This is a genomic window from Terrabacter lapilli, from assembly GCF_039531305.1.
Lineage (GTDB): Bacteria > Actinomycetota > Actinomycetes > Actinomycetales > Dermatophilaceae > Terrabacter > Terrabacter lapilli.
Genome location: NZ_BAAAPU010000004.1, coordinates 90,875 through 203,571 on the forward strand (window position 1 = coordinate 90,875; position 112,697 = coordinate 203,571).

Annotated in this window: 109 protein-coding genes, 1 tRNA gene, 1 pseudogene and 1 riboswitch (1 of these 112 cut by a window edge); of the genes and pseudogenes, 65 read left to right on the plus strand and 46 right to left on the minus strand. The window is 72.0% G+C overall.

Features of this window, described 5'->3' with window-relative positions:
• The first annotated feature begins 45 nt into the window (after positions 1–45).
• The 4 genes from ABD241_RS06585 to ABD241_RS06600 all read left to right on the plus strand — a co-directional run bounded on the left by ABD241_RS06585 (position 46) and on the right by ABD241_RS06600 (position 3,989).
• The gene (locus tag ABD241_RS06585) at positions 46–1,218 is read left to right on the plus strand and encodes a glycosyltransferase family 4 protein (RefSeq protein ID WP_344059933.1); all 1,173 of its coding nucleotides are present in this window, start codon (positions 46–48) and stop codon (positions 1,216–1,218) included.
• Positions 1,215–1,766, plus strand: a complete 552-nt coding sequence (locus ABD241_RS06590) for a hypothetical protein (RefSeq protein ID WP_142185529.1) — start codon at positions 1,215–1,217, stop codon at positions 1,764–1,766. The genes ABD241_RS06585 and ABD241_RS06590 overlap by 4 nt, the downstream gene beginning before the upstream one ends.
• 140 nt (positions 1,767–1,906) lie before the next feature.
• Positions 1,907–2,860: a pyridoxal 5'-phosphate synthase lyase subunit PdxS gene (gene pdxS, locus ABD241_RS06595; RefSeq protein WP_344059710.1), complete on the plus strand. Its 954-nt coding sequence runs from the start codon at positions 1,907–1,909 to the stop codon at positions 2,858–2,860.
• Between the two features lie 112 nt (positions 2,861–2,972).
• On the plus strand, positions 2,973–3,989 hold the full coding sequence (locus tag ABD241_RS06600; protein WP_344059712.1) for a DUF4037 domain-containing protein: 1,017 nt from the start codon (positions 2,973–2,975) through the stop codon (positions 3,987–3,989).
• On the opposite strand, the gene kynU is transcribed toward ABD241_RS06600, so the two are convergent.
• Positions 3,982–5,235, minus strand: a complete 1,254-nt coding sequence (gene kynU / locus ABD241_RS06605; RefSeq protein ID WP_344059714.1) for a kynureninase — start codon at positions 5,233–5,235, stop codon at positions 3,982–3,984. The two genes, ABD241_RS06600 and kynU, sit on opposite strands and share 8 nt — an antisense overlap.
• A gap of 149 nt (positions 5,236–5,384) precedes the next feature.
• Between kynU and pdxT the strand changes: the two genes are divergently transcribed.
• The 10 genes from pdxT (at position 5,385) to ABD241_RS06655 (ending at position 16,031) form a co-directional block, all read left to right on the plus strand.
• The gene (pdxT, locus tag ABD241_RS06610) at positions 5,385–6,101 is read left to right on the plus strand and encodes a pyridoxal 5'-phosphate synthase glutaminase subunit PdxT (RefSeq protein WP_425580708.1); all 717 of its coding nucleotides are present in this window, start codon (positions 5,385–5,387) and stop codon (positions 6,099–6,101) included.
• Entirely contained in the window at positions 6,098–6,856 is a 759-nt protein-coding gene (locus ABD241_RS06615; protein WP_344059716.1) for a YebC/PmpR family DNA-binding transcriptional regulator, read from the plus strand. Before pdxT ends, ABD241_RS06615 begins: the two co-directional genes overlap by 4 nt.
• A gap of 180 nt (positions 6,857–7,036) precedes the next feature.
• A complete protein-coding gene (ruvC, locus tag ABD241_RS06620; RefSeq protein ID WP_344059718.1) occupies positions 7,037–7,705 on the plus strand; it encodes a crossover junction endodeoxyribonuclease RuvC in 669 nt (222 codons plus the stop codon).
• Positions 7,702–8,304 (plus strand): Holliday junction branch migration protein RuvA, encoded by a 603-nt coding sequence (gene ruvA, locus ABD241_RS06625; RefSeq protein WP_344059720.1) that lies wholly within the window; start codon positions 7,702–7,704, stop codon positions 8,302–8,304. The genes ruvC and ruvA overlap by 4 nt, the downstream gene beginning before the upstream one ends.
• Positions 8,301–9,434 carry a Holliday junction branch migration DNA helicase RuvB gene (ruvB, locus tag ABD241_RS06630; protein WP_344059722.1) on the plus strand — a complete coding sequence of 378 codons (1,134 nt, stop codon included), beginning with the start codon at positions 8,301–8,303 and terminating at the stop codon, positions 9,432–9,434. Before ruvA ends, ruvB begins: the two co-directional genes overlap by 4 nt.
• A 248-nt stretch (positions 9,435–9,682) precedes the next feature.
• Positions 9,683–10,033 (plus strand): preprotein translocase subunit YajC, encoded by a 351-nt coding sequence (yajC, locus tag ABD241_RS06635; RefSeq protein ID WP_344059724.1) that lies wholly within the window; start codon positions 9,683–9,685, stop codon positions 10,031–10,033.
• Positions 10,034–10,040: 7 nt separating this feature from the next.
• The gene (gene secD, locus ABD241_RS06640) at positions 10,041–11,969 is read left to right on the plus strand and encodes a protein translocase subunit SecD (protein ID WP_344059726.1); all 1,929 of its coding nucleotides are present in this window, start codon (positions 10,041–10,043) and stop codon (positions 11,967–11,969) included.
• Positions 11,966–13,138, plus strand: coding sequence for a protein translocase subunit SecF (gene secF / locus ABD241_RS06645; protein WP_344059728.1), 1,173 nt, complete (start codon positions 11,966–11,968; stop codon positions 13,136–13,138). Before secD ends, secF begins: the two co-directional genes overlap by 4 nt.
• Before the next feature lie 54 nt (positions 13,139–13,192).
• Positions 13,193–13,717, plus strand: a complete 525-nt coding sequence (locus ABD241_RS06650; RefSeq protein ID WP_344059730.1) for an adenine phosphoribosyltransferase — start codon at positions 13,193–13,195, stop codon at positions 13,715–13,717.
• A gap of 28 nt (positions 13,718–13,745) precedes the next feature.
• The gene (locus ABD241_RS06655) at positions 13,746–16,031 is read left to right on the plus strand and encodes a RelA/SpoT family protein (protein WP_344059732.1); all 2,286 of its coding nucleotides are present in this window, start codon (positions 13,746–13,748) and stop codon (positions 16,029–16,031) included.
• A 192-nt stretch (positions 16,032–16,223) separates the two neighbouring features.
• On the opposite strand, the gene ABD241_RS06660 is transcribed toward ABD241_RS06655, so the two are convergent.
• Positions 16,224–17,999, minus strand: a complete 1,776-nt coding sequence (locus ABD241_RS06660; protein WP_344059734.1) for a DUF349 domain-containing protein — start codon at positions 17,997–17,999, stop codon at positions 16,224–16,226.
• Positions 17,996–18,853: a peptidylprolyl isomerase gene (locus ABD241_RS06665; protein WP_344059736.1), complete on the minus strand. Its 858-nt coding sequence runs from the start codon at positions 18,851–18,853 to the stop codon at positions 17,996–17,998. Before ABD241_RS06665 ends, ABD241_RS06660 begins: the two co-directional genes overlap by 4 nt.
• A gap of 138 nt (positions 18,854–18,991) precedes the next feature.
• Between ABD241_RS06665 and ABD241_RS06670 the strand changes: the two genes are divergently transcribed.
• On the plus strand, positions 18,992–19,693 hold the full coding sequence (locus tag ABD241_RS06670; RefSeq protein WP_344059738.1) for an MBL fold metallo-hydrolase: 702 nt from the start codon (positions 18,992–18,994) through the stop codon (positions 19,691–19,693).
• Entirely contained in the window at positions 19,690–21,048 is a 1,359-nt protein-coding gene (gene hisS, locus ABD241_RS06675; protein WP_344059740.1) for a histidine--tRNA ligase, read from the plus strand. The genes ABD241_RS06670 and hisS overlap by 4 nt, the downstream gene beginning before the upstream one ends.
• A gap of 81 nt (positions 21,049–21,129) precedes the next feature.
• On the opposite strand, the gene ABD241_RS06680 is transcribed toward hisS, so the two are convergent.
• The gene (locus tag ABD241_RS06680; RefSeq protein ID WP_344059742.1) at positions 21,130–21,738 is read right to left on the minus strand and encodes a hypothetical protein; all 609 of its coding nucleotides are present in this window, start codon (positions 21,736–21,738) and stop codon (positions 21,130–21,132) included.
• 239 nt (positions 21,739–21,977) lie between these two features.
• Here ABD241_RS06680 and ald point away from each other — a divergent pair, with 239 nt between their 5' ends.
• The 26 genes from ald to ABD241_RS06810 all read left to right on the plus strand — a co-directional run bounded on the left by ald (position 21,978) and on the right by ABD241_RS06810 (position 47,444).
• Entirely contained in the window at positions 21,978–23,093 is a 1,116-nt protein-coding gene (gene ald, locus ABD241_RS06685) for an alanine dehydrogenase (protein WP_344059744.1), read from the plus strand.
• A 56-nt stretch (positions 23,094–23,149) separates the two neighbouring features.
• Positions 23,150–24,079, plus strand: coding sequence for a site-specific tyrosine recombinase XerD (xerD, locus tag ABD241_RS06690; RefSeq protein ID WP_344059746.1), 930 nt, complete (start codon positions 23,150–23,152; stop codon positions 24,077–24,079).
• 205 nt (positions 24,080–24,284) lie between these two features.
• Positions 24,285–25,121, plus strand: coding sequence for a ParA family protein (locus tag ABD241_RS06695; RefSeq protein ID WP_344059937.1), 837 nt, complete (start codon positions 24,285–24,287; stop codon positions 25,119–25,121).
• Positions 25,122–25,135: 14 nt separating this feature from the next.
• Positions 25,136–26,224, plus strand: coding sequence for a segregation and condensation protein A (locus tag ABD241_RS06700; protein ID WP_344059748.1), 1,089 nt, complete (start codon positions 25,136–25,138; stop codon positions 26,222–26,224).
• Positions 26,217–26,873, plus strand: coding sequence for an SMC-Scp complex subunit ScpB (gene scpB / locus ABD241_RS06705; RefSeq protein WP_344059750.1), 657 nt, complete (start codon positions 26,217–26,219; stop codon positions 26,871–26,873). Before ABD241_RS06700 ends, scpB begins: the two co-directional genes overlap by 8 nt.
• Complete coding sequence (locus ABD241_RS06710) at positions 26,870–27,847, plus strand: pseudouridine synthase (RefSeq protein ID WP_344059752.1); 978 nt, start codon at positions 26,870–26,872, stop codon at positions 27,845–27,847. The genes scpB and ABD241_RS06710 overlap by 4 nt, the downstream gene beginning before the upstream one ends.
• Before the next feature lie 46 nt (positions 27,848–27,893).
• The gene (locus ABD241_RS06715) at positions 27,894–28,976 is read left to right on the plus strand and encodes a prephenate dehydrogenase (protein ID WP_344059754.1); all 1,083 of its coding nucleotides are present in this window, start codon (positions 27,894–27,896) and stop codon (positions 28,974–28,976) included.
• A gap of 86 nt (positions 28,977–29,062) precedes the next feature.
• A complete protein-coding gene (cmk, locus tag ABD241_RS06720) occupies positions 29,063–29,770 on the plus strand; it encodes a (d)CMP kinase (RefSeq protein WP_344059756.1) in 708 nt (235 codons plus the stop codon).
• Positions 29,767–30,441 (plus strand): lysophospholipid acyltransferase family protein, encoded by a 675-nt coding sequence (locus ABD241_RS06725; protein ID WP_344059758.1) that lies wholly within the window; start codon positions 29,767–29,769, stop codon positions 30,439–30,441. Before cmk ends, ABD241_RS06725 begins: the two co-directional genes overlap by 4 nt.
• Positions 30,442–30,453: 12 nt before the next feature.
• Entirely contained in the window at positions 30,454–31,971 is a 1,518-nt protein-coding gene (gene der, locus ABD241_RS06730; protein WP_425580711.1) for a ribosome biogenesis GTPase Der, read from the plus strand.
• Positions 31,972–32,069: 98 nt separating this feature from the next.
• Positions 32,070–32,143 (plus strand) — tRNA-Pro (locus ABD241_RS06735).
• Between the two features lie 267 nt (positions 32,144–32,410).
• Positions 32,411–32,926: a hypothetical protein gene (locus tag ABD241_RS06740; RefSeq protein ID WP_344059760.1), complete on the plus strand. Its 516-nt coding sequence runs from the start codon at positions 32,411–32,413 to the stop codon at positions 32,924–32,926.
• Between the two features lie 108 nt (positions 32,927–33,034).
• Positions 33,035–33,775 carry a hypothetical protein gene (locus ABD241_RS06745; protein WP_344059762.1) on the plus strand — a complete coding sequence of 247 codons (741 nt, stop codon included), beginning with the start codon at positions 33,035–33,037 and terminating at the stop codon, positions 33,773–33,775.
• An 80-nt stretch (positions 33,776–33,855) separates the two neighbouring features.
• Positions 33,856–35,310: an Ig-like domain repeat protein gene (locus ABD241_RS06750; RefSeq protein WP_344059764.1), complete on the plus strand. Its 1,455-nt coding sequence runs from the start codon at positions 33,856–33,858 to the stop codon at positions 35,308–35,310.
• Between the two features lie 59 nt (positions 35,311–35,369).
• On the plus strand, positions 35,370–36,500 hold the full coding sequence (locus tag ABD241_RS06755) for an aminotransferase class V-fold PLP-dependent enzyme (protein WP_344059766.1): 1,131 nt from the start codon (positions 35,370–35,372) through the stop codon (positions 36,498–36,500).
• A gap of 118 nt (positions 36,501–36,618) precedes the next feature.
• Positions 36,619–37,227, plus strand: a complete 609-nt coding sequence (gene clsA / locus ABD241_RS06760; protein WP_344059768.1) for a cardiolipin synthase ClsA — start codon at positions 36,619–36,621, stop codon at positions 37,225–37,227.
• A gap of 2 nt (positions 37,228–37,229) precedes the next feature.
• Positions 37,230–38,210 carry a DUF881 domain-containing protein gene (locus ABD241_RS06765; protein ID WP_344059941.1) on the plus strand — a complete coding sequence of 327 codons (981 nt, stop codon included), beginning with the start codon at positions 37,230–37,232 and terminating at the stop codon, positions 38,208–38,210.
• The gene (locus ABD241_RS06770) at positions 38,207–38,539 is read left to right on the plus strand and encodes a small basic family protein (RefSeq protein WP_142185479.1); all 333 of its coding nucleotides are present in this window, start codon (positions 38,207–38,209) and stop codon (positions 38,537–38,539) included. Before ABD241_RS06765 ends, ABD241_RS06770 begins: the two co-directional genes overlap by 4 nt.
• 2 nt (positions 38,540–38,541) lie before the next feature.
• Positions 38,542–39,411, plus strand: coding sequence for a DUF881 domain-containing protein (locus tag ABD241_RS06775; protein ID WP_344059772.1), 870 nt, complete (start codon positions 38,542–38,544; stop codon positions 39,409–39,411).
• A 179-nt stretch (positions 39,412–39,590) separates the two neighbouring features.
• Positions 39,591–39,980: a glycine cleavage system protein GcvH gene (gene gcvH, locus ABD241_RS06780; protein WP_142185477.1), complete on the plus strand. Its 390-nt coding sequence runs from the start codon at positions 39,591–39,593 to the stop codon at positions 39,978–39,980.
• 218 nt (positions 39,981–40,198) lie between these two features.
• A complete protein-coding gene (locus ABD241_RS06785) occupies positions 40,199–40,669 on the plus strand; it encodes an FHA domain-containing protein (RefSeq protein WP_344059774.1) in 471 nt (156 codons plus the stop codon).
• Complete coding sequence (ftsR, locus tag ABD241_RS06790; protein WP_344059776.1) at positions 40,666–41,406, plus strand: transcriptional regulator FtsR; 741 nt, start codon at positions 40,666–40,668, stop codon at positions 41,404–41,406. The genes ABD241_RS06785 and ftsR overlap by 4 nt, the downstream gene beginning before the upstream one ends.
• Before the next feature lie 25 nt (positions 41,407–41,431).
• Entirely contained in the window at positions 41,432–41,944 is a 513-nt protein-coding gene (locus ABD241_RS06795) for a bifunctional nuclease family protein (RefSeq protein WP_344059778.1), read from the plus strand.
• A gap of 210 nt (positions 41,945–42,154) precedes the next feature.
• On the plus strand, positions 42,155–42,736 hold the full coding sequence (locus tag ABD241_RS06800; protein ID WP_344059780.1) for a MerR family transcriptional regulator: 582 nt from the start codon (positions 42,155–42,157) through the stop codon (positions 42,734–42,736).
• A 59-nt stretch (positions 42,737–42,795) separates the two neighbouring features.
• Positions 42,796–42,895, plus strand: a riboswitch (glycine riboswitch).
• Between the two features lie 81 nt (positions 42,896–42,976).
• Entirely contained in the window at positions 42,977–45,904 is a 2,928-nt protein-coding gene (gene gcvP / locus ABD241_RS06805) for an aminomethyl-transferring glycine dehydrogenase (protein ID WP_344059782.1), read from the plus strand.
• Positions 45,905–45,956: 52 nt separating this feature from the next.
• Positions 45,957–47,444 carry a glutamate-cysteine ligase family protein gene (locus tag ABD241_RS06810; protein ID WP_344059784.1) on the plus strand — a complete coding sequence of 496 codons (1,488 nt, stop codon included), beginning with the start codon at positions 45,957–45,959 and terminating at the stop codon, positions 47,442–47,444.
• An 85-nt stretch (positions 47,445–47,529) separates the two neighbouring features.
• Here ABD241_RS06810 and ABD241_RS06815 read toward each other — a convergent pair whose 3' ends face one another.
• Positions 47,530–48,156 carry a histidine phosphatase family protein gene (locus tag ABD241_RS06815; protein ID WP_344059786.1) on the minus strand — a complete coding sequence of 209 codons (627 nt, stop codon included), beginning with the start codon at positions 48,154–48,156 and terminating at the stop codon, positions 47,530–47,532.
• A 105-nt stretch (positions 48,157–48,261) separates the two neighbouring features.
• Between ABD241_RS06815 and ABD241_RS06820 the strand changes: the two genes are divergently transcribed.
• Positions 48,262–49,134 carry a PhzF family phenazine biosynthesis protein gene (locus tag ABD241_RS06820; RefSeq protein ID WP_344059788.1) on the plus strand — a complete coding sequence of 291 codons (873 nt, stop codon included), beginning with the start codon at positions 48,262–48,264 and terminating at the stop codon, positions 49,132–49,134.
• A gap of 1 nt (position 49,135) precedes the next feature.
• Positions 49,136–49,675, plus strand: a complete 540-nt coding sequence (locus ABD241_RS06825) for a DUF1697 domain-containing protein (RefSeq protein WP_344059790.1) — start codon at positions 49,136–49,138, stop codon at positions 49,673–49,675.
• Between the two features lie 3 nt (positions 49,676–49,678).
• On the opposite strand, the gene ABD241_RS06830 is transcribed toward ABD241_RS06825, so the two are convergent.
• Positions 49,679–50,440, minus strand: a complete 762-nt coding sequence (locus tag ABD241_RS06830) for a TrmH family RNA methyltransferase (protein WP_344059792.1) — start codon at positions 50,438–50,440, stop codon at positions 49,679–49,681.
• 106 nt (positions 50,441–50,546) lie between these two features.
• On the opposite strand from ABD241_RS06830, the gene ABD241_RS06835 reads away from it, so the two are divergent.
• The 3 genes from ABD241_RS06835 (at position 50,547) to ABD241_RS06845 (ending at position 53,706) form a co-directional block, all read left to right on the plus strand.
• Positions 50,547–51,734 (plus strand): LLM class flavin-dependent oxidoreductase, encoded by a 1,188-nt coding sequence (locus tag ABD241_RS06835; RefSeq protein WP_344059794.1) that lies wholly within the window; start codon positions 50,547–50,549, stop codon positions 51,732–51,734.
• Entirely contained in the window at positions 51,731–52,360 is a 630-nt protein-coding gene (locus ABD241_RS06840) for a CE1759 family FMN reductase (protein ID WP_344059797.1), read from the plus strand. The genes ABD241_RS06835 and ABD241_RS06840 overlap by 4 nt, the downstream gene beginning before the upstream one ends.
• Positions 52,361–52,524: 164 nt before the next feature.
• Positions 52,525–53,706: a Tle-like phospholipase domain-containing protein gene (locus ABD241_RS06845; protein ID WP_344059799.1), complete on the plus strand. Its 1,182-nt coding sequence runs from the start codon at positions 52,525–52,527 to the stop codon at positions 53,704–53,706.
• 43 nt (positions 53,707–53,749) lie between these two features.
• On the opposite strand, the gene lhgO is transcribed toward ABD241_RS06845, so the two are convergent.
• On the minus strand, positions 53,750–54,949 hold the full coding sequence (lhgO, locus tag ABD241_RS06850; RefSeq protein ID WP_344059801.1) for an L-2-hydroxyglutarate oxidase: 1,200 nt from the start codon (positions 54,947–54,949) through the stop codon (positions 53,750–53,752).
• Positions 54,946–55,425, minus strand: coding sequence for a GNAT family N-acetyltransferase (locus ABD241_RS06855; protein WP_344059803.1), 480 nt, complete (start codon positions 55,423–55,425; stop codon positions 54,946–54,948). Before ABD241_RS06855 ends, lhgO begins: the two co-directional genes overlap by 4 nt.
• Positions 55,426–55,450: 25 nt before the next feature.
• Here ABD241_RS06855 and ABD241_RS06860 point away from each other — a divergent pair, with 25 nt between their 5' ends.
• Together ABD241_RS06860 and ABD241_RS06865 are read left to right on the plus strand one after the other, a co-directional pair.
• Positions 55,451–56,071 (plus strand): L-threonylcarbamoyladenylate synthase, encoded by a 621-nt coding sequence (locus ABD241_RS06860; protein WP_344059805.1) that lies wholly within the window; start codon positions 55,451–55,453, stop codon positions 56,069–56,071.
• 95 nt (positions 56,072–56,166) lie between these two features.
• Positions 56,167–58,098, plus strand: coding sequence for an alpha-amylase family protein (locus ABD241_RS06865; RefSeq protein ID WP_344059807.1), 1,932 nt, complete (start codon positions 56,167–56,169; stop codon positions 58,096–58,098).
• Between the two features lie 110 nt (positions 58,099–58,208).
• On the opposite strand, the gene ABD241_RS06870 is transcribed toward ABD241_RS06865, so the two are convergent.
• The 3 genes from ABD241_RS06870 to ABD241_RS06880 form a co-directional block, all read right to left on the minus strand.
• Positions 58,209–59,354 (minus strand): DUF2332 domain-containing protein, encoded by a 1,146-nt coding sequence (locus ABD241_RS06870; protein WP_344059809.1) that lies wholly within the window; start codon positions 59,352–59,354, stop codon positions 58,209–58,211.
• 37 nt (positions 59,355–59,391) lie between these two features.
• Positions 59,392–60,582, minus strand: coding sequence for a methyltransferase domain-containing protein (locus ABD241_RS06875; protein ID WP_344059811.1), 1,191 nt, complete (start codon positions 60,580–60,582; stop codon positions 59,392–59,394).
• A 102-nt stretch (positions 60,583–60,684) separates the two neighbouring features.
• On the minus strand, positions 60,685–61,215 hold the full coding sequence (locus tag ABD241_RS06880; protein WP_344059813.1) for a MarR family winged helix-turn-helix transcriptional regulator: 531 nt from the start codon (positions 61,213–61,215) through the stop codon (positions 60,685–60,687).
• Positions 61,216–61,324: 109 nt separating this feature from the next.
• Here ABD241_RS06880 and ABD241_RS06885 point away from each other — a divergent pair, with 109 nt between their 5' ends.
• Together ABD241_RS06885 and ABD241_RS06890 are read left to right on the plus strand one after the other, a co-directional pair.
• The gene (locus ABD241_RS06885) at positions 61,325–62,701 is read left to right on the plus strand and encodes an MFS transporter (RefSeq protein ID WP_344059815.1); all 1,377 of its coding nucleotides are present in this window, start codon (positions 61,325–61,327) and stop codon (positions 62,699–62,701) included.
• 119 nt (positions 62,702–62,820) lie between these two features.
• Positions 62,821–63,183, plus strand: coding sequence for an RNA polymerase-binding protein RbpA (locus ABD241_RS06890; protein ID WP_142185442.1), 363 nt, complete (start codon positions 62,821–62,823; stop codon positions 63,181–63,183).
• 174 nt (positions 63,184–63,357) lie between these two features.
• Here ABD241_RS06890 and ABD241_RS06895 read toward each other — a convergent pair whose 3' ends face one another.
• Genes ABD241_RS06895 through kdd form a run of 7 tightly spaced genes read right to left on the minus strand, consistent with a single transcriptional unit; the run spans position 63,358 to position 70,360 of the window.
• Positions 63,358–63,915 carry an FxsA family protein gene (locus tag ABD241_RS06895; protein WP_344059819.1) on the minus strand — a complete coding sequence of 186 codons (558 nt, stop codon included), beginning with the start codon at positions 63,913–63,915 and terminating at the stop codon, positions 63,358–63,360.
• Positions 63,912–64,703, minus strand: coding sequence for a polyprenol monophosphomannose synthase (locus tag ABD241_RS06900; RefSeq protein WP_344059821.1), 792 nt, complete (start codon positions 64,701–64,703; stop codon positions 63,912–63,914). Before ABD241_RS06900 ends, ABD241_RS06895 begins: the two co-directional genes overlap by 4 nt.
• A complete protein-coding gene (gene lnt / locus ABD241_RS06905; protein ID WP_344059823.1) occupies positions 64,684–66,342 on the minus strand; it encodes an apolipoprotein N-acyltransferase in 1,659 nt (552 codons plus the stop codon). Before lnt ends, ABD241_RS06900 begins: the two co-directional genes overlap by 20 nt.
• A gap of 37 nt (positions 66,343–66,379) precedes the next feature.
• A complete protein-coding gene (gene kal / locus ABD241_RS06910; protein WP_344059825.1) occupies positions 66,380–66,811 on the minus strand; it encodes a 3-aminobutyryl-CoA ammonia lyase in 432 nt (143 codons plus the stop codon).
• Positions 66,808–67,599, minus strand: a complete 792-nt coding sequence (kamE, locus tag ABD241_RS06915) for a lysine 5,6-aminomutase subunit beta (protein WP_344059827.1) — start codon at positions 67,597–67,599, stop codon at positions 66,808–66,810. The genes kal and kamE overlap by 4 nt, the downstream gene beginning before the upstream one ends.
• Positions 67,596–69,251 carry a lysine 5,6-aminomutase subunit alpha gene (gene kamD, locus ABD241_RS06920; RefSeq protein WP_344059829.1) on the minus strand — a complete coding sequence of 552 codons (1,656 nt, stop codon included), beginning with the start codon at positions 69,249–69,251 and terminating at the stop codon, positions 67,596–67,598. The genes kamE and kamD overlap by 4 nt, the downstream gene beginning before the upstream one ends.
• Positions 69,248–70,360: an L-erythro-3,5-diaminohexanoate dehydrogenase gene (gene kdd, locus ABD241_RS06925; RefSeq protein WP_344059831.1), complete on the minus strand. Its 1,113-nt coding sequence runs from the start codon at positions 70,358–70,360 to the stop codon at positions 69,248–69,250. Before kdd ends, kamD begins: the two co-directional genes overlap by 4 nt.
• 89 nt (positions 70,361–70,449) lie before the next feature.
• Between kdd and ABD241_RS06930 the strand changes: the two genes are divergently transcribed.
• The 4 genes from ABD241_RS06930 to ybaK all read left to right on the plus strand — a co-directional run bounded on the left by ABD241_RS06930 (position 70,450) and on the right by ybaK (position 73,550).
• Complete coding sequence (locus tag ABD241_RS06930; protein WP_344059833.1) at positions 70,450–71,892, plus strand: KamA family radical SAM protein; 1,443 nt, start codon at positions 70,450–70,452, stop codon at positions 71,890–71,892.
• Between the two features lie 15 nt (positions 71,893–71,907).
• Positions 71,908–72,366, plus strand: a complete 459-nt coding sequence (locus tag ABD241_RS06935; RefSeq protein WP_344059835.1) for an SRPBCC family protein — start codon at positions 71,908–71,910, stop codon at positions 72,364–72,366.
• Between the two features lie 66 nt (positions 72,367–72,432).
• Complete coding sequence (locus tag ABD241_RS06940) at positions 72,433–73,053, plus strand: TetR/AcrR family transcriptional regulator (protein ID WP_344059837.1); 621 nt, start codon at positions 72,433–72,435, stop codon at positions 73,051–73,053.
• Positions 73,053–73,550 carry a Cys-tRNA(Pro) deacylase gene (ybaK, locus tag ABD241_RS06945; protein ID WP_344059839.1) on the plus strand — a complete coding sequence of 166 codons (498 nt, stop codon included), beginning with the start codon at positions 73,053–73,055 and terminating at the stop codon, positions 73,548–73,550. The genes ABD241_RS06940 and ybaK overlap by 1 nt, the downstream gene beginning before the upstream one ends.
• A gap of 7 nt (positions 73,551–73,557) precedes the next feature.
• Here the strand turns inward: ybaK and ABD241_RS06950 are convergent, their stop codons facing one another.
• Entirely contained in the window at positions 73,558–74,016 is a 459-nt protein-coding gene (locus ABD241_RS06950) for an AsnC family transcriptional regulator (protein WP_142185424.1), read from the minus strand.
• Between the two features lie 103 nt (positions 74,017–74,119).
• On the opposite strand from ABD241_RS06950, the gene ABD241_RS06955 reads away from it, so the two are divergent.
• The gene (locus ABD241_RS06955; protein WP_344059844.1) at positions 74,120–75,061 is read left to right on the plus strand and encodes a 5'-3' exonuclease; all 942 of its coding nucleotides are present in this window, start codon (positions 74,120–74,122) and stop codon (positions 75,059–75,061) included.
• 33 nt (positions 75,062–75,094) lie between these two features.
• Positions 75,095–75,319, plus strand: coding sequence for a hypothetical protein (locus ABD241_RS06960; protein ID WP_344059846.1), 225 nt, complete (start codon positions 75,095–75,097; stop codon positions 75,317–75,319).
• A gap of 147 nt (positions 75,320–75,466) precedes the next feature.
• On the opposite strand, the gene ABD241_RS06965 is transcribed toward ABD241_RS06960, so the two are convergent.
• The 7 genes from ABD241_RS06965 to ABD241_RS06995 form a co-directional block, all read right to left on the minus strand.
• Complete coding sequence (locus ABD241_RS06965; protein WP_020144233.1) at positions 75,467–75,667, minus strand: cold-shock protein; 201 nt, start codon at positions 75,665–75,667, stop codon at positions 75,467–75,469.
• 229 nt (positions 75,668–75,896) lie between these two features.
• Complete coding sequence (locus ABD241_RS06970) at positions 75,897–78,758, minus strand: DEAD/DEAH box helicase (protein ID WP_344059848.1); 2,862 nt, start codon at positions 78,756–78,758, stop codon at positions 75,897–75,899.
• Positions 78,755–79,660 (minus strand): YegS/Rv2252/BmrU family lipid kinase, encoded by a 906-nt coding sequence (locus tag ABD241_RS06975; protein WP_344059850.1) that lies wholly within the window; start codon positions 79,658–79,660, stop codon positions 78,755–78,757. The genes ABD241_RS06970 and ABD241_RS06975 overlap by 4 nt, the downstream gene beginning before the upstream one ends.
• A gap of 9 nt (positions 79,661–79,669) precedes the next feature.
• Positions 79,670–80,476 carry a twin-arginine translocase subunit TatC gene (gene tatC, locus ABD241_RS06980; RefSeq protein WP_344059852.1) on the minus strand — a complete coding sequence of 269 codons (807 nt, stop codon included), beginning with the start codon at positions 80,474–80,476 and terminating at the stop codon, positions 79,670–79,672.
• A gap of 50 nt (positions 80,477–80,526) precedes the next feature.
• A complete protein-coding gene (gene tatA / locus ABD241_RS06985) occupies positions 80,527–80,937 on the minus strand; it encodes a Sec-independent protein translocase subunit TatA (protein ID WP_344059854.1) in 411 nt (136 codons plus the stop codon).
• 176 nt (positions 80,938–81,113) lie between these two features.
• Entirely contained in the window at positions 81,114–82,103 is a 990-nt protein-coding gene (locus tag ABD241_RS06990; RefSeq protein ID WP_344059856.1) for a helix-turn-helix transcriptional regulator, read from the minus strand.
• Entirely contained in the window at positions 82,100–83,116 is a 1,017-nt protein-coding gene (locus ABD241_RS06995; RefSeq protein ID WP_344059858.1) for a helix-turn-helix transcriptional regulator, read from the minus strand. The genes ABD241_RS06990 and ABD241_RS06995 overlap by 4 nt, the downstream gene beginning before the upstream one ends.
• Positions 83,117–83,194: 78 nt before the next feature.
• On the opposite strand from ABD241_RS06995, the gene ABD241_RS07000 reads away from it, so the two are divergent.
• Positions 83,195–84,292 (plus strand): DUF3866 family protein, encoded by a 1,098-nt coding sequence (locus ABD241_RS07000; protein ID WP_344059860.1) that lies wholly within the window; start codon positions 83,195–83,197, stop codon positions 84,290–84,292.
• Between the two features lie 5 nt (positions 84,293–84,297).
• Here ABD241_RS07000 and ABD241_RS07005 read toward each other — a convergent pair whose 3' ends face one another.
• The 3 genes from ABD241_RS07005 to pafA form a co-directional block, all read right to left on the minus strand.
• Positions 84,298–84,684, minus strand: coding sequence for an FKBP-type peptidyl-prolyl cis-trans isomerase (locus tag ABD241_RS07005; protein ID WP_344059863.1), 387 nt, complete (start codon positions 84,682–84,684; stop codon positions 84,298–84,300).
• Positions 84,685–84,738: 54 nt separating this feature from the next.
• Positions 84,739–85,743, minus strand: a complete 1,005-nt coding sequence (locus tag ABD241_RS07010) for an FKBP-type peptidyl-prolyl cis-trans isomerase (protein WP_344059865.1) — start codon at positions 85,741–85,743, stop codon at positions 84,739–84,741.
• A gap of 165 nt (positions 85,744–85,908) precedes the next feature.
• A complete protein-coding gene (gene pafA / locus ABD241_RS07015; RefSeq protein WP_344059866.1) occupies positions 85,909–87,300 on the minus strand; it encodes a Pup--protein ligase in 1,392 nt (463 codons plus the stop codon).
• Between the two features lie 250 nt (positions 87,301–87,550).
• Between pafA and ABD241_RS07020 the strand changes: the two genes are divergently transcribed.
• The gene (locus ABD241_RS07020; RefSeq protein ID WP_344059868.1) at positions 87,551–88,852 is read left to right on the plus strand and encodes a coiled-coil domain-containing protein; all 1,302 of its coding nucleotides are present in this window, start codon (positions 87,551–87,553) and stop codon (positions 88,850–88,852) included.
• Between the two features lie 67 nt (positions 88,853–88,919).
• On the opposite strand, the gene prcA is transcribed toward ABD241_RS07020, so the two are convergent.
• The 5 genes from prcA to ABD241_RS07045 form a co-directional block, all read right to left on the minus strand.
• Positions 88,920–89,675: a proteasome subunit alpha gene (prcA, locus tag ABD241_RS07025; RefSeq protein WP_344059870.1), complete on the minus strand. Its 756-nt coding sequence runs from the start codon at positions 89,673–89,675 to the stop codon at positions 88,920–88,922.
• Positions 89,672–90,505, minus strand: coding sequence for a proteasome subunit beta (prcB, locus tag ABD241_RS07030; protein ID WP_344059872.1), 834 nt, complete (start codon positions 90,503–90,505; stop codon positions 89,672–89,674). The genes prcA and prcB overlap by 4 nt, the downstream gene beginning before the upstream one ends.
• Positions 90,502–90,708: a ubiquitin-like protein Pup gene (locus ABD241_RS07035; protein ID WP_026863386.1), complete on the minus strand. Its 207-nt coding sequence runs from the start codon at positions 90,706–90,708 to the stop codon at positions 90,502–90,504. The genes prcB and ABD241_RS07035 overlap by 4 nt, the downstream gene beginning before the upstream one ends.
• A gap of 91 nt (positions 90,709–90,799) precedes the next feature.
• Entirely contained in the window at positions 90,800–92,320 is a 1,521-nt protein-coding gene (gene dop, locus ABD241_RS07040) for a depupylase/deamidase Dop (RefSeq protein ID WP_344059876.1), read from the minus strand.
• Positions 92,321–92,393: 73 nt separating this feature from the next.
• Positions 92,394–94,973: a lysylphosphatidylglycerol synthase domain-containing protein gene (locus tag ABD241_RS07045; protein WP_344059878.1), complete on the minus strand. Its 2,580-nt coding sequence runs from the start codon at positions 94,971–94,973 to the stop codon at positions 92,394–92,396.
• 127 nt (positions 94,974–95,100) lie between these two features.
• Between ABD241_RS07045 and ABD241_RS07050 the strand changes: the two genes are divergently transcribed.
• The 3 genes from ABD241_RS07050 to ABD241_RS07060 are packed head-to-tail and all read left to right on the plus strand — an operon-like array spanning position 95,101 to position 97,532.
• The gene (locus tag ABD241_RS07050) at positions 95,101–96,099 is read left to right on the plus strand and encodes an alpha/beta hydrolase (RefSeq protein WP_344059879.1); all 999 of its coding nucleotides are present in this window, start codon (positions 95,101–95,103) and stop codon (positions 96,097–96,099) included.
• A 51-nt stretch (positions 96,100–96,150) separates the two neighbouring features.
• A complete protein-coding gene (locus ABD241_RS07055; RefSeq protein WP_344059880.1) occupies positions 96,151–97,140 on the plus strand; it encodes a ribose-phosphate diphosphokinase in 990 nt (329 codons plus the stop codon).
• Positions 97,137–97,532, plus strand: a complete 396-nt coding sequence (locus ABD241_RS07060) for a DUF3054 domain-containing protein (RefSeq protein ID WP_344059882.1) — start codon at positions 97,137–97,139, stop codon at positions 97,530–97,532. The genes ABD241_RS07055 and ABD241_RS07060 overlap by 4 nt, the downstream gene beginning before the upstream one ends.
• Positions 97,533–97,593: 61 nt before the next feature.
• On the opposite strand, the pseudogene arc reads toward ABD241_RS07060, so the two are convergent.
• The 4 genes and pseudogenes from arc to ABD241_RS07080 form a co-directional block, all read right to left on the minus strand.
• Positions 97,594–99,377 (minus strand): annotated as a pseudogene (gene arc / locus ABD241_RS07065) (proteasome ATPase).
• Between the two features lie 60 nt (positions 99,378–99,437).
• The gene (locus tag ABD241_RS07070) at positions 99,438–100,607 is read right to left on the minus strand and encodes a tRNA (adenine-N1)-methyltransferase (protein ID WP_344059886.1); all 1,170 of its coding nucleotides are present in this window, start codon (positions 100,605–100,607) and stop codon (positions 99,438–99,440) included.
• Between the two features lie 11 nt (positions 100,608–100,618).
• Positions 100,619–101,146, minus strand: coding sequence for a single-stranded DNA-binding protein (locus ABD241_RS07075; RefSeq protein WP_344059888.1), 528 nt, complete (start codon positions 101,144–101,146; stop codon positions 100,619–100,621).
• A 149-nt stretch (positions 101,147–101,295) separates the two neighbouring features.
• Positions 101,296–102,438 (minus strand): site-2 protease family protein, encoded by a 1,143-nt coding sequence (locus tag ABD241_RS07080; protein ID WP_344059890.1) that lies wholly within the window; start codon positions 102,436–102,438, stop codon positions 101,296–101,298.
• A gap of 117 nt (positions 102,439–102,555) precedes the next feature.
• On the opposite strand from ABD241_RS07080, the gene ABD241_RS07085 reads away from it, so the two are divergent.
• The gene (locus ABD241_RS07085) at positions 102,556–103,395 is read left to right on the plus strand and encodes a RecB family exonuclease (protein WP_344059892.1); all 840 of its coding nucleotides are present in this window, start codon (positions 102,556–102,558) and stop codon (positions 103,393–103,395) included.
• Positions 103,396–103,479: 84 nt separating this feature from the next.
• Here ABD241_RS07085 and ABD241_RS07090 read toward each other — a convergent pair whose 3' ends face one another.
• The 5 genes from ABD241_RS07090 to ABD241_RS07110 all read right to left on the minus strand — a co-directional run bounded on the left by ABD241_RS07090 (position 103,480) and on the right by ABD241_RS07110 (position 108,949).
• A complete protein-coding gene (locus ABD241_RS07090) occupies positions 103,480–104,340 on the minus strand; it encodes an alpha/beta hydrolase (RefSeq protein ID WP_344059894.1) in 861 nt (286 codons plus the stop codon).
• Positions 104,341–104,485: 145 nt separating this feature from the next.
• Complete coding sequence (locus tag ABD241_RS07095) at positions 104,486–104,656, minus strand: hypothetical protein (protein ID WP_344059896.1); 171 nt, start codon at positions 104,654–104,656, stop codon at positions 104,486–104,488.
• Positions 104,657–104,964: 308 nt separating this feature from the next.
• Positions 104,965–105,651, minus strand: coding sequence for an acetate uptake transporter (locus tag ABD241_RS07100; RefSeq protein WP_344059898.1), 687 nt, complete (start codon positions 105,649–105,651; stop codon positions 104,965–104,967).
• A gap of 393 nt (positions 105,652–106,044) precedes the next feature.
• On the minus strand, positions 106,045–107,427 hold the full coding sequence (locus ABD241_RS07105; protein WP_425580713.1) for an aspartate aminotransferase family protein: 1,383 nt from the start codon (positions 107,425–107,427) through the stop codon (positions 106,045–106,047).
• A 19-nt stretch (positions 107,428–107,446) separates the two neighbouring features.
• Positions 107,447–108,949, minus strand: a complete 1,503-nt coding sequence (locus tag ABD241_RS07110; RefSeq protein ID WP_344059900.1) for a CoA-acylating methylmalonate-semialdehyde dehydrogenase — start codon at positions 108,947–108,949, stop codon at positions 107,447–107,449.
• Positions 108,950–109,009: 60 nt separating this feature from the next.
• On the opposite strand from ABD241_RS07110, the gene ABD241_RS07115 reads away from it, so the two are divergent.
• Complete coding sequence (locus ABD241_RS07115; RefSeq protein ID WP_344059902.1) at positions 109,010–110,362, plus strand: aminotransferase-like domain-containing protein; 1,353 nt, start codon at positions 109,010–109,012, stop codon at positions 110,360–110,362.
• 47 nt (positions 110,363–110,409) lie between these two features.
• On the opposite strand, the gene ABD241_RS07120 is transcribed toward ABD241_RS07115, so the two are convergent.
• Entirely contained in the window at positions 110,410–110,865 is a 456-nt protein-coding gene (locus ABD241_RS07120; protein ID WP_344059904.1) for a YdeI/OmpD-associated family protein, read from the minus strand.
• A 39-nt stretch (positions 110,866–110,904) separates the two neighbouring features.
• A complete protein-coding gene (locus ABD241_RS07125; protein WP_344059906.1) occupies positions 110,905–111,273 on the minus strand; it encodes a DUF5997 family protein in 369 nt (122 codons plus the stop codon).
• Positions 111,274–111,462: 189 nt separating this feature from the next.
• Between ABD241_RS07125 and ABD241_RS07130 the strand changes: the two genes are divergently transcribed.
• Positions 111,463–112,245 (plus strand): LysR substrate-binding domain-containing protein, encoded by a 783-nt coding sequence (locus tag ABD241_RS07130; protein WP_344059908.1) that lies wholly within the window; start codon positions 111,463–111,465, stop codon positions 112,243–112,245.
• 35 nt (positions 112,246–112,280) lie between these two features.
• On the opposite strand, the gene ABD241_RS07135 is transcribed toward ABD241_RS07130, so the two are convergent.
• On the minus strand, positions 112,281–112,697 hold the 3' portion of the coding sequence (locus ABD241_RS07135; RefSeq protein WP_344059944.1) for an HAD family hydrolase. The gene runs 246 nt beyond the window's last position; only the last 417 of its 663 coding nucleotides appear in the window; the start codon falls outside the window, past its right edge; the stop codon is at positions 112,281–112,283.

A 112,697-nucleotide genomic window follows, 5' to 3' on the forward strand; every position in this document is an offset into this window, starting at 1 on the left:
GGCCGGCGCGCCGGCGGCCGGCGCGCCGGCGGCCGGGCTCACGCCATGAGGATCGGCATCGTCTGCCCGTACTCGTTCGACGTCCCCGGCGGGGTGCAGTTCCACGTCCGCGACCTGGCCGAGCACCTCATCGGGCTGGGGCACGAGGTGTCGGTGCTCGCGCCCGCCGAGAGCGACACCGAGCTGCCTGCCTACGTCACGTCGGCCGGCCGGGCCACGGCCGTTCGCTACAACGGCTCAGTGGCGAGGCTCAACTTCGGGCCCGTCAGTGCCTCGAAGGTCAGCCGGTGGCTCGACGCCGGCAACTTCGACGTGCTGCACCTGCACGAGCCGGTCACCCCGAGCATCAGCGTCCTCGCGCTGATGGCGGCGGACGGGCCCATCGTCGCCACCTTCCACACCTCGATGCTCCGGTCGCGCTCGATGCAGGCGGCCTACCCCATCATCCGGCCGAGCCTGGAGAAGATCGCCGGGCGCATCGCCGTCAGCGAGGACGCCCGGCGCACCGTCACGACCCACGTCGGCGGAGACGCGGTCGTGATCCCCAACGGGGTCTACGTCGACCGCTTCGCCGACGCACCACGGCGGGCGCCGTGGATCGGCACGCCGGCATCGCCCACCATCGCCTTCCTCGGCCGCATGGGCGAGCCCCGCAAGGGACTGCCGGTGCTTGCCGCGGCCCTGCCCGCCGTGCTGCGCGAGATCCCGCGGCTGCGCGTCCTCGTGGCCGGCCCCGGTGACATGGACGAGGTCACGGAGGGCTGGCCCGTCGAGGTCAGGGCGGCCTGCCAGTTCCTCGGCTCCGTGTCCGACGACGACAAGGCCTCGCTGCTCGCCTCGGTCGACGTGTACGTCGCACCCAACACCGGCGGCGAGAGCTTCGGCATCATCCTCATCGAGGCGATGAGCGCCGGGGCCTGCGTGCTCGCCAGCGACCTGCCGGCCTTCTCGCGAGTGCTCGACGGCGGCACGGCCGGTGCGATGTTCGCCAACGAGCAGCCGGCCGAGCTCGCCCGCGTGCTCGTGGACCTGCTCCGCCGTCCCGACCGGCGTGCGACCCTGGCCGCCGCCGGGCAGCACCGCGCGCGGCTCTTCGACTGGTCCGTGGTCGCCGACGAGATCCTCGCCGTGTACGAGACGGTCATCGAGGGACGCGCCGCGGCCCAGTGGGAGCCGCAAGGGCGCTGGAACCGCTTCCTGCGAGGGGGTGGCCGATGAGCGAGGTCCTCTCCTGGGTCTTCGCGGTCCTGTTCGTCCTCGTCGTGGCGGCCTGGTACCTCTCCTACACCGCCGCCCGGCTCGACCGGCTGCACGTGCGGCTCAGCGGCACCCTCGCTGCGCTCGACGCCCGTCTCGTCCGCCGGGCCGAGGCCGCCGTCGAGCTCGCCAACAGCGGCCTGCTCGACGGCGCCACGTCGCTGATCCTCGCCAACGCCGCGGCCGGGTCGCTCGAGGCACCGGCCGACCACGGCGAGGAGCGCGAGCTCGCCGAGAACGACCTCACCGAGGCGCTCGACCTCGCCCTGACGCCCGACGTCGTGGCCGAGCTGCGCTCGACCCCACTCGGCCAGGACGTCCTCGCCCGGGTCGGCTCGGCCTGCACGCGCGTGCAGCTGGCGCGGCGGTTCCACAACGACGCCGTCACCGACGTCCGGCGCGTGCGGCGCAAGTGGGCCATCCGCCTCTTCCACCTCGCCGGCCACACGCCGATGCCGCACACCGTCGAGTTCAACGACGAGGCGCCGGAGCACCTCACCCCGGTGTGAGCCGGGCGGGCGGCGGAGAGCACGCGCGCCGGCGGCCCGCAGCTCGCTGTGGCTGCCTGACGGACCGTGTCGTGGGCACCCGGCACGGGGGCCTACCCTTTGTGGCAGCACCACTCCAGTACACGGGAAAGCAGGACATCGTGAGCACCACCCCGACCTCGGGCAGCACCCCCGCCGGTGACCAGCAGTCCGGCACGAGCGCGACCGCCACGAGCACGACCGGCACGACTCGCGTCAAGCGCGGCATGGCCGAGATGCTCAAGGGCGGCGTCATCATGGACGTCGTCACCGCCGAGCAGGCCCGCATCGCCGAGGACGCCGGCGCCGTCGCCGTCATGGCCCTCGAGCGCGTCCCGGCCGACATCCGCGCCCAGGGCGGCGTGTCGCGCATGAGTGACCCCGACATGATCGACAGCATCATCGAGGCCGTCTCGATCCCCGTCATGGCCAAGGCCCGCATCGGCCACTTCGTCGAGGCCCAGGTGCTCCAGAGCCTCGGCGTCGACTACATCGACGAGTCCGAGGTGCTCACCCCGGCCGACTACGCGAACCACATCGACAAGTGGCAGTTCACGGTGCCCTTCGTCTGTGGCGCCACCAACCTCGGCGAGGCGCTGCGCCGCATCACCGAGGGCGCGGCGATGATCCGTTCCAAGGGCGAGGCCGGCACCGGCGACGTCTCCAACGCGACGACGCACATGCGCAAGATCCGCCAGGAGATCCGCCGCCTCCAGAGCCTGCCCGAGGACGAGCTCTACGTCGCGGCCAAGGAGCTGCAGGCCCCCTACGACCTCGTCAAGGAGGTCGCCGAGGCCGGCAAGCTGCCCGTCGTGCTCTTCACGGCCGGTGGCATCGCGACCCCCGCCGACGCGGCGATGATGATGCAGCTCGGCGCCGAGGGCGTCTTCGTCGGCTCCGGCATCTTCAAGTCGGGCAACCCGGCCCAGCGCGCCGAGGCGATCGTCAAGGCGACGACCTTCCACGACGACCCCGACGTCATCGCCAAGGTCTCCCGTGGCCTCGGCGAGGCCATGGTCGGTATCAACGTCGACGAGATCCCGCAGCCGCACCGGCTCGCCGAGCGCGGCTGGTGACCTCCGCACTCCGAGCCACCTGCTGACGTATGCCGTCGCGCCCGACCGGGCGTGGCGGCATACGTCGTCGTGGGCGCGGTCAGCCGGGCCTCGGGCTGGCACGATCGACGGCATGGACCCCTCCGGCACCGAGCTGTCGCGCGCGTACTTCGAGCAGGTCGTCGAGCCGCTCGTACGCCGGCGCCGGCCGGAGATGCCCCTGGCCGCAGCGCGGCTCGGCGCCGGGTCCGAGGTGCTCGGGCTCGACGACACGATGTCGCGCGACCACGACTGGGGCCTGCGGCTCGACCTGCTCGTCCCGGCGGACGCCGTGGCCGAGGTCGAGGCACACCTGACGCAGAGCCTTCCCGTCTCGTTCGCGGGTCACCCGACCCGGTTCGCCACGACGTGGGACCCCGTGGTGCGCCACCGGGTCCAGGTGCAGACCGCGAGAGAGCTCGCGGTCGCACGCCTCGGCGTCGACCCGACTGCCGGGCTGACCCTGGACGACTGGCTCTCGCTGACCGGGCAGGCCGTGCTCGAGGTCACCGGCGGGGAGGTGTTCGCCGACGTCGCCGGAGAGCTCACCGGCATACGGCGACGGCTCGAGTGGTACCCCGATGACCTGTGGCGGCACGTCGTCGCGACCGACTGGGCCCGTCTCGCCCAGGAGCTGCCCTTCGTGGGCCGGACGGGCGACCGTGGTGACGACCTCGGGTCGCGAGTCGTGGCGGCCCGGCTGGTCGGGATCGCCATGCACCTCGGTCACCTGCTCGAGCGACAGTGGCCGCCCTACGCCAAGTGGCTCGGCACCAGCTTTGCGCGGCTCCCACGGGCGAGCGCGGCGGCGGGGCCGCTGGAGGCAGCCCTCGCCGCTGACCACTGGCGCGAGCGCGAGTCCGGGCTCGTCGATGCTCTGCGCGTGCTCAGCCGGGTGCAGGCCGACGTCAAGCTGCCCACCGTCGACGACCCCGTCGAGCCGTTCTGGGACCGGCCCTACCAGGGAGTCCGCGAGGCCACCGTCAGCCTCCTGGCCGACAGCATCCGCGACCCGGACGTGCGGTCGCTGCCGCGCGGCGTCGGCTCGGCGGAGCAGTGGAGCGACAACGTCGACGTGCTGGTCGACGCGTCGCTCCGGCGCCTCAGGTGACGGCGCCGCGCTCGGCGAACTCGGGGCGCTCGAACTCGTGCCCGTCGAGCACCTCCTTGACGTGCATCGCCGCGCGCACGGCGTCGACGTGCGTGACGTAGAGCGGCGCGAAGCCGAGCCGGATGATGTCGGGCTCACGGAAGTCGCCGATGAAGCCGCGGACGATCAGGGCTTGCACGACGGCGAACGCCTGCGGGTGGCGCAGCGACACCTGGGACCCGCGGCGCTCCGGCTCGCGGGGAGTCGCGAGCGGCAGGTCGACGCCGAGGGCGTCGAGTGCGTCGATGAAGGCTCCCGTCACCGAGAGCGAGGCGGCGCGCACGTCGGCGGGGGAGAGCCCGTCGTATGCCGTCAGCGCCGCCTCGAGCGCGAGCAACGACAGCAGGGGCGGGGTGCCGACGCGGGCGCGGGTGATGCCGGGCGCCGGCTCGTAGTCCGGCCGCATGGCGAAGGGGTGGGCGTGTCCCTGCCAACCGGTCAACGGCTGGTCGAAGTCGTCCTGGTGGCGTGAGGCGACGTAGAGGAAGGCCGGCGCACCGGGACCGCCGTTGAGGTACTTGTAGCCGCAGCCGACGGCGAGGTCCGCACCGCCCGCGTCGAGGTCCACCTCGACGACACCGGCGGAGTGGCACAGGTCCCAGCACGCCAGGGCGCCGACGTCATGCGCTGCAGCGGTGATGGCGCGCAGGTCCCACAGCTCACCGGTGCGGTAGTCGATGCTCGAGTACGAGACGAGGGCGAGGGCGTCACCGACCTCGGCGACGGCGGTGACCGCGTCGCGCGGGTGGACCCGTCGGACCTCGAGCCCGGCCAGTGACGCGGCAGACTCGGTCATGTAGAGGTCCGTCGGGAACGAGTCGGGATCGGTCAGCACCACGGTCCGCCCCGGTCGCAGCCGAGCGGCGCCGATGACGGCCTTGAAGAGGTTGACGGAGGTCGAGTCGGTGACGACGACCTGGCCGGGAGCGGCGCCGACCAGTCGGCCGACGCGGTCGCCGACGCGGGTCTGCGCACCCCACCAGTCCGCCTCGTTCCAGGAGCGGATCAGCCGCTCGCCCCACTGCCGGTGCATGACGGCGTCGACGACCGGGGGCACCGCCCTCGGGAGGGCGCCCAGCGAGTTGCCGTCGAGGTAGATGACGCCCTCGGGAAGGGAGAAGAGCTCGCGCGTGCCGCGCAGGGGAGAGGTGTCGTCGGCCTGCTGCGCGCCGGCGATGAGGGCGTCGTGGGTGTGCACCGTCGTCATGGCCGCAACGTATCCGGTGCACCGGCCGCGATGTCAGGTCGGTCGGCCTTCGTGTCTGGTGACCGAGACAGTGACCGAGACAGTGACCGGAGGGCCGCCCTCCGCCACCCGTGGCGAGACCTCACGCGTGCCCGTTCTACCCTGAGGCGGTGAGCACGACGACCAGCACCGCCCGCCCGGCTCCGGCCGGGGCTGCCCCCGAGCAGTCGAAGCCCCGGATCGGCGTCCTGGCGGTGCAGGGGGACGTGCGCGAGCACCTCGCGGCCCTCACCGCGCTCGGCGCCGACGCCGTCACGGTGCGCCGGCCGGCGGAGGTGGAGGCGATCGACGCCCTGGTGATCCCCGGCGGCGAGTCCACGGTGATGGACAAGCTCGTGCGCGCGTTCGAGCTGCGCGAGCCGCTGCTGCGGCGCCTCGCGGACGGGATGCCGGCCTACGGCTCCTGCGCGGGGATGATCATGCTGGCCGACCGCATCGCCGACGGACGCCCCGACCAGCAGACCCTGGGCGGTCTGGACATCACGGTGCGCCGCAACGCGTTCGGCCGCCAGGTCGACTCCTTCGAGCAGGACCTCGACTACGCCTGGAGCACTCCGGGCAACACCGGTACCGTGCACGCCGTCTTCATCCGCGCCCCGTGGGTCGAGGAGGCCGGCCCCGACGTGCAGGTGCTCGCCCGCGTGAGCGAGGGGCAGGCCGCCGGTAGGATCGTCGCGGTCCGGCAGGGCAACCTCATGGCCACGTCCTTCCACCCGGAGGTGGGGGCCGACCGCCGGATCCACGCCGAGTTCGTCTCGATCGTCAGAGAGCACCGACTCCAGCAGTCGGGCGCACGCCAGTCACCGGAACGCGAGGACACTGCATGAGCGGCCACTCCAAATGGGCCACCACGAAGCACCAGAAGGCGGCCAAGGACGCCAAGCGCGGCAAGCTCTTCGCCAAGCTCATCAAGAACATCGAGGTCGCGGCTCGTCAGGGCGGCGCTGACCCCGCCGGCAACCCGACGCTCTACGACGCCATCCAGAAGGCGAAGAAGACGTCCGTCCCCAACGACAACATCGACCGCGCAGTCAAGCGCGCCTCGGGTGCCGAGGCGGGCGCAGCCGACTGGCAGACGATCATGTACGAGGGCTACGCCCCCAACGGTGTCGCCGTGCTCATCGAGTGCCTCACCGACAACCGCAACCGCGCCGCGGCCGAGGTGCGCACCGCCCTGACCCGCAACGGTGGCCAGCTCGCCGACCCGGGCTCCGTGTCCTACGTCTTCAACCGCAAGGGCGTCGTGACCGTCCTCAAGGAGGCCGGCTCCGAGGACGAGATCCTCGAGGTCGTGCTCGAGGCGGGCGCCGAGGAGGTCAACGACAACGGCGACACGTGGGAGATCATCTCCGAGGCCACCGACTTCGTCGCGGTCCGCACGGCCCTCCAGGACGCCGGCATCGACTACGAGTCGGCCGAGGCGTCGTTCGTGCCCAACCTGCAGGTGCCGCTCGACCTCGACGGGGCCAAGAAGATGATCCGCGTCATCGAGGCGCTCGAGGACAGCGACGACGTCCAGAACGTCTACGCCAACGGCGACATCCCCGACGACGTCCTGGCCGAGCTCGACGACGAGGAGTGACCGGGCTGCTGGGCCCGCAGGTCCGGCAGGACCACAGAGCAGGAGGCACGCCGGCGCCCGGCGTGCCTCCCGTCCTTTCGGGGCCCGCCCGTTAGCGTTGTCCCGAACACGTGTTCGGATCGCCCCAGCCCGTCCCGACCGATCGTCACCCGCCGTCCCCAGCACCCGAGGAGGTATGCCGTGCGCGTCCTCGCGGTCGACCCCGGGCTCACCCGGTGCGGCGTCGGCGTCGTCGACGGCGTCCCCGGCCGCAAGCTGTCCCTCGTGGAAGTCGGGGTGATCCGCACGCCGTCCGGCGATCCCACGCCGAAGCGCCTCGTCGCCGTCGAGGACGAGATGCGGCAGTGGTTCGCCCGGCACCGGCCCGAGGCGGTGGCCATCGAGCGCGTCTTCGCCGACACCAACGTCTCGACGGTCATGGGCACCGCCCAGGTGACGGGGATCGTCATGATCATCGCCGAGAGACTCGGCCTGCCCGTCACCCTGCACACCCCGACCGAGGTCAAGGCCGCGGTCAGCGGCAACGGTCGGGCCGACAAGGCGCAGGTGACCACGATGGTGACTCGGCTTCTCGGTCTGGAGACCCCGCCCAAGCCCGCCGATGCCGCCGACGCGCTCGCCCTCGCCATCTGCCACGTGTGGCGCGGCGGCACGCAGAGCAGGCTCGAGGAGGCTCGTCTCGAGGTGCTCGCGCGCACGGGCAGCCGGGGGAGCGGCATACCCCGCCGGGTCCCTCCGGGGGCCGCGCCACCCGTGCAGCGACTGCGGGCGGCGACGACCCAGCCCGCCCGCACCCGACCCGGCACCGACCGACCCCAGCAACCGCACCCTGGAGCCCAGCCCCGATGATCGCCTCGCTCTCCGGAACCGTCCTCAAGGTCGGCCTCGACTCGCTCGTGGTCGGCGTGGGAGGTGTCGGGATGCTCGTCCACACCACGCCCGCCACAGCAGCCTCCGTGCGACTCGGCCAGCCCACCGAGCTCGCCACCACGCTCGTCGTGCGGGAGGACTCGCTGACCCTCTACGGCTTCGCCACCGACGACGAGAAGCACGTCTTCGAGACCGTGCAGACGGTGTCAGGCGTCGGGCCACGCCTGGCACTCGCTGTCCTGGCGGTCCACTCGCCCGACGCGGTGCGGGTGGCCCTCGGCACCGGAGACCTCGCCGCGCTGACCAAGGTGCCCGGCATCGGGAAGAAGGGCGCAGAGCGCATGGTGCTGGAGCTGAAGGACAAGCTCGGCGCCCTGCCCGGCTCGGCCGGGCAGGCTGCACCGGTCCAGCTCGGCACCGGCGAGGCCTGGCGTGAGCAGGTGCGCGAGGCGCTGGTCGGCCTCGGCTGGACGATCCGCCAGGCCGATGACGCGCTCGACAAGGTCGCGCCCCTGGCGGCGGACGGCGCCGGCGTCTCGGCGCTGCTGCGGGCGGCTCTGCAGGAGCTGGGCCGATGAGCGTCGGTTCGTGGGGCAGTGACGCCGAGGCCGAGCGGCAGGTCTGGGACGACGGCTCCTTCGACGCGACCGCCCGGATCGTCGACGCCGGGGGCGACACCGACGAGCGGCAGGTCGAGGCGGCCCTGCGCCCGAAGCGGCTCGACGAGTTCCCCGGACAGAGCCGTGTGCGGGACCAGCTCGGCCTCGTCCTCAAGGCCGCCAAGCGTCGCGGCACGCCTCCCGACCACGTCCTGCTCTCCGGGCCCCCCGGCCTCGGCAAGACCACGCTCGCGATGATCGTCGCCGGCGAGCTCGAGCAGCCGATCCGCATCACCTCCGGACCGGCGATCCAGCACGCGGGAGACCTCGCCTCGGTCCTCTCGTCGCTGGCCGAGGGCGAGGTCCTCTTCCTCGACGAGATCCACCGCATGTCGCGCTCCGCCGAGGAGATGCTCTACCTCGCGATGGAGGACTTCCGCGTCGACGTCATCATCGGCAAGGGCCCGGGCGCGACGGCGATCCCGCTGGAGCTGCCGCCCTTCACGGTCGTCGGCGCCACCACGCGGGCGGGCCTGCTGCCCGCCCCGCTTCGCGACCGCTTCGGCTTCACCGGTCACCTCGACTACTACGCCGCCGCCGACCTCGTCACCATCCTGCAGCGCTCCGCGCGGCTGCTGGGCCTCGAGGCCGACGACGACGGCATCCGCGAGATCGCGCTGCGCTCACGCGGCACGCCCCGCATCGCCAACCGCCTGCTGCGCCGCGTCCGCGACTGGGCCCAGGTCCACGGCGAGGACCGCGTCACGCACGCGGCCGCGCGCCAGGCGCTCGAACTCTTCGACGTCGACGAGCGCGGCCTCGACCGGCTCGACCGCGCCGTCCTCGAGGCCCTGTGCCGCCGCTTCAACGGCGGACCGGTGGGGCTCTCGACCCTCGCCGTCTCCGTGGGGGAGGAGCCCGACACCGTCGAGACCGTCGCCGAGCCATACCTCGTGCGTGAGGGCTTCATGGTGCGCACCCCGCGCGGTCGCGCGGCCTCCAGCCTCGCGTGGGAGCACCTCGGGCTGACCCCGCCGGTCGACGCGCAGTCGATGTGGGCCGCGACGCTGCCCATCGACGACGCCGGCGGCGGCCGTTTCGAGGGTTGAGGAGTGCGGACCGACCCGCATCGCCGAAGTGGCCCGGAACGCTGCCAAAACGTGACACGTCGCTGCACCGGGTGCGTGGCGTCTCGTCTGACAAACTGCACCCGCGCACGTAGACTCCTGCGGGCACCATCGCCGCTGCCGCGGCACCATCCGGTGCTCCCGGTCGTTGACGCGACATCCGACCCAGACCGACGGGTTGTGGCGCGCGGGTGCGACGACCGGACGACACGATGAAGGACTGAGCTGACATGAACAACAACGGGAGCTTCTCGTTGCTGATTTTCGCCTTGCCTCTGCTGCTCCTCGGCTGGCTGTTCTACACCCAGAACAAGCGGATGAAGCAGGCACGAAACTTCAGCTCGGCCCTCAGCGTCGGTGACCGCGTGATCACCTCCTCCGGCATCTTCGGCACCGTCAAGCACCTCGACGACACCAGCGCCTGGCTCGAGGTCGCAGAGGGCACCACCATCCGGATCGACCGCCGCGCCGTCGCGATGAAGCAGGCCGACACCCCCGGCGCCCCCGGCACAGGCGCCGTCGAGGGCGGCAGCACCGACGACCCCGGCTCCACGCCGGGCATCCAGCAGAACGGTCAGTGAGGGTTTCGTGGCACGCAGCTCCACCAAGAAGTCCGCGAGGCGCCACCTCCTCGCGCTGGTCGTCGTCATCCTCGCCCTCGCCGGCCTCGCCGGCGGCCTCACGAAGTGGGGCGGCGGCTCGCTGACACCGCGCCTCGGGCTCGACCTCGAGGGCGGCACGGAGCTCGTGCTCCAGCCACAGCTCGTGGGCAACCAGACGATCAGCGAGGGCCAGGTCAACCGGGCCGTCGACATCATCCGCCAGCGCATCGACGCCAACGGCGTGAGCGAGGCCGAGATCGCGACCCAGGGCGGTCGCAACATCGTCGTGTCCATCCCCGGCTCGCCGACCGCCGAGCAGCTCGACGCCCTGAAGAAGCCGTCGCAGCTGCGCTTCCGTGCGGTGTTCGTGCAGGCGCTCGACCAGAACTCCAGCAAGGCCAACCCCACCCCGAGTGGCGCGCCGGGCGGGACGACCACCCCGTCCGCGACGCCGTCGGGCTCCGCCACCCCCAAGGCGACCGCCTCGGCCACGCCGTCCGCGTCCAAGACCGCCCAGAACGGCGTCGTGCCCGAGGCACTCCGCGCAGCCACCACGGCCGCCACGCCGACACCGGGCTCCTCGGGGGGCACCCCGTCGGGCAAGGCCACCTCGCCCGCACCCGCGCCGGCACCCGCGCCGGCACAGACGCCTCCGGCGCCCACGCCCGCACAGGCCGAAGCAGCCGTGAAGGAGCAGGCGAGCAAGGGCCTGGTCGGGATGGGCTGGGACAAGGCGAAGGCCGACGCCGCGGCTGCCAAGGTCGCCAAGGCATACACCGCCCTCAACTGCTCGGCTCCCGGTGCCCTGGACAAGGTCGTCGACGACCCGTCGCAGCCCATCGCCACCTGTGGCGAGGACCGCGTCACCAAGTACGTCCTCGGCCCGAGCGAGATCGACGGCAGCGAGATCGCCGACGCCACCAGCGGCTACCAGCCCGGCCCCAACGGCCAGCCCACCTCGATCGTCGAGGTGGCGCTGTCGTTCAAGGACGCCGGCAAGGCGAAGTTCGCGGCCGTGACCAAGCGCCTGTTCGCCCTGCAGGGGCAGACCCCGCTCGACCAGTTCGCGGTCGTGCTCGACAAGGCCGTCATCACGGCCCCGCAGGCCCGCGCCGTCATCACCGACGGTCGCGCCTCCATCACCGGCTCGTTCACCATCGACTCGGCCAAGCAACTCGCCGAGCAGCTGAAGTTCGGTGCCCTGCCGATCTCGTTCGCCCTGCAGACGCAGGACAACATCACCCCCCAGCTGGGTGAGGAGCAACTGCGCATCGGCCTGCTCGCCGGCCTGATCGGCCTGCTGCTGGTCGTGGTCTACTCGCTCCTGCAGTACCGCGCCCTCGGCATGGTCACCGTCGCCTCGCTCGTGGTCGCCTCGGTCATCACCTACCTCGCGGTCACGGTGCTCGGCACAACCCACGGCTTCCGCCTCACCATGGCGGGTGTCACAGGCCTCATCGTCGCCATCGGTGTCACCGCCGACAGCTTCATCGTCTACTTCGAACGCATCCGCGACGAGGTGCGCGACGGGCGCCCGCTCGTCGCGGCCGTCGAGACCGGCTGGCGACGCGCCCGACGCACCATCATCGCCGCCGACGCCGTCAACTTCATCGCGGCCCTGGTGCTCTACCTGCTGGCCTCGAGCAACGTGCGCGGCTTCGCGTTCACCCTCGGGCTCACCACCCTGATCGACCTGCTCGTCGTCATGCTCTTCACGCACCCGACGGTGCAGCTGCTGGCCCGCACGAAGTTCTTCGGCGGCGGGCACAAGTGGTCCGGGCTCGACCCGCAGCGCCTCGGCGCCAAGGAGTCGGTCCGCTACCGCGGGCGCGGCCAGTTCGGGGCTCCCGGCGCCCAGCGCCCGCCCGCCACCGTGGGCTCGGCCCGCCTCGCCGAGGGGAAGGCCCAGGCATGATCAACTTCGCCCAGGTCGGCAACGACCTCTACACCGGCAAGCGCTCGATCGACTTCATCAAGCGCCAGAAGACCTGGTACGCCCTCTCCGGCGTGCTCATCGTCCTCGCCCTCGTCGGCATCTTCGTCAAGGGCCTCAACTTCGGCATCGAGTTCAGCGGTGGTTCGGAGTTCCGCGTCCAGGGCGTGACCAACAGCCAGGGCTACGAGGAGAAGGCGCAGTCCGCCATCTCCACGGCGGGCATCCCGGGCAACGTCACCTCGACGATCATCGGCCAGAACACCGTCCGCGTGCAGTCGGAGGCGGCCTCGGACCGCACCGACGAGGCGCGCACGGCCCTGGCCAAGCAGTTCGGCGTCAACGAGAGCTCGGTCAGCGCCTCGCTGATCGGCCCCTCGTGGGGTGAGTCGGTGAGCCAGCAGGCCATCCGTGGCCTCGTGGTGTTCCTCGTCCTCGTGACCATCGTGATGGCGCTCTACTTCCGCACGTGGAAGATGGCCGTCTCGGGGCTCGTGGCCCTGCTTCACGACCTCGTCATCACGGTCGGCATCTACGCCCTCTTCGGGTTCGAGATCACGCCGTCGTCGATGATCGGCTTCCTCACGATCCTCGGCTACTCGCTCTACGACACCGTCGTCGTCTTCGACAAGGTGCGCGAGAACACCACCGAGGCGTTCCGCACCAGGCGCATGACGTACTCCGCGGCGGCCAACCTGGCCGTCAACCAGACGCTGGTCCGCTCGATCAACACCACGGTCGTCGCGCTCCTGCCCATCGCCGCGGTGCTCTTCGTCGGCTTCACGCTGCTCGGCCCGGGCACGCTGCTCGACCTGTCGCTCGCCCTGTTCATCGGTATCGCCGTCGGCGCCTACTCGTCGATCTTCATCGCGACGCCGCTGCTCGTCGACCTGCGCCGCAACGAGCCGGCAGTGCGCGAGCTGGACAAGTACGTCGCGCGCCATGGCGCGAAGGCACGTCCCGAGACCCCGGAGGGGGCACCCGAGCCGGTGGCCGTCGGTGCGGACACGACCGGGGCGGCTGCCGCCGGGGAGTCGGCCTCCGGCGCCTCCGCTGCGACCCCCGCGCCCGGCGCGGCCAGGCCGGTGCACAAGTACGCCCAGGCGGGCCCGCGCAACCAGCCCAAGCGCGCCCCGAAGTCGCGCCGCTGAACGCGGCCCACAACGGCCACGTGCACGGCCTCGCACACCCAGACAGGAGACGGCGTGAGCCAGATCAGTGACCTCGTGGCCGGCAAGCTGCGTGACATCCCGGACTTCCCCAAGCCGGGGGTGGTGTTCAAGGACTTCACGCCGCTCTTCGCCGACGGCCCGGCGTTGCGCGAGCTCGTGCGCGACATCGCCCAGCGGTATGCCGGCTCCGTCGACGTCATCGTCGGCATCGAGGCTCGCGGCTTCATCCTCGGCGCCGCGGTCGCCTACGAGCTCGGGCTCGGGATGGTGCCGGTGCGCAAGGCCGGCAAGCTGCCGGGGGAGACGCTGCGCGAGTCCTACGCCCTCGAGTACGGCACGGCCGAGATCGAGGTCCACACCGACGCGTTCCAGCCGGGGCAGCGCGTCCTCGTCATCGACGACGTGCTGGCGACCGGCGGCACCGCCGAGGCGACCGCCCTGCTCGTGGAGCGGGCCGGGGCCAAGGTGGCCGCGATCGAGGTGGTCCTCGAGCTGTCCTTCCTCGAGGGCCGCAAGCGCCTGGCTCACCACCCCGTCAACGCGATCCTCACGGTGTGACCCCGGCGGCAACGCCTAGACTCTGTTCATGAGCGAGGACGTCCGCAGCGAGCTGTCCACCCCGTCGCGGGTGCGGGCGCGCTTCGCGCGGTTCGGGGCCACCCGCCCGGCGGGCAACCCCGTGCTCGAGCCGCTCACGACGGCGGTCCGCCAGAACCACCCGAAGGCCGACCTCTCGGTCATCGAGCGGGCGTATGCCGTGGCCGAGCGCGCGCACCAGGGGCAGATGCGCAAGAGCGGCGACGCCTACATCACGCATCCCCTCGCCGTCGCGACGATCCTCGCCGAGCTCGGCATGACCCCGCCCACCTTGGCGGCGGCGCTGCTGCACGACACCGTCGAGGACACGGCATACGGCCTCGACGAGCTGCGCCGCGACTTCGGCGACGAGATCGCGATGCTCGTCGACGGGGTCACCAAGCTCGACAAGGTCACCTACGGCGAGGCGGCCCAGGCCGAGACCGTGCGCAAGATGGTCATCGCGATGGCGCGCGACATCCGCGTCCTCGTCATCAAGCTCGCCGACCGGCTGCACAACGCGCGCACGTGGCGCTACGTCAGCGCCGAGTCCGCCAAGCGCAAGGCCAACGAGACGCTCGAGATCTACGCGCCGCTCGCGCACCGCCTCGGCATGAACACCATCAAGTGGGAGCTCGAGGACCTCTCGTTCGCGACGCTCTACCCGAAGGTCTACGACGAGATCGTGCGCCTGGTCGCCGAACGCGCCCCGGCTCGCGAGGAGTACCTCGCGGGTGTCCGGGCCCAGGTGACCGAGGACCTGGCGGCGGCCAAGATCAAGGCGGTCGTGACCGGCCGGCCCAAGCACTACTACTCCGTGTACCAGAAGATGATCGTGCGCGGCCGTGACTTCGAGGAGATCTACGACCTCGTCGCCGTCCGCGTCCTCGTCGACACGGTGCGCGACTGCTACGCCGCCCTCGGCGCCCTCCACTCGCGGTGGAACCCGGTCCCCGGCCGGTTCAAGGACTACATCGCGATGCCGAAGTTCAACATGTACCAGTCGCTGCACACGACGGTCATCGGCCCGCAGGGCAAGCCGGTCGAGATCCAGATCCGGACGCACACGATGCACCGACGGGCCGAGTACGGCGTCGCCGCGCACTGGAAGTACAAGGACCAGAACAACGGCGGCGGGACCGCCCGGCCGGGCGAGGTCACCCCGCAGAACGACATGGCGTGGCTGCGCCAGCTGCTCGACTGGCAGCGCGAGACCGAGGACCCCGGCGAGTTCCTCGACTCGCTGCGCTTCGAGATGGGCAGCAGTGAGGTCTACGTCTTCACCCCCAAGGGGTCGGTCGTCGCCCTCCCCGTCGGCGGCACCCCCGTCGACTTCGCGTATGCCGTGCACACCGAGGTCGGGCACCACTGCATCGGCGCGCGCGTCAACGGCCGCCTGGTGCCGCTCGAGTCGACGCTCGAGAACGGCGACGTCGTCGAGGTGCTGACCTCCAAGGCCGACGGCGCCGGCCCCTCGCGCGACTGGCTGCAGTTCGTCAAGAGCCCCCGCGCCCGCAACAAGATCAAGCAGTGGTTCAGCAAGGAGCGGCGCGAGGAGGCCATCGAGGCCGGCAAGGACTCGATCGCCAAGGCGCTGCGCAAGCAGAACCTCCCGTTGCAGCGGCTGATGAGCCACGACTCGATGACGGCCGTCGCCACCGACCTGCGCTACCAGGACATCGAGGCGCTGTATGCCGCCGTGGGCGAGGGACACGTCTCCGCGCAGCACGTCGTCAGCAAGGTCGTCGCCTCGATGGGCGGCGTCGACGGCGCCACGGAGGACCTCGCCGAGGCCACGGTCCCGACCCGGGCAGCATCCCGCCGGCGCGCCGGTGACCCCGGGGTCGTGGTCGTCGGCACGGCCGACGTGTGGGTCAAGCTCGCCAAGTGCTGCACGCCGGTGCCCGGCGACCCGATCATCGGCTTCGTGACGCGCGGCAACGGCGTCTCGGTGCACCGTGTCGACTGCACCAACGCCGACCAGCTGACGGCCAACCCCGAGCGCCTGATCGACGTCGAGTGGGCGCCGAGCTCAGCCAGCGTCTTCCTCGTGCAGCTGCAGGTCGAGGCCCTCGACCGCAACCGGCTGCTCAGCGACGTGACGCGCGTGCTGTCCGACCAGCACGTCAACATCCTGTCGGCCTCGGTGCAGACCTCCCGCGACCGGGTCGCCATCTCCCGATTCACCTTCGAGATGGGCGACCCTGCGCACCTCGACCACGTGATCAAGGCGGTGCGCCGCATCGACGGCGTCTTCGACGTCTACCGCGTCAACGGCGGCAAGTCGACCATGTGACGTCGCCGGCCGGGGGACACAGGCCACCGGTTGCGACGAACCGCCCGCTCGACGTACGAAAGTGCCCACACGACCAGCAAGTCGAGTGGGCACTTTCATGCATTCGTCCACAGGCCGCCTGTGCCCAGATGTGGCAAAGTGCCCACTCGACCTCGGAGTCGAGTGGGCACTCTGCTGCACGCGAGGGGACGCTCAGCCGCCGAACTCGGCGACGCCGGCGCGGGCCTGGTCCAGCCACACCTGACGGGCCTCGAGGGCCTCGCGGGCCTTCTTCACCTTGCTCGCGTTGCCCGACGCCTCGGCCTTGGCCAGGTCGTCCTGCAGGTCGGCGACCGCGCGCTCGAGCTGGTCGACCATCGCCCGGGCACGCGCCGCGACCTCGGGGTTGCTCGACTTCCACTTGCGGTCCTCGGCGTCACGCACCGCCTGCTCGACGCGACGCATCGCCTTCTCGACCCGCTCCATGTCGGCGCGGGGCACCTTGCCGGCCGCGTCCCACTTGTCCTGGATGACGCGCAGCTGTGCCTTGGCCTTCTCGAGGTCGGTCACGGGCAGGATCGCCTCGGCCTCGACGAGCAAGGCCTCCTTGACGGCGAGGTTGCCGCGGTACTGCTCCTCCTCGGCGGCAACGACCTCGTCCTTCGCGGCGAAGAAGCGGTCCTGCGCGGCCTTGAAGCGGGCCCACAGCTTGTCGTCGTCGGCGCGGCTGGCCCGGCCGGCGCGTCGCCAGTCGTCCATGAGGCGCTTGAAGGCGCCCGCCGTGGCAGCCCAGTCGGTGCTCGTCGAGAGCTTCTCGGCCTCGGCGACCAGACGCTCCTTCGTGGCCTTGGCCTCGGCGTGCTGCGCGTCCAGCCCGGCGAAGTGGCTGCGCCTGGCCTTGTCGAAGCTGTTGCGCGCGGCGCTGAACCGCTGCCACAGGGCGGACTCGGTCTCACGGTCGAGACGGGTGGCGGAGCGCTGGTGCGCCTTCCACTCGTCGAGCAGCTCACGCATACGCGCGCCGCTGGTCTTCCACTGGATGCGCTGCTCGGGCTGCGCGGCGATTGTCTCGGCCTCCGCGACGATCTTCTCGCGCTCGGCCGTCGCGGCCGCGCGCGCCTCGGCACGGTGCTGCTGCTCGACGTTGCGCTTGGCGGCCAGGCCCGACTGGATCTCGTCGAGCTTGGTGGCCAGGGCGTCGAGGTCGCCGACGACGGCCGCCTCCTTCACCTGGGCGGCGAGGGTCTTGAGGCCCTCGGCGACGTCCTTGGAGGGGACCTCCGGCTGCGACAGCCGCTGCTCCAGGAGCACGGCCGAGGCGAACAGCTCGTCGTACTTGCGGGCGAAGTAGGTCAGGGCCTCCTGGTCGCTGGCGCCGGGATAGGAGCCGACCTCGTGCTCCTCGCCGTCACGGGTGCGGACGTAGACGGTGCCGTTCTCGTCGACCCGGCCGAAGGCGGCCGACGCGGAGTGGTCGGTCGTGATCGGGGCGGGTGCCGCCGGCGTGACCGCCGGGTGCGGCACGGCCTTGGCCAGGGCAGCCGGAGTCGGGATCGCGGACGGCTTCGGGATGCTCGCGGGCGTGGGCGCGGGCGTGGGCGCGCTCGGTGCCGGCTCGCTCACCGGCGCCTCGGTCGCGGCCTCCTCGGTCGAGGCTGCCGGAGGCTCGGGCGCTTCTGCCGTGTCACCCACCTCGGTGCTGCTGACCGACGCGACGGTGTCGGCGAGCTCGGCCTCCGCCGCGGCCGCCTGCTCGACGGGTGCCGACGCCGTGGTGGTGTCCATCGTCTCGGCGTTCTCGGCCGCCGGGGTCACCGCGGCCTGCTCTGCGGCCTGCTCTGCGGCCTGCTCTGCGGCCTGCTCTGCGGCCTGCTCTGCGGCCTGCTCTGCCGCCTGCTCTGCCGCCTGCTCTGCCGGCTGCTCGGACTCGGGCTGCGAGTCCGAGACCGGGGTCTCGTCAGCGGGCTCGGGGTGCTGGATGTCGCTCATGCCTTCTTCTCCGTCACGCTGACGCTGAGGATGCTGATCGGGGACACGGGGGTGCCGTCCTGCGGGCTGGGGGGCAGGGCCTTGTTGGCGGCGATCTCCTCGACGATGTCGAGGCCCTTGGTGACCTTCCCGAAGATCGTGTAGCCCCCACCGTCGGTGGGCAACTGCGTTTCCTTGTAGGTGATGAAGAACTGGCCACCGTTGCTGTTCGGGTCCTGGGTGCGCGCCATGGCGAGGACGCCCTTGGGGTACTTGCCGTCCTTCGGGGCGTTCTCGATGCCGAAGCCGTAGCCGGGGCCGCCCTGGCCGGTGCCGGTCGGGTCGCCGCACTGCAGGACGTAGATGCCCTCGGTGGTGACGCGGTGGCAGGGGCTGGGAGCCCAGTAGCCGGTCTTGGCGAGGTTGAGGAACGAGGCGACGGTCTGCGGGGCCTTGACGCCGTCGAGCTCGAGGGTGATGTCGCCGCACGTGGTCTTCACGGTCGCGACGAACGTCTTGCCCGCGGCCGTCGACTTGGGCGGCACCTGAGTCTGCTTCTTGGGCGTGGCCTGCAGCGGCGGGGGAGCCGTGCAGCCGGCGGCCAGCTTCTGCCCGGACTGCAGGCCGCCCTTGCCCGCGCCCGTGCTGGTGGCGCTGCTCGCAGGCGTCGTGGCGCCCCCGGCGGCGGGCGTCGGCGTGTCGGAGCTGCCGACGAGCTTGGGCACGGCGATGACCGCAGCGATGACGAGGATGACCGCGAGGATCACACCGAAGACCTGCTTGTCGCGGGTCGCGTCGCCCACCGGGGGCTTGGCGGTCTTCAGCTGTTCCTCGTGGCGGCGGCGCGCACGTGCGCGTTCCTGCTCTTTGGTCACGAACCTCTCCTCGTACGGGCCCCGTGGGTTGTCCCCGGGCGTTCGGTCATTTTAGGGAACGAGTGCGTGACTGGTGCGGCGGGAGGGTCACGAGTGCGTGACATCTCCCGGGCGGAAAGCCGTCGCTAGGCTCCTCGGGTGCTGACCATCGCGTTCCCGGCCCTGGCCTTCGACACCAACTGCTACGTCCTGGCGCCGCAGGCGGGGGAGGAGTGCGTCGTCGTCGACCCGGGCGTCGGCGTGGTCGAGACGCTGCGCGAGGTCCTCGCGGAGCACCGGCTGCGACCGGCCGCGGTGCTGCTCACCCACGGGCACGTCGACCACGTCTACTCGGTGACGCCCGTCTGCGGCTCGGACACGGCCGCCTACATCCACGCCGACGACCGCTACCGGCTGCACGACCTGCTCGGACGGACCAACCCCGGGCTCATCGCCATGTTCGAGCAGCAGTTCGGCGCCGCTGCGACGTGGACCGAGCCGAGCAACGTCGTCGAGATCGGCGACGGCACGCGCCTCACGCTGGCCGGCCTCGACTTCGACGTGCTGCACGCGCCGGGGCACACCGAGGGCTCGGTGATGTTCGGCATCGACCGCGTGCCGGACGGGCTCCGCGGGCAGGTCGACGTCGACCGCACCATGGTGACGGGCGACGTCCTCTTCGCCGGCTCGGTCGGCCGCACCGACCTGCCGGGCGGTGACCCGGCGGCCATGCAGCGCAGCCTGCGCGACGTCGTGCTGCCCCTGCCCGACACGACGCTCGTGCTGCCGGGCCACTACCAGGCCACGACGATGGGCCACGAGCGGGCGACGAACCCCTACCTGAGAGACTTGCCCGCGTGAGCACGCGCCCCCCGTCGAAGAGCACCGCCAAGGTCACCCCGATCAGCGGCTTCCCCGAGTACCTCCCGTCCGAGCGCATCGTCGAGCAGCGCTTCCTCGACGTCATCCGCGAGACGTTCGAGCTGCACGGGTTCTCCTCGATCGAGACGCGCTCCATCGAGCCGATCGAGCGCCTGAGCTCGCAGGGGGAGGACGCCGACAAGGAGATCTACGCCGTCTCCCGCCTCGCCGGCGGGAGTGACGACGACGCCCGCTGGGGCCTGCACTTCGACATGACCGTGCCGTTCGCCCGCTACGTGCTCGAGAACGCCGGCAAGCTCGCCTTCCCGTTCCGCCGCTACCAGATCCAGAAGGCGTGGCGCGGCGAGCGCCCGCAGGAGGGTCGCTACCGCGAGTTCACCCAGGCCGACATCGACGTCGTCGACGTCGGGCAGCTCTCGCCGCACTTCGAGGCGGAGATGCCGCTCGTCATCGCCGACGTCTTCAGCAAGTTCCCGGTCGGCGAGTTCGTCATCCAGGTCAACGACCGCAAGATCCCCAACGGCTTCTACCAGGGCATCGGCATCACCGACGTCATCGGGACGCTGCGCATCGTCGACAAGCTCGACAAGATCGGCCCCGAGAAGGTCAAGGCGCTGCTCGTCGAGTCGGGCACGACGCCGGAGCAGGCGGACCAGTGCCTCGCCCTCGCCGGCATCCGCTCCACCGACCTCTCCTTCGTCGAGCAGGTGCGCGCGCTCGGCGTCGAGCACCCGCTGCTCGACGAGGGGCTCGAGTCGCTCGCCAACGTCATCCGCACCGGCCTGGCCCACGCGCCGGGCAAGCTGGTCGCCGACCTGCGCATCGCGCGCGGCCTCGACTACTACACCGGCACGGTCTACGAGACGCAGTTCGTGGGGCACGAGTCGTGGGGCTCCTTCTGCTCCGGCGGCCGCTACGACGCCCTGGCGAGCGACGGCCGCAACACCTACCCCGGCGTCGGCATCTCGATCGGCGTCACCCGCATCCTCGGGCTGCTCATCGGCCGGGGCCTGGTGACGGCCTCGCGCTCGACGCCCGCCGCGGTCCTCGTCGCCCTGACGGATGACGACGCCCGCGAGGGCGCCGTCGCGGTCGCGTCGGCGTTGCGTGGACGGGGCATCGCCTGCGAGGTCGCCCCGTCGGCCGCACGCTTCGGCAAGCAGATCCGCTACGCCGAGCGGCGCGGCATCCCCTACGTCTGGTTCCCCGGCGCGGGGGAGTCCGGCGACGAGGTCAAGGACATCCGCTCCGGGGAGCAGGTGCCGGCGTCGGCCGACTCGTGGACGCCGCCGGCCGAGGACCTGCGCCCCCTCGTGACGCGCGTCGCGGACTGAGGACCGAACGCCCGAACGCCGCCGGGTCGTACGCGCCGCAGTCCCTGCGCGTACGGCCCGGCCGCGACGTTGCCCGTTCCCTCAGCCGGACGGCGGGCGCAGCCCCTCGTCGCGCAGCTCCAGGGTGGCCAGCTCGCGGATGACGGCGGTGTCGCCGCGTCGCCAGGCCCCGGCCGGGTCGTCGCTGACCCGCGCGAGCACGTTCAACGGCTGGCGCGACATGGCGCGCAGGGCGAAGAGGTCGAGGTCCTCGCTCGAGTCGAGGAAGCGCTGCGCGGCAGACGCCCTGCGGACGAACCCCACACGCACGTAGAGCCACAGCGACACGACCAGCACGATCGGCACGGCGGCCACCACGAGGCCGAGGACGAGCGCCACCCGCTCGACCGTCGTGGCCATCGACGTGCCGGCCGCGCTCAGCGTGGTGCCCGACTGGGCGGCCTGTCCCAGCCACTGCTTCAGCTGGTCGCCGACGAGCGGGAGCTGGCCGGCCTGCTCGCCGGCGCCGCTGAGGGAGCTGTGGACCGAGGTGCCCGCCGCGGTGAGCGAGTCCGCCGGTCCGCGCAGCTCGACGACCACGTCGTGCGTCTGGCGCCCGAGCCACACCCACAGGCCCACCCAGAGCAGGACGAGGACGTCGGACAGCAGCTGGCGCGTCCGACGGGCGGGTGCGTCGGCGTACAGCTTCATGTGGACTGCTTCATGCGTCTGGCTCCTTCGACGGTGGCGGCACCAACCTACGGGGACGGCGCAGCTCTCACACTGGCGGAGACACCCGCCGAGCGCGTCGCCCGGCGGTGGTGAAAGTGCCGAGTCCGTCCTGACGCGTCTTGCATGGTGGATAGAGTTGGGCTCGCCGGTCAGCGTGGACCGGACCTGCTCACGAGCACTCACGAGCACGGATCACCAGAGAAGGAAGTGCGCCAGACATGAAGGTCGGCATTCCCCGCGAGGTCAAGAACAACGAGTACCGCGTGGCCATCACGCCCTCCGGCGTCCACGAGCTGACCGAGCACGGTCACGAGGTCCTCGTCGAGAAGGATGCCGGCGTCGGGTCCCAGATCAGCGACGACGACTACGTCGCCGCGGGCGCTCGCATCATCGGCTCGGCCGACGACGTCTGGGGCGAGGCCGACATGGTGCTCAAGGTCAAGGAGCCCGTGGCCGAGGAGTACCACCGGATGCGTGAGGGCCTGACCCTCTTCACCTACCTGCACCTCGCCGCCGACAAGCCGCTGACGGAGGAGCTCGTCAAGCGCAAGGTCACCGGCATCGCGTACGAGACGGTCCAGCTGCCCTCCGGCGGATTGCCGCTGCTCTACCCGATGTCCGAGGTCGCGGGCTGCCTCGCGCCGCAGGTCGGCGCGCACGCACTGATGCGGGCCCAGGGCGGCCGAGGCGTGCTGATGGGCGGTGTCGGTGGCGTGGCCAACGCCAAGGTCGTCATCCTCGGCGCCGGCGTCTCGGGACAGAACGCGGCCAACATCGCGCTCGGCATGGGCGCGGACGTGACCCTGCTCGACACCGACCTCGACAAGCTGCGCATGTCGTTCTGGCGCTACGACAACCGGGTGCACGGCCTCGCCTCCTCGCGGCTGACCGTGCAGGAGCAGGTGCTCCAGGCCGACATGGTGATCGGTGCGGTGCTGATCCCGGGCGCGGCCGCCCCGAAGCTCGTCTCCAACGAGCTGGTCTCCCAGATGAAGCCCGGCTCCGTGCTCGTCGACATCGCCATCGACCAGGGCGGGTGCTTCGAGGACAGCCACGCGACGACGCACGCCGACCCCACCTACACCGTGCACAACTCAGTCTTCTACTGCGTCGCGAACATGCCCGGCGCCGTGCCCAACACGTCGACGTACGCCCTGACGAACTCGACCCTGCCGTATGCCGTGAAGCTGGCCAACCAGGGCTGGCAGGAGGCGCTGCGCGGCGACCACGCGCTGGCGCTCGGGCTCAACACCCATGACGGGCACGTCACGTACGCCGGCGTCGCCGAGGCCCACGGGATGGAGTCGGTGTCGCTCGAGGAAGCGCTGTCCTGACCCAGCAGGTCGCCACCGAGCCACCCGCAGCGCGTCCCACGCCCCTCGAGCGTGACGTGCGCGGGTGGCTCGACCACGTCCGCGTCGAGAAGGGCGCGTCGGAGAACACCCTGAAGTCCTACGCCCGGGACCTGCGGGCGTACTCGTCGTTCCTCGCCGCCCAGGGGGTCGACGACGCCCGCGACGTCACCGAGGCCAGGGTCAGCGACTTCCTCGCGTCCCTGCGCGAGCGAGGCCTCGCCCCCTCCTCCGCCGCCCGGACCCTCGTCGCCGTCCGCGGCTTCCACCGGTTCCTGGCGCTCGAGGGTGTCGTCGCCGGCGATCCCGCCGCCAACGTCGCTCCACCGAAGCCGCCGGCGCGCCTGCCCAAGGCGATCCCCGTCGATGCCGTCGAGCGCCTGCTCGCGGCGGCCTCGGTCGGCGACACGCCCGAGTCACTCCGCGACCGGGCATTGCTCGAGGTCCTCTACGGCGTCGGTGCGCGCATCTCGGAGGCCGTGGGTCTCGACGTCGACGACGTCGAGACCACCCTCGCGACGAACGAGCCTGCCGCCTTCGCCGGCTCGGGCGGGGGAGCGTCGTCCGTGCGACTGCACGGCAAGGGCGGCAAGGAGCGCATCGTGCCGGTCGGGCGCTACGCCGTCGAGGCCGTGACGGCATACCTCGTCCGCGGGCGACCCACGCTCGCCGCGCACGGCCGCGGCGGTCCGGCGCTCTTCCTCAACCAGCGCGGGGCCCGGCTCTCACGCCAGTCGGCGTGGGCGATCATCCGCCGTGCGGCCGAGCGCGCCGACCTCGGCGAGCACGTCTCACCGCACACGTTGCGGCACTCCTTCGCCACCCACCTGCTCGACGGCGGCGCCGACGTGCGCGTCGTGCAGGAGCTGCTCGGGCACGCCTCGGTGACCACCACGCAGATCTACACGATGGTCTCGGTGCACCGACTCCGCGAGGTCTATGCGGGCGCCCACCCCCGTGCCCGCTGATAGGGTCACACGTGATCAGCGCGAGGCTGACCGCAGCATCTGAAGGCAAAGGCCGAGCGGAGTGGAACACCTGGTGAACGAGGAGTCAACCGACACCATGCAGTCCGTGCCGTCAGGGGACCTCGACCAGCTCCGCCAGAGTCCGGTCAGCGGCGTACCCCGGGTCGCGCACCTGCCGGGCACCGAGTCCGCCGGATCGGGCGCCATGGGACCCACCGGACGCCCGCTTCCCGACTTCCCCGACCCCGCGCCGCTCACCAGCCACGGCCCGGCGCGCATCATCGCGATGTGCAACCAGAAGGGCGGGGTCGGCAAGACCACGACCACCATCAACCTGGGCGCGGCGCTGGCCGAGCTCGGTCGCAAGGTCCTCGTCGTCGACTTCGACCCCCAGGGCGCCCTGTCCGTCGGGCTCGGCATCAACGCCCAGGGCCTCGACGTCACGATCTACAACCTGCTCGTCGAGCGCGGCCACGAGATCCACGACGTCATCCAGCAGACGCGGACCGAGGGCCTCGACGTCGTGCCCGCCAACATCGACCTGTCGGCCGCCGAGGTCCAGCTCGTCGGCGAGGTCGCGCGTGAGCAGATCCTCGCCCGCGTGCTGCGGCCCGTCGTCGACGAGTACGACGTCATCCTCATCGACTGCCAGCCCTCCCTCGGCCTGCTGACCGTCAACGCCCTCACCGCGGCGCACGGCGTCATCATCCCGCTCGAGTGCGAGTTCTTCGCGATGCGCGGCGTGGCCCTGCTCATCGACACCATCGACAAGATCACCGACCGCCTCAACCCGCGCCTGACGGTCGACGGCATCCTCGCCACGATGTACGACGGCCGCACGCTGCACAGCCGCGAGGTCGTGCGGTCGGTCGTCGACCACTTCGACGAGCAGGTCTTCCACACCGTCATCAGCCGCACCGTGAAGTTCCCCGACGCGACCCTGGCCGCCGAGCCGATCACCTCGTACTCGTCCGAGCACTCCGGTGCCAACGCCTACCGCCAGCTCGCGCGCGAGCTGATCGCACGCGGCGGCGCGGCCTGACCAGTCGTGAGCTGATGACCGAGCAGGGCACCGTCGACCGCCAGGCGGTCGACGCCGACGACGCTGCTGTCGAGACCCCCAGCGACGTCGCGGAGGCAGCCGGTCACGCGGACGCGGGTGGGTCACAGGACCTGGGCGACCTCGGCGACCTTCCTGTCGCGGCCGGCGTGCCGGCCCAGGAGCTCACCCCCGGCGGGGTCATCACCCGCCGGGCCTCCACGCCCTTCGAGGTCCACCTCGACGTCTTCTCCGGGCCCTTCGACCTGCTGCTCGGACTCATCAGCAAGCACAAGCTCGACATCACGGAGGTCGCGCTCGCCAAGGTCACCGACGAGTTCGTCGCCCACATCAAGGCGGCCCAGGCGGCCAACAGCGACTGGGACCTGGGCCAGGCCTCGGAGTTCCTCCTCATCGCTGCCACCCTGCTCGACCTCAAGGCCTCACGCCTGCTCCCGCAGTCCGGGCCGCAGGACGAGGAGGACCTCGCCCTCATCGAGGCCCGCGACCTGCTCTTCGCGCGACTGCTCCAGTACCGCGCCTACAAGCAGATCGCCGGCACGTTCCGCGACCGGATGGCCACGGCCGGCCGCATCGTGCCGCGCCAGGCCGGGCTCGACCCCGAGTTCGCCAGCCTGCTGCCCGAGCTGGTCATCGCCCTCACCCCGGAGCAGTTCGCCAAGATCGCCGCCCGGGCCATGACGCCGAAGGTGGCCCCGACCGTCGGGCTCGAGCACCTGCATGCACCCCAGGTGAGCGTGCGCGAGCAGGCCGCCATCCTCGTCGAGCGGCTGCGCCACCGAGGGCAGGTGTCGTTCCGCAGCCTCGTGGCCGACGCCGACAGCACCCTCGTCATCGTGGCCCGGTTCCTGGCGCTGCTCGAGCTGTTCAAGGAGGCCGCGATCGCCTTCGAGCAGGCCGAGGCCCTCGGCGAGCTCGACATCCGCTGGACCGGCGCCGGGGCGGGCGAGATAGCCATCGACGACGAGTTCGACGACCAGGCGGATACGGCGCAAGCCGACGAGTCGGCGGGCGTGACCGACGCAGCCCGGCCGCACGCGGTCGACGAGCAACCGGCAGGGACAGGAGAAGACGACGATGAGTGACCAGTCGGCGCAGGGGTCCGACGCGACCGTCGAGCCCGAGGTGCTCGACGAACGCGGCGGTGCCGAGGAGCAGATCGCCTTCGACATCAACGACTTCCCGGGCGGCGCCCGGTCCGCGCTCGAGGCCGTCCTCATGGTCGTCGACGAGCCGGTCACCGAGGTCGCCCTCGCCTCCGCGCTGGAGCTGCCCGTCGAGGACGTGCGGGCCCACCTGCACGCCCTCGAGGAGGAGTATGCCGTCGCGCAGCGCGGCTTCACCTTGCGCAGCGTCGCGGGTGGGTGGAGGGTCTACAGCAGGTCCGACTACGCGCCCGTCGTGGAGAAGTTCGTCCTCGACGGCCAGCAGGCCAAGCTGACGCAGGCCTCGCTGGAGACGCTGGCCGTCATCGCCTACCGCCAGCCCGTGTCGCGCGCCCGGGTCAGCGCGGTCCGCGGCGTCAACGTGGACGGCGTCGTGCGCACCCTGACCTCCCGCGGCCTCATCGAGGAGGTCGAGGACGCAGGCGAGAGCGGCGCGATGCTCTACCGCACCACCCCCTACTTCCTGCAGCGGATGGGACTGTCGTCGCTCGACGACCTCCCGGCGCTGGCGCCCTACCTACCGGACGCCGACGTCATCGACGAGCTCATCGAGGAAGGACACGCATGAGCGAGTACTCCAGGTCACCACGCCAGCCACGCAAGAAGGGGTCCGGCTCATCGGGCGGTGGCGCCGCAGGCTCCCGCCGTGGTGCGCCGGGCGCCAAGGGGCGTCCCGGTCGTCCCGTCGCGGGCGGCAAGGCCGGCGCGCGCAGCGGCGGCAAGTCCGCAGGCCCCCGGTTCGCCGGGTCGACGAAGGCCAGCCAGCCCACCAAGCTGCCCGAGCGCAAGGCCGCCCCGCAGGTCGACGTCCACGACCCCGACGGCGTGCGACTGCAGAAGCTCATGGCTGCCGGGGGAGTGGGCTCACGGCGCGTCTGCGAGAACCTCATCGAGCAGGGCCGGGTGGAGGTCGACGGACAGGTCGTCACCGAGCTCGGCGTGCGCATCAACCCGCGCACCCAGGTCGTCCACGTCGACGGCGTACGCGTCAACCTCGACGAGGACCGCGTCTACCTCGCCTTCAACAAGCCCAAGGGCGTCGTCACCACCATGCACGACGAGCTCGGCCGGGTGTCGCTCGAGGACTACGTCGGCAACCGCGAGGAGCGGCTCTTCCACGTCGGCCGCCTCGACGCCGACACCGAGGGCCTGCTGCTGCTCACCAACGACGGCGACCTCGCGCACCGGCTGCAGCACCCGGCATACGGCGTGCTCAAGACCTACGTCGCGACCATCCGCGGACCGGTGCAGCGCGACGTCGGCAAGCGCCTCCGTGAGGGCGTCGACCTCGAGGACGGGCCCGTCAGCGTCGACTCGTTCCGCATCGTCGACCACCAGCCGGGCAAGGCGATGGTGGAGGTCGTCCTGCACGAGGGCCGCAAGCACGTGGTGCGCCGCATGCTCGAGGCCGTGGGGCACCCCGTGCTCGAGCTGGTGCGCACCGAGGTGGGCCCGATCCGCCTGGCAGACCTCAAGTCCGGGCGCACCCGCCGGCTCAACAAGGCGGAGATCGGCGCGCTCTACAAGGCCGCCGGTCTGTGATCCGGACGCCCCCTCGGAGGCGCCGGCCGATGGCTACGCTGACGCCGTGACCACGCACGTCCGCATCGTCGGTGCAGGACTCATCGGCACCAGTCTGGGAATCGCCCTGTCCGGCAAGGGCTTCCGCGTGTCCCTGGACGACCCGTCGCCCACCGCCGTCCGGCTGGCCCGCGACCTGCGCGCCGGGGAGATCGCGGCGGCGGACACCGACGCACCGGACGTCGTCGTGGTGGCGGCGCCGCCCGACGTCGCCGCCGACGTGGTGGTCGCCGCGCTGGAGCGCTGGCCCGACGCCGTCGTCACCGACGTCGCGTCGGTCAAGGAGTCGGTCCTGCACTCGGTGCTGGACTCCGGCGTCGATCCGAGCCGCTACGTCGGGTCGCACCCGATGGCCGGCCGGGAGAGGTCCGGGACGGCAGCCGCGCGGGCCGACCTCTTCGAGGGCCGCGCGTGGGTGATCGTGCCGCACGAGACGTCCACGCAGGCAGCCGTCGCCGCCCTGCGCGAGATCGCCCTGGCCGTCGGCTCGCTCGTGCTCGTCATGCCGGCGCACGAGCACGACGAGGCGGTCGCGGCCGTCTCGCACGTGCCACAGCTCGCCGCGAGCATCGTCGCCGCCTGCCTCCGGGACCTCCCCGAGTCCGCGGTCGGCCTCGCCGGCCCGGGACTTCGCGACGTGACCCGGATCGCCGCGAGCGACCCACGGCTGTGGACCCAGATCCTCGCCGGCAACGCACCCGCCGTGCGCGCGGTCATGCGCCTCGTGCGTGACCAGGTCGACGACGTCGTCAACGCCCTCGACGCGCTCGTCGACGCGGACGGCGCGGGCGCCCTCGGCACGCTCAGCCGGGTGCTCGAGGCCGGCAACCTCGGCCGCGCCCGCATCCCCGGCAAGCACGGAGCCCCGCCCGCGGCGTACGAGGTCGTCTCGGTCGTGGTGCCGGACGAGCCGGGGGCGCTCGCGCGGCTCCTCGGCGACGTGGGGGAGGCCGGCATCAACCTCGAGGACCTGCACCTCGAGCACGGGCTCGGCCAGGCCGTCGGCGTCGCCGAGCTCTCCGTCGTGCCCGCGTCGGTCGAGCCGCTGCACACCGAGCTGGCCCGGCTGGGCTGGCGCGTCCACGACTGAGACCGGCGCGCGAGGCGCCGGCAGGGCCCCTCCCGGCAGCCGGCCTCGTCGCGGGGCGGCAGCGGCGAGGCACTATCCTCGGGCGCATGCCTGACGCCCCCGAGGACCACCTTTCCGGTTTCGTCGTCGCCGTCGACGGCCCTTCGGGATCGGGGAAGTCGAGCGTGAGCAAGCAGGTGGCGCGCGTGCTGGGCTACGGCTTCCTCGACACCGGCGCGATGTACCGGGCGCTGACCTGGTGGTGCCTCGAGCAGGGCGTCGACCTTGGTGACGCGGACGCCGTCACCGCCGCCGCCGAGCGTTTCCCTCTCGGGATCGGCACCGACCCCGACGCGCCGGACGTCACGGTCGACGGCACCGACGTCGCCACCGCCATCCGCGAGCCGCGCATCTCGACCAACGTCTCGGCGGTCGCCAAGATCCTGCCCGTCCGGGAGATCCTCAGGGTGATGCAGCGCCGCCTCATCAACGAGGCGGGCGAGGCGACCGGCGGGGTCGTCGCCGAGGGCCGCGACATCACGACCGTGGTCGCCCCCGAGGCACCGGTCCGCATCCTGCTGACGGCGTCGGAGGAGGCCCGGCTCGCCCGACGGTCCAGGGAGCTGCACGGGGCGGCCGACGCCAACGCGGTGGAGGCGACGCGCTCCCAGGTCGTCGACCGCGACAAGGCCGACTCTGCCGTCTCCGAGTTCACGGTGGCGGCCGACGGCGTCACGACGATCGACACCTCGCACCTCGACTTCGACGGCTCCGTCGAGGCGGTGCTCCAGGTCGTCGAGGCGGCCCGGGCGTGACCGGCGGGAGCGCACCGGTCGCCCCGCACCCGTGGCGCGCGGTCGTGGGCCGGTGGATCGGGATCGGCATCTTCCGCGGTCTCTACCGTGGCAGGGCCCAGCATGCCGACCGGGTGCCTTCCACCGGGCCGGTGATCCTCGTGGCAAACCACGCGGCCTTCCTCGACGGCCCGTTCGTCTTCTCGCTCGCGCCGCGCCCGGTGAACTTCCTCGTCAAGCAGGAGGCCTTCACCGGGTTCTTCGGCTGGCTCATCCGCGCCGTCGGCCAGATCCCGATCGACCGCACCGTCGGCGACAGGGCGGCCCTCGGCACCGCCACCGCAGTGCTCGAGCGCGGGGGAGCGGTCGGCATCTTCCCCGAGGGAAACCGCGGAACCGGCGACGTCGAGCAGGTCAACCAGGGCGCCGCCTGGATAGCGCTGCGCACCGGCGCCTCCATCGTGCCGGTCGCCGTGAGCGGGACCCGCGTCCCGGGTGCCTCGGCGGACGCCTGGCCGCGCCCGTGGAGCCGACTCGACGTCGACTTCGGGGAGCCGTTCCACCTCACCGTCCCGCCCGACGCGCCGGGACGCGAGCGTCTCCAACTGGCCAGCGAGCAGCTGCGCGACGCTCTCGCGTCACACGTACACCGCTCGCGGGTGGAGAATGGTCCCTCAACGCACGTTCACTGATTCGAGGACACCGTGACTGACGAGACCGCCCGCCCCAACGACGAGGGCGCTCCGATCTCGACCGCCGACCCCGACAGCGCCCCCCACAGCGCCCGCGACGACGTCTCCGTCGAGCGCGCGCTCCGCGCCGGGCTCGCCGACTTCGAGCTGAGCCCGGAGGACCAGGCGCTGCTCGACGCCGAGGGGCCGTATGCCGCCGACGGCGCCGAGCAGGGCCCGCTGCCCGTCGTCGCCGTCGTCGGACGACCGAACGTCGGCAAGTCCAGCCTCGTCAACCGCATCCTGCGCCGCCGCGAGGCCGTGGTCGAGGACGTGCCCGGGGTCACCCGCGACCGTGTCTCCTACGAGGCGGAGTGGGGCGGCCGCCGCTTCACCATCGTCGACACCGGCGGCTGGGAGGCCGACGCGACCGGCATCCACCTGCGGGTGGCCGAGCAGGCCGAGATCGCCATCGACCTGGCCGACGTCGTCATGTTCGTCGTCGACGCGACGGTCGGCGCCACCGACGACGACGAGGCCGTCGTCAAGCTGCTCCGACGGTCGGGCAAGCCCGTCGTGCTCGTCGCCAACAAGGTCGACGACCAGCGGGGCGAGGCCGACGCCGCCATGCTGTGGAGCCTGGGCCTCGGCCAGCCGTGGCCGGTCTCAGCCCTCCACGGCCGCGGCAGCGGCGACGCACTGGACGCCGTGCTCGAGGTGCTGCCCGACGTGTCCGCGCACGGCGCATACGCCCAGGGCGGCCCGCGACGGGTCGCGCTCATCGGCCGCCCCAACGTCGGCAAGTCCAGCCTGCTCAACAAGCTCGCCGGCAGCGACCGTGTCGTCGTCGACAACGTGGCGGGCACGACCCGCGACCCTGTCGACGAGCTGATCGAGCTCGGCGGCAAGACGTGGCGCTTCGTCGACACCGCGGGCATCCGGCGTCGGGTGCACCAGACGCGCGGCGCCGACTTCTACGCCTCGCTACGCACCCAGACGGCTCTCGAGAAGGCGGAGGTGGCCGTCGTGCTGATCGACGCCGAGCAGCCGATCGCCGAGCAGGACATCCGCGTCGTGCAGCAGGTCATCGACGCCGGCCGGGCCCTCGTCATCGCCTACAACAAGTGGGACACCCTCGACGAGGAGCGCCGCTACTACCTCGAACGGGAGATCGAGAAGGAGCTCGTCCAGGTGCCGTGGGCCCCGCGAGCCAACATCTCGGCGCGTACGGGCCGTCACATGGACCGCCTCGTCCCCGCCATCGAGACCGCCCTCGAGTCCTGGGACACTCGCGTGCCGACGGCCCGACTCAACGCCTTTCTCGGCGAGATCGTGGCCGCGCACCCGCACCCCCTCCGGGGCGGCAAGCAGCCGCGCATCCTCTTCGCCACCCAGGCCTCCACGCGGCCGCCGCGGTTCGTCGTGTTCGCGTCCGGCTTCATCGAGGCCGGGTACCGCCGGTTCATCGAGCGCCGGCTGCGCGAGGAGTTCGGCTTCGAGGGCACGCCCATCGAGGTCTCCGTGCGCGTCCGCGAGAAGCGCCGGCGCTGAGACGCTGGGCACACCGCCCGGGGCGAGGCCTTCGCCCGGGGGCCGATTGGGACCAGTAGTGCCCGGTGCGCTACTGTTCCTTTCGCCCCGAGGGGCATCGGGCTGTGGCGCAGCTTGGTAGCGCACTTGACTGGGGGTCAAGGGGTCGCAGGTTCAAATCCTGTCAGCCCGACCGATCGACGAAGGGCCGCACTCTCCACCGAGAGCGCGGCCCTTCGTCGTGTCCCGCGGTCGCGCCCTGGGCCCGGGCTTCGCGCTCGCTCGAGCACAAGGCAGGCTGGCCGTTGCCGCAAGAGCTCCGGGCCCGGAGCAAGCGATCCGCAAGGTTTGTGCAACATCGCCCGACATGACCATGATTCGGCGGTTTCGCGTGTCAGTGTCCTCCCAGTAGGACACCAAGAAACGGTAAAGAAACCACAGCGAAAGGTCATGCGGGCTCATGCGCACTCAGCAGACGAACGCCAAGCAGTCGAACAAGAAGAAGCGTTACGCGGCGGTCGCCGTGGCCGGCGCCATCGGTCTCGCCACGGCGGGCGGGGCGTACTCGTACTGGACGAGCCTCGGCGACGGTTCCGGCACGGCGAGCACGAGCGCCGGCAACGCCAAGCCGTTCGTGGTCACGGGCGGAGCGGCCGATGCCATGTTCCCGGGCGACACCCCCCAGACGGTCACCGCCACGATCAGCAACAGCGGCCAGGAGAACTACACCGTCTCGACGCTCAAGGTCTGGGTCTCGACCGACAAGGCGGCGGACTGCGACGGCTCCAACTTCCTGGTCAACGGCGCGGCGGCATCTGTGGCTGCGGACAGCGCCGCGTCGATCCCCGTGACGCAGACCGACCTCGCGCCGACCAAGAGCACCACGACGACGTTCACCATGCAGTTCAACAACAAGGCGAAGAACCAGGACGGCTGCAAGGGCGCCGCGGTGACGATCCACTACCTGGCCAGCTGACACCGGGCCGAGGGGGCGCCACATCGGGAGCCCCCTCGGCTTCTGCATGTAGCCGGATCGGGACGCGCTGAGCCGCACTGCAACGAAGCCGTGACAAGGGGACGGAACGTGAGGACGACGAGGAGCAAACGGCGCGTCGCCGCGAGCGCGCTCGTGCTCGTCCTCCTCGTACTCCTCGTCGCCGCGGTCCTCGGCGCCTCCGCCACGGCTCCCGGCACCACCCTTGCAGCGCCGGTGTTCACGTCTCTCCCGGCCGACCCGACCTCGGTGCGCACCAACACGGCCGGCTGGGTTCACGCCCGCACCGACGTGCGGTTCCGGTGCTCGGTGGACGACGGCTCCTGGTTCGACTGCACCACGCCGCTGACCTGGACCCTGGATCCCGCGAAGCCCCAGCGCCACCGGCTGTCCGTCCGAGCGGTCGGCCCGTCCGGCACCGAGTCCCGCCCGGCGACCTACGCGTTCTCCTACCGCGAGCCGCGACGCGCGGACGCCGTGCGTTTCAGCGTCGCCGGAGACCTCGCCGGGCTGGTGCCCGGGGTCTGGCGAGAGGTCCCGGTCCGGGTCACCAACCCGAGCGTCGTGCCCATCCGCGTCACCGGCGTCACGCTGGCGATCGGACCCGACAGCACCCCGCCCGGCTGCCTCACGGCGACGAACCTCGAGGTCCGGCAACCGGTCTTCACCGCCGGCCGCAGCCTGGCGCTTCCTCCGCGGGCGACGGTCACGCTCCCCGCAGCTGGCGTCTCCACGGCCGTCATCCGGCTGCGAGACCTGCCTGGCGTCAACCAGGACGTCTGCAAGAGCAGGTCGTTCACCCTCCTGTGGTCCGGGACGGCCGAGCAGTGATCCGCGACCGGACGAGCCCGAGGCCGCGCCGGCGAGCCGCCGCCCCGCGCCGCGGCCTGCGCGCGGTCGCGGTCGTGGCGATGTCCGCAGCGCTCATGGGAGTGTCCGACTCGGCCTGGGCCCTCTGGACCGCCACAGGCGGTGGGACCGGCAGCGGCACCACGAGCACCCTCATCGCTCCGGCCGGTGTCTCCGCGACGTCATCCGCCGGCAGCTCGGCGGCCGTGGTCTCGTGGACGGCACCCACGAGCGGAGTGGCTCCTGCCGGCTACCGGGTCGACCGCATCGACACCGCAACAGGGGCGACGGCCGCCGCCTGCGGCACCAGCGCCACCACTCTTCTCACGTCGACGGCCTGCACCGACGCCTCGGTCCCCGACGGCACCTACCGGTACGTCGTCTCGTCGGTCCGCTCAGGCTGGTCCACCGCGAGCGCGCCGAGCGCCACCGTGTCCGTCCGCACGAGCGTTCCGACGACCACCTCGCTGACCTCGTCTGCCAACCCGTCGGTGGTGGGCCAGCCCGTGACGTACACCGCAAGCGTGACCGCCGCGTCGGGCACTCCGACCGGCACCGTGGTCTTCAGCAGCGGGGGAGCCGCCCTCAGCTGCTCGGGTGGCTCCCGGACGCTGAGTGCCGGCACGGCCACCTGCGTCGTCGCCTGGACCTCCGCCGGGACGCAGAACGTCATCGCCGCGTATGCCGGGTCGGCGCCGTTCGCCGCGTCGTCCTCGACCACCGTCGTGCAGTCCGTGGTCAAGAGCTCGCAGACCATCACCTTCACCTCGACCGCTCCCGGCTCCGCCACGGTCGCCGGCCCGGCCTACACCGCCACCGCGACCGCGACGTCCGGCCTGCCGGTGACTCTCTCGAGCGACACGCCCACCGTCTGCACCCTCTCGGGTTCCACCGTCACCTTCGTCGCGGCCGGCACCTGCACCATTGCCGCCGACCAGCCCGGCAACACCACGTATGCGGCGGCCGTCCGGGTGATGCAGTCCTTCGGCGTGTTCAAGGCGCAGACGATCACCTTCACCTCGACCGCTCCAGCGTCCGCGATGCTGGGCGACCCGCCCTACGTCGTGGGCGCGTCGGCTACTTCCGGGCTGGCTGTGACCTTCACCAGCAGCACCCCGTCGGTGTGCACGGTCACCGGTGCCAGCGTCAGCTATGTGGCGGCGGGCACGTGCACGGTCGGCGCCGACCAGGCCGGCAACGCAACCTGGGCCGCAGCCCCTACCGCCACCCAGTCCTTCCTCGTCACCACGAGGCCGACGGCCCCGACGGCACTGGCCGCCAATGCCACCCCGAGCGCAGGTGCGGGGACGTGGACGGCGACGTGGACCGCCGAGCCGGGCTACACCTACGAGTGCCAGCTCACGAACGGCACCAGCCCGCCGAGCGCCTCCGGATGGTCGGCCTGCGCCCCGCCCTACGGCTTCACGCCGGTGAAGAACGGCAACCAGACGCTCTGGGTCCGCGCGGTCCGAGGGTCGGCGGTGAGCGCTCCGGCCTCCCTGTCCTTCCAGCCGTGAGGATCGAGACAGCAAGGACGTAACCGGACGTCCCGACTCGTGTGTGGCAGGGTGCAGGCATGGAACTACCCCGTCCCACGGTCGACCCCGGTGGCCTGCGCGAGTTCTCCGTCGTCTTCACCGACCGGTCGCTCAACCACATGTCGCAGCGCTTCGTCGGCGTGATGCGAGACATCATTGACGTGCTGAGCACGACCTACTCGGCCGACAGCGTGGCGGTCGTGCCCGGCGGCGGAAGCTACGCGATGGAGGCGGTGGCGCGCCAGCTGGCGACCGGTCGTCGTTGCCTGGTCGTGCGCAACGGGCTGTTCTCCTACCGCTGGACCCAGATCATCGAGGCCGGCTCCATCACCGACGACGTCGTGGTCTGCATGGCCCGGCCCGAAGACGGGGGCCCGCAGTCGCCGTGGCAGCCGGCGCCGGTCGAGGAGGTCGTCGCCGCCATCCGCGAGCAGCGGTCCCAGGTCGTCTTCGCGCCCCACGTCGAGACGGCGTCCGGCGTGGTGCTGGGCGACGACTACGTCCGCGCGCTGGCCGACGCCGCCCACGAGGTCGGTGGCCTCCTCGTTCTCGACTGCGTGGCGTCCGGTGCACTCTGGGTCGACATGAAGCACCTCGGCGTCGACGTCCTCATCAGCGCTCCACAGAAGGGCTGGAGCGGCTCACCCTGCGCCGGCTACGTGATGCTGAGCGAGGCCGGCCGGACGGCGGTGGAGGCGACGACGTCCACCAGCTTCGCCGCCGACCTCAGGAAGTGGCTGTCGGTCACGGAGGCCTACACCGAGGGCCGAACCCCGTACCACACCACGATGCCGACGGACGCGCTGGCGTACAACGCAGCCATGATGCTCGAGACCCGCGACGCCGGCCTGGAGCAGCTGAGGGCTGCCCAGGTCGAGCTGGGTGGCCGGGTGCGGACGCTGCTCGCCGAGCACGGCTACCCGTCGGTCGCCGCGCCGGAGGTCGCTGCGTCCAGCGTCGTGGTCGTCTACACCGACGACCCGGACCTGCGCAGTGGCGCCGGTTTCAAGAAGGTGGGCGTGCAGGTGGCCGGGGGAGTCCCCCTCATGTGCGGCGAGCCCGAGGACCTCTCGACCTTCCGCATCGGCCTGTTCGGACTCGACAAGCTCACCGACGTCGACGGCACCGTCGCCCGGCTCAGGGACGCCCTGGAGCAGCTGGCCCGCTGACCGCGTGGGCCTTCTGACTGGCGTGCTCGCGGCCTCCGGACGTGGCGCGACCGACCGTGTCCGGATCGATGCCGAGCAGGTGCGACGGGGCCTGCGACCGCCGGTTAGGCTTGCCGCCGTGGAGGTCGAGAGCGCGGCGCAACCGGAGCACGTCGTGTCGGAGCGGCTGCTGACGATCCCCAACGTCCTGTCGGTCCTGAGGCTGGTCGGGGTCCCGTTCTTCCTGTGGGCGATCCTGTCCGAGCGGGACGGCCTGGCCCTCCTGCTGCTCATGGCATCGGGGGTGACGGACTACCTCGACGGCAAGATCGCCCGCCACTTCCACATGGAGAGCCGCCTCGGCGCGTTCCTCGACCCCATCGCCGACCGCCTCTACATCCTCACGACGCTCATCGGCCTGCTCTGGCGCGACCTCATCCCCGTCTGGTTCGTGGCGGCGCTGCTCGCCCGCGAGGCCGTGATGGGGCTCATGCTGCTCTACCTGCGCTCGCGCGGGCAGCTCGGCCTCCCGGTGCACTTCGTCGGCAAGGCTGCGACCTTCAACCTCCTCTACGCCTTCCCGCTGCTGCTGCTGGCCAACCGCGAGGACTGGCTCGGCGACCTGGCGAGACCGCTCGGCTGGGCCTTCGCGTGGTGGGGGCTGGTGCTCTACTGGCTCGCGGCCGTCCTGTATGCCATCCATGCGCGTCTGGTGCTGACGCGCGCTCCGCGGACGGTGGGCCCTTGAACGTGCGCCGCCGCCGACCCGACGAGTCGATGACGCTGCTGACGACGATGATGGAGCGGCCGCTCGACGCCGGCTACCAGGAGGCTGCCGACCGCCGCGCCGCCGCAGGGTTGCCGAAGGCGACCTCGACGCAGACCGTGCTCGTCATCGTGATGGCCATCCTCACCGGGTTCCTCTTCGCCGTCGCCGCCCAGTCGCTGCGGCCCAAGCCCACGGCGGCCGCGGCGGTCAAGAAGGAGCTGGTCACGCGCATCGAGGCGCTGCAGCAGCACGGCACCGAGCAGGAGGCGAGGGTCGCGGCGCTGGGTCGGCAGGTGCGCGACTACGAGGCACTGGCCCTCAAGCAGTCCGGCGGCCCGGACCTGACGAGCAGGATCAAGGAGCTCGAGGTACAGGCCGCGGCGGTCCCGCTTCGGGGTCCGGGGGTGACGCTGACGCTGGACGACGCCGCGACAGCGGGTGGAGACGCGAACGCCGGCAGCCGTCCGAGCAGCGGGTTCCAGGAGGGGCGGGTCACCTCCGGAGACCTGCAGGTCGTGGTCAACGGCCTGTGGGGTGCCGGAGCGGAGGCGATCTCGATCAACGGGCACCGGCTCAGCTCCACGGCGGCGATCCGCTTCGCGGGCCAGGCGATCATCGTCGACTTCCGGCCGCTGGCGAGGCCGTACGTCATCACGGCGCTGGGCGACCCGCAGGCGATGCAGCAGCTGTTCGAGCCCTCGTTCGCGGGCCTGTACCTCTCCCAGCTGACCGACCAGTTCAAGATCCGGTCGACCATGGCCGCCGGCGACTCCCTCACCGTGCCCGGCGACCCCTCCGCCCGCCTCGAGGTCGCCCGCCCCCTAGGCTCGTCACCGCCGAGCGCGCCTCGCGGCTCCTCGACCGGCACGCCGTCGCAGCCTCCGAGCAGCAGCAGCTCCAGCACCGGCGACCCCAGCACCGGCAACCCGATGACACCGACCACTGAGAGGAACCACTCGTGATCCCAGTTCTCGGCCTCCTGGCCGGACTCGCGGTGGGGCTCTTCCTCGACCCGTCGGTCCCCGTCTGGCTCCAGCCCTACCTGCCGATCGCGGTCATCGCGGCGCTCGACGCCGTCTTCGGAGCGATTCGCGCCATCCTCGACGGCATCTTCAACGACAAGGTGTTCGTGGTGTCGTTCCTGTCCAACGTCGTGGTGGCGGCCTTCATCGTCTTCCTCGGCGACCAGCTCGGCGTGGGAGCGCAGCTCTCGACGGGCGTGGTCGTCGTGCTCGGGGTCCGGATCTTCTCCAACGTCGCCTCCATCCGCCGGCACCTGTTCAAGGCCTGACCATGGCGAGCCGCAAGAAGCGTCCAGAGGCACCGCCGGGTGTCACGGAGCCGCCGGCCACGGTCCCCGTGTTCGGGACGAGCGTGGACGACGGCGCCGACCCCGACTTCACGTCAGCGGAGGTGCGCGAACCGGGACCCGCGCAGCCTGCCGTCGAGGGCCGGGGCGCCTGGCGCCGCCTGGTCCGGATGGGCCGGCCGCGCGCCACTCGCGGCAACGTGCTCGGCGCCCTGCTGGCCCTGCTGCTCGGGGTGGGCATCGCCGCCCAGGTGCAGCTGACCAACCAGCGCGGGCTCGACGAGCTGAGCCAGACGGACCTCGTACGCGTGCTCGACGACATCTCCCTGCGCTCCTCCCGGCTCGACCAGCAGGTGCGCGAGCTGGAGGCCACACGGGACCGGCTCGAGAACGGCACGGGCACGGCGGGCGAGGCGCTCGACCAGGCCCAGCGGCGGGTCGACACGCTCGGGATCCTCGCCGGCACCCTCGCGGCCAAGGGGCCGGGCATCACCATGCAGGTCTCCGACCCGACCAACGCCCTGAACGGCCCCATCGTGCTCGACATCATCCAGGAGCTGCGTGACGCGGGTGCCGAGTCCATCGACGTCGGCGGCGTGCGGGTGGTCGCCTCGTCCTTCGTGAGCGACCGCAACGGGTCGCTCTTCGTGGACGGCAAGCAGGTCAGCCGCCCCCTGCTCATCAAGGCCATCGGCGACTCCAAGACGCTGTCGTCGGCCATGACGATTCCCGGCGGGATCGTGGAGTCGGTCCGCCAGAAGGGTGCCGAGGCCACGGTCAGCGAGTCGGGGGACATCGAGATCACCTCGCTGCACCAACCGACCCCGATGACCCACGCCAAGCCGGTCGAATGACCGGGGGAGCGAGGGCCCGGCGCGACGCGCGGTCGTCTCTCGGCGCCGCACTCCCTGCGCGCACGCCGGTGACGTGGCATCCTCTCAGGTGCCGAGGCATCGACACCGGCTCCCAACAGCCCACCCACCAGCGGCAGTCCACCGTGCCGGCAGCCGGCACACCACCGACAAGGAGCGACATGAGCGACCTGCAGTACCCCTCTGACCTGCGCTACACCAGCGACCACGAGTGGGTCCGCGTGGGCGAGGACGGGGTGGTCCGCATCGGCATCACGTCGTTCGCCCAGGACGCCCTCGGCGACGTCGTCTACGTCTCGCTCCCGGCCGTCGGTGACACCGTCACCCCGGGCGACTCCTGCGGCGAGGTGGAGTCGACGAAGTCGGTCAGCGACGTCTACGCCCCGCTCGAGGGCGAGGTCACGGCGACCAACGAGGCGCTCGACAGCTCGCCCGAGCTCATCAACTCCGACCCCTACGGTGAGGGCTGGATGTTCGAGCTCCGGCTGAGCGACCCCTCCTCCGTCGAGAGCCTCATGGACGCCGACGCCTACACCGCCTCGCTGTCCTGACCTGACACGTCCCTGCGGTCCTGGAGTCCCAGGGCCGACCCCCGGATCCCAACGGGATCCGAGCGCAGTCCGTGTCCACCTCCACCCCATGCCCTGGCCGCGCCGCCCGGGCCCGAACACCGCGCCGGTCCCCGTCGCGTCGCTCGGGTTCGGATCGGTGCCGTTCAACTAGAGTGGATGGACCCGGTCTCGCCCGAGCCACAGAGGAGGAGCGGCGCATGTCCAGCGACACGCCCGAACCCGACGCCACCAACGTCGAACCCCGCACCATGCGGTTCCAAGGCGTGCCCGCGCAGGACCTCGAGCACCTCGAGTCCTCGGTCCCACGCGGACTGACAGCCGAGGACCAGGCCACGATCGAGGCGCTGCGGCCCGGTACTGCACTGCTCGTCGTGCTGCGCGGCCCCAACACCGGCGCGCGGTTCCTGCTCGACGACCAGGAGGTGGCCGCCGGCCGCCACCCCGACTCCGACATCTTCCTCGACGACGTCACGGTCTCGCGCAAGCACGCCACCTTCCTCGCTCGGGGCGGCGGCTACGTCGTTCGCGACTCCGGCTCGCTCAACGGCACGTACGTCAACCGTGAGCGCATCGACGAGGCGCCCCTGCACCAGGGCGACGAGGTGCAGATCGGCAAGTTCCGCCTCGTCTACTACTCGTCCGGAGCCGCGCAGCACGCCCCGGCATGAGCGCCGCCTCCCTCACGGGCGATGGTGAGGCGCCTGCGCCGCGGCGTCTCACCATCGGCAAGGTCCTCGCCAGCCTGTCGACGGAGTTCCCCGACGTCACCGCGTCGAAGATCCGGTTCCTCGAGGCGGAGGGGCTCGTCCGACCCCACCGGACCGCGTCCGGCTACCGCACGTACACCGAGGGCGACGTGGCGCGCCTGCACTACATCCTCGCCGCGCAGCGCGACCGCTACTGGCCGCTGAAGGTCATCCGCGAGGCCCTGGACGCGCTGGACCGGGGACTGTCGGAGCCGACGGACGAGCCGGACGCACGCCCACGCCCTCCCGCTCCGCCCGTCGACCCGGAGGTACCCACCCCCCGGGAGCTCGCCAGCCGGCGCACGGTCTCACTGACCGGCCCGGAGCTGCGCGAGGCGACCGGCATCGACCGCGAGGTGATGCACGCCCTGGAGACCTACGGGCTGCTGCGCAGCGACGACCGGGGTCACTTCGGCCACGACTCCCTGGCCATCGCCGCCGCAGCGCGCGTGCTCGCAAGCCATGGTCTCGAGGCCCGTCACCTACGGCCGTTCCGCACGGCCGCCGACCGTGAGATCGGGCTCGTCGACCAGGTGCTCGCGACGCGCCGCGGCGGCGGCACGCAGGAGGAGCGCGCGGCCGAGATCGCGTCCGCCTGCATCGCGCTGCACGTGGCACTGGTGCGCGAAGGCCTTGCCCGCCAGGGCCGTCCCGGGTGACGGGGGCGCGAGGTACGGTGGGGGAGTGAGAGAGGTCGATGTCCTGGGCGTGCGCGTCGAGATGCCCACGAACCACCCGATCGTCCTGCTGCGTGAGAGGGATGGCGGTCGCTACCTGCCGATCTGGATCGGCGCTGCCGAGGCTGCGGCGATCACCTACGCGCAGCAGGGTGTGGTGCCGCCGCGGCCCCTGACGCACGACCTCATGCGCGACATCCTCGCCGTTCTCGGGCACGAGCTGACCGAGGTGCGGATCGTGGCCCTCAAGGACTCGGTCTTCCACGCGTCCCTCGTGATCGACGGCGGCAAGACCGAGGTGAGCTCCCGCGCGAGCGACGCCATCGCCCTGGCCCTGCGCACCGGGGCGAAGGTCCTGGTGGAGCCCTCGATCCTCGACGAGGCAGCCATCGTCGTCTCGTCCGAGGAAGACGACGAGGTGGAGAAGTTCAAGGAGTTCCTCGACCACGTCTCGGCCGAGGACTTCGAAGGGCCTACCCCCGAAGGGGAGCCCGGCGACCGCCCCGATCTGCCGGAGTGACACCGCGTCCTTGGGTCCTGACGCGAAGCCTCACCTTCAACTAGCAGGTGAATGTTTGCCCTCACGGCCGACACGCCGTGCCCGTGCTCGCTCGGGTGATTGACCGCAGCCTGTGCGCGGCCTACCGTCAGAGAACGACGTGACTGTAGTTATCCCCATGTCGTCTGCGTCGGCACACCAGCCGCGCAGCCTGAGCTTGAGGAGGACGGCATGGCCGCCATCGAGGACGCGCACGACGCGAGCCGGGTTCTTCCCGCCGCGTCCCAGGGCCTGCTGTTCACCGACGACCTGCCCGAGCTGGCCGAGGACAGCGGCTACCGAGGTCCCACGGCCTGCAAGGCGGCCGGGATCACCTACCGCCAGCTCGACTACTGGGCCCGCACGGGCCTGGTGGAGCCCTCGGTGCGCAGCGCCACGGGCTCCGGCACGCAGCGCCTCTACGGCTTCCGCGACATCCTGGTCCTCAAGGTCGTCAAGCGGCTGCTCGACACCGGCGTCTCCCTCCAGCAGATCCGGGTCGCCATCAGCCACCTGCGTGAGCGCGGGGTCGAGGACCTCGCCCAGATCACCCTCATGAGCGACGGCGCGTCGGTCTACGAGTGCACGTCCGCCGACGAGGTCATCGACCTCGTCCAGGGCGGGCAGGGCGTGTTCGGCATCGCGGTGGGTCGCGTGTGGCGCGAGGTCGAGGGCGAGCTGGCGCTGCTGCCGAGCGAGCGGGTCGACGAGGCCCCCGCCGAGCACCCCGACGACGAGCTGAACGCGCGTCGCCAGGCACGCCGGCTGGCCTGACCCCCGCCGCGTCGAGGGCGTCACCACCGCCCGCGGCTGCTAGATTTGGTGGTGCCGATCGACCCTGCGTGGGAGAGTCCTCGGGGTGCCTGGCACCTACGGGGCGCCGAAGGGGCAACATCCCCGGAACCTCTCAGGCGCCAGGACCACGCGGGCGAGGCAACTCTGGAGGCATCCGGCGACGGGCGCTCGACAGACGGGGAGCGTGTGTCGTCCGCTCGAATCCCGCCAGGAGTGCCCATGTCGATCGACCAGCTCGTGCCCGTCACCACCGGAAGCTCCGACTCGACGGCGATGGCCGACTTCGTGAGCCGTCACGTCGGCCCCGCCGGGGACGACGTGCGCCGGATGCTGGAGGTGGTCGGCCAGCCCAGCCTCGACGTGATGTGCGACAAGGCGATCCCGGGTGCCATCCGCTCGGACGCCCCGCTGCGCCTGCAGGCCGCGGCGAGCGAGAGCGCCGTCATCGAGGAGCTTCGCGGGTTCGCCTCCCGCAACACCGTGCTCACCTCGCTCATCGGGCTCGGCTACTACGGCACCGTCACGCCCCCGGTCGTGCGCCGCAACGTGCTCGAGAACCCCGCCTGGTACACCGCCTACACCCCGTACCAGCCGGAGATCTCCCAGGGTCGCCTCGAGGCGCTGCTCAACTTCCAGACCGTGATCACGGACCTGACCGGCCTCGACGTGGCCGGTTCCTCGCTGCTCGACGAGGCGACCGCCGCTGCCGAGGCCATGTCGCTCATGCGCCGCGCGAGCAAGGCGGCGGCCGACGGGGTCGTCCTCGTCGACGAGCGACTCTTCCCGCAGACGACCGCCGTGATGCGCACGCGCGCCGAGGCGCTCGGGCTTCCCCTCGTCGTCGCCGACCTGCGCCCGGTCGCCGACGCGGAGTCCCTTTCCGACGCTGCGGGCGGCAAGCCCGTCGTCGGAGCGATCGTGCAGTACCCCGACGCCACCGGCGAGCTCGTCGACTGGTCGGCCCTGACCACCGCGGTCCACGAGGCCAAGGGGCTCGTCACCGCCTGCGCCGACCTGCTCGCTCTCACGCTCGTCAAGGCGCCGGGGGAGTGGGGCGCCGACATCGCGGTCGGCAGCGCCCAGCGTTTCGGCGTGCCGATGGGCTTCGGCGGACCGCACGCCGGCTACATGGCCGTGCACCGCGGCCTGGAGCGCCAGATCCCCGGCCGCCTCGTAGGCGTGTCGGTCGACGCCGAGGGCCACCAGGCCTATCGCCTGGCCCTGCAGACGCGCGAGCAGCACATCCGCCGCGAGAAGGCGACCTCCAACATCTGCACCGCCCAGGTGCTCCTCGCCGTCATGGCGAGCATGTATGCCGTGTGGCACGGTCCCGCGGGCCTCGTGGCCATCGCGAAGCGCGTGGCCGCCCTCACCACGGCCCTGCGCGGCGCGCTCGTCGACGGCGGGCTCGACGTCGAGACCACCTCCCACTTCGACACCCTCACGGTCGTGGTCCCCCGTCGCGCTGCCGAGGTCGTCGCGGCCTTCGCCGACCGCGGCATCAACGTCTGGCGGGTCGACGACGCCCGCGTCTCGCTGAGCCTCGACGAGACCTCGGGCCCGGCCACGGTGGTGGCCGTCCTCGAGGCGTTCGGCGTGGAGACGTCGGACGACCTGAAGGCCGGCGTCGTCGGCGCGGGCGCCACCGGCATACCGCAGGAGCTCGAGCGCACCTCGGAGTTCCTGACGCACCCCGTCTTCCACGCCCACCACTCCGAGACGGCGATGCTGCGCTACCTGCGCCGGCTCTCCGACCGTGACTTCGCCCTCGACCGCGGCATGATCCCGCTCGGCTCGTGCACGATGAAGCTCAACGCCACCACCGAGATGGAGGCGATCACCTGGCCGGAGTTCGCCAACCTCCACCCGTTCGCGCCGGCCGAGCAGACCGCGGGCATCCGCAGCCTCATCGACGACCTGTCGGCGTGGCTGTGCGAGATCACCGGCTACGACGCCGTGTCGCTCCAGCCCAACGCCGGGTCGCAGGGCGAGTTCGCCGGCCTGCTCGCGATCCACGCCTACCACCAGGCCCGCGGCGAGGGACACCGCCGGATCTGCCTCATCCCGGCCAGCGCCCACGGCACCAACGCGGCGTCTGCGGTCATGGCCGGTCTCAAGGTGGTCGTCGTCAAGACGGCCGCCGGCGGCACGGTCGACATGGACGACCTCCGGGCCAAGATCGAGGCGCACCGCGACGACCTCGCCGCGATCATGGTGACCTACCCCTCCACGCACGGCGTCTACGAGGACACGATCACCGAGCTGTGCGAGCTGGTCCACGACGCCGGTGGCCAGGTCTACGTCGACGGCGCCAACCTCAACGCGCTCGTGGGCCTGGCCCAGCCGGGCAAGTTCGGCGCCGACGTCAGCCACCTCAACCTCCACAAGACGTTCTGCATCCCGCACGGCGGTGGCGGCCCCGGGGTCGGCCCCGTCGCAGTCCGGGCCCACCTCGCGCCGCACCTGCCCAACCACCCGCTCGCGGCCGAGGCCGGCCCCGAGACGGGTGTGGGTCCCGTCTCCGCCGCGCCGTACGGCTCCGCCGGGATCCTGCCGATCTCGTGGGCCTACGTCCGGCTCATGGGCGGCGAGGGGCTCAAGCACGCCACGCAGATGGCCGTCCTCGGGGCCAACTACATCGCCGCCCGGCTGCGCGAGCACTTCCCCGTGCTCTACTCGGGCGACGACGGCCTCGTGGCGCACGAGTGCATCCTCGACGTCCGGCAGATCACCGCGGAGACGGGCGTGACCGTCGACGACATCGCCAAGCGGCTCATCGACTACGGCTTCCACGCCCCGACGATGAGCTTCCCCGTCGCCGGCACGCTCATGGTCGAGCCCACCGAGTCCGAGAACCTCTACGAGCTCGACCGGTTCTGCGACGCGATGATCGCCATCCGCGGCGAGATCGAGGCCGTCCGCACCGGTGAGGTCGCCGTCGGCGACAGCATGCTGCGACACGCCCCGCACACGGCGCTCAACATCGCGGCCGAGTGGGACCACCCGTACGACCGCATCCAGGCGGCCTTCCCCGTGGGCGTCCAGGCGGCCGACAAGTACTGGCCGCCGGTCAGCCGCATCGACGGGGCCTACGGAGACCGCAACCTCGTGTGCTCCTGCCCGCCGCCGGAGGCCTTCGAGGGCTGACACTCCGCGCATCGGGCTCGCACGAGCCCCTCGAGTGTGGTTGTCTCGGCACGTGGGAGCGGATGTCGAGCAGTCCAGGTACACACGCGAGCAGCGGCAGCAGTACCGCGAGAAGGTGCGCCGCGACCTCGACGTCTTCGAGCGCATGCTCGGGAAGAGCGAGTTCGAGTTCGACCGACCCATGACCGGGCTCGAGATCGAGCTCAACCTCGTCAACGAGGACCTCGGCCCCAAGCTCGACAACAAGACGGTCCTCGAGCAGATCGCCGACGAGAACTACCAGACCGAGCTCGCCCGCTACAACATCGAGCTCAACGTCCACCCGCGCCCGCTCCCGGGCGACGCCGCGCTGGAGCTCGAGCAGCACCTGCGCGAGTCGCTCAACCGGGCCTCCGAGAAGGCCGCCGAGGCCCACGCCGGGATCGTGGCCATCGGCATCCTGCCCACCGTGATGCCCGAGCACTTCGAGGGCGACTGGATCAGCGAGAACATCCGCTACGCCGCCCTCAACAACGCGGTCCTCGACGCCCGCGGGGAGGACGTGTGGCTCGAGCTCGAGGGGCCGACGGGCGAGCGCATCGCGCGCTACTCCGACAGCCTCGCGCCCGAGTCGGCCTGCACCTCGATCCAGCTGCACCTGCAGGTCCAGCCCGAGCGCTTCGCCGACCACTGGAACGCCGCGCAGGTCCTCGCCGGGCCGCAGCTCGCGCTCGGTGCCAACTCGCCCTTCTTCCTCGGCCAGCGGCTCTGGGCCGAGACACGAATCCCGCTCTTCACCCAGGCCACCGACACCCGTTCGGTCGAGCTGAAGAACCAGGGCGTGCGTCCGCGGGTGTGGTTCGGCGAGCGCTGGATCACCTCGATCTTCGACCTCTTCGAGGAGAACGTCCGCTACTTCCCGGCCCTGCTGCCCGAGCTCTACGACGAGGAGCCCGAGGAGGTCTTCGAGCGGGGCGAGGTCCCCCAGCTCCGGGAGCTGCGGCTGCACAACGGCACCGTCTACCGCTGGAACCGGCCGATCTACGACATCGTCCACGGCCGCCCCCACCTGCGCGTCGAGAACCGGGTGCTGCCGGCCGGTCCCAGCATCGCCGACGTCATGGCCAACGCCGCCTTCTACTACGGCACGATGCGCGTCCTCGCCGAGGAGGACCGCCCGGTGTGGACCCGGATGAGCTTCTCCGCCGCCGAGTCCAACTTCGAGGAGGGCGCGCGCCTCGGCATCGACGCCCGCACCTACTGGCCCGGGTTCGGCGACGTCCCGGCCACCGAGCTCGTGCTGCGCCGGCTGCTGCCGATGGCGCACGAGGGACTCCAGCGCTGGGGCGTGTCCATGGCCGTGCGCGACAGGTTCCTGTCGATCATCGAGCAGCGCTGCCTCCAGGGCGTCAACGGCGCCTCGTGGCAGACCGAGTGCGTGGCCAGGCTCGAGAGCCGTGGACTCACCCGCGACAAGGCGCTGCGCGAGATGCTCGCCCGTTACATCGAAGGCATGATGGCCAACGAGCCGGTCCACACCTGGGAGCTCCCCGGCGACTGAACGCCCTGTCGGCTCCGCTCCGCGGCAGCGGAGCCCACGTATGCCGTGCCGCCGGGCCCACGGCATACGCCCGGAGCGTGGGGGCTCACTCGGTGAGCAGGCGCCAGGGGGAGAGGTTGTACATCCCGAGGCAGCGGGTGCTCCGGTGGTGCGTCAGCACACTCATGGATCCCGCGTCGAGCACCAGGTGCTGGCCGAAGCACGGGTCGACCTTCAGGTAGGTGGCGGTCAGCACGCGCAGGGCGTGCCCGTGCCCGAAGAGCGCGACGTCCCCGCGCTCGAGGTCGGGCCAGATCTTGTCGAGGACCTGCTGCGCGCGCGCCGCGACCTCGTGGACCGTCTCGCCCGGCGTCACCCCCGGCTTCACGCCGTCGACGAAGACCTCCCAGGGGTGACCCAGGTCGGCGCTGATCTGCTTGGTCGTGATGCCCTCGTAGGCGCCGTAGTCCCACTCCCGCAGCAGCGGCTCCACCTCGAAGTCGCCGAGCCCAGCCAGCTCGGCGGTCCGCTTGGCGCGCTGGAGCGGCGAGACGAGGACGCGCTCGAAGCGGTGGCTGCGCAGCACACCCGCGAGCTCCCGGGCCGCCGCCTCACCCTCGGGCAGCAGCGGCAGGTCGGTCGTGCCGGTGTGCTGGCCGGTGAGGGACCACTCCGTCTCACCGTGCCGGAAGAGGTAGATGTTCCCGGGCACGACACCGTCAGGGGAGGCCATGCCTGTCACAGTAGCGGCGACGGCTGCACGGCGCCGCGCGCGTCCGGTCGCGCGCGCCGGTCGCGCACGGGCCCGGTTGTGGGTGGGCTGGGGCAGACTGCCGTCATGGACCTGCCCTTCCGGCTGCTCAACGTCTTCGCCATCGCGGGTGACCCGTTCTCGGGCAACCCCCTGTGCGTCTTCCCGGATGCCGGGGGACTGACCGACGGCGAGATGCTCGCCTGGGCGAGGCAGTTCAACCTCAGCGAGTCGACCTTCGTCACGTCCGTGAGCCACCGGGAGGGCGGGGGAGAGGCGCACGTGCGGATCTTCACCCCCGGGCACGAGATGCCCTTCGCCGGCCACCCGACCCTCGGCACCGCCGAGGTGGTCGCGCAGCTGGGGTGCGGTGCCGACGAGGTGCACCTGTCCATGCCGGCCGGGCGCATCCCCGTCGTCCGCACCGAGCACGGGTGGCGCCTGGCGGCCCCGCCCGCGACGCTCCGGGAGGTGACCTCGAGCAGAGCCGACCTCGCGGCCGCCCTGGCCGTCGACGAGACGTCGGTCGTGCGTCCCGACGCCTCGTGGGTCGACGCCGGGGTCGAGCAGCTCGTCGTGCGGCTCGACTCCGTCGAGGCGGTCCGGGCCTGCTCGCCGGTGGCATCGCGGATGGTGGAGCACATGACCTCACCCGGCCGGCCGCCGCACGTCTACGTGTGGGCCAGGACCGGCGCCACGGGCATCGAGGCGAGGCTCTTCTACACCCAGGGACAGTCGGTCCTCGAGGACCCGGCCACCGGCTCGGCGTGCGCCAACCTCGGCGCCTGGCTGGCCGCCCGAGGCGCGCGCGACGTCTCCGTCGTGGTCAGCCAGGGCGCTGCGGTCGGCCGGCCGTCGCGGCTGCTGCTCGACATCGACGTGCACGGCGGCGTCCACGTGGGAGGACGCGTCGACGTCGTGGGCGGCGGCTCGTGCACCCACGAGAGGGCCGGCGCCTGACATGGCCACGTTCGTCGCGTTCCTGCGTGCCGTCAACGTGGGGCAGCGCTGGGTGAAGATGGAGCGGCTGCGCAGCCACCTGACGGCCAACGGGTTCGTCGACGTGGTCACGCACATCCAGAGCGGCAACGTCCGCGTGACGACCCCGATGCGCAGCGCGTCCAGGGTCGAGTCGACGCTGCGGCAGCTCATCAGCGACGAGTTCGGCTTCGACGTGCCGGTCATCGTCCGGACGCCGAGCGACCTGGCGCGCACGGCTCAGGAGGCCGACTCGCTCGAGTCGCCCCTCGGGGCGCAGGCGCGTCGCTACGTCACCTTCACCACGGGCGGCATCAGCGCGAGCGGCCGGGTGGCGCTGGAGGAGTGGGACGAGCCGGGTGAGCGCGCGGTCGTGCTCCGGTCCGACGTCGTCCTCTTCCTCACCAAGCCCGCCCACGGGGTCAAGCTGACCAACGCCCGGCTCGAGCGGCTGACCGGGGCCACCGGCACCGCGCGCGACCTCAAGGTCGTGCGGGCGCTCGCCGAGAAGTGGGGCGCCTGAGGGTCAGGCTCGCTGCCGGCGGACGAGCTCGAAGCACACGACAGCCGCTGCCGCGGAGACGTTGAGCGACTCGACATCGGCCGCCATGGGGATCGACACCCACGTGTCGACCTGCTCGGCGACCTCCGGGGTGAGACCGGCGGTCTCGCTGCCGAGCACGAACGCGACCGGCTCGGGCAGGTGGGCTGCGAACAGGTCGTCGTCGCCCGAGGCGTCGAGACCGACGACGTGGAAGCCACGCTCCTTGAGCTGACCGACGGCCTCGGCCGCGGTGAACGCCTTGAGGATCGGCGCCCGGAAGGCCACCCCGGCCGAAGCCTTGACCACGAGCGGGTCGAGCGATGCGACACCCTTGCGCGGGACCACGATGCCGTCGAGACCGGCCGCGGTGGCGGAGCGCAGGATCATCCCCACGTTGGCGGGTGTCGTCACCCCGTCGAGCACCAGGACGGCATGCAGCGGGCGGGCCCCCTCGGCCAGCGCCGCGTCCAGCGGGCGCATCCGCGGCGCCACGACATCGGCGAAGACGCCCTGGTCCTGCCGACCGTTGCCCGCGAGCTTCTTGACCCGCTCGGCGCTCGCGTGCTGGACCACGACCCCGCGCCGGCGCGCGGCCTGCTGGATCTCACGCAGGCCGCTGCCGCGGGCCCCGTCGGCGATGACGACCTTGTCGACGTGCAGTCCCTCGTCGAGGAGCACCTCGTGCACGGGGTTGCGGCCGTAGACCGTGATGAACCGGTCCTTGGGGGAGGTCTCTGCAGTCACCGCGACAGGATCCCACAGCGCCTGCGCCGCGACCGACGGCCGGGAATGGCGGAGGCGCCCGCTGCGTTGGGTACGATTGAATCATCAACTAAAGGAGCTGGGACACATGCAGTTCGGGATCTTCACCGTCGGCGACGTCACCACCGACCCGACGACCGGCCGGACGCCGACCGAGCACGAGCGGATCAAGGCCACCGTCGCCATCGCCAAGAAGGCGGAGGAGGTCGGGCTCGACGTCTTCGCGACGGGGGAGCACCACAACCCGCCCTTCGCCGCGCCGGCCAACCCGCCCGTGCTGCTCGCCGCCGTCGCCGCCCAGACCGAGCGCCTCGTCCTCTCGACCTCGACCACCCTGATCACGACGAACGACCCGGTGCGGATCGCCCAGGACTACGCCTACCTGCAGCACCTGAGCGACGGGCGGATGGACCTCATGCTGGGCCGCGGCAACACCGGACCCGTCTACCCCTGGTTCGGCAAGGACATCCGCGAGGGCATCCCGCTCGCCATCGAGAACTACGCGCTGCTGCACCAGCTGTGGCGTGAGGACGTCGTGAACTGGCAGGGGAAGTACCGCACGCCGCTCCAGAGCTTCACCTCGACGCCGCGCCCGCTCGACGGCATACCCCCGTTCGTCTGGCACGGCTCGATCCGCAGCCCCGAGATCGCCGAGCAGGCCGCCTACTACGGCGACGGCTTCTTCTCCAACCACATCTTCTGGCCGGCCAGCCACACCCGGCAGATGGTGCAGCTCTACCGGCGGCGCTTCGAGCACTACGGCCACGGCACCGCCGACCAGGCGATCGTGGGCCTCGGCGGCCAGGTCTTCATGCGCAAGAACAGCCAGGACGCGGTCCGCGAGTTCCGCCCCTACTTCGACAACGCCCCGGTCTACGGGCACGGCCCCTCCCTCGAGGAGTTCACCCGGCAGACACCGCTGACCGTCGGCAGCCCGCAGGAGGTCATCGAGCGCACCCTGTCCTTCCGTGACTACGCCGGCGACTACCAGCGCCAGCTCTGGCTGGTCGACCACGCCGGGCTCCCGCTCAAGACCGTCCTCGAGCAGCTGGACATCCTCGGCGAGGAGGTCGTTCCCGTCCTTCGCAAGGAGTTCGCGGCACTCAAGCCCGCGCACGTGCCGGACGCCCCGACCCACGCCAGCCGGGTCGCCGCTGCGGGAGGCGGGCACGACACCACCGTCCACGCCGCCGGCGACGACGTCACCGGTGCCTCGCCGGAGCCGACCAGCAGCTCGTCCACCAGCACGCCCATCACCCTGGAGGTGACCAAGTGACCACGCGCACCCCGTTCCACCTCGCCGTCATCACCGCCGGCGTCACCGAGCCCTCGTCGACGCGACTGCTCGCCGACCGGCTGACCGAGGCGACCGTCCGGGCGCTCGCCGACCACGACATCGGTGAGGTCGTCGTCGAGGTCGTCGACGTCCGCGACGTCGCCCACGACGTGACGAACAACGTCCTCACCGGCTTCGCGTCACCGGAGCTGCAGGTGCGGCTCGACGCGATCGCGGAGGCCGACGCGCTCGTCGTCGCGACACCCGTGTATGCCGCGTCGTACAGCGGGCTGTTCAAGATGCTCGTCGACGTGCTCCCGAAGGACGCCCTCCGCGACACCCCGGTGCTGCTCGGCGCCACGGGCGGCACGGCACGCCACTCGCTGGCCATCGACCACGCCCTGCGTCCGCTCTTCGCGTACCTCGGTGCCCTCGTCGCCCCCGTCGCGGTCTTCGCGGCCAGCGAGGACTGGGGCAGCGTCGAGGCCGGGCGCCTCGGGGAGCGCATAGACCGAGCGGGCAGGGCGTTCGCTGCCCTCGTCTCCGGCACGCCGCGGGAGGCTCGGGTCGACCCCTTCGAGCAGGTCACGCCGTTCGCGGCGATGCTCAGCGACCTGCGGGCCTGAGCTGCGCCCCCCACCCCGATGCACGCGCCCGGTCAGCCGCCACGGCCGACCGGGCGCGACGGCCTACGCCTGCGCAGACCGGGCCGGAAGGGTGGGGAGTGCTCCCCATGGACCGTCCGCTCAGGGGGCACATACGGTGGGGCCACCGTCGACAGGAGGACCGCGTGCTCTACCGCAAGGGCGCTGACCCGGAGGCCCTGGACCGCACCGCCCGCGAGCTGACCGCCTGCGCCAGCGAGGTCGAGGGAATCCGCGCGAACGGCACGAGGGCCTTGGCCGTCATCGGTCGGTCGTGGGGCGGCGCCGACGCGGAGGAGGCCCAGCAGAGCTGGCGGTCGACTGCCACCGCGCTGACCTCGCTGGGCGCCAGCCTCGACGGACTGGCGCGTCGCCTCGCCGACAATGCCCGCGTCCAGCGCTCGGCGAGCACCGGCCAGGGCCCACTGCTCGGCCCGGGAGGCCTGTTCCCTCTGGGTCCCGGCGCGCCGCTCTGGGGTCCCCTCGCGCCCGGGCAGCTGCCGCCGACCGAGCCGGACTTCGCAGACAGCGTGCGGGGGACGACGCCGCACCAGATCGACCTCGAGCTGGCCGAGCTCGCGAAGGGCGTCTACGACGGCACGGGCACCGCCAGCTACCACCCGGTGGACCCCGCCGCCCTGAGGGAGCTCGGCATCAACCCCGATGCGCTCACCGGACCCGGCGGCTTCGCCGCGAACGTCTACCGCGACGCGCAGGGCCACTACGTGCTGGCCTTCCAGGGCACCGACCCGACGAGCCTCGACGACTGGGGCGCCAACGTGCAGCAGGGCGTCGGCCTGCTCAGCACGCAGCATGCCCAGGCCATCGGACTGGCCCAGGCGGTCGCCGCATCCGTCGGCAGCGACAACATGGTCCTCACGGGGCACTCCCTGGGCGGGGGCCTTGCGAGCACGGCCTCCGTCGCCACCGGCGTGCCGGCCGTGACCTTCAACGCGGCGGGGGTGCACCCCAACACCGTGCAGTTCGCCACCGACCTCGGGCACGGCGACGGCGGCCTGACCACGGGGCAGATCCGCAACTACCACGTGCGCGGTGAGGTCCTCACCACCCTGCAGAACCCGGTCGGCTCCTTCCTCGACCACGTCCCGCACGCAGGGCCGGACAGCGTGCCCGACGCCCTGGGCACCCAGATCGCCCTCGACCCCGTCAAGGGGCCCGACCTCCACATCACGCCATGGGGCATCGTCAGCCCCGTCGTCGGCGTGGCCGAGACGGTCAAGGACCTCGGCGGCTACGCCGTGGGGCTGCACCAGACGCCGTCGGTCATCGAGGCGATGGAGGCGAGCTCGTACTTCGGCAAGCAGTGACGCGACCTCACGCGCGGGCAGCCTGTGGCAGTCGTGTGCCGGCTCAGCCGAGCCCGAGCTCCGAGACCACCCTGTCGGCGATGGCCAGGGAAGCCGTGGCCGCGGGCGAGGGGGCGTTGCGGATGCAGAAGACCGGCCCGACCCGGCTGAACCGGAAGTCCTCGACCAGCGACCCGTCCGGATCCATGGCCTGGGCGCGCACACCCGAACCGGCCGGCAGGACGTCGGAGTCCGCGATGGCGGGGACGTAGCGGCGAGCGCGTGCCACGAACGTGCGACGGCTGAGCGACCCGCGGACCTCGTGGACGCCCGTTCGGACGTTGGCGCGCGCGAGCCGCCTGAACCCGCCCGACGCGGCCAGCTCCCGGAGGACCTGAAGGTCGACGTCGCGCTTGGTGTAGCCCTCCCGGGCCGTCGCCAGCACAGCGTTCGGCCCGAGGAGCACCGACCCGTCCACCCGCTTCGTCAGGTGCACGCCGAGGAACGGGTAGCGCGGGTCGGGCACCGGGTAGACCAGCCCGCGGACCAGGTGCGCAGCAGAGGGAGCCAGCCGGTGGTACTCGCCCCGGAAGGGCACGATCGCAGGGTCGGGCCCGTCGCCGGCCAGGACCGCCAGCCGGTCGGCATACAGCCCGCCCGCGATGACGACGTGGTCGGCGCGAAGCGTGCGCCCGTCGGCGGCACCGACGTGCACCCCCTCGCCCCGGCGGTCCAGGGCCCTCACCTCGAAGCCGGTGACCACCTCGGCCCCGCCGGACCGTGCGTCGTCGAGCATGGCGGCCGCCACGAGCGAGAAGTCCGTGATGGCCGTCGTGGGGGAGTGCAGCGCGGCCCGCCCGACCGCATGCGGCTCGACGTCCCGGAGCGCCGGGGCATCGACCCAGCGCAGGCCGGGCACGCCGTTGGCCCGAGCCCTGGCCTCGACGTCCCGCAGCCGCGCCTCCTCCGTCTCGTCGAGCGCGACGACCAGCTTGCCGACCTCCTGGTAGGGCAGGCCCCGCTCGCTGCAGTAGTGCTTGAGCCGACGCACCCCCTCGCGCGACAGGGTCGCCTTGGCCGATCCGGGTGCGTAGTAGATGCCGGCGTGCACGACGCCGCTGTTGCGCGACGTCTGGTGTCGGGCGGGCTCCGGCTCCCTCTCGACGAGCGTCACCTCGGGGCGCGGTTCGGACAGCGTCAGGCGCCGCGCGACGGCCGACCCGACGATGCCCCCGCCCACGACGACGACGTGCGGCCGGCTCATCCCGAGCTGGCTCGCTCGGCCGCCTCGACGTCCGCGCGGGTCGGCTGCCGGAGGCTGGCGGCATACGCGTCGGGATGGTGGCGGACGTACGCCTTGATGTAGGGGCACAGCGCGACGACGACGCGTCCGGAGGCCACCGTGCTGTCGAGAGCGTGGGCGGCGAGGCGCCCTCCGAGGCCCTGCCCCTCGTAGTCGGGGCTGACCTCCGTGTGGAAGAGGACGACCCGGTCGGGCTCGTCGCCGCCTCCCGGCACGACCGCGTAGGCCGCGACGCCGATGACCTCGTCGCCGTCGCGCAGCTCGAACCGCTTCCGCTCCTGGTTGTGGACAATGCGGACCGAGTCGGGGGAGCCGGGGGAGCCGGGGGAGCCGGGGGAGCCGGGGGAGCCGGGGGAGCCGGGGGAGCCGGCGAAGTCGCCGTCCTGCTCCCGGTCTGGCGTGGCCTCTTCGGTGCGATCACCCGTCTGCTCCGTCATGGGCCCAGCATGGCAGGGTGTCACCATGGCGAAGTACTTCGACGTGCACCCCGTGGACCCGCAGCCCCGGGCGATCGGGCAGGCTGTCGAGATCCTGCGGTCCGGCGGCCTCATCGCCTACCCGACGGACTCGTGCTTCGCCCTCGGCTGCTCCCTCGACAACCCCGAGGGCAAGGAGCGCATCCTGCGCATCCGCCACCTCGACGACAAGCACCACTTCACGCTCGTGTGCTCCGACTTCGCCCAGCTGGGCCAGTTCGTGCACCTCGACAACGCCGTCTTCCGAGCCATCAAGGCCGCCACGCCCGGCCCGTACACCTTCATCCTCCCCGCGACGCGGGAGGTGCCGCGTCGGCTGACGCACGCGAAGAAGAAGACCGTCGGCGTACGCATCCCCGAGCACCCCGTCGTCCGCGAGCTGCTCAAGGCCATGGGGGAGCCGATCCTCTCGAGCACGCTGCTGCTGCCCGAGGACGACGACCCGATGACCGAGGGCTGGCTCATCAAGGACCGCCTCGACCACGTCATCGACGCCGTCGTCGACTCGGGGGAGTGCGGGCTGGAGCCGACGACCGTCGTCGACTACTCCGACGGCTACCCCATCGTGACGCGGGTCGGCGCCGGGGACCCGTCACCGTTCGAGTGAGTCGCTGACGGCCCCACCGGCTCACCCGCGGCGTCGGTGTCTCGCGGCCAGGTGCCGCACTGTCGCAGTCGCCGCCGGTGCTGTTCAATCGGCCCATGAGCCAGGCGCTGACGGGGGAGTCGATCACGACACTGCTCGCGGGGCTCGACCCCGACGAGCGCGAGACGATCGAGCTGCGGCTCGAGCGCTGGACCGACGACCTCGTCGCAGCCCTGACGACGCTCTACCCGGAGCGCGACGTCTCGGCGCTCGCGACGCGGCTCATCGAGTGCGCCGTCACCGGGTTCCGTGAGCGCGAGCCCGAGCTGCGCCGTCTCGACCAGAGGCGACTGCTGCGGCCCGACTGGCTCCAGCAGCCCGACATGTTCGGCTACGCCTGCTACACCGAACGGTTCGCGGAGGACCTGCGCGGCGTCGCGGGCCACCTCGGGTACCTGCGCGACCTCGGGGTGACCTACCTGCACCTCATGCCGCTGCTCCTGCCCCGTGACGGCGACAACGACGGCGGCTACGCGGTCGCCGACTACCGGCGGGTGCGACCGGACCTCGGCGACAACGAGGACCTGCGAGCGCTGACCCGGGAGCTGCGCGGCGAGGGCATCTCCCTCGTGCTCGACCTCGTCCTCAACCACGTGGCCCGGGAGCACGAGTGGGCCCGGCGGGCCCGCGCGGGAGAGCAGCGCTACCGCGACTACTTCCACGTCTACCCCGACCGGGTCATGCCCGACGCGTACGAGCGCACGCTGCCCGAGGTGTTCCCGGACTTCGCTCCCGGCAACTTCACCTGGGACGAGGAGCTCGAGGGCTGGGTCTGGACGACGTTCAACGAGTGGCAGTGGGACGTCGACTGGTCCAACCCGGAGGTCCTCGTCGAGTACGCCGAGATCGTCCTGCACCTGGCCAACCTCGGCGTGGAGGTCCTGCGGCTCGACGCCATCGCGTTCACCTGGAAGCGGCTCGGGACCAACTGCCAGAACCAGCCGGAGGTGCACGCCGTCGCCCAGGCCCTGAGGGCGGTGGCGCGGATCGCGTGCCCGGCGCTCGCGTTCAAGGCCGAGGCCATCGTCGGCCCCCGCGACCTGGTGCAGTACCTCGGGCTCGGGATCCGTGTCGGTCGGGTCAGCGACCTCGCCTACCACAACAGCCTCATGGTCCAGGTCTGGTCCATGCTCGCCACCGGTAGCACGCGGCTGGCGCGCGTGGCGCTCTCCAGCCTGCCGCCGACCCCGCCGAGCGGGACCTGGATCTGCTACGTCCGCTGCCACGACGACATCGGGTGGGCCATCGACGACGAGGACGCGGCGCGCGCCGGTCTCGACGGGTTCGCGCACCGCCGGTTCCTCTCCGACTGGTATGCGGGTGAGTTCCCCGGGTCGTGGGCCCGCGGGCTCGTGTTCCAGGCCAACCCCGTCACCGGTGACAAGCGGATCAGCGGGACCGCCGCGGCGCTGGCGGGGCTGCAGTCCGGAGAGGAGGCGGGCGACCAGGCAGCGATCGAGCTGGGCCTGGCGCGGCTCTTCGTCACCCACGCCATGGTGTCCGGGTGGGGTGGCATCCCGGTCGTGTGGAGCGGCGACGAGCTCGGGCTTCCCAACGACCCTCGGTGGGACCGGGAGCCTGGGCACGAAGACGACAACCGGTGGGCGCACCGGGAGCGCCTGGACTGGGACACGGCGGCACGACGGGATGACCTCGACACCGTCGCCGGCAAGGTCTTCCAGGGGCTGCGTCACCTCGCCCGGGTCCGGGCCGGCCTGCCGCAGCTGCACGCCTCCGCGCCCGTCCGCGTCGTCGACGACACCGACGACGGGGTGCTCGTCGTCGTGCGCTCGCACCCCAGCGGGCCCATGGTGTGCGCCTACAACGTGACCCCCACCTGGCGCACCGTCGATGTCCGACACTTCGCCGAGGCCGGCATCACGCGGCCGTTCGACGCACTGGGTGGCCACCCCGTCTTCGGCGGCCCGGACGGCCGCGCGTCGCTCAGCCCGTATGCCACGTGGTGGGTGGTGGACGCCCCCGACTGACAGGGACCGCGTCCCGCAGGCGCCAGATCGGACAACCGAATTCCCTTGTGCCGCAATGACTTTCGCCCATAATCGACATTATGATGTCCGCCCCGAGCTGCCTCTCCACGTCACCAGGTGTCGACCCAGGCTCCGTGCGGATGGGCGACCCCGAGGACGCGGGCCCGCGCCTCCACACCGCCCGACCACGCCCGGAGCCCAAGCACCGTGAGCCCGGCGGCGGCGCGCGGATCGTCCGGCAGGCCGGGCACGCAGCCCGGCGGCTCGGCGGTGAGCCACGTCAGGGCCGGCACGGTGCGGGCCGCTCGGGCGAGCTGGTCCACGAGGGCGAACCGACGGTCACGCGCCACGTAGGTCAGCGCCCACGAGCTGTAGACGACGACGTGGTCTGCGCCACCAGCACGCGCCGCCCCGTCGAGGACGGCGTCGACGGCCCTGGCCACGTCGTCGACCAGGTCGCCCTGCAGGAGAGGGGGAGGGTTGGCGCGCAGGACCTGCCTCGCCGCCTCGAACCGCTCGACGCGCCCCGGCACGTCGGGCCACAGGCAGGCGAGCAGCCAGCGCACGGCGTCCTCGTCGTCGAGCGCCACCGGATGCCGGTCGACGCCCACGCGCGCGACCACCTCGGGCAACGGCTGCAGCGCCCGGCGCCTGGCCGACCGGTCGACGCCCTCGCACAGCACCGGCGAGCCGAGGTCGCCGACCGAGGTGCGGAGCCCCCTCGGCGAGACCGTCGTCGTGCGGTAGCGGTCGACCCGCAGGAGCAGGCCGGCGCTGGCGCCCAGCTCAACGAGCGCGACCCTGCCGGACGCCGGGTCGTCCGGGCTGCGGTGCGGGCGGTGCTGCTGTGCGGCCACCGCGTCGACGGCGGCGGAGAGGCCGGCGGCCACGTAGACGCTGCGGTTGACCTCGTTGGTCTGCGTCGTGCGCGTGGCGATGGTGCTGCGCAGCTCGTCCTCGTGGGCCAGGACCGTCGCCCGGATGTCGGGCCACGGGTCGCCGGTGGGCACCGCGCCGCGCCCCACGACGCTGGCGTACCAGCGGGCCGCAGGGACGTCGGGGCGACGCAGGACGAGGTCGTGCAGGGCCGCGAACCACAGCACGGGCCGCGCCTGGCCGGGCTGCGCCTCCGTCAGCAGAGACGCTGTCGCAGCGTCGTCGGCGACGTGCCGGCTCACCGTGCCGTAGAGGGGCAGCGACGCGTACTCGACGGCGAACTCGCGGAACCGCCGACGCACCGTTTCGAGACGGTCCACGTCGCTGCCGCCGTCCTCGTCCCTCGACCGGTGGCGGTCAGGCCCGGGTGGCATCCGTCCCGACCCGCTCGAGCAGCACGGCCACCTCGTGGTGCGAGGTCTGCGGGAACATGTCGAAGAGGCGCGCCTCCCGAGCCCGCAGCGAGGGCATGGCAGCGAGGTCGCGCGCCAGGCTGTCGACGTTGCAGCTGGAGTAGAGGACGTGGGTCGCTGCCGAGTCCTCGAGCCAGGCGGCGAGCCCGGGGCCGATGCCGCGTCGGGGCGGGTTGACGACCACGAGGGAGGCGGGGCCAGTCCCGTCCGCGACGTCGGGCAGCAGCGTCACGTCGGTGGCGTCGCCGACGGTGAAGTCGAGCGCCGCGCCCGTGGCACCCGACGCGACGAGCGCTGCCGCGCTGCGCCGCGCCGACTCGATCGCCTCGGGCGCCACCTCGACGCCGCGGACGACGCGCTCTCGCCGGCCGGGCGCGACCGCCGCCTGCAGGGCGAACCCGCCGACTCCGCAGTAGAGGTCGAGCACCACCCCCGGATCGACGCGCGCCACCCAGTCGCGGGCCTGTTCGTAGAGCGCGGTGGCGACGCCGGTGTTGGTCTGGAAGAAGCTGTTCGGGCGCAGGAAGAGCTCGACGTCGCCGAGGCGCATCGGCAGCACATCGGCGTCCGTCAGCACGAGCTCGACGTCACCCTCGGTGATCGCCTTGTGCTCCGGCTGCAGGTTCACCGACACCACCCGCACCTCGGGCAGGGCGTCGAGCACCACGGGCAGCCGCGAGCGCAGGAGCGCCACGTGCTTCTGGGAGCGCAGGACGAAGCGGATCATCGCCTCCCCGTCGGGGGAGTGGGTCAGCAGGACGTGCTTGACCTCACCCCGGCGGCTGGGCACGTCGTACGGCTCGAGGCCGAGCACGTCGAGCAGCGCCGCGACGCGCGGGACCAGCTCGGCAAGACCCGGCTCGTAGAGCCCGCAGTGGCGCAGGTCGATGCCGGCGCCACCTCGGTCGAGGATGCCGACCGTCACGGCACCGGGGGAGCCGCCGACGACGAGCTTGGCCTTGTTGCGGAACTGCGACTCGGGACCGGCGTGTGCCGGCAGCCAGGTGACGCCGGGCGTCACGGCGGCCAGCACGTCGACGACGTGACGCTGCTTGGCAGCCAGCTGACCGGCATACGGCACGCCCATGAGGGTGCACGAGCGGCACCGCGCGGCGTCGAAGTAGTCGCACTGCATCGCGCCCAAGGCTACGTCGCCGCAGGAGCGTCTACGACCAGCGGTAGAGCGGGCGGGGAGGCAACCCCCGGTCGCAGAATGACATAATGTCGATTATCGGCGTTACAGACCTGAGTCCGGAACTCTCACCACGCCGACCTCCAGCGTTCGAAGCCACGTGCGCAGCAGCTCCTCGAGGGCTGTGCGCTGCGCGGCCTCGAGCCCGGCCAGCAGCGCGTCGTCCCCGGCCATGACGTCCGCGATGATGTCGTCGAGGCGCGCCGACCCGTCCTGCGTGAGCTGGACGAACACCGTCCGGCGGTCCGGCTCCTCGCGCACGCGAGCCACCAGGCCGAGCCGTTCCATCGCCTGGACCCTCTGGGTGGTCGCTCCGGGCGTCACCCGGCAGCGTCGGGACAGCTCGCCGGCGCTCAGGCGGTACGGCGGACCGCCGAGCCGCAGCGTCACCAGGACGTCCAGGTGGCTCTGGTCGAGCCCGTGGCCGGCGAGGATCCGGGTGCGGCGCCCCAGGGCGATGGCCGCGATCCGCCCCAACGGGATGGTGACGCCGATCGAGCCGACGTCGACGTCGGGGCGCTCCCGCCTCCACGCCTCGACGATCTTCCCGACCTCGTCCCCCGGCAGCTCCACCATGCATACATTTTAGTCCTAAAGTTCCCCCTGTGGGCGCCCCCGCCCCGAGCGGCGGCGTGTTGTGGACGGTCGACTCCCCAGCCCGGCGACGGTGTGGGACAGTCCTGCCATGTCGCACGCCGTCGTCAACGCCGCTCGCCCGGAGACTCGCGAGCAGCGCGCCTGGTACTGGTACGACTGGGCCAACTCGGCCTACGTCACCACCACCGCGACCGTGCTGATGAGCCCCTACCTCACGACGGTGGCCGAGCAGGCGGCCTGCCCGGGGCTGCCGTCCGGGCAGGACTGCACCACGAACCTCTCGGTCCTCGGCATCCCGGTGGCGCCCGGGTCACTGTGGTTCTTCACCGTCACCTTCACGACGATCCTCTCGGCGGTCGTGCTGATCTTCATCGGCGCCATCGCGGACCGGAGCCCGCGGCCGACGCGCCTCTTCGCCGCCTTCGCCTGGGTCGGCGCCCTCGCGGCCAGCCTCATGTTCTTCGTGGCCGGCACGAACTGGCAGCTGGGCGCGGCGCTCGTCGTCGTCGCCGGCATGTGCCTCGGCGCCTCGCTCGTGATCTACGACTCGATCCTGTGCCGCATCGCCAACGAGAACGAGCGCGACCGCGTCTCGTCCAAGGGCTGGGCGTTCGGCTACCTCGGCGGCGGGATCCTGCTGACGCTCAACTTCGCCCTCGACTTCTTCCACACCCAGCTCGGGCTCGACCGCGCCCTCTCGACGCGCATCAGCATCCTGTCGGCCGGCCTGTGGTGGGGCGGGTTCACGCTCATCCCCTACCTCGGGCTGCGCCACCTCACCGGCACCGTGGAGACGCCCGTCGCCCGCACGGCAGGCGTCGTCGGCGGCAGCATCGCGCAGCTGCGCAGCACCTTCCGCGACCTCGCGCACTACCCGCAGACGAAGATGTTCCTCCTCGCCTACCTCTTCTTCAACGACGGCATCCAGACCGTCATCGGCAGCTCGAGCGTCTACGGGTCCAAGGAGCTCGGGTTCTCCGAGACGACGGTGCTCGGCGTCTTCCTCTTCGTGCAGTTCGTCGCGTTCTTCGGCGCTCGGCTCTTCGGCCGGGTCGCGGCCTCCATCGGCGCCTGGCGCACCGTGCTCTACGGCATCGTGCTGTGGACCGTGGTGGTCGTCTTCGCGTTCCTCGTGCCGTCCAAGTCCCTGGTGATCTTCCTCGCGCTCGCCCTGCTCATCGGCCTCGTCCTCGGCGGCACGCAGGCGCTGTCGCGCTCGCTCTACAGCCAGCTGATCCCTCGCGGCCGCGAGGCGGAGTACTTCAGCCTCTACCAGGCCATGGAGCGCGGCACGAGCTGGTTCGGCACGCTCATCTTCGGGCTCGTCTACCAGTTCACCCTCAGCTACCGCTGGGCGATCATCGCCCTCATCGTCTTCTTCGCCGTCGGCGGCGCCCTGCTCGCGCGGGTGCGCATGCGTGAGGGCATCGAGCAGGCCGGCAACCCGGTTCCCGCCGTCATCTGAGCAGCCCCGCCCACCAGCGTGTGAGCACGGGAACAAGGTGGCGCATTCGGTCGTTCAAGGGTCTGTGAGGGTATGACACTGGCAGTGGTGTCACAGGGCAGAGTCTTGGAGGGGTCCACATGGCCGATCGAGCACTACGCGGTTCCAACCTCGGTGCGAGGAGCATGGAATCCGACGAGAACGTCGTTCCGAGTGAGCGTCAGCTCACCGTCTACGTCTGCCCGCAGGGCCACCGCACCGAGCTGCCCTTCTCCATCGAGGCCGACATCCCGTCCACCTGGGAGTGCCGTTGTGGCCTCGACGCCAAGCTCCAGGGCGACGGTCCCGAGCCGGAGGCCAAGCCGGTCAAGCCGCAGCGCACCCACTGGGACATGCTGCTGGAGCGTCGCTCCATCCCGGAGCTCGAGGAGCTGCTCGAGGAGCGGCTGACGCTCCTGCGCGAGTCGCGCGGTGAGAAGCCCCGTCGCAAGAAGACCGCCTGACCACTCCCCACCGACTGCACCACCGAGAAGCCCGCCCCGTTCGTGGGGGCGGGCTTCTTCGTATGCCGTATGCCTGCCGTATGCCGTGACCCCGGCCCTCGCGACCGACTCCCCGGTCGCGCGGCCCGTGCTCCACGTCGAGAAGTGAGCACTCACTCGACGGGGTCGGGACGCTCAGTCCTCGTCGATGATCTCGCCCTCGACGACCTCGTCGCTGCTGCTCGAGCGCTGCGGTCCCTGCGGGTCCGTCTCCTGCCAGCCAGCCCCGGTCGGCTCCCCGGTGGGTTGCCCGGTGACGCGGGGGCCGGTGAAGCGCTCGGTCTGGGCCAGCAGGCGACGCGAGATGACGGCGGCGAGCAGGCTGCGCGCGACCGGCCGGGTGAACGGCAGCACGAGGAGGAGACCGACCACATCGGTGATGAACCCGGGCAGGACCAGCAGGGTCCCTCCGGCGAGCACGACGATGCCGTCGGCGATCTCGCGCGCCGGCATGCGGCCGCTGCGCACCGCCTGCTGGAGCTCGCGCCAGGCGCGGCCACCCTCGCGTCGGATCAGCCACGCCCCGAGCAGGGACGTCGCGACGATGAGCAGGAACGTGGGCCAGCCGCCGATCCACTGCCCGACCGCCACGATGACGACGATCTCGAGGATCGGCAGCAGCAGGAGCCCCACGAGGGCCAGACGGGTCAGCCGCAGCCGGCGGGTGCGCGGGGACCGGGGCGCCGTGGTCATGACCTCTCCCCCACCGGCTCGCGCTCGCGCGCCTTGCCGACGGCGGACCGCAGCTGGCCGACCCGGTGCTCGATGCCCCACCGGGTGACGCTGGTCAGCGCCTCGCGCACGATGTCGCGGCCCATCTTGGAGACGCCGACCTCACGCTCGACGAAGGTAATCGGCACCTCGACCACGGTGAGCCCAGCTCGGATCGCGCGCAGGGTGAGGTCGATCTGGAAGCAGTAGCCCTGGGACTCCACGCCCTGCAGACCCATCGTGCGCAGCGCGCTCGAGCGGTACACGCGGTAGCCGGCCGTCGCGTCGTTGACGGACATGCCGAGCAGCACCTTGGTGTAGAGGTTGGCGCCGACGGAGAGCACCTTGCGCCGGGCGGGCCAGTTGCGCACCTCGCCTCCCTTGACCCAGCGCGCCCCGATGACGACGTCGGCCCTTGGGAGGGCCGCGAGCAGGGACGGGAGCTGCTCGGGCTGGTGCGAGCCGTCGGCGTCCATCTCGACGGCTGCGTCGTAGCCGCGCTCGAGGACGATCGCGAAGCCCGCGAGGTAGGCCTTGCCGAGGCCCTCCTTGCTGGTCCGGTGCACGACGTGGACCTGGGGGTCGGCGGCGGCGAGGTCGTCGGCGATCTGCCCGGTGCCGTCGGGCGAGCCGTCGTCGAGGACGAAGACATCGGCAGCCGGCACGCTGGCGCGCACGCGCGCGACGATGCCGGGCAGGTTGTCCCGCTCGTTGTAGGTCGGGATGAGCACGGCCACTCGGGTCACGGGCTCACGCTGCGTCGTCGTCATCCTCTTCCTTCGGTGTATGGGGCACTGTCTCCGGCACTGTCTCCGGCGGTTTCTGCGGCGCTCTCCCCGTCGGTGTGCGGGGTCCCGCCGGGCGACCGCGGCGAAGCCCGAGGGCGAGCATCGCCACCAGCGCGGCAGCGGCCACCCATTCCGGCGCCTCCCCCACCCGGGTGGCCAGGGTCGTCGCGTCCCGCAAGGGTAGTGCCCCACGGACCACCGCCTGTGTGAACAACGACGTGACCTGGTGTGCGGTTCCGTCAGGGGTGATGAGGGCGCTCTGGCCCACCGTGGAGACGTGCACGACGGAGCGGCCGAACTCCATGGCGCGCACCCGGCTGATCGCCAGCTGCTGCGGCGACTCCGCGGTGTAGCCGAAGGTGGCGTTGTTGGTCTGGACGACGAGCACGTTGGCGCCGGTCTGCACCGCGTCGCGCATGATGTCGTCGTAGGCGACCTCGAAGCAGATGGCGAGACCGGCCCGGATCTGCTGTCCGGTGGCCGTCGTCACAGTGAAGACACCCGGTCGCGACCCCGGTACGAAGTCGCTGCGGACGAGGTCGACCTCCTTGCTGAAGTTCCTCCAGAAGGAGCGGTTGGGGATGTACTCGGCGAAGGGCACCGGGTGACGCTTGACGTAGCGGTCGGTGTTGCCCTTGCCCGGCTCGAAGAGCAGGGCGACGTTGGACAGGAACCCGACCGGCTCCTCGAGCAGGCCACCGACGATGAGTGGTCGGTGCAGGGTCTGGACCGTGGTCAGGATCTCGTCCTTCGCGTCGGCGTTGCGCAGCGGGTCGATGTCGGAGGCGTTCTCGGGCCAGACCACGAGGTCGGGCGCCGGCGCCCGGCCTGCCGCGACGTCCTGCTGCGCCTTGAGCGTCGCCGCTACGTGGTTGTCGAGGACCGCCCGGCGCTCGGCGTTGAAGTCGAGCCCGGGCCGGGCCACGTTGCCCTGCACGCCGAGGAACTGTGTGGTCGCCCCGTCGGTGGGCAGCGGCACGGCGAGCCCGACGAGGCCCAGCACGAGCGCGGCCAGCACCGGGAGCCAGATGCCGCGGGACGGCATACGGGGGGAAGACGGTGAGCCGGCGTTCTCGGCGACGACGCTGCCCCTCCCCCGCCCGGGCGAGGTCAGCGCCCGCTGGACCGTCAGTGCCGCGAGCGCCGCCGCCAGCGCGATGGCGAAGCCCACGAACGGCGCGCCGCCCACCGCGACGAGGCGCCCGAACGGCGAGTCGGCCTGGCTGAAGGCGAGCTTCACCCAGGGGAAGCCGCCGTAGGGCGCCCGGGAGCGCAGCCCCTCGGTGACCACCCAGACCAGCGCGAACGCCAGCGGTCGCACCGTCCCCCGCCGGCTCAGCCAGCCGTAGAGGGCACCCGCGAGGCCGACGAAGAGGCTCTCGAGGGTGGCCAGCGCGAGCCACGGCAGCGACCCGACGTAGATGCCGGACCAGCTGAGCGTGGGCACGAAGAAGACCAGTCCTCCGGCCAGGCCGAGCAGGAAGCCACGGCGGCCTCCGGCCCCGGTCCAGGACCAGGCCCACAGCGCGAGAGCCACCGGTGCCGCAACCCACACGTCGAACGTCGGGAAGGCGAAGCACAGCAGCCCGCCGCCGAGCAGGGACAGCAGGAGAGGCAGCACGGGTTTACCGTAATCGGCGCGGCTCGGAGTCGAGCCCTCAGGGCACGACGACGACCCCCCGGGCCGTGGTCGCCACGACCGGTGGGTCGAGCAACCGCGCCGCCGACCCGCCACGCTCCTCGTCGCCACGGGCGACGACCCGCACCTCGAAGTCGACCTCCCGGGAGCGGCGCCCGACACGGACGATCTCGGCGGAGATCTCGATGACGTCCCCGGCCTGCACCCGCGAGCGGAACTGCACGTCGCTGTAGGAGGCGAAGAGCCCCTCGTCCCCGTCGGTCACGATGCACAGCTCCGTCGCCACGTCACCGAAGGCGGCCAGCGAGTAGGCACCGTCGACGAGGTTGCCGGCGTAGTGCGCATGGGAGTAGGGCACGTAGCGGCGGTGCGTCACCCGCATCCCGACGGCCGCCCTCGTCGCCGGTCGGGTCTCCGGCTGGGTCTCCGGGCGGGTCTCCGGGTCGGTCATCGTCTCGCCTTCCGCTCGGTGATCTCGTGCACGAGGTAGCTCGCCACCTCGGCCGGGGTGGTGCCGCGGCCGAAGATGCGGTCGACGCCGAGCGCCTGCTCCGAGCCCTCCTCGAAGCGCGGGCCGCCGACGACGAGGATCGGCACGTGCCCGGCCGGGTAGGCCTCACGGAAGGCCGCGGACATCTGGGTCGTGTTGTGGACGTGCGCGTCCTTCTGCGTCACGACCTGGCTGACGAGCACGGCGTCGGCCTTCTCCGCGCGGGCGCGCGCCACGAGCTCGGGCACGAGCACCTGCGCGCCGAGGTTGACCACCTTGATCTCGCGGTAGTACTCCAGGCCCTTCTCGCCGGCGAACCCCTTGATGTTGAGGATGGCGTCGATGCCGACGGTGTGCGCGTCGGTGCCGATGCAGGCCCCGACGACGACGAGCTTGCGACGCAGCTGCCGGCGGATGGCGAGGTTGGCGTCCTTGGCCGAGAGCAGGGGGTACTCCCGCTCCACGACGTGGACGTCGCCGAGGTTCACCAGGTGGGTCGAGCTGCCGTAGACGACGAAGAAGGTGAAGTCCGGCCCCATGGCCTTCGCGTGGACGAGCAGGGCCGGGTCGAGGCCCATCTTGCGGGCCAGCTGCAGCGCGGCGCCCTCGGCCAGCTTGTCGTGCGGCAGCGGCAGCGTGAACGACATCTGCACCATGCCGTCGCCGGTCGTGTCGCCGTAGGGCCGGATCACCCGTCCCTGCCGGCCGGGCGACCCCGCCGTGACCTCGGGCTGCTCGACCGCGCTCATCGCCTCGCCCCTTCCAGCACTGCCGCCTCCTCCGAGGACGTATGCCGTCCCGCCCCGGGCGGCGTCCAGGCGTCGAGGGCGGTGATCGCCGGGTTGTCGTAGTCGTCGGCCCGCTCGCTGACACCCTCGAGGCCCTTGCCGCCGGTGGGTGGTCGTCTCATCAGGCCGAAGGTGCCGTCGGCGATGGCGGCGAGCAGCGGAGGGTCACCCGCGGGGTCGGAGTCGTGGACGATCCGGTCGAGCAGGTCGACCGCCTCGGACAGCACCTGTCGAGCCCGCGTCTGGATGAACCCGTCGCGCGGCGGGTGGAAGTCCTCGGTGAGTCCGCCGGCGGCGTTCATGACGTAGCGGACGTTCTGCAGCGCCAGGTCCCGGTCGGACAGGAACGGGGTGACCACGGCCTCGGTCATCATGCCGACGAGCAGGATGCCCTGGCCCGTCATGGCGCCGACGAGGTTGAAGAACCCGTCGAGGAGGTAGCCGCGGAAGATGTCACCCGTCATGTGCTTGGTCGGCGGCATCCACTTCAGCGGGGCGTCGGGGAAGAGGCAGCGGGCCAGCAGGGCGTGGGCCAGCTCCATCCGGAAGCTGTCGGGCAGGTCGGGGTTGATCTCGAAGGCGTGGCCGAGGCCGAGCTGCCAGTCCTGCAGGCCCGCCTCCTTGGCGAACTGCTCGTTGAGCAGCTGGCTCACCGTGACGGTGTGTGCCGCCTCGACGGCGTCTGCGGTCGTGAGGTAGTTGTCCTCGCCGGTGTTGATGATGATGCCGGCGCGGGCGTGCACCTGCCGCGAGAAGCGCTGGTCGACGAAGGTCCGGATCGGGTTGATGTCGCGGAAGAGGATGCCGTACATCGAGTCGTTGAGCATCATGTCGAGGCGTTCCATGCCGGCGAGCGCCGCGATCTCGGGCATGCACAGGCCCGAGGCGTAGTTCGTCAGCCGCACGTAGCGGCCGAGCTCCTTGCTGACGTCGTCGAGCGCCGCCCGCATGAGCCGGAAGTTCTCCTGGGTGGCGTAGGTGCCGGCGAAGCCCTCGCGGGTCGCGCCCTCGGGGACGTAGTCGAGGAGCGACTGTCCGGTCGATCGGATCACGGCGATGACGTCGGCGCCCTCACGCGCCGCCGCCTGGGCCTGGGGGATGTCCTCGTGGATGTCGCCGGTGGCCACGATGAGGTAGATCCAGGGCTTGCCCGGGGGGTCGCCGAGCCGCCTGACGAGGCGCTCGCGAGTGGCACGGCTGCGGTCGATGGTGCGCAGTCCCGCGCCGACACCCTTGGCGGCGGCTCGTCGCGCCGCTGCGGCCTCGCGGCCGGAGGGGAAGCGGAAGGAGACGTTGCCGCTCGCGGCCTTCTGGGCGAGCGTCGTGAGGTCGGGCGCCTCACCGCGCAGCAGCGCGTCGTAGACCGGCGTGGTGACCCCGTGCTCGAGGCCCACCTCGGCGCGCACGGCGGCGACGAGGTGGTTGACCCACGGCACCCGCTCGTGGTCCGCACCGGAGAGCCCGGCCAGGCGCAGCGTCGCCCGCTCGACGGACACGGTGGTGTGGTTCCTGGCGATCTGCACGACCGGTTCGGCCGCCTTGCGGGCGAGCGACCGGGCCCGACCGACCACGGCGGGGTCGAGCTCGAGCAGCGGGGCGGGGTGGGGGCTCACGCGTCCGATCCTGCCGTCTCGTGGGCGAGGCGCGACTCGAACAGCTCGCGCACTGCCGGGACGTCCCGCACGAGCGAGAGGGCCAGGTCGGCATGACCGGGGACGTAGCCGTTGCCGATGAGCATGCGCACGTCCGCCGCCAGCCCCTCGGCACCGAGCGCCGCGGCGGCGAAGCTCGTCGCCATGCTGAAGAAGATGATCGTGCCGCCCTGGGCCGTGGCCAGGACCGCCGGCTGCTCGCAGCCGGGCACGTCGACGCAGACGACCGTCACGTCTGCCGGGCCGCCCGCCGACTCGACCGCGGCCGCGAGGCCCAGCGGCGAGCGCGCGTCGGCCAGCACGACGGCGTCGGCGAGGCCGCTCGCCTCGAGGGCCGCTCGCTCGCGCTCGAGCGGGACGACCCCGATGGTGCGACCGGCGCCGGCCGCCCGAGCCGCCGCGAGCGAGAGCGAGCCCGACTTGCCCGCGCCGCCGAGAACGGCGACGGTGGGCGCGACGCCGCGGGCGGCATACTCCCCCACGACCCGTCCGACGAGCGCGGGCGCACCGCACACGTCCATGACCATGAGCGCGAGGCGCGGGTCCAGGTCGTCGGGCAGGGTGGCCGCGATGCTCCGGCCGAAGAGGATGGCGTGACCGCGGGCCGGCACCTGCTCGCTGAGGCCGTCCCAGCGCTCCAGCCCGTCGGTGACGACGAGCGGGGTCAGGGACAGCGACACCAGGGTCGCGACCCGGTCACCGACGTGCAGACCGAGCGCGCTGTCGGGCCCGACCTCCTCGACGGTGCCGATGAGCATGCCGCCCGAGCCGGTCACGGGGTTCTGCATCTTGCCGCGGGTGGCGATGATGTCGAGGACCTCCGCGCGCACCGCTCCCCCGTCGACCCGCCCATCCGTGGAGTGCTTCTCGGCGAGCTGCCGGTAGGACGCCGCGTCGAGGTTGAGGGTCTCCACGGCGATCCGGACCTCGTCGGGCCACAGCTGCGGCCGCGCGTCGAGCCGACGGGCGGCCTGTGGAAGCGTCACCTCGTCCCCGCTCGGCTCGAGGACCCGGTGCAGGCCGACCGGCGAGGAGGCACGCGCGCCGTCGGACGCAGACAGAGCAGTCACGGGAGATCCTTCGGTCAGCAGCGACTCGTACACGAGATCCTTTCGCATCATAGGGGCCTGAAGACGAGACCTTCGGCTATCGTCGGTTCATGACACTGGTGTCACAGCCGTATGCGTACGCCCGTCGCGAGCTCGTCGAGCCGGACTGGACCCGACTGCCGGGCTGGGCGCACGTCACCGCGGCCGACTGGGACAGCGCGCAGTGGCAGCGCGCGCACTGCGTCAAGAACGCCGGGCAGCTGCGCGCGGTGATGGGCGACCTGCTCGACGACCGCTTCTACGCCGACCTGGCCCGTGACCAGTCCGAGCGCGCGACGATGTCGATGCTCGTCCCGCCGCAGATGCTCAACACGATGGTGCCGTCCACCGACACGCCGATGCGGTCGGCCGGTCACGACTTCACCGAGGCGTTCTACGCCGACCCCGTCCGGCGCTACATGCTGCCCGTCTTCTCCGACCGCCGGTCCGACTGGCCGTCACACCCGCACGCCACGCGGGACTCGCTGCACGAGCACGACATGTGGGTCGCCGAGGGCCTGACGCACCGCTACCCGACCAAGGTGCTCGCCGAGCTGCTGCCGACCTGCCCGCAGTACTGCGGCCACTGCACCCGGATGGACCTCGTCGGCAACTCGACGGAGCAGGTCGCAAAGCTGCGCTTCGACCTCAAGCCGACCGCCCGCCACGAGGCCATGCTCGACTACCTCCGCGCCACGCCGGTCGTGCGCGACGTCGTCGTCTCCGGGGGCGACGTCGCCAACATGCCGTGGAAGCACCTCGAGTCCTTCGTCGACCAGCTGCTCGACATCGACAACGTCCGTGACATCCGCCTGGCCAGCAAGGCGCTCATGGGCCTGCCGCAGCACTGGTTCGCCGAGGACGTCGTCGAAGGCGTGGCCCGGGTGTCGGCCAAGGCCCGCTCCCGCGGGGTGTCGCTGGCCATCCACACCCACGTCAACAGCGCCCAGTCGATGACCCCCTCGGTCGCGCGGGCGGCCCGCGCGATGCTCGACGCGGGGGTCCGCGACGTGCGCAACCAGGGCGTGCTGATGCGCGGGGTCAACGACTCCACGGAGCAGCTGCTCGACCTGTGCTTCGCCCTCGCGGACGGCGCGCAGATCACCCCGTACTACTTCTACATGTGCGACATGATCCCGTTCGCCGAGCACTGGCGGCTCTCACTCGCCGAGGCCCAGCACCTCCAGCACTCGATCATGGGCTACCTCCCCGGCTTCTCCACGCCCCGAATCGTCTGCGACGTGCCGTTCGTCGGCAAGCGCTGGGTGCACCAGGTCGAGGAGTACGACACCGAGCGCGGCATCTCCTACTGGCGCAAGAACTACCGCACCTCCATCGAGGGCGACGACACCGAGGCCCTGTCGCGCGAGTACGTCTACTACGACCCGATCTACACGCTGCCCGCGTCGGGCCGGCAGTGGTGGCGCGACTCGGTCGACGAGTCGTCGGTGGCCGCCCGGGCCGCCGACGCCGCGGCGCGCAGCCGCGCCGTCGCGGAGACCCAGCTCGTCTGACGGGGTCGCGACGGCGTGGAGTTCGACGGCGTCGTGCGCATCCGCGCCTCTCCCGGCCGGGTCTACGAGGTGCTCGCCGACATCCAGGACTGGGCGGTGCATCCGGGCTCACCCGTCGAGGCCATGGAGAAGGACCCCCCGGGCACGACACGCGTGGGGACGCGCTGGCGCGAGGTCGTGCGGATCGCACCACTGGTCACGCTGACGATGTGGAGCGAGGCGACCGAGGTCGCCCCGGACCACCTCCTGGCCCTGAGATTCCGAGGCGGTTCGATGCAGGGACGACTCACCTACACGTTGGTCGAGGACGGGCCGGACACGGTGCTGCGTCAGCAAGAGACGATGCATGCCGTCGGTTGGCTCAAGCCGTTCGACGCGTTTCTCGGCCGCAGCCTCCAGGGGCGCCTCGGACACCGTCTCGACGAGATCCGGGACATGTTCACGGCCGGTGGGCCGGGACCCGAACGACGCTGACCGCCCCCTGTCCGGGCCCGCGGTTTCGGCTGCACCCCTGGTCGGGCTTCGCCATAGACTGCGCCGGTGACGTCCCGCTCCCCCGGCGCCCGGGTCCGCGTGCCACGCGCCGAGCGCGAGGCGCAGATGCTGGACGTGGCTGAGCAGGTCTTCTCGCTGCGCGGCATGCAGGCCGCGACCATGGACGAGATCGCCGAGCTCGTCGGCGTCACCAAGCCGCTCATCTACGACTACTTCGGCTCCAAGGAGGGCCTGTTCGTCGCGACGATCGAGCGCGCCCGCGGACAGCTGCTCACGGCGCTCATCGACTCGTGGGTCGCGCGGCCCTCGGCGCCGCCGCGTGAGCGGGTGCGCGGCGCGGTGCACGCCTTCTTCTCCTTCGTCGACGAGCACGCCCAGGCCTTCGCCCTGCTGCGCACGGAGGGCTCGCTCATCGGCGACGCCTGTGCCTCTGTCGAGCGCATCCGCCAGCAGACCGCGAAGGCGTTCGCCGAGGGGCTCGCCACCCTGCCGGCCTTCGCCGGACTCGAGCCGCGACGCGTCACCGTCATGGCCGAGGTGGTCATCGGCGGCTGCGAGCGGCTCGCCGTGTGGCGCACCACCCACCCGGGGACCAGCGCCGACGAGGCGACCGAGCTCGTCGTCACGACGATCTGGGACGGGCTCAGCTCCGTCCCCGACGGCTGATGGCCAGGCAGCGGCCCGGGGCGGGCCCCTCCACACCGGCCACCGTGGCCCTGGACCGTGCCCGCGTCGACTACGTGCGCCACCCCTACCACCACGACCCGTCGGCGCCCAGCTACGGCCTCGAGGCCGCCGAGGCCCTCGGCGTCGACCCGGCGCGGGTCTTCAAGACGCTGCTCGTCGACACCGGCAGGGGCCTCGCCGTCGGGATCGTGCCCGTCGACCGCCAGCTCGACCTCAAGGCGCTCGCAGCGGCGCTGGGCGCCAAGAGCGTCACCATGGCCGATCCCGCGGCCGCCGAGCGCAGCACCGGCTACGTCGTGGGCGGGATCTCCCCGCTCGGGCAGAAGCGGGCGCTGCCCACGGTCCTGGACGAGACGGCATACGACCTCCCGACGGTCTTCGTGTCGGGCGGGCGCAGGGGCTTCGACATCGAGCTGCGTCCCGCCGACCTCGCGGCCGTGACGCGGGCCGTCCGCGCCCGGATCGGGCGCGCCTGACCGGGGCTCAGGCGTCCTCGTGCGGCATGGCGGAGGCGCTGCGGCCCTCCCACGGGGTCGACAGCACGACGGTCGTGCGGGTCGACACGTTCGCAGCCGAGCGGATGCGCGCCAGCAGGTCCTCGAGGTCGGCAGGCGTCGAGACGCGCACCTTGAGGATGTAGCTCTCCTCACCGGCCACGGAGTGGCAGTCCTCGATCTCGGTGATGTGGCGCAGCCGGTCCGGCACGTCGTCGGGGGCGCTGGGGTCGAACGGGGTCACGGAGATGAGCGCCGTCAGCGGCAGGCCGAGCGCCTCCGGGGACACCTGTGCGGCATAGCCGGTGACGACGCCGCGCTCCTCCAGCCGCCGCACCCGCTGGTGGACGGCAGACGTCGACAGGCCCGTGGCCTTGCCGAGGTCGGTGTAGCTCATCCGGCCGTCGGCGAGCAGCAGGCCGACGAGGCGACGGTCGAGATCTTCCATGGCCGCAGGCTAGTGCAGCACCACCGACCCGGGAGCCGCGTCCTCATGGCGGTACGGTCGCCGACCACCGTGACGCCGGGCGTCGGCCGCTACCCTCTGCCGTATGCCGTCGCCCACCCCCCGGATGCTCCTGCTCGACTCCGCGTCGCTCTACTTCCGCGCGTTCTTCGGCGTGCCGGAGGTGATCGGCCCGAGCGGCGTGCCCACCAACGCCGTGCGCGGGCTGCTCGACATGATCGCCTCCCTCGTCGAGCGGGGCCGGCCCACCCACCTCGTGGCCTGCTGGGACAACGACTGGCGGCCCGCCTTCCGGGTCGAGGCGATCCCGTCGTACAAGGCGCACCGCGTGGCCGAGCCGGGCGACGACAACCTCTCCGGCGAGCAGGTGCCCGAGGCCCTCGGCGTCCAGGTCCCCATCATCGTGCAGGCCCTCGAGGCGCTGGGCATCGCGCGGGTCGGGGCCGACGGCTTCGAGGCCGACGACGTCATCGGCACGCTCGCCACGCGCTACAGCGGCCGTATGCCGGTCGACATCGTCACCGGCGACCGGGACCTGTTCCAGCTCGTCGACGACGCCAACCAGGTGCGGGTCGTCTACACGGCGCGCGGCGGGGTGCGCTCCCCGGACCTCGTCGACGAGGCCTTCCTCGCCTCGAAGTACGGCGTCGGCACCGGACCCGCGTACGCCGACATGGCGGTCCTGCGCGGGGACACGAGCGACGGCCTGCCCGGCGTGGCCGGCATCGGCGAGAAGACCGCCGCCAAGCTCATCACGACGTACGGCTCGCTCGAGGCGATCCGCGCCGCGATCGACAGCGGCGACCCGGCCATCAAGAGGGCCCAGCGCGCTCGGCTCGAAGCGGCCGCCGACTACCTCGACGCCGCACCCCGGGTCGTCGCGGTCGCCAAGGACGCGGCGCTGCCCGACCACGACCTCGCCGCGCCATCGGCCGTGGCGGACCCGGTGCTGATGTCGAGGCTCGCGCTCGAGCACGGCCTCACCTCGTCGTTCGACCGGGTGATCTCGGCGCTCGGCATCGACTGACGGGGCCGCTCGCGGCAGGGCGCATACTGGAGGGTGCCCAACCACGGAACCCCAGACCGCCGACGCCATCTCTCCAGCAGCCCGTTCAGGCCCGCTCCGACACCCGACGTCGAGGAGTTCTCGGTCGGCGACCGGGTGTCGCACCTGCGCCACGGCCTCGGTGTCGTGGTCGCGACCACGGCCGACACGGTGACCCTGAAGTTCGAGTCGGGGGTCGTACGCGTCAACAGCCCCTTCGAGCGCGTGACGCGCATCTGAGGCGCGTCCGGGGGCCGCTGGCGTGGGGCGTTCTCGCCCCACGCCGCGCCACGGGGCCTGCAACGACGACGAAGGCCGGCCCCCTTGCGGGGACCGGCCTTCGTCGTGCGGACCTGGGTCCGGCGGGCTCAGCTCAGATCGGCGAGATCAGAGCGCGCGGACGCGCATCGCCTGCGGGCCCTTGGGGCCCTGCTCGACGTCGAACTCGACGGCCTGGTTCTCCTCGAGGCTGCGGTAGCCGTTGCCCGTGATCTCCGAGTAGTGGACGAAGACGTCGGGACCCTCGGTCGGGGCGATGAAGCCGAAGCCCTTCTCCGAGTTGAACCACTTGACGGTTCCCTGTGCCATGTTTTCTCCTTTTGGGTGAAGTGAGCCGTTGCGTGTCAGCGACCCCCGGTCGGCAGAGACGCGACCACTCCAGAAACCCTGAAGAAACAGTTGCGCTCGCAATGTCGTTCCTTGCGAGCGTGTGAAGACACGAGCACCAAAAACGTCGACCGGTGCTGCAACCATAGCCGAGGCGGGCGCTCCGGGGACAATCGCCGCCGCATCCGGGACGGCAGGACGTCCCGGAGCCTCAGTCCAGCCGGTCGGCCGCGACGACGCCTCGCAGCACGGCGTCGCTCGCCCTCCGCGCCGTCGTCGCCAGCTCCGGCTCCGCCGCGTCGGTGAGCTGGCCCAGCAGGTCGATGACCTGCTTGCAGCGGCGGACGAAGTCCCCTGCTGCGAGGTCGGTCCCCCGCAGCACGTCCTCGAGCCGTTGACCGCTCGCCCACCGGTGCATGGCCCAGGCGATCCCGCCGTCCGGCATACCGGTGCGGGGCAGCGCGAGCGCGCCCTCGGCGTCCTCGAGGTCGGACCAGATCTCGATCATCCGGTCGTACGCCTCGCGCACGTCGTCGTTGGGCCAGCGCGGCGTGAGCCCGCCCTCCTCACGGCGCGGCTCGTGGATCAGCGTCGAGACGATCGCCGCCAGCGACGGCGCATCGAGCCGGCGCCAGGTCCCCTCGCGCAGGCACTCGGCCGCCAGCAGGTCCTTCTCCGTGTAGAGCTGGCGCAGGCGGTTGCCCTCCTCGGTCACCGACTGCCCGCCCTCGCCGAGGTAGCCCATCGTCAGGAGCAGCTCGCAGATGCGGTCGAACGTCTTGGCCACCGAGTTGGTGCGCCCGTCGATCTTGCGCTGGATGCCGTCGGTCTCGCGCCGCAGCCGCCACCACCGCTCGGCCCACCGCGCATGGTTCTCGCGGTCGGGGCACCGGTGGCACGGGTGCGCCTTCATCCGCCGGCGCAGCTCGTCGATGCGCTCGTCGGTCGGGTCGTGCTGGGTGTCGCGCCGGCGGCGCGGAGGGTCGTGCGGCATCGTCGTGCGCAGCGTCGCCGCCAGGTCTCGGCGCGCCTTGGGGTTGCGCGCGTTGAACTGCTTGGGCACCCGCATCGACCCGAGGGGCTCGAGCGGCGTCGGCACGTCGTGCAGCGTGAGGCGCCGCAGCTGGCGGTCCTCGGTGACGACGGCCGGGGACGCGGCCTCACCCTTGCCACCGCGGTTGGGCATCACGACGACGGCGAGGCCGCTGTGCCGCCCTGCCGGGATGCGGACGATGTCGCCGATCTTCAGCGACTCCAGCGAGATCGCCGCCGCAGCCCGGGTCGACGCGGACCGGGCCCTGGCTCCCTCCTTCTCGAGGTCACGGATCTCGTTGCGGATCGCGGCGTACTGGGAGAAGTCACCGAGATGGCAGGTCATCTGCTCGGCGTAGCCGGCCAGGGCCTCCTCGTTGCGGCGCACCGTGCGCACGAAGCCGACCACCGCCCGGTCCGCCTGGAACTGCGCGAAGGAGGTCTCGAGGATCTTGCTCGCGTTCTCGCGACCGAACTGGCGCACCAGGTTCACGGCCATGTTGTACGTCGGACGGAAGCTCGAGCGCAGGGGGTAGGTGCGGGTCGAGGCGAGACCGGCGACCGCGGCCGGGTCGAGCCCACGGTTCCAGAGCACCACCGCGTGGCCCTCGACGTCGATGCCACGACGGCCGGCACGGCCGGTCAGCTGGGTGTACTCCGCCGGCGAGATGTCGACGTGGCTCTCGCCGTTGAACTTCACCAGCTTCTCGAGCACGACGGTGCGGGCCGGCATGTTGATGCCGAGGGCCAGCGTCTCGGTCGCGAAGACCGCGCGGATGCGGCCGGCGGTGAAGAGCTCCTCGACGATCTCGCGGAACGTCGGCAGCATGCCCGCGTGGTGGGCGGCGAAGCCCCGGGAGATCCCGTCGGCGAAGTCCCAGTAGCCGAGCACCGAGAGGTCCTCCTCGGCCAGGCCCTGGATGCGCTCCTCGACGAGCCGTCGGTTGGCCTCCCCGTCGGACTCCGGGATGAGGCGCATCCCGCTGGACAGCAGCTGCCCGACCGCGCCGTCGCAGCCGGCACGGCTGAAGATGAAGGTGATCGCCGGCAGCAGGCCCTCCCGCTCGAGCCGGTCGATGACCTCCGCCCGGGTCGCCTGGCCGCCGGGGCGTCCGCCGCGGGCGAACCCGCGGCCACCGTCGCCGCCACCGGGCCCGCGGCCTCCCGAGGAGTCGTTGCCCCGGCGTCCCCGTCCGCCCCAGTCGTCGCGACCGGTGCCGTTCTTGCCGCCGTTCTTGCCGTGCAGGCGGCCCTTGTCCCGTCCGCCGCGCGAGCTGACCCAGTGCGAGTCCCAGGCGCCGCGGCCCTCCGAGCCCCGGATGGCGTGCACGAGGTCGGGGTTGACGCTGACCGGGTAGTAGCCGGGGTCGACCACGACGTCCTCGTCGTCGTCCGCCTGACGCTCCTCGACGAAGAGGTCGAACAGCGTCTGGCCCACCATCATGTGCTGCCACAGCGGCACCGGGCGGTGCTCCGAGACGATGACCTCGGTGTCACCCCGCACCGCGTCGAGCCACGCCCCGAACTCCTCGGCGTTGCTGACGGTCGCCGACAGCGACACGACGCTGACGTCGGGGGGCAGGTGGATGATGACCTCCTCCCACACGGCACCCCGGAAACGGTCCGCGAGGTAGTGGACCTCGTCCATGACGACCCAGCCCAGCCCACGCAGGGTGGTCGACCCGGCATACATCATGTTGCGCAGCACCTCGGTCGTCATGACGACGATCGGCGCCTCACCGTTGATCGAGGCGTCGCCCGTGAGCAGCCCCACCCGGTCGGCGCCGTGGACGCGTACGAGGTCGGCGTACTTCTGGTTGGACAGCGCCTTGATCGGGGTCGTGTAGAACGCCTTGCGCCCGGTCGCGAGGGCCAGGTGCACCGCGAACTCGCCGACGACGGTCTTGCCGGCGCCGGTCGGTGCGGCCACGAGCACGCCGCGGCCCTCCTCGACGGCCCGGCAGGCCTCGATCTGGAAGTCGTCGAGCGGGAAGTCGAGCTGTGCAGCGAACTCGGTCAGGCGCGGCCAGCTGGCGATCACGAGAGCACCTCCGTCGGGGTCAGGACGTGCAGGGCGCCGGGGACGACCTCTGCGTCGATGGGAAGGTCGGCGAACATCTCGCCGTCGGCCTGCGAATGGATGCCTTCCGCCTCCAGGCGAACTCGGCGGGCCCGGTGGATCTGGACCGCGGGATGGGTGGTGTGGGTCCCGGAGTAGACCTTCGGGAAGACGCGCAGGAACGCCGGGATCGACAGCGCGCCCACGATCATGACATCGAAGTACCCGTCGGCCACATCCGCACTCGGGCACACCCGCATGCCGCCCCCGAAGGAGGTCGTGTTGGCGACCGCCACGAGCATCGCGCGGGTCTCGATGCGGCAGCCGTCGAGCTCCACCGCGTACGGGATCGGCCGGAAGACCGGGAGCTCGCGCAGGACGGCGAGGTTGTAGCGCATCTGGCCGTGCGGCCAGCGCATCCGCTGGGCCCTGGCGTTGACGACGGCGTCGAAGCCGGCCCCCAGCACCCCGGCGAACCACCGGTCCCCCGCTGCTGCATGGCTGACGCGCCCCAGGTCGATCCTGCGCGTGAAGCCGGTGTCCAGGAGCGCCACGGCCGCCCCCGCGTCCCGGACCGGCAGGCCGAGGTTGCGCGCGAAGTCGTTGCCGGTGCCGGCCGCGACGACGGCCAGGCGCGTGCCGGTGCCGCCGCACAGGTTGACGCCCAGGTGCACCATGCCGTCGCCGCCGACGACGGCCACGACGTCGACCCCCTCGTCCACGACCTCACGGGCGCGGGACCGCGCCTCGGCGTAGTCGCGTCCCGAGACGTCGACGACCTCGTGCCCCGCCTCGCGCAGCAGCCGTCCGGCCTGCGCGCCGATGACCCGTCCGGCGCCCTTCCCAGCGGTCGGGTTGACGATCAGGGCGACACGCTGGGACACACCCGAACGCTACAGGGCCGACGCCTGGTCGTCGGGGACCTCCAACCAGTCGGGCTTGTGCTCCTCCTTGCGCCGGTCGACGAGGAACGCGACGCCGACGGAGGCGAAGTAGAGGGCCACCATCGGGGCGGCGAGGAACAGCATCGTGTAGGCGTCGGGGGTCGGCGTCATGACGGCGGCGAAGACGAGGATGATCATGACCGCCGGGCGCCAGCCCTTGAGCATCGCCCGCGCGGGCAGCACGCCGATGAGGTTGAGCGCCACGAGGAAGACCGGCAGCAGGAACGCGCACCCGAAGGCCACGATGAACTTCAGGACGAAGTTGAGGTACTGCGAGCCGTCCTGCAGGTTGTAGGCGCCCGTGGGCGTGAAGCCGAGGAGCACGGCCACGGCCTTGGGCACCATGATGAAGGCGAAGAAGCAGCCGGCGAGGAAGAGCGGCACCGCGGCGACGACGAAGAGCCGCGCGACGAGCTTCTCCTTGCTCGTCAGGCCCGGGACGATGAAGCCCCAGATCTGGAACAGCCAGATCGGCGAGGCGATGATGAGCCCGACGAAGAGCGAGGTCGTCAGCTGCAGCGCGAACGCGTCGGTCATGCCCGCGAAGTTGATGTTGACGACGCTGTGCCGCTGCGCCGCGATGTCGCGCAGGGGGCGGGTCAGGGCCTCGATGACCCGGTCGTAGTAGATCCAGCCGACCACGCCGCCGATGACGATCGCGATGGCGCTGATGGTGATGCGGTTGCGCAGCTCGCGGAGGTGGTCACCGAGCGACATCCGCCCCTCGGGGTCGCGCTGACGTCGGAGTGAGGGCATTCAGGTGAGTCCGATGAAGGAGGCTGGAAGGGGTCCGGGAACCGACCCGCTCAGAATGTGGTGTCGCGGCGGAGGTCGTCGTTGCTGCTCGTGCTCCCGGGAGCGCCCGTGGCGCTGGGAGTGCTCGTGGTGCCCGGAGCGGGCGTGTGGGTCGGCGTGCTGGCCGCGCGGAGGCGGTCGGCCTCGGCTCGTGCCTCGGCGGCGCGGCGCTCGGCGTCGGCGAGGCGGGCTTCCGCCGCGCGGCGTTCGGCGTCGGCGTCGACGACGTCACCGGGGACCGTGGTGCGGGAGGCCTCGCTGGGCGCCGGCTTGCCGTCCTTCTTCAGCTCGTCGACCTCGGACTTGAAGACGCGCGCCGAGCGACCGAGGCTGCGGGCCATGTCGGGGAGCTTCTTCCAGCCGAACAGGGCGATGAGCACGACCGCGATGATGATGAGTTCGGGGGCACCCAGGTTGGGCATGGTGACGTCTCCTCGTGAAGAGCCGGTCCGGGTCCGGACCGTCATGGGGCAGCCTCGGTGCTGCAGGTGTCCAGCATACGTGCGCCCGGTGAACAACACCTGTGCTACGTCCGTCCCGCGCCGCGCGACCGAACGGTGGACATCGGCGTCCAGTGGATGGACAGCGTCGGGCAGGGTCAGGCGCGGTCGTACGCAGCCAGCGCCTCCCGGGCCTCCCGGGCCACCGCCTCGACCAGCTCGCGCGGCTCGACGACCCGAGCCTCCCCGCCGAGACGGAGCACGAGGCGTCGGACCAGGGCCGGGTCGGCGACCTTGAGGGTCACCTGCAGGGAGCCGTCGGCGCCGCGGACCACTCCCTCGTTGGGGTAGTAGTCGGCGATCCACGCGGCCCAGCGGCTGGCCTCGAGGACGACCGTGAGGTCGTTCTCGCCGGGGACGAAGACGTCGTCGAGGTCGCGCGGACGGGCGTCGGGCGGCGGCGTCCCGTCGACGTCGAGGACCGTCGCGTCCTCGATGCAGTCGAGGCGGAACAGGCGAACGCCCCGTGCCCGGTGGCAGTAGCCCTCGACGTACCACTGCGAGTCGAGGTTGAGGATGCGCATGATGTCGACGTCGCGCTCGGTGGACTCGTCGCGGGTGGCGACGTAGTAGCGCAGGTGCACCCGGCGACCACGCGCGAACGCGTCCTTGAGCGTCGCCATGGCCGGGTGCTGGCTGCCGTCGTCGAGGTCGAGGGCGATGCGGCCGGTCGGCTCGCCGACCGTGGTCGCCGCTGCGGCCCGGATCTTGGCCAGCGTGCGCTCGGCGACGTCCGACCCGACCAGGGTGGACCCCAGGGCCTGCAGGCCGGCCGTGAGGGTGACCGCCTCGTCGCGGGTCAGGCGCATCGGCGCGGCGATGTCGTCGGCGTTGTCGAGGTAGATGTAGCCGCTGTCCCACTGCGCGTCGATCAGCTCGGAGTGGCCGTAGCCCGGGGTCCCGCACACGAACAGCAGCTCGAGGTCCTCGACGATCTGCTGCTCGTCGACCCCGAACTCGCGCGCGGCGTCCCCGATCGCCACCCCCCGGTGCTGCAGCAGCCAGGGGACCATGTCGAGGAGCCGGCCCAGCCGCTGCGTCGCGGTCTCGGTGGGCTTGCGAGCCGCCGTCCGACGTGCCGCGCTCATGCCCGCTCCCCCGTCGGTGCTCCCACCGGCTGGCGCGAGCGTCGCTCGTGGGCCTCGGCCACGGCCAGCAGCGCCGAGCACACGCCGTCGACGAGCTCGGGCGGCGCCACCGCGACGGCATGGGTGCCGAGCGCCACGACGTCGCGCTCGGTCGTGCCGCGACGGTAGGGCAGCTCGATGTCGGCCCAGGACTCGTCGACCTCGGTCGTGCGCACGGCGTGGCGGCGCAGCGTGTGGCCCCGCCCGTGGCGCACCCGCACCACGGCGGTGCCCTCCGGCTCGGGGAGCTCGGCCTCGAGGGCCACCTCGGGCACGTGGTCGGTCGGGACGGCATACGTCCCCGCCCTGCCCTTGCGGTGCACCGGACCCTCGAAGCGGCTGAGGCGGAAGGCACGCTCACCGCGACGGTCGACGTCATAGCCGGTCAGGTACCAGCGGCCGTGCCAGTTCTTGAGGGCCCAGGGCTGCACGTGGCGGGTGGTGAGCTCCCCGTCGTTGCGGCGGTAGTCGAAGGTGATCGGCTGCAGCGCCGACACGGCCGCGTGCACGGCCTCGAAGGCCGGCTCCTTGGTGCGGATGCGCGGCTCGGCCCCGGCGGCGACGGACTCGTCGATCTCGACGCCCGACAGGCGCAGCTTGCGCAGGCCCGCCGACGCCGCGCCCGAGATGCTCGCCGTCGACCAGGCGCGGGCGGCGAGGGCGAGCGCGGCCATCTCGTCGGGCTCGAAGCTGATGGCCGGCAGCGCCGTCTCGCTCGCGTCGATGCGGTAGCCGACCTCGTCGTCGAAGAGGACGTCGAGCACCGTCGTCGTGATCGGGATGCCCATCTCGCGCAGCTCGTCCTTGTCACGCTCGAACATGCGGTCGAACGCCTCGTCGGAGCTCGCCTGGGCGTAGGCGGGCAGCGACTCGCGGATCTTCTGCTTCGAGACCGGTCGGCGGGCCGACTTGAGCGCGAGTATGAGGTTGAGCAGCCGTTCGGTCTTCTCGGCCGAGGCAGACGCAGGGCTCATCGAGACCTTCCTGACGGGGGCGGCGCGCGGGCGGGCAGTCCGACGCTACCCGAACATGCGATCGAATAGGGTCACCGCATGATCCAGTGGCGTCGGGGAGTCGTGGTCGAGGTGCGTACGCGCTGGGCGGGGGCGATGGAGTATGCCGTGCGCCTGGCCTCCGGTGACAGCGTCCGCGCGCTCGGCTACGTCGACACCGTCGGCGAGCTCGCGGCCGGCACCGATGTGCTGCTCAACACGACGGCGCTCGAGCGGGGGCTCGGCACCGGCGGGCTCGCCATCGTGGTCGCCGCCCCGGACGCCCTGCCCCGGCCCGTGGACGACGTCACCGCCGTGGCGGGCCATGTCGTCAAGGCGCGCTACACGCCCAGCCAGACCATGGTGCTGGGCGTGGACGAGCAGGACAGCGAGCACCACGCGACCCTGGCCGACGCCGACGACCTCGCGGGGATGCCGGTGGTGGTCGCCGACCTCCACTCCGCGCTGCCGGCGATCCTCGCCGGCCTGCGCGAGGCTTCCCCGCAGCTGCGCGTCGCCTACGTCATGACCGACGGCGGCGCGCTGCCGATCGACTTCTCCCGCACCGTCGCCGGGCTGCGCGAGGCCGGTTGGCTGGCGGCCTCCGTCACCGTCGGGCAGGCCTACGGCGGGGACCTCGAGGCCGTCAACGTCCACACCGGCCTGCTGGCCGCCCACCACGTCGTCGGTGCCGACGTCGTCGTCGTGTCCCAGGGGCCGGGCAACCTGGGCACCGGCACGCGCTGGGGCTTCTCCGGCACGTCCGCCGGCGAGGCGGTCAACGCCGCCGGGACCTTGGGCGGCAGGCCCGTCTGCTCGCTGCGGATCTCGGAGGCCGACCCGCGCGAGCGGCACCGCGGCGTCTCGCACCACAGCCTCACGGCATACGGCAGGGTGTCACTGGTGCCGGCGGACGTCCCCGTGCCCGTGCTCCCCGGCGAGCTGGGAGGCCGGGTGCTCGCCCAGGCGCGGGAGCTGTGCGACTCGAGCGCGGGGCGGTTGGCGTTCCACGAGGTGGGCGTCGACGGGCTCGACGCGGCGCTGCGCGCGAGTCCCGTCCCGCTGCGCACCATGGGCCGCGGATACGACGACGACCGCGCCGGTTTCCTCGGCGCGGCCGTCGCGGGGCGGTATGCCGCCCGGATGCTGCAGGACTAGACCACTCAGCGCACGTCGTCGAGGTCGACGACGAAGATCAGGGTCTCCCCCGGCTTGATCGCGGCGCCGGCGCCACGCTCGCCGTAGGCCAGGTGCGAGGGGATGGTCAGCTTGCGACGGCCCCCGACCTTCATGCCCTCGATGCCCTTGTCCCAGCCGGGGATGACCATGCCGACCCCGAGGCGGAAGGCGAGCGGCTCGCCCCGGTTCCACGAGGAGTCGAACTCCTCACCGGTCGAGTGCGCGACGCCGACGTAGTGGGCGCTGACGGTGTCGCCCGCCTTCGCCTCGCGGCCGTCGCCCTCGATGAGGTCCTCGACGACGAGGTCGGTGGGCGCGTCACCCTCCGGGAAGTCGATCTCGGGCTTCGTGCGGTTGGGGTCGAGTGCCATGCTGCGGGTGCCTTTCGTCCGTGGTGGCTGTTCGTGGGGCAGGTGCTGGGGGTGTCAGTACGCGTCGAGGATGTCGACGACGAACACCAGGGTGTCCGTGCCGGAGATCTTCGGCGGGCTGCCGGCCTTGCCGTAGCCGTCGGCCGGCGGGATGACGAGCAGCACCCGGCTGCCCACCTTCTTGCCCACCAGGGTCGAGTCCCAACCCTTGATGACGCCGCCGACCCCGATCGGGAAGTCCGCGGGCGTGCCACGCTCCCACGAGGAGTCGAAGACGCTGCCGTCCTTCCAGAGGACGCCGTGGTACTGGGCGCTGATCGTCTGACCCTTCTGCACGACCGGGCCGGTGCCCTCGACCAGCGTCGCCTGCTGCGTCGTGGTGGGGGCCTTCGTCTTCGGGACGGTCACGGTCGGCGCCTTGGTCGGGCCGTTCTTGAACTCGACCGTGGGCAGGCCGGCGGGCGAGGGTGACTGCGCACCGTCGACCTTGGTCATCGGGGTGTGCACGTCGGCGATGTCGGCCACGACGACGATCGTGTCGGTGCCCTTGATGCCGAGCTGCTGGTTGCCCGCGCTTCCGAAGCCCTTGGCCGGCGGGATCGTGAAGGCGATGCGACCGCCCTTGGTGGCGCCCACGAGGCCCTCGGTGAAGCCCGGGACGATGTCGGTGCGGGCCAGGCGGTAGCTCTCGGTGGGGCGGCCGGCGGTGAAGCCGTTGTCGAGGAGCTTGCCGGTCGTGCCGTTGTAGATCTGGGCGCGCAGCTTGACCGTGTCGGCCTTGGTCGCCGCCTTGCCGGTTCCCGGCGTCAGCACCTTGTGCTCGACGTTCGTGGAGCTGATGGGCGTCTTGCCGAGCGTGACCTTGGGCGCGGTCTTGAGGTCGACCGCCCCGGTGGCGGTGAGCCCCTGCAGCGCGGCCGAGGCGGCTGCGCTCGAGCTTGCGGTCGAGGACGCGGCGCCCGAACCGCCGGAGCCGGAGCCGCACGCGGCGACGGTGGTGAGCCCGAGAGCGGCGGTCAGGACAACGGCCATGCGGTAGGCCGGACGGTTGAGACGCACAGGGAAGACTTTCGGTCGGGAGTGGGCGGGCACGAGGGTCCCGCAGGTCAGAGCCCGGCCACTGTAACGCCCGCCCTTGTGCGCGTTTCACAGCGCACTGACAGGTTCCGCTGCGACCGCGGGCGCTCTGTGCGGCCCGTCCGGGAGCGGCCCGGGCCCGATCGGTCAGAGGGGACGGTGGCTCGCGGGCGACCGGTCGATGCTCTCCATGAGCCGTTCGACCCTCTCGTCCACGGCCTTGAACGGGTCCTTGCACAGCACCGTGCGCTGGGCCTGGTCGTTGAGCTTGAGGTGCACCCAGTCGACCGTGAAGTCGCGACCGTGCGCCTGGGCCGCGCGGATGAAGTCGCCGCGCAGCTTGGCACGCGTCGTCTGCGGTGGCCGAACCTTGGCCTCGAAGATCTCGACGTCCGAGGCAACCCGGGCCGTGCGGCCGTGGCGCTGCAGGAGGTAGAAGAGGCCACGGCGGCGGTTGATGTCGTGGTACGCGAGGTCGAGCTGCTGGACCCGGGCATCGGTCAGGGACAGGCCGTGCTTGGCCCGGTAGCGCTCGATGAGGCGGTACTTGATGACCCAGTCGATCTCGGTCTCGATCGCCCCGAGGTCGCCGGCGCCGATGGCGTCGATCGCCCGGCCCCACAGGTCGATGACCTGCTTGGTGTCAGGGCTGTGCGTGCCCTCCCTGTCGACGAACTCGACGACCTTGTCGAGGTACTCGCGCTGCATGTCGAGCGCCGAGAGCTCTCGGCCGTTGGCCAGGCGCACCGTCGCCCGTCCGCTGGGGTCGTGGCTCATCGTGCGGATGGCGCGGATGGGGTTCTCCATCGACAGGTCGCGCATGACGACCCCCGCCTCGATCATCCGCAGGACGAGGTCGGCACTGCCGACCTTGAGCAGGTTGGTCGTCTCGGACATGTTGGAGTCGCCGACGATGACGTGGAGGCGGCGGTAGCGCTCAGCGTCCGCGTGCGGCTCGTCACGGGTGTTGATGATCGGCCGGCTGCGGGTCGTGGCCGATGACACGCCCTCCCAGATGTGGTCGGCGCGCTGGCTGACGGCGAAGCTGGCCCCGTGGGCCGTGGTGACGACCTTCCCGGCGCCGCACATGATCTGGCGGCTGATGAGGAAGGGGATGAACATGTCGGACACCCGCTGGAAGTCGCCGGTGCGCCCGTAGAGGTAGTTCTCGTGGCAGCCGTAGGAGTTGCCCGCGGAGTCGGTGTTGTTCTTGAAGACGAAGATCTCGCCCTCGACCCCGTCGTCGCGCAGGCGACCCTGGGCATCCTCGACGAGCCCCTCGAGGATGCGCTCCCCCGCCTTGTCCTGGACGACGAGCTCGCGCACGGAGTCGCACTCGGCCGTCGCGTACTCCGGGTGCGAGCCGACATCGAGGTAGAGGCGAGCGCCGTTGCCGAGGAAGACGTTGCTCGAGCGGCCCCATGCGACGACGCGACGGAACAGGTAGCGGGCGACCTCGTCCGGGGTCAGCCGACGCTGGCCCTGGGTGGTGCAGGTGACGCCGTACTCGTTCTCGATCCCGAAGATCCGCCGCTCCATGGACCAACTCTAGGTGGCGGCCGGCTCTTGACCGGGTCCGACCGGCCCCTTGTGGACGACTTCCGCACAACCACGGGCCCGGGGGTCCAGCACCCGGGACAGGTCCGGGGGTGCCTGCCGGTCCACGGTGGGGTCAGGGTTGCGCCGTCGCACACGGTCCGTGCCACGGTGACCGGAGTCCGGCGACGCCTGCCACAATGTCGCCGTCCCCTCATGCCGTGTCCCTCCACCTCCTCTGCATTGGACGGAAATGATCGACAGACCCCACTTCAAGTTCTCCCGCCGCGGCTACGAGCCGGAGGAGGTGGACGCCTTCATCGAGTCGCAGAACCGCACGCTTCAGGCGGCCAAGAAGGACGCCGCCGAGCGGAGCGTCGAGCTGACGAAGCTCAACGCAGCCCTGTCCGACCTGCGGGGCCAGCTCGGGCAGCAGGCCCGCGTCATGGCGGAGCTGAAGAACGCGTCCGCGGGCCCGGCGCAGAGCTACGCCGACCTCGGTGAGCGGATCACGCAGATCCTCACGCTCGCCGACCAGGAGGCCGCGGAGATGCGCAACCGCGCGGCGGCCGACGCCGAGGAGATCCGCGAGCGGGCCAACCGTGCCGCCGCGGACCTGAAGACGACCACGACGACGTACGCGGACCAGGCCCGGGCGCGTGCAGACGAGGAAGCCGTGCGGGTCATCGCGCAGGCCAACCGGGAGGCCCAGGCCGTCGTGGCCGAGGCGCAGAGCGTCATGGCGGCCCAGCGTCAGGAGGCGGCCGCCGAGCTCGAGGCCCAGCGCCTCAAGGCCTCGACCGCCTCCGCGGAGCTCGAGGTCAGCCTGGCTGCTCGCCGCGAGTCGGCGGACGCGGAGTTCGAGGCCCGTCGCCAGCAGATGGAGGCCGCGTTCACCGAGAGCGAGGCCCGTATGCGTCAGCTGACCCAGCGCGCCGAGCAGGACGCCAACGAGATGCGGGCTCGGGCCAAGCGCATGCTCGAGACGGCCCAGAGCCAGGCCGACCAGATCGTGTCCGAGGCCCGCGACCACGCATCTCGGGTGCGCGAGGAGTCCGAGCGCGAGCTCGCCGCCGCCTCCGCGCAGCGCGACAGCATCACGGGGCAGCTGGCGAACGTCCGCCAGATGCTGGCCACCCTCGGTGGTGGCGCCGTGGTGGAGTCGCTCGACTCCCCGGAGACGGCCCAGGGAGCCGACGTCTCCGGCGGGGCTGCGGCCCAGGCCGGCGCGGCGCAGCCGCAGGCCAGGGCCCAGACCCAGGCCGCGGGCGTGCAGCAGCGCACCGCGAACGACAACCACGGAGGCGACGCCGGCGAGGACCCCACGCCCGCCGCTCAGCCGACGGCGGGCACCCAGGCCGGTCCCGCTGGCGCAGCCGACCAGGTCGACGAGGTGGCTGCGCAGGCCGCGGGGGCCTCGAGGCCCGGTTCCCCGGCCGCCCAGCGCGACGAGGCCGGTGAGCAGCAGGCCGAGGACGCTTCCGAGCCTGCCGGGGACGGGCCGGCGCACCAGACAGGTGCGACCGGCAAGCGTGTGGGCGCCAGCCGCCGCTGATCTCGTCGACTCAGAGACATCGAGGGGCGCCCCCTTCCGGGGGCGGCCCTCGTGCGTCCGCAGCCGGTCAGCCGACCGGGCCGGTTTCGGGTGGAGCTGCCGGCGCCACCTCGTCGGAGGACTCACCGGCCGGCTCACCGAGCAGGCGCGAGAGCACCGGGCCGACGATGCGCCGGAAGGAGCGGCGCGGTCGGTCGCGGTCCAGCACCGCGACCTCGAGCTGGCCCTCGTCGAGGTTTCGGCGCTCGCCGTTCTCCCCGGCCCCCAGGACGTCGACGGCCAGGCGCAGGACCTCGGCGAGCGACATGCCGGGTCGCCATCCGGTGGTCAACCGTTCCTCGGCCGCGTCGCTCGCACCGCCCATGGCCACGAAGCCGCGCTCGTCGGCGACGGAGCCGTCGTAGGTGAGCCGGAAGATCTGGTCGCTGTCGGGGTCGGCACCGACCTCGGCCACCACGATCTCGATCTCGAGGGGCTTGGACTCCTGGGTGAAGACGGCACCGAGGATCTGGGCGTAGGTGTTGGCCAGGGCGCGAGCCGTCACGTCGGTGCGGTCGTAGGAGTAGCCGCGCAGGTCGGCGTAGCGGATGCCGGCCACCCGCAGGTTCTCGAACTCGTTGTAGCGCCCGACCGCTGCGAAGGCGATGCGGTCGTAGATCTCGGAGACCTTGTGCAGGGCCCGCGACGGGTTCTCGGCGACGAAGGCGATGCCCTTGTCGTAGCCCACGACGATGACCGAGCGGCCTCGAGCGATCCCCTTGCGGGCGAAGTCCGCCCGGTCCTTCATGACTTGCTCGGGCGGGACGTAGAACGGCATGGTCATCGCGCGCCTCCCGGGTTGTCACGGCGCGCTGCGATGACCTGCTGGACATGGCCCTCGAGCACGTCCTGCGGGACGAACCGGACGCCGGCGTGGTCCACGACGGCGACCGTCGGCCAGATCTGACGACCGACGTCGGGACCTCCCGTGGCCGAGTCGTCGTCGGCGGCGTCGTAGAGGGCCTCCACGGCCACCGACACCGCCTGCTGCTCCTCGAGCCCGGGACGCCACAGCTTCTTGAGGGACCCCCGGGCGAAGACCGAGCCGGATCCCGTCGAGTGGTGCCCACCCTCGACGTAGCAGCCACCGGTGACGTCGTAGGAGTAGATCCGGCCGGTGGCCGACTCCAGGTCGAAGCCGGCATAGGTCGGCACGACGGCCAGCCCCTGCATCGCGAGCCCGAGGTTGCCGCGGATCATCGAGGCGAGGCGGTTGGCCTTGCCCTCGAGCGACATGATGGCGCCCTCGATCTTCTCGTAGTGCTCGAGCTCGACCTGGTAGAGGCGCACCAGCTCGATGGCCAGGCCGGCGGTGCCGGCGATCCCGACGACGCTGTACTCGTCGGCGGCGAACACCTTCTCCATGTCACGGTTGGCGATGATGTTGCCCATGGTGGCCCGGCGGTCGCCGGCCATGACGACCCCGCCGTCGAACAGCAGCGACACGATGGTGGTGCCGTGCGGGGCCTCGATGGTGGCACCGGACGGGAGTCGACGGGCGGACGGGAGCAGCTCGGGGCGGTAGGCGGAGACGAACTCGGTGAAGGACGAGGAGCCTGCGCGGAGGAAGGCGTCGTCGAGCGGCCGGGAACGTCCTGTGGACGCTGGGGTCACTGGCCGCCCTTCTGCACGAAGCCGCGGACGAACTCCTCGGCGTTGGACTCCAGGACCCCGTCGATCTCGTCGAGGACGCTGTCGATGTCGTCGGACAGGCCCTCCTTGACCGCGGCCCCGGCCGGCGCGGCGGGAGGGGCTTCCGGTGTCTCCGGAGGCTCCTCGTCACGACGCTGCGGCTTGACGTGCTCCTGACCCGGCATGGCTACCTCCCAGACGTGAAGAACCTGTTGACTCGACCCTAACCCGTAGGGCCCACGCCGACCGAGCACCGAGCCGTGATCCGCCGCAGGCTCACTCGGGCGTGGCGAGCCCGCGGAGCAGCTCGGCGACGTCGCCGCTCTGCTCCAGCAGGGCACCGACCTGCGCGCGGGTGCCGCGTTCGGGCTCGAGGATGGGCACGCGCTGCAGGCTGGCCCGGCCGGGCACGTCGAAGACGACGGAGTCCCAGCTCGCCGAGAAGACCTGCGGGGTGAAGCGGCGGACGCACTCGCCCCGGAACCAGGCGCGCGTGTCCTCGGGGGGCGTGGTCTGTGCGGCCTTGACCTCCTCCGGGGTGACGAGGTCGCGCAGCATGCCGCGGTCGCGCAGGCGGTGCACGAGGCCCTTCTCGGGGCGCACGTCGGCCCACTGGATGTCGATGGCGGCGAGCCGGTGGTCGTCCCAGCCGAGGCCGTCGCGGGCGCGGTAGCCCTCGAGAAGCCCCAGCTTGGCGACCCAGTCAACCAGCGGCGCGCACGACATGACGTCGGCGCCGAGCCCGGTCAGCACCTCCTCCCACAGGCTCATGACCTCGCCGGTCGCGTCCGGGACGGGGTCGTCGCCCCGCCGGTCGAGCCAGGTGCGAGCGGCTTCGTGGTACATCCACTGCAGGTCGAGGGCCGTGACCGAGCGCCCGTCGACCAGCTCGACGGTCGCCTGCAGCGACGGGTCGTGCGAGACGGTCTGCAGGGCCGCGACCGGACGCCGGATCGACCAGTCCTCGGTCAGGTGCCCGTCCTCGATCATCCCGAGCACGAGGGAGGTGGTGCCGGTCTTGAGCAGCGTCGCGACGTCGAGGTGGGTGGCGTCGCCGATGATGACGTGCAGCCTCCGGTAGCGGTCAGCCACGGCGTGCGGCTCGTCACGGGTGTTGATGATCGGGCGCTTCAGCGTGGTCTCGAGGCCCACCTCGGTCTCGAAGAAGTCCGCGCGCTGGGAGATCTGGTAGCCCGCCCCACGGCTGTCCACGCCCAGCCCCACCCGGCCGGCACCGCATACGACCTGACGGCTCACGAAGAACGGGATGAGGTGACGCACGATGTCGGGAAAGGGAGTCCGGCGCGGCATGAGGTAGTTCTCGTGGGTGCCGTAGGACTGGCCCTTGCCGTCCGCGTTGTTCTTGTAGAGGTTGACCGGCGGCTGCCCGGGCCGTGCGGCGAGCAGCCGCACCGACTCGAGCGCGATGGCGTCGCCGGCGCGGTCCCAGGTGACGGCGTCGCGCGGGAGGGTCACCTCCGGCGAGCTGTACTCGGGGTGCGCGTGGTCGACGTAGTAGCGGGCGCCGTTGGTGAGCACGACGTTCGCGAGCGTCGGGTCCTCGACGTCGGTGAGCTGGCTCGGGTCGGCGGTCTGCCGGTCGAGCTGCCAGCCGCGCGCGTCGCGCAGCGGGTCCTCGAAGGCGTAGTCCCAGCTCGACTGGTTGGACCGGATGCCCTGCGCGGCGGCATAGACGCTGATGACCTGGCCCGAGAGGAACATCGGGTTGGCCATCGGGTCACCGGGCACGGAGATGCCGTACTCGGTCTCGAGTCCCATGATCCGCCGCACCGTCATGGCCCGACGATAACCGCCCCTGCCGCAGCTGACCTCCGCGCCCCGGACCGAGGGCGTATGCCGGCCGGCCGGCTCAGATGGCCCCGACCTTCTGCAGGCGGCTGAGCGAGAGCCACCCGAACGGGATCGGGAGCCAGTAGGTGGCCAGGCGGTAGAGCAGGACCGAGGAGACGGCGGTGCCGCTGTCGACGCCGATGGAGATCAGGCCGAAGGACATGGCGGCCTCGATGCCGCCGAGGCCACCGGGGGTCGGCACGGCCGAGCCGACGATGGCGCCGGCGAAGTAGACGACGGCGATGGCCGCCACGGGCGCCTCGCCGCCGAAGGCCCTCGTCGCGCACACCAGGGCCGCGACGAACGACATGTCGAGCATCAGGGCGCCGCCGAGCAGCTGCGTCAGCTTCTTCGGGTGCTGGAGGACGGCGAGGACCTGCGGGAGCGCGGAGCGGACCTGCGGCAGCACCCGGTCGGTGAGCACGGCGCGGATCCGCGGGACCGCGAGGAGTCCCAGGGCGAGGATGACGACGGCCAGGATGCCCGCGACGAGGATCGGCGAGGGACTGAACGACACGGCCGGTCCGGTTCCGGCCAGGACGCCGGAGATGACGAGCAGCACGAAGTACGAGCAGAACTGGGCCACCTGCGCGACGCCCACGCTCGCCCCGGCGACGGTGGGCGTCAGGCCCGAGGTCTGCAGGTAGCGGGTGTTGAGCGCGATGTTGCCGACGGCGGCGGGCGCGACGAGACCGGAGAAGGCGACGGCCAGCTGCGTCATGTAGGTGCGGACGAATCGCAGGTGGATCTGGACGGCCCCGGCGAGCGCCAGGGACGCCCCGGCGAAGGTCGCGGCGGCGAAGACGACGAGCAGCACGGCCCAGCGCCAGTCGGCGGTGCTGACGACCTGGGCGATGTCGACCTGCGCGAGCTGCGTCAGCAGCAGGTAGCCGGCCACACCACCCATGACCAGGGTCAGGACACCCTTGACGGAGATGCGGCGCAGCTGCACCGGCTCGACGGGCTCCGCCTGGGGCCGCAGGGAGACGAGGCGCTCACGCAGCTCGCCCATGACGGACTTCGAGGCCCGGAGCGCCGCCCGCGCATCGGAGCTGAGCGCCACGGGCTGCAGCACGGGCACGGCCCGCAGCACGGCGTCCTCGCCCAGGACGGCCACGGCCGAGTCGACGGCGCGCTCGGGACCGACCGCGAGCGCCACCGTGGTCAGCAGCTGCGCGAGGTCGATGCGCAGGCTGATGTCGTCGGCTGCGACGTCGCCGCTGCCGAGCTGCGCCAGTGCCACCCGGGGCCCGTCGTCCGGCCTGTCGTCGAGCAGGATGGTCGACGGTCCGAGCTGGCGGTGCACGATGCGGCGTCGGTGCAGCGTCGCCGCCAGCTGCCAGATCGCCGCCAGCTGGGCGTCGTCCAGGCGGTCACCCAGCTCGCCGATCGGCGTGCCGTCCGGCTCCCGGTAGGCGATGACGGCCGAGAAGGGCCCGACCTCCGAGACGGCGACCGGTCGCGGGGCGCGGATGCCGGCGTCGTGGAGTGCGAGGCCCATGAGGGCACGGTGCTCGATCTCGGACTGCAGGGTCAGGGACGGGGGCCGGGTGAAGCCGCTGCGCAGGCGCAGCACGCGCAGCAGGCGTCGCCCGGATGCCAGGCCGAAGGTGTCGCGGTCGATGACGTGCACGTCGAGCGGTCCCGCGGCCGTGGAGCCGAGGTAGCGGCGGTCGCCGGCGTCGTTGGCGTCGACGAGCTCGAGCCGGCGCAGCGGAATGCCGCCCGACACCAGCACGGCGGCCACCTCGGTGCCCGGCGGGCGGGTCGAGCTGACGCCGAAGATGAGCCGCGAGGCCAGCCCGACGATCCACCCCAGCAGGAGCGAGCACGTGAGCGCAGCCAGCGTCATGGCGCCCGAGAGCAGGGTGGTGACGAGGGTGGCGACGACCACCCCGGTGGCGATCGGGGAGACCCACTTGCGGCCCGAGATGTCCGCGACGGTCAGCAGGGCGAGCATCGACACGACCACGATGTCCAGCGGGGCGGTGTGCCCGGTCGGGGTGGGTCGGGTCAGGACGCTGGTGATGAACCCGCCGTTGCCCGACTGCACGAGCAGGCCGATGACGATGACGAGGATGCCTGCCACGACCGCGGCACCGAGCGCCTGGATGAGCTGCATGGGACGGCGCCGCACGAGCAGGTCGGCACCGACGCCGATGGGCAGCAGCAGCACGCCGATGCCGCTCAGCCAGCCGAGCAGCGTCAGCAGCAGGCGTGGCAGGCCGCTCGTGACGTCGGTGAGGTCCTGCTCGACGCCTCCACGGGTGCCGGACGCGAGGTCGGCGACCACGAGGCCGAGCAGCAGCAGCAGGACCGCAGCGGCGAGGCGTACGCCGTCGGCAGGACGTCGGACGCGCCCGGGGATGGGTGGCTCGACCACCTCGACGTCCGGCACCGGCTGCGGCGTCGGGTGCGCCGTCGGGTGCGCCGGGGTGGGCGCGACCGTGGGATCGGTCACGGGCCGCTCCTCGAGCGGGTCCTGCACGTGCTCCGCTGTCCGGCGCATGGTCTCCCCCGTGGTGTCGTCCGACTGCCGCGCCGTGCGAGAAGGCGGCCCCTCGGTGGGGGCCGGTGCCTTCTCCGCGTCACCGGGCATGGGGCAATCCTGCCCGAGCCACGGACCGAATGGCCGCAGGGTGGGCACCGCCACGCGTACGGGAGGTGCGTCGGCTCCTGCACGGGTGGGTATGCGCTTCTTCCGCGCCTGCTGGAACACTGGCGTCGTGACCGCCACCGACTCGTGGAACATGCCCCTGCGCACCAAGCTCCTGGTCCGCGCCCTCAACCGCTCCCGGGGCAGCGACCGGATGCTCGTGGACGACGAGATCGCCCGCAGCAGAGCATGGTTCGCCCCCACCCGCATCCCCTACACCTGGGTCACGGGGCCCGTGCCGGCCGGCGTGGAGATCGCCGACACCGCCTTCGCGGCGCGCGACGGGCACCGCGTCGCCGTGCGGACCTACCGGCCGCGGGACACCGAGGGCGAGGCCCTGCCGGCGCTCCTGTGGTTCCACGGCGGGGGGTGGGTTCTCGGCAACACACGCGGCTACGACCCGATCTGCGCGTGGCTGGCAGACCGGGCCCACGTCACGGTGCTCAACGTGGACTACCGCCTGGCGCCGGAGCACCGGGCACCGCAGGCGGTGCACGACTGCGTCGACGCGACCCGTTGGGCGGCGTCGGAGGCGTCCGGCCCGGGCATCCGGCACATCGGCCTCGGCGTCGCGGGCGACTCCGCCGGGGGCAACCTCGCGGCCGTGGCGGCGCAGGTGCTGCGTGACGAGGGGGGTGCCGACCTTGCCTACGCGGCACTCGTCTACCCGGCCGTCGACGCGACGATGAGCTCGGAGTCCGTGGCCCTGCACGCGCAGGCACCGATCCTGACCCGCGCCGACATGGACGCCTTCCTCGCGCACTACCTCGGCGACGCCGAGGACGCGCTGGACCCGCTCGACCCCCTCGTGTCGCCGCTCCACGCGGAGGACCTCAGCGGGCTGCCCCCGACCCTGGTCCAGACGGCCGACCTCGACCCGCTCCGCGACGAGGGCGCCGCGTATGCCGTGGCGCTGCGTGAGGCCGGGGTCGAGGCCCGGCACACGAACTACGAACGGGTGCCGCACGGCTTCGTCAGCTTCCCGGGCGCCACGCGCGTCGGGCGCGCCTCGCGCGAGGAGCTCGTGGGCTGGGTGCGCGACCACGCGCACCACACCCGGCTCGGATAGTCTGCAACGGCACGTCGGTCTCATGAGGGATGGTGTGGAAATGGTCTCGAAGTGAACGACGTCGTGGTCTTCAGCGGCTCGGCCCACCAGGCCCTCGCCGACCGCATCTGCACCCACCTCGGGGTCACCCGCTCGCCCGCGGAGATCAAGCGCTTCAGCAACGACTGCCTCCAGGCGCAGCTGCTGGCCAACTGCCGCCAGCGTGACGTCTACATCATCCAGCCGCTCGTGCCGCCCACCCAGGAGCACCTGATGGAGCTGCTGCTGATGATCGACGCGGCGCGCGGCGCGTCAGCCGCCCAGATCACCGCCGTCATGCCCCACTACGCCTACGCACGCTCCGACAAGAAGGACGCCTCGCGCATCTCGCTCGGCGGCCGCCTCGTCGCCGACCTCATCGCCACGGCCGGCTGCTCCCGCGTGCTGACCATGGCGCTGCACGCGCCGCAGGTGCACGGCTTCTTCTCGACACCGGTCGACCACCTCACCGCCATCGGGGTGCTCGCCGACCACTTCCGCGGCACCGACCTGTCCACCTCGATCGTCGTCAGCCCCGACCTCGGCAACGCCAAGGTCGCCACCCAGTTCGCCCGCCTCCTCGGGCTGCCCGTGGCCGCCGGGTCCAAGCAGCGCGTCGCCGACGACCGGGTCGTCATCGACTCCATCGTCGGGGACGTGGCCGGCCGGCGGGCCATCGTGCTCGACGACGAGATCGCCACCGGCGGCTCCATGGTCGAGCTGATGGACCGGCTGGAGGAGGCCGGCGCGACGGAGGCCGCGATCGTGTGCACGCACGGGCTCTTCGCCGGGAAGGCGGTCGAGCGCCTGCGCGGTCACCCGTTCGTCACCGAGGTCGTCACCACCGACACCGTGCCACCGCCCGCCGACTGGCCCGAGCTGACGGTGCGGTCGGTCTCCGCCCTCTTCGCCGAGGCCATCAGCCGGATCCACCACGGCCGGTCGGTCAGCTCGCTCTTCGAGGGAGTGGACCCCACGCACGCCCCGCCCCAGCCGCGTCTTCCGTTCGACACGCTTCCGTGACACGGCTCCCCTGGTGGCGCCGCCCCGCGCTCGCGCTGCTCCTCGACGTCGTCCTCGTCCTCGTCTTCGCCGGCATCGGTCGGGCCAGCCACGACGAGGCCGGTCCCGTCCTCGGTGCAGTGCTCACCGCCTGGCCGTTCCTCGTCGGGACGGCGCTCGGCTGGGGGGTGGTGCGCGTCCGGCGCCACAGCTGGCCGATCGACGTCGCGCCCGGCGTCACCGTGTGGTTCGCAACCGTGCTCGTCGGCATGCTCCTGCGGCGGTCGATCGGTCTGGGCACCGCCGCCAGCTTCGTCGTGGTGGCCTCGGTCGTGCTCGCGGTCTTCCTGGTCGGCTGGCGCGCACTCGGCGCGTATGCCACCCGGCGGGCTCGGCGGCATACGCCGACCTAGCGGCTGCGGCAGGGCCCACCCGACACGGGGTCGGATGGGCCCTGGCTGACCGCTCGCGCGGTCAGAGGTACTGGCCGGTGTTGGCGGTCGCGATGGAGCGGCCCGGCTCGGTGCCGTCCTTGCCCTTGATGAGCGTGCGGATGTAGACGATGCGCTCGCCCTTCTTGCCGCTGATCCGCGCCCAGTCGTCGGGGTTGGTGGTGTTGGGCAGGTCCTCGTTCTCCTTGAACTCGTCGACGCAGCTGGCCAGCAGGTGCTCGACGCGGATGCCCTTCTGGCCGGTGGTCAGGAACTCCTTGATCGCGAGCTTCTTCGCCCGGTCGACGATGTTCTGGATCATCGCCCCGGAGTTGAAGTCCTTGAAGTAGAGGATCTCCTTGTCGCCACCCTGGTAGGTGACCTCGAGGAAGCGGTTCTCCTCCATCTCGGAGTACATCCGCTCGACCGCCGCGGTGATCATCGCCTCGACGGTGGCCTCCCGGTCGCCGCCGTGCACGGCCAGGTCGTGCTCGTGCAAGGGCAGGGTGCTCGTGAGGTACTTGCTGAAGATGTCACGGGCGCTCTCGGCGTCGGGGCGCTCGATCTTGATCTTCGCGTCGAGCCGGCCGGGTCGCAGGATCGCCGGGTCGATCATGTCCTCACGGTTGCTCGCGCCGATGACGATGACGTTGTCCAGCCGCTCGACGCCGTCGATCTCGGCGAGCAGCTGCGGCACGATCGTCGTCTCGACGTCGCTCGACACACCGGACCCGCGGGTGCGGAACAGCGAGTCCATCTCGTCGAAGAAGACCACGACCGGCGTGCCGTCGGACGCCTTCTCCCTCGCCCGCTGGAAGATCAGGCGGATGTGCCGCTCGGTCTCGCCGACGTACTTGTTGAGCAGCTCCGGGCCCTTGATGTTGAGGAAGTAGCTCTTCTCGGTGGCCTTGCCGGTGCGAGCGGCGACCTGACGGGCCAGCGAGGCTGCGACCGCCTTGGCGATGAGCGTCTTGCCGCAGCCCGGAGGGCCGTAGAGCAGGACCCCCTTGGGCGGCTTCAGGGCGTGCTCCTTGTAGAGCTCCGGGTGCAGGAAGGGCAGCTCGACCGCGTCGCGGATCTGCTCGATCTGCCCGGAGAGACCACCGATGTCCTCGTAGTCGACGTCGGGCACCTCCTCGAGGACGAGCTCCTCGACCTCGAGCTTGGGGATCAGCTCGTGCACGAAGTTGGAGCGCGGGTCCAGCGTCAGCGAGTCGCCCACCCGGATGGTCTCGCCGAGCAGGGGCGTGGCGATGCGGCACACGCGCTCCTCGTCGCCGTGGGTCACCACGACGACGCGCTCGTCGTCGATGCGCTCCTTGACCGTCACGACCTCGCCGACGCGCTCGTAGCCGTGCACCGAGACGACGTTGAGCGCCTCGTTGAGCATGACCTCGCGACCGAGCCCGAGGTCCGTCTGGTCGACCGACGGGCTGATCGCCACTCGCATCTTCCGGCCCCCGGTCAGGATGTCGATCGCGCCCTCCTCGGGCGCGTCGATGACCAGCCCGTAGGTGCTCGGCGGCTGCGCCAGCCGGTCGACCTCCTTCTTGAGGGTGAGGATCTGCTCCCTGGCGTCCTTGAGCGTGCGCACGAGGCGCTCGTTCTGGGACGAGAGCGTCGACAGGCTGGTCTGGACGTGGGCCAGTCTCGCCTCGAGCTCACGGGTGCGCTGAGGAGAGTGGCGCGCCGCCTCCCGCAGGTCGTGGACCTCGGCGCGCAGCGCGGCGAGCTCCCGGTCGCCCGCCGCGGCGTCCGGTGACTGCTGCTCTCGGGGGTCTCGGGCGCCGGCGGCACCCTGCTGGTCTGGGTATCGGACGTCGTCAGACATCTCGGCCTCCTCGAATGGTCACTCGCACACAGTGACTATTCGACCCTAACCCCGCTTCAGCCGATGTCGTCGGATGTATCAGCCAGTGATCGTCGGACGCGTCGAATCGTCTTGTCGCTCTTGACCCGCTCGCCGAGGGCCTCGGCGGTCCAGGCGTCGGCCGGCACGTCGGTCGACGCCGTGGAGCCCGCGATGGCTGCGCCGCCGGCCACCCCCTGCGAACCGTCGCCGTTCGACGCCTCGGTCTCGCCGTAGGCGCCCTTGGCGGGCCGCCGCTTGCGCTCGGGTGCCGGCACCCCCGGGGCAAGGCGGCGCGTCGTGATGAGGAACCCGGTGTGTCCGTGCATGCGGTGCTGCGGACGCACGGCCAGGCCCTCGAGGTGCCAGCCACGCACCAGCGACTCCCACGCGGACGGCTCGGTGAAGCCGCCGTGGGCGCGGATGCCCTCGGCGACCCGGCTCAGCTGCGTCGTGGTGGCGACGTAGCAGATGAGCACCCCACCGGGGATGAGGGCGTCGGCGACCGCCTCGAGGCACTCCCAGGGCGCCAGCATGTCGAGCACGACCCGGTCCACAGTGCCCGGCTCGACCAGCGTCGGCAGGGACTCCACGAGATCACCCACCGTCACGGTCCAGGCCGGGTGGTCACCGCCGAAGAAGGCGCGGCCGTTGCCGCGGGCAATGTCGGCGAAGTCGGCGCGCCGCTCGAACGACAGCAGCCGGCCGCGCTCACCGATGGCGCGGAGCAGCGACATCGACAGCGCCCCGCTGCCGACGCCCGCCTCCACGACGGTGGCGCCGGGGAAGATGTCGGCCATCTGGACGATCTGCCCCGAGTCCTTCGGGTAGACCACTGCCGCGCCGCGCGGCATCGACATGACGTAGTCACTGAGCAGCGGACGCAGGGCGAGGTACTCGACGCCGGCGGTGTTGGTGACGACAGAGCCGTCGTGGGAGCCGATGAGGTCGTCGTGGCGCAGGAACCCCCGGTGCGTGTGGAACTCACGGCCGGGCTCCAGCGTGATGGTGTGCAGCCGGCCCTTGGGGTCGGTCAGCTGCACGCGCTCCCCCACCTCGAAGACGCCGCGCCGGGCATGGGCGCCGGTGACCTTCGGCTCCACCGAGTCCTGCCCCGAGTCCTGCCCCGAGTCCTGTGCCGCTGGCAGCTGTCCCGCTGGCTCGTGCTCCATCTGCTGCTGGTCCGCGGGCTGCTCGGCGTCGGTCATGGGAGGACAGTCTAGGTGCCGGCGAGGGCACCTCCTGACGCCCTCCGGAGGACCGAGGCCTCGACCTCGTAACGGCTCTGGCGCCCCGACGGGCCGCCGAAGAACCGACGCCGCAGCGCGCCCTCGACCTCGACCACCTCGTCGGCTCGCAGGCGCAGGGCTGTGCGGCGCGTGGCCGCCGTCCAGCAGACGACGTCGATCGTGTCGACGGTGGCGCGCTTGGGGCCTTCCACGGGCTGCCGCCGACGGTTGCCGGCCTGAGCCCGCGCCACGACGACGCGCAGCGTGACGATGCGGTCGCCGCTGGGCAGCTCACGCTCCTGCGCCTGCGCCGCCAGACGCCCGCACAGACGGACCTCGTTGCGGCCCGGGCCGCCGCTGCCGACCGTGGTGGAGCCGGCAGCCGCCTTGTGCCGCAATCCACGCTTCGTCGCCGGAGACGGCAACGGGTCAGGCGCTGCCGCAGGGCTGGTCTTCTCGCGGCTCGCCTTCCCAGTGGAGGACGTCTCGGTCGTCGTCTCGGTGGTGCTCGTCGTCATGGCGCCTTCCCTCGGCCCGCCCCTCGGGCCCTCCCCTGACTTTGACGCGAGTCTCGCCGGTGGCCCAGTGCGCTGCTGCCGCCTGTGGACGGGCGGCCTCGCCATGAGGGGGATGTGGACGGGCATCCGCCGCGGCGCCCGGTGCGCTGTCAGTGTCGTCCGCGGCGCGCGAGCTCTGCTCCCACGACGCTGTTGATCCGTTCGGCCCGGGCGAGCCCGCGCACGTCGCGGCTCTCCTCGTCGACGACCACCGCGAACGACAGGTCCGCATCGCTCATGACACGGATCAGGTCGGTGAGGACGGCATCGGCCGGCAGGGCCACGACCCACGTCGCAGGCTGCGCGAGCGTGACGGACGCGACGGCGGTGCGGTCCCGGCTCTCGACGGGCACCTGCGCCACGGACTCGGCGTCGAGCAGCCCCACGGGCCAACCGTTGGGGTCGGCAGCCGCAACCCATGAGCCGGGCGCGAGGTCTGCGACCTCGGCCACCGACGTCGTCCCCGGGACCAGGACGAGCGGCTCGAGGACGTCGGAGGCTCGCGACGCGCTGGCCAGGTGGATGTGCCCCGCGCGTACGGCACCGGATGCGCCCTGCCACAGGAAGAAGGCGATCGCGACCGGCCACACGAGGTCGAAGAGCTGCGGCGTGCCGCCCTCGAGGAAGGCGCGCAGCACGAACCAGGCGACGGTCGCCACCGCGACGACGCGTCCCAGCCAGCCTGCGGCGACGAGCCCCTTGCCCTTGCTGCCGGTGGCGCGCCACACGAGGGCGCTGACGATCTGCCCACCGTCGAGGGGCAGCCCGGGCAGGAGGTTGAAGAAGCCGACCAGCAGGTTGGCGAAGGCGACGATCCCGAGCAGTGTCTGGGCCGTGTCGTTGGCCGTGAACCCGCGGATGCCCCACACCACTGCCGCGAGGGCCAGGTTGGACAGGGGGCCGACGACGGCGACGAGCGCCGTCGTGGTGGGCGAGCTGCGCGTGGAGTCGTAGACAGTGTGTCCGCCCCACACGTCGGCGACGATCCGGCTCACCGGGTGTCCCCGCCAGCGGGCGGCCAGGGCGTGCGCGGCCTCGTGGACGAGCACCGACGCGAGCAGCAGGACGGCATAACCCCCTGCCAGCAGGTAGCCGTACTCCGGCCCTCGGTCGGGCCGTGCGAGGTTGGGCCCGAAGATCACGACGATGACCACGGCGATGACCGGCCAGGAGCGACCGAGGTAGACCGGCGTGCCCGCCAGGCTGCCGATGCGCCACCCGTGAGCCGCGTCGGGACGGGCTCGGGTGCTCATGGCCTCGACCCTATGCCCTCGCTCCGGACGAGGGGCTCACACCGCCGATGAGGACCGGGTGGACCTGCTGTGGGTGGCGGCACGACGCTGTCGGCGCCGCGGCATACAGTCGGGCCCATGGTTGCAGCGCTGTCCCCCAGTCGGGCCGCCGACTTCATGTCGTGCCCGATGCTCTACCGCTTCCGGGTCATCGACAAGCTGCCGTCGCCCCCGACCAAGGCGGCGGCCCGGGGCACGCTCGTCCACGCCGTGCTCGAGCGGCTCTTCGACCTGCCGGCGAGCGAGCGCACCGTCGAGGCCGCGGTCGGCCTGGTGGCTTCCGAGTGGGAGCGCCTGGCCGAGGAGGAGCCCGCGATGCTCGACCTGCTGGCCGAGCACGACGGCCGCACCGACGAGTGGTTCGCGGGGGCGGCCAGCCTGCTCGAGACCTGGTTCGGCCTCGAGGACCCCACCCGCCTGGAGCCGGCGGAGCGCGAGCTCTACGTCGAGACCGAGGTCGACGGGCTCGTGCTGCGCGGCTACGTCGACCGCCTGGACGTGGCGCCGGGCGGCGCCATGCGCGTCGTCGACTACAAGACCGGGCGGTCACCGTCCGAGCACTTCGAGGCCAAGGCCCTCTTCCAGATGAAGTTCTACGCGCTCGTGCTGTGGCGCCAGCGCGGTGTCATCCCCAAGCGGCTGCAGCTCGTCTACCTCGGCAACAGCGAGATCGTGGCCTACGAGCCCGACGAGCAGGACCTACTCGGCACCGAGCGCAAGGTCAAGGCGCTGTGGCAGGCCATCGAGCGAGCCGCCACGACGGGCGACTGGCGCCCCAACCCCAGCCGCCTCTGCGACTGGTGCGACCACCGGGCGCTCTGCCCGGCGTGGGGCGGCACCCCTCCCCCGCTGCCCGTCGACGCCGCGTCCCGCGCCGTGGACCCCGAGGTCACGGGACTCGTCGAGATCGACGCCTGAGCCGGGACGTCCACCGGCCTCACACGGGCGGCGGCACGGGCGGTGGCACCGGCCACGCCCCCACCGCGCGGAGGGGGGCTCCCCCTAGGGGGACGGTGCCGCGACGCGCGCGTCGTGGCCGGTCGCGATCGACGCGATCGCGCGCAGCGACCCCGTGCCGGCGACCAGGTAGCCGTTGTGACCGTGCGCGCCGTCGACGGGCAGCGGCCGGGCGCCGAACGACGGGGACGTGGGGTCCGCGGCGTGGCCGAGGCCGTCGACCCGGGTGTGGGGGACGAGACCGATCGGGTCGTCAGGGGCGATGCCCGCCCACACCGTCGCCGAGGTGCGCAGGCCGGCTCGGGACCAGACGTCCATCCCGGGAGAACCGACGACGACGAGCGAGGAGGCGTGCAGCCGGGGCGCGGCACGCCCGCAGACCACCGATCCGTAGCTGTGGCACACCACACTCACCCGGGCGGTCCCTGGGAGGCCGTCCACGAAGGCGGCCAGCTGGGGAGCGCCCTGGACGGCACGGTCGGAGCGAGCGGCGTCCGGGTCGATGCCGGCGGGTGGGTCGTAGCCCAGCCAGACCACCACTGCCGCCGGCGCCCCGGGCGCGAGCGCCTCCATCTCGTCCAGGAGGCTGCGGGCCTGGACCGCAGGATGCCTGCGCCCTGCCCCGGCCTCGTCCTCCAACAGAGGACCGGTCCAGCCGACGCCGGGCACGATCACGGCGATGTTCCGAGCGCGTCTCACGTCACCGAACGCCTCGACGAGGTGTCCTTGCCCGCGGGTGTCGGCGCTCAGCACGGTTGCCGGCGGACCCGTGACGGTCACAGGTGTCCCGTCCGTGAGCGACTGGCCCACGGCGGGAGCTGCGCCGGCCAGCAGGGCCATCACGGTGGCCGCTCCCAGCGCCAGCCGGTCGCGCACCCGCCCTCGGGACAGCCGTGCCCTCGTCACGGGTCGTCCGCGACCGCTCGGTCGTCGTTCCACTCAGCATCCTTCGCACACGGGGTCGGGCAGTCGCAGTCCGCAAGTCTGCGCGATGACCCTGTGAGCAGGGCGAGATGCGCCATAGGACTCGCGAGCGCCGCGCCCCGAGGGCTCAGGCGTGGACCTCGCCCAGGTGCCGCACGAACGCGAGCCGGTCCAGGCTGACGTGCTGACATCCGCAGACCCACACCCCGAGCGGCACGACGATCCCGCGGCTGCGGGCGTCCTCGCGAGCGCACCGCAGCTGGTAGGCGCGGACGGCACGACGGAAGAGGCCGGTCATCGGCCTGCCCCCGTCGAGGAGACGGGACGTGTCACGAGAGCGCGCGAGGGGGTGGAGGGGCATGTCATGGCGATCGAGCCTAGGTCCCGGGACCCGGTGAGGGCCAACCGGGCGCGCGTCCGTCCCGCACTGTGGGCGTACGCCACACCACCGCCCGCCGGCGCGCCAGCCGCCGGCGCGCCAGCCGCCGGCGCGGCACCCGTGACGGGCGGCGCCACCCGATGCAGGTCGGCGCCGGGGGACGACCCGGCCACCGCTCGCAGAGTCGCAGTGGCGGCCGGGCCCTCGTCCTCGCGGAGAGGAGTCGGTCAGCGGGCGTGCGCCCCGGGGGCCATCGGCCAGGTGGGCACGACGGTCCGCTTGAAGGTCTCGTTCGTCACGCCGGCGAAGGAGGCGTACCACGCTGCCAGCGCGGTCGCCAGCCCCAGCCACCCACCGATCTTCGTCCACGACGACGTGGACGGCACGGTGGCGAGGAAGGCGCCGATGCACAGGGCGGCGAAGGTCAGGGTCAGCAGGACGAAGACCGCGGCCACGGCGCCGCTCACCCGGAACGAGGCCACGGTCATGTAGGCCGTGAAGATCGTCCAACCGAGCAGGTACAAGCCGATCGCCTGGTGCACCTGGCCGGCCGCGGCCGCCAAGGCCGGCGCGCTCAGGATGAAGGTGGCCAGGAACCAGTACGACAGCCAGAAGGCGCCGAACGAGCTGAACGCCACCGCCCCGAACGTGTTGCCCCTGCGGAACTCCCACATGCCGGCGAGCAGCTGGGTGCCACCGCCGTAGAAGAGGGCCAGACCCAGCACCGCGGGGGCCAGGACCGCGTTGAGGATGCCGGCGTTGACGACGCTGAGGGCCATCGTGGTCATGGCGAAGGCGGCGAGCCCCAGGGGTGCAGGGTCGGCCGTCGCGGTCGTTGCGGCCGGCACCGGGGTGAGCGGGGTGGTGGCCGCGGTCATGCCCGTCGTGGGCGTGGTGATGTTGGTGTCAGACATCGGAGGCTCTCCTTGTCCGGATCGGCCGGCTGCCGGTCAGCCGGGCTCCATCGCTTCTCTGAGGGGCGCTGAGCGTACGGCCGTTCGGTCGGTGCGAGAGCACCCGGTGCGAGCAGATCGACGGTCTGGCGATGGGCCTGCCGTATGCCGTGGGCGCCGCCTCGGCGACGCGAGCCCTGGGCTGCGTGGGGATCCCCCTCCCCAGGCGCTGCCGGTCTCTCGCTCACTGGACTTGTCCACCAAGTCTGACACCGCGACCCGGACGCGTCCACGAAATCCCACACCGGGCGGCGCACGCGCAGTGCGGCCGCGCACCACAGTGGGAGACGGCGGGGCCGGGTCAGACGACCCGGCCCCACGGCGGCGGAAGAGACGGCATACGGCTCGTCCGGATCAGGTGGTGAACTCGTCGGCCACGGCGAGCGCCTCGTCGAGCACGAGGAGGCCCTCCTCCACCTCGGCGGGCGTGCTGGTGCACGGCGGGACGACGTGGGTGCGGTTGAAGTGGGTGAAGGGCCAGAGGCCGCGCTCCTTGCAGGCGGCCGCGAAGGCGGCCATCGGGCGCGCCGCCTCGCCGGCCGCGTTGTAGGGCACGAGTGGCTCGCGCGTCCCACGGTTCCTGACGAGCTCGACGGCCCAGAACACGCCGAGCCCGCGCACCTCGCCGACGCTCGGGTGCCGCTCCGCGATGTCGCGCAGGCGCGGGCCGATGACGTCGGTGCCGAGCATCCGGGCGTTGTCGATGATGGCCTCGTCGCGGAAGGCGTTGATCGAGGCGACGGCGGAGGCGCACGCGAGCGGATGACCGGAGTAGGTCAGGCCACCGGGGTAGGCCCGCTGGTCGAAGGTGGCGCGGATCTCGTCGGAGATGATGACGCCGCCCAGCGGGACGTAGCCGGAGTTGACCCCCTTGGCGAAGGTGATGAGGTCGGGCGTGACGCCCCAGTGGTCGACCGCGAACCACTCGCCGCACCGGCCGAACCCGGCCATCACCTCGTCGGCGATGAGGACGATGCCGTGCTCGTCGCAGAGGTCGCGCACGCCCTGCAGGTAGCCGTCCGGGGGGACGAGGATGCCGTTGGTGCCCACGACCGTCTCGAGGATGATCGCGGCGACGGTGTGCGCACCCTCGACCATGATCGTGTCGCGCAGGTGCTGCAGGGCCCGGTCGCGCTCCTGCTCCTCGGTCTCCGAGTGGAAGGCCGAGCGGTAGGTGTAGGGGCCCCAGAAGTGGACGATGCCGGAGAGCCCCGGCTCGGAGGGCCATCGCCTCGGGTCACCGGTCAGGGTGATGGATCCGGCCGTCGCGCCGTGGTAGCTGCGGTAGGTCGCGAGCACCTTGTGCCTGCCGGTGTGCAGGCGCGCCATCCGGATCGCGTTCTCGTTGGCCTCGGCCCCACCGTTGGTGAAGAAGACGGCCGACAGGCCCTCGGGGGCGACCTCGGTGATGAGGCGTGCCGCCTCGCTGCGCGCGTCGTTGGCGAAGGCGGGCTGGATGGTCGCGAGCCGCGCAGCCTGCTCCTGGATGGCTGCGACGACCTTGGGGTGGCCGTAGCCGATGTTGACGTTGACGAGCTGGCTGCTGAAGTCGAGGTAGCGCTTGCCGTCGTAGTCCCAGAAGTAGGACCCCTGGGCGCGGGCGATGGGCAGTGGGTCGATCAGGCCCTGGGCGGACCAGGAGTGGAAGACGTGCGCCTTGTCCAGCGCGCGCACCTCCTCGCCGGTCATCGCGTCGAGGTGGTCCGCGACCACGGTGCGCTGGTCGAGCTCGGTCATGGTGGGCAGTCCCTTCGTGTCAGCGGGTGCGCGGGAAGCCGAGGTCGACGCTCGAGGTGGCGGGGTCGGGCCAGCGCTGCGTCACCACCTTGCCGCGGGTGTAGAAGTTGATGCCCTCCGGGCCGTACATGTGCGTGTCGCCGAAGAGCGAGTCCTTCCAGCCGCCGAAGGAGTAGTACGCGACGGGCACGGGGATGGGCACGTTGATGCCGACCATGCCGACCTCGACCTCGTTCTGGAACCGGCGGGCGGCGCCTCCGTCGCGGGTGAAGATGGCGGTGCCGTTGGCGTACCGGTTGCTGTTGATGAGGGCGAGCCCCTCGTCGTAGGTGGCGACGCGCACGACCGACAGCACCGGGCCGAAGATCTCGTCGCGGTAGACGGTCATGTCCGGGGTGACATCGTCGAGCAGGGTCATCCCGAGGAAGAAGCCGTCGTCGGGCACCTGCTGCTCGCGGCCGTCGACGACCACGGTGGCACCCGCCTCGGCGCCGGCAGCGACGTAGCCGGCCACCTTGTCGCGGTGCTCGCGGGTGATGAGCGGGCCCATGTCGGTGCCCTCGGCGGCGCCCGGCCCGACCGTCAGCTTCGACAGCCGGGTGGAGATGGCGGAGACGAGCTCGTCGCCCACGTCGCCGACGGCGACGGCCACGGACAGGGCCATGCACCGCTCTCCCGCCGCGCCGTAGGCCGCCGAGACGATCGCGTCCGCTGCCATGTCGACGTCGGCGTCGGGCAGCACGAGGGCGTGGTTCTTGGCGCCGCCGAGCGCCTGGACCCGCTTGCCCTGGGCGGTGCCGCGCTCGTAGATGTACTTCGCGATCGGCGTCGAGCCGACGAAGCTGACGGCGGCGACGTCGTCGTGGTCGAGGAGGGCGTCGACGGCCTCCTTGTCCCCGTGCACCACGGTGAAGACGCCGTCGGGGAGACCGGCCTCCTTCCACAGCTCGGCGAGGAAGAGCGAGGCCGAGGGGTCCTTCTCGCTGGGCTTGAGCACGAAGGTGTTGCCGCACGCGATGGCGTTCGCGCACATCCACAGCGGGACCATGACGGGGAAGTTGAAGGGCGTGATGCCGGCGACGACGCCGAGCGGCTGGCGGATGCTGTAGACGTCGACGCCGGAGGCCGCCTGCTCGGAGAAGCCGCCCTTGAGCAGCTGCGGGACACCGGTCGCGAACTCGACGTTCTCGAGCCCGCGGGCGATCTCGCCGGCGGCGTCGGAGAGCACCTTGCCGTGTTCGGCAGTGATGATGGCGGCGAGCTCGTCGGTGCGCTCGTGCAGCAGCTCGCGGAAGGCGAAGAGCACGGCCGCGCGCTTGCTCAGCGAGCTGGTGCGCCACTCGCGGGCCGCGGCGACCGCCGTCTTGACCGCGGCGTCGACCTCTGCGGCCGAGGCGAGCGGCACCTCGCCGGTCTGCTGACCCGTGGCGGGGTCGTAGACGGGGGCGGTGCGGCCGGAGGTCCCCGGGGTGCGTGTCCCTGAGATCCAGTGGTCGATGGCGGTCACGGCGGAGGTCGTCATGGTCGCCAGATTACGTTCCAGCCCTGGGCCACACAATGAATCCATTGCTATGTTACGAACATGCGCGCGCTCATCTCCTCCCTCGAGGAGCGCCTCGACGCCCCCACCGCGAAGGGCTTGGCGCAGGCGGTGTCCCGGGCGATCCGTGACCAGGCGCTGCATCCCGGTGACCAGCTGCCGCCCATCCGCCGGCTCGCTGCCGAGCTGATGATGTCGCCGACCACGGTCAGTGCCGCGTGGCAGCTGCTGGCTCGCTCCGGGACGATCCGCTCCGACGGGCGACGCGGCACGACGGTGGCCTCCACCGCCCGGGGAGGCGAGCGCTACACCCGCGCCCTGCGCCACGAGTCACCGGTCCGCCTGGACCTCTCGACCGGCATACCGGACAGCGCCCTGCTGCCCGCGCTCGTACCGGTGCTGTCGACGCTGCACGACCCCGCCACGCCGAGCAGCTACCTCGACGACCCCGTGCTGGACGAGCTCCGCGCAGCGGTGATGCGCGACTGGCCGTATGCCGCCGACGACCTTCTCGTCGTCGACGGCGCCATGGACGGACTCGACCTCGTCACCCGCGCGCTGCTGCGCCCGGGAGACCTGGTCCTCGTGGAGGATCCCGGGTTCCCGCCGCTTCTCGACCTGCTCGAGGACCGCGGGGCAGAGGTGGTGGGCATCCCGCTCGACGAGGACGGCATGGCTCTCGAGCGAGTCGAGGCGCTGCTCCCCCGACGGCCGGCGGCCGTGGTGATCCAACCGCGCGGGCAGAACCCCACCGGCGTGTCCCTGTCAGCGGGCCGAGCGCGCCGGCTGGCCGAGCTGCTGCGCGGCCACGACTGCGTCGTCGTGGAGGACGACTCCAGCGGTCCCATCGCGACGTCGGAGCCGCTCAGCCTCGGCTCGTGGATCCCGGACCAGGTCGTGCACATCCGCAGCTTCAGCAAGTCGCACGGGCCCGACCTGCGGATCGCCGCCCTCAGCGGGCCGGACGCGCTGCTGGGCCCGGTACGCCACGCGCGGGCCATCGGGCAGGGCTGGACGAGCCGCCTCCTCCAGCGGGTGCTCACCGGCCTGCTCCGCGACGAGGACTGCGCCCGGGGCATCGCCGCAGCGCGCGAGGAGTACGCCCGCCGACGGCGGCTCGTCGTCGCCGGCCTTGCCCGCCACGGCATCGAGGTGCCGGGCACCGAGGGGCTCAACATCTGGGTTCCCGTGCGCGACGAGTCCGCTGCCGTGCTGCGGCTCGCCAGCCAGGGCATCGCCGTGACGCCCGGGTCCCCCTTCTCCGTCGGCAAGGTCACCGGCGCGGAGGGGCACGTGCGGGTCACCACCGGCCTGGTGCGCGAGCACCACGCGGAGCTGGCGGACGTCATCGCCGAGGCGGCGAACGCCGGGACCTGGACCGCCCAGCACCGCTGAGCGACGGCGATCCACCGGTTCGCCTGCCGCCGCGGGTCCGGCGGAGGCTAGGAGCGCAACGCCTCGAGCACCTGGGCCACCCGCCGCCCGCGCGTCTCCTCCGTCTTGGCGGAGGACACCGAGAGGGCGTACGCCTTCTGCTTGCTCGGCGTGAGCGCCGCCCAGGCCGCCGCAGCCGACTCGTCGGACCGGAGGGCGGCCTGCAAGGCCTCCGGCACCTCCACCGCACGCGGGGAGTCGTCGAGCTCGAGCCGCACCTGCACCTCGTCACCGGCCCCGCGCCCGGTCGCGGCCCTGGTCGCCGCGTTGAAGGACACGAGGAAGCGGCCGCCCATCGAGGCGATCGAGCCGGCGAAGGTGTAGCCGTCGTCGACCGTCACGGACACCGGCACGCGCTTGCCACGACCGAACGACATCACCACGTCGTCGGGCACCACGATCGCGACGTTGTTGCCGCCCGTGGGCTCGAGCACGGTGCGGAAGGTCTGGACGGTCTCGGCCACTGCTGCTCCCGGATGTCGAGGGGGGGTGAACGGGTTCGGTCAGCCCTTTGCGGCGGCGGCCCTGAGGCGCGCCTCCTCGGCGCGTACCTGGGCGAAGATGTCACGCTCGGCCACCAGCCAGTCGGGCATCTCGTCGAGGATCGCCTTGATCTGTGCCGTCGTCAGGTGCTCACCCACACCGGCCCGGGCGAGGCCGGAGTTGGAGATACCGAGCCTGCGCGCCGTCTCCTGGCGGGTGTGGGGGCCGTTGCGGCGCAGGTCCGAGAGCCACTGCGGCGGGTCGGCCTGCAGGGCGTTGAGCTCGTCGCGGCTGACCACGCCGGCCTGGAACTCCGGGGGCGTCTCCCCGAGCAGGACACCGAGCTTCTTCGCGGCCGTCTGGGGTTTCATGGTCTGCGGCTTCGGCATGGCACCAGCGTAGGGGCTGCGCTCCCGGCGCCCGACCACTCGCCCGACCACTTGCCCGACCGCTCGCCTCGGGACCGGGGGCCCGGCAGCCACCGGCGACCTCGGTCACGCGTGGGGCGGCCGACGCTCGCTGCACTAGCCTCGGACCGTGCTGCCACGCCCGTGGACGCCCGCGACGGAAGGCCAACCATGACGCACGCGTTCCGCGTCGAGTTCGTGCCCGGTGTGACGCCGGACAAGTGGCTGCGCACGTGGGCCACCCGCTTTCCCGAGGCGCCGCTGGAGGCCAGCCCGGTCGACGACGGTGAGGCGCTGGTCCACCTGCGGGACGGCTCCGCGTCGATGGCCCTGGTCCGGCTGCCAGTAGAACGCGATGGCCTGCACGTCATCCCCCTCTACGAGGAGGTGCCCGTCGTGGTGGTCGCCAAGGAGCACGTCATCGCGGCCTTCGACGAGGTCGACATCGCCGACCTCGCCGAGGAGGTGCTGCTCCAGGACCCGGCGCAGGTGCCGGAGTGGGCGCAGCTGGCGGGTGCCGACGTGCGCGCGCGTGCCGCCGCCATGCCCCCGATGACGACGAAGCAGGCCGTCTCGGTCGCCGCTGCGGGGTCCGGCATCGTCGTGGTCCCCATGTCGGTGGCGCGGCTGCACCACCGCAAGGACGTCGTGCACCGCCCGGTGACCGGCGTGTCCCCCTCCGGGATCGGACTCGCCTGGCGCGTCGACGACGAGGACCCCCGCATCGAGGACTTCATCGGCATCGTGCGCGGCCGCACCGCCCGCTCCAGCCGGGGCGCCCAGCCTGCGACGGAGGATGCGCGCGAGGCGCGTGGTTCCGGGGACGCCGGCGGGCGGCATACGTCGTCGGAGGGGCGCCGGCAGGACCGCGGGCGCACGGTCCCCCAGCGCGGCGCGGCGCCGCGACGTCGCGCCTCCCGCGGGACCGGCAGCCGCCGCAAGGGCCGCCGCTGACCCTGCCGCGTCGGTGAGCCCGGCAGCGGCTGGGATCAGCTGCTGCGGCGGGCGCGGGCCACGATTCCGGCGAGGTCGGCGGCGCGGACCCCCGCCAGGGTGTCGATGTGCACGGCGCCGTCGATCTCGGGCACCGGAACGACGTGCGGGATCGCGATGGTCGGCACGCCGGCTGCCGTCGCCGAACGGACTCCCGCCGGCGAGTCCTCGATGGCGATGCAGTCGGCCGGGTCGGCCCCCACGAGTCGCGCGGCCTCGAGGTAGGGCTCCGGGTGCGGCTTGCCGTGGCTCACCTCGTCGCCGGTCACGAGGTGGTCGAACGCGCCCTCAGGAAGGTTGCGCACGACCACGTCGGCGAGGGAGCGCCAGGACATCGTGACGAGCAGGGACGGCACGCCCAGAGAGCCGAGCTCGAGCAGCAGCTCCCGCGCCCCTGGCCGCCAGGGAACGCG

What these genes read in the sequence shown, in the direction of transcription:
- ABD241_RS07125 (WP_344059906.1), bottom strand. Translation starts at nt 111,273, where the DNA reads ATGCCGAAGCCGCAGACCATGAAACCCCAGACGGCCGCGAAGAAGCTC.
- pafA (WP_344059866.1), bottom strand. Translation starts at nt 87,300, where the DNA reads ATGGAGCGGCGGATCTTCGGGATCGAGAACGAGTACGGCGTCACCTGC.
- ABD241_RS07085 (WP_344059892.1), top strand. Translation starts at nt 102,556, where the DNA reads ATGGTTGCAGCGCTGTCCCCCAGTCGGGCCGCCGACTTCATGTCGTGC.
- dop (WP_344059876.1), bottom strand. Translation starts at nt 92,320, where the DNA reads ATGACGGTGCGGCGGATCATGGGACTCGAGACCGAGTACGGCATCTCC.
- ABD241_RS06775 (WP_344059772.1), top strand. Translation starts at nt 38,542, where the DNA reads ATGGCGAGCCGCAAGAAGCGTCCAGAGGCACCGCCGGGTGTCACGGAG.
- ABD241_RS06600 (WP_344059712.1), top strand. Translation starts at nt 2,973, where the DNA reads ATGGACCCCTCCGGCACCGAGCTGTCGCGCGCGTACTTCGAGCAGGTC.
- ABD241_RS06755 (WP_344059766.1), top strand. Translation starts at nt 35,370, where the DNA reads ATGGAACTACCCCGTCCCACGGTCGACCCCGGTGGCCTGCGCGAGTTC.
- ABD241_RS06800 (WP_344059780.1), top strand. Translation starts at nt 42,155, where the DNA reads ATGGCCGCCATCGAGGACGCGCACGACGCGAGCCGGGTTCTTCCCGCC.
- ABD241_RS07045 (WP_344059878.1), bottom strand. Translation starts at nt 94,973, where the DNA reads ATGCCCGGTGACGCGGAGAAGGCACCGGCCCCCACCGAGGGGCCGCCT.
- ABD241_RS07130 (WP_344059908.1), top strand. Translation starts at nt 111,463, where the DNA reads ATGACGCACGCGTTCCGCGTCGAGTTCGTGCCCGGTGTGACGCCGGAC.
- ABD241_RS07100 (WP_344059898.1), bottom strand. Translation starts at nt 105,651, where the DNA reads ATGTCTGACACCAACATCACCACGCCCACGACGGGCATGACCGCGGCC.
- ABD241_RS06860 (WP_344059805.1), top strand. Translation starts at nt 55,451, where the DNA reads ATGGCGAAGTACTTCGACGTGCACCCCGTGGACCCGCAGCCCCGGGCG.
- ABD241_RS07075 (WP_344059888.1), bottom strand. Translation starts at nt 101,146, where the DNA reads ATGACGACGAGCACCACCGAGACGACGACCGAGACGTCCTCCACTGGG.
- ABD241_RS06855 (WP_344059803.1), bottom strand. Translation starts at nt 55,425, where the DNA reads ATGACGGAGCAGACGGGTGATCGCACCGAAGAGGCCACGCCAGACCGG.
- kamE (WP_344059827.1), bottom strand. Translation starts at nt 67,599, where the DNA reads ATGAGCGCGGTCGAGCAGCCCGAGGTCACGGCGGGGTCGCCCGGCCGG.
- ABD241_RS06895 (WP_344059819.1), bottom strand. Translation starts at nt 63,915, where the DNA reads ATGACCACGGCGCCCCGGTCCCCGCGCACCCGCCGGCTGCGGCTGACC.
- ABD241_RS06655 (WP_344059732.1), top strand. Translation starts at nt 13,746, where the DNA reads ATGAGCGAGGACGTCCGCAGCGAGCTGTCCACCCCGTCGCGGGTGCGG.
- ABD241_RS07000 (WP_344059860.1), top strand. Translation starts at nt 83,195, where the DNA reads ATGATCCAGTGGCGTCGGGGAGTCGTGGTCGAGGTGCGTACGCGCTGG.
- ABD241_RS06835 (WP_344059794.1), top strand. Translation starts at nt 50,547, where the DNA reads ATGCAGTTCGGGATCTTCACCGTCGGCGACGTCACCACCGACCCGACG.
- ABD241_RS06615 (WP_344059716.1), top strand. Translation starts at nt 6,098, where the DNA reads ATGAGCGGCCACTCCAAATGGGCCACCACGAAGCACCAGAAGGCGGCC.
- ABD241_RS06880 (WP_344059813.1), bottom strand. Translation starts at nt 61,215, where the DNA reads ATGGTGGAGCTGCCGGGGGACGAGGTCGGGAAGATCGTCGAGGCGTGG.
- ABD241_RS07115 (WP_344059902.1), top strand. Translation starts at nt 109,010, where the DNA reads ATGCGCGCGCTCATCTCCTCCCTCGAGGAGCGCCTCGACGCCCCCACC.
- ABD241_RS07080 (WP_344059890.1), bottom strand. Translation starts at nt 102,438, where the DNA reads ATGAGCACCCGAGCCCGTCCCGACGCGGCTCACGGGTGGCGCATCGGC.
- ABD241_RS07095 (WP_344059896.1), bottom strand. Translation starts at nt 104,656, where the DNA reads ATGACCGGCCTCTTCCGTCGTGCCGTCCGCGCCTACCAGCTGCGGTGC.
- ABD241_RS06815 (WP_344059786.1), bottom strand. Translation starts at nt 48,156, where the DNA reads ATGGCCTCCCCTGACGGTGTCGTGCCCGGGAACATCTACCTCTTCCGG.
- secF (WP_344059728.1), top strand. Translation starts at nt 11,966, where the DNA reads ATGATCAACTTCGCCCAGGTCGGCAACGACCTCTACACCGGCAAGCGC.
- ABD241_RS07105 (WP_425580713.1), bottom strand. Translation starts at nt 107,427, where the DNA reads ATGACCGAGCTCGACCAGCGCACCGTGGTCGCGGACCACCTCGACGCG.
- ABD241_RS06785 (WP_344059774.1), top strand. Translation starts at nt 40,199, where the DNA reads ATGTCCAGCGACACGCCCGAACCCGACGCCACCAACGTCGAACCCCGC.
- ald (WP_344059744.1), top strand. Translation starts at nt 21,978, where the DNA reads ATGAAGGTCGGCATTCCCCGCGAGGTCAAGAACAACGAGTACCGCGTG.
- ABD241_RS06740 (WP_344059760.1), top strand. Translation starts at nt 32,411, where the DNA reads ATGCGCACTCAGCAGACGAACGCCAAGCAGTCGAACAAGAAGAAGCGT.
- ABD241_RS07035 (WP_026863386.1), bottom strand. Translation starts at nt 90,708, where the DNA reads ATGCCGGGTCAGGAGCACGTCAAGCCGCAGCGTCGTGACGAGGAGCCT.
- ruvB (WP_344059722.1), top strand. Translation starts at nt 8,301, where the DNA reads ATGAGCGTCGGTTCGTGGGGCAGTGACGCCGAGGCCGAGCGGCAGGTC.
- ABD241_RS06930 (WP_344059833.1), top strand. Translation starts at nt 70,450, where the DNA reads ATGACACTGGTGTCACAGCCGTATGCGTACGCCCGTCGCGAGCTCGTC.
- ruvA (WP_344059720.1), top strand. Translation starts at nt 7,702, where the DNA reads ATGATCGCCTCGCTCTCCGGAACCGTCCTCAAGGTCGGCCTCGACTCG.
- ftsR (WP_344059776.1), top strand. Translation starts at nt 40,666, where the DNA reads ATGAGCGCCGCCTCCCTCACGGGCGATGGTGAGGCGCCTGCGCCGCGG.
- ABD241_RS07005 (WP_344059863.1), bottom strand. Translation starts at nt 84,684, where the DNA reads ATGGCACTCGACCCCAACCGCACGAAGCCCGAGATCGACTTCCCGGAG.
- cmk (WP_344059756.1), top strand. Translation starts at nt 29,063, where the DNA reads ATGCCTGACGCCCCCGAGGACCACCTTTCCGGTTTCGTCGTCGCCGTC.
- ABD241_RS06750 (WP_344059764.1), top strand. Translation starts at nt 33,856, where the DNA reads ATGTCCGCAGCGCTCATGGGAGTGTCCGACTCGGCCTGGGCCCTCTGG.
- ABD241_RS06875 (WP_344059811.1), bottom strand. Translation starts at nt 60,582, where the DNA reads ATGCAGTGCGACTACTTCGACGCCGCGCGGTGCCGCTCGTGCACCCTC.
- lhgO (WP_344059801.1), bottom strand. Translation starts at nt 54,949, where the DNA reads ATGAGCCGGCCGCACGTCGTCGTCGTGGGCGGGGGCATCGTCGGGTCG.
- ABD241_RS06590 (WP_142185529.1), top strand. Translation starts at nt 1,215, where the DNA reads ATGAGCGAGGTCCTCTCCTGGGTCTTCGCGGTCCTGTTCGTCCTCGTC.
- ABD241_RS06820 (WP_344059788.1), top strand. Translation starts at nt 48,262, where the DNA reads ATGGACCTGCCCTTCCGGCTGCTCAACGTCTTCGCCATCGCGGGTGAC.
- ABD241_RS06865 (WP_344059807.1), top strand. Translation starts at nt 56,167, where the DNA reads ATGAGCCAGGCGCTGACGGGGGAGTCGATCACGACACTGCTCGCGGGG.
- ABD241_RS06585 (WP_344059933.1), top strand. Translation starts at nt 46, where the DNA reads ATGAGGATCGGCATCGTCTGCCCGTACTCGTTCGACGTCCCCGGCGGG.
- tatC (WP_344059852.1), bottom strand. Translation starts at nt 80,476, where the DNA reads ATGCCCTCACTCCGACGTCAGCGCGACCCCGAGGGGCGGATGTCGCTC.
- ABD241_RS07070 (WP_344059886.1), bottom strand. Translation starts at nt 100,607, where the DNA reads ATGACCGACGCCGAGCAGCCCGCGGACCAGCAGCAGATGGAGCACGAG.
- ABD241_RS07020 (WP_344059868.1), top strand. Translation starts at nt 87,551, where the DNA reads ATGATCGACAGACCCCACTTCAAGTTCTCCCGCCGCGGCTACGAGCCG.
- ABD241_RS06885 (WP_344059815.1), top strand. Translation starts at nt 61,325, where the DNA reads ATGTCGCACGCCGTCGTCAACGCCGCTCGCCCGGAGACTCGCGAGCAG.
- ABD241_RS06700 (WP_344059748.1), top strand. Translation starts at nt 25,136, where the DNA reads ATGACCGAGCAGGGCACCGTCGACCGCCAGGCGGTCGACGCCGACGAC.
- prcA (WP_344059870.1), bottom strand. Translation starts at nt 89,675, where the DNA reads ATGACCATGCCGTTCTACGTCCCGCCCGAGCAAGTCATGAAGGACCGG.
- ABD241_RS06825 (WP_344059790.1), top strand. Translation starts at nt 49,136, where the DNA reads ATGGCCACGTTCGTCGCGTTCCTGCGTGCCGTCAACGTGGGGCAGCGC.
- ABD241_RS06955 (WP_344059844.1), top strand. Translation starts at nt 74,120, where the DNA reads ATGCCGTCGCCCACCCCCCGGATGCTCCTGCTCGACTCCGCGTCGCTC.
- ABD241_RS06965 (WP_020144233.1), bottom strand. Translation starts at nt 75,667, where the DNA reads ATGGCACAGGGAACCGTCAAGTGGTTCAACTCGGAGAAGGGCTTCGGC.
- ABD241_RS06890 (WP_142185442.1), top strand. Translation starts at nt 62,821, where the DNA reads ATGGCCGATCGAGCACTACGCGGTTCCAACCTCGGTGCGAGGAGCATG.
- ABD241_RS06990 (WP_344059856.1), bottom strand. Translation starts at nt 82,103, where the DNA reads ATGAGCGCGGCACGTCGGACGGCGGCTCGCAAGCCCACCGAGACCGCG.
- kynU (WP_344059714.1), bottom strand. Translation starts at nt 5,235, where the DNA reads ATGACGACGGTGCACACCCACGACGCCCTCATCGCCGGCGCGCAGCAG.
- ABD241_RS06995 (WP_344059858.1), bottom strand. Translation starts at nt 83,116, where the DNA reads ATGAGCCCTGCGTCTGCCTCGGCCGAGAAGACCGAACGGCTGCTCAAC.
- ybaK (WP_344059839.1), top strand. Translation starts at nt 73,053, where the DNA reads ATGGCCAGGCAGCGGCCCGGGGCGGGCCCCTCCACACCGGCCACCGTG.
- ABD241_RS06660 (WP_344059734.1), bottom strand. Translation starts at nt 17,999, where the DNA reads ATGAGCGACATCCAGCACCCCGAGCCCGCTGACGAGACCCCGGTCTCG.
- scpB (WP_344059750.1), top strand. Translation starts at nt 26,217, where the DNA reads ATGAGTGACCAGTCGGCGCAGGGGTCCGACGCGACCGTCGAGCCCGAG.
- gcvP (WP_344059782.1), top strand. Translation starts at nt 42,977, where the DNA reads ATGTCGATCGACCAGCTCGTGCCCGTCACCACCGGAAGCTCCGACTCG.
- ABD241_RS07110 (WP_344059900.1), bottom strand. Translation starts at nt 108,949, where the DNA reads ATGACGACCTCCGCCGTGACCGCCATCGACCACTGGATCTCAGGGACA.
- ABD241_RS06950 (WP_142185424.1), bottom strand. Translation starts at nt 74,016, where the DNA reads ATGGAAGATCTCGACCGTCGCCTCGTCGGCCTGCTGCTCGCCGACGGC.
- yajC (WP_344059724.1), top strand. Translation starts at nt 9,683, where the DNA reads ATGAACAACAACGGGAGCTTCTCGTTGCTGATTTTCGCCTTGCCTCTG.
- kal (WP_344059825.1), bottom strand. Translation starts at nt 66,811, where the DNA reads ATGACCGACCCGGAGACCCGCCCGGAGACCCAGCCGGAGACCCGACCG.
- ABD241_RS06900 (WP_344059821.1), bottom strand. Translation starts at nt 64,703, where the DNA reads ATGACGACGACGCAGCGTGAGCCCGTGACCCGAGTGGCCGTGCTCATC.
- tatA (WP_344059854.1), bottom strand. Translation starts at nt 80,937, where the DNA reads ATGCCCAACCTGGGTGCCCCCGAACTCATCATCATCGCGGTCGTGCTC.
- gcvH (WP_142185477.1), top strand. Translation starts at nt 39,591, where the DNA reads ATGAGCGACCTGCAGTACCCCTCTGACCTGCGCTACACCAGCGACCAC.
- ABD241_RS06710 (WP_344059752.1), top strand. Translation starts at nt 26,870, where the DNA reads ATGAGCGAGTACTCCAGGTCACCACGCCAGCCACGCAAGAAGGGGTCC.
- ABD241_RS06680 (WP_344059742.1), bottom strand. Translation starts at nt 21,738, where the DNA reads ATGAAGCTGTACGCCGACGCACCCGCCCGTCGGACGCGCCAGCTGCTG.
- ABD241_RS06695 (WP_344059937.1), top strand. Translation starts at nt 24,285, where the DNA reads ATGGGACCCACCGGACGCCCGCTTCCCGACTTCCCCGACCCCGCGCCG.